The 115,343-nt window shown below is 61.1% G+C and carries 92 protein-coding genes and 2 pseudogenes (2 of these 94 cut by a window edge); 48 read left to right on the forward strand and 46 right to left on the reverse strand.

Translation table 11 applies throughout. The features are described 5' to 3' along the window. The 3 genes in view from AC4CWH_RS22290 to AC4CWH_RS22300 are tightly spaced (at most 37 nt apart) and all read right to left on the reverse strand, a layout consistent with a single transcriptional unit that may run on beyond the window. A protein-coding gene (locus AC4CWH_RS22290; RefSeq protein WP_491321536.1) for an isochorismatase family protein crosses the window boundary here: on the reverse strand, positions 1 to 331 show its 5' portion. 311 nt of this gene lie to the left of the window's left edge; the window shows 331 of its 642 coding nt (coding positions 1-331); its start codon is at positions 329 to 331; its stop codon lies off the left edge, out of view. A gap of 10 nt (positions 332 to 341) precedes the next feature. After that, entirely contained in the window at positions 342 to 1,202 is an 861-nt protein-coding gene (locus AC4CWH_RS22295) for an isocitrate lyase/PEP mutase family protein (RefSeq protein ID WP_491321537.1), read from the reverse strand. Positions 1,203 to 1,239: 37 nt separating this feature from the next. Continuing rightward, a complete protein-coding gene (locus tag AC4CWH_RS22300; protein WP_491321538.1) occupies positions 1,240 to 1,986 on the reverse strand; it encodes a maleate cis-trans isomerase family protein in 747 nt (248 codons plus the stop codon). A 184-nt stretch (positions 1,987 to 2,170) separates the two neighbouring features. Between AC4CWH_RS22300 and AC4CWH_RS22305 the strand changes: the two genes are divergently transcribed. Beyond that, positions 2,171 to 2,947 (forward strand): GntR family transcriptional regulator, encoded by a 777-nt coding sequence (locus tag AC4CWH_RS22305; protein ID WP_491321539.1) that lies wholly within the window; start codon positions 2,171 to 2,173, stop codon positions 2,945 to 2,947. Positions 2,948 to 3,036: 89 nt separating this feature from the next. Here the strand turns inward: AC4CWH_RS22305 and AC4CWH_RS22310 are convergent, their stop codons facing one another. The 7 genes from AC4CWH_RS22310 to AC4CWH_RS22340 are packed head-to-tail and all read right to left on the reverse strand — an operon-like array spanning position 3,037 to position 9,936. Next, positions 3,037 to 3,915: an MBL fold metallo-hydrolase gene (locus AC4CWH_RS22310; protein ID WP_491321540.1), complete on the reverse strand. Its 879-nt coding sequence runs from the start codon at positions 3,913 to 3,915 to the stop codon at positions 3,037 to 3,039. Between the two features lie 13 nt (positions 3,916 to 3,928). After that, positions 3,929 to 4,771, reverse strand: a complete 843-nt coding sequence (locus AC4CWH_RS22315) for an SDR family NAD(P)-dependent oxidoreductase (protein WP_491321541.1) — start codon at positions 4,769 to 4,771, stop codon at positions 3,929 to 3,931. After that, positions 4,771 to 6,279 (reverse strand): aldehyde dehydrogenase, encoded by a 1,509-nt coding sequence (locus tag AC4CWH_RS22320; RefSeq protein WP_491321542.1) that lies wholly within the window; start codon positions 6,277 to 6,279, stop codon positions 4,771 to 4,773. Before AC4CWH_RS22320 ends, AC4CWH_RS22315 begins: the two co-directional genes overlap by 1 nt. 29 nt (positions 6,280 to 6,308) lie before the next feature. Then, positions 6,309 to 7,028 carry a GntR family transcriptional regulator gene (locus AC4CWH_RS22325; protein WP_491321543.1) on the reverse strand — a complete coding sequence of 240 codons (720 nt, stop codon included), beginning with the start codon at positions 7,026 to 7,028 and terminating at the stop codon, positions 6,309 to 6,311. Continuing rightward, on the reverse strand, positions 7,025 to 7,939 hold the full coding sequence (locus tag AC4CWH_RS22330; protein ID WP_491321544.1) for a polysaccharide deacetylase family protein: 915 nt from the start codon (positions 7,937 to 7,939) through the stop codon (positions 7,025 to 7,027). Before AC4CWH_RS22330 ends, AC4CWH_RS22325 begins: the two co-directional genes overlap by 4 nt. 18 nt (positions 7,940 to 7,957) lie before the next feature. Then, positions 7,958 to 8,704: a maleate cis-trans isomerase family protein gene (locus AC4CWH_RS22335; RefSeq protein ID WP_491321545.1), complete on the reverse strand. Its 747-nt coding sequence runs from the start codon at positions 8,702 to 8,704 to the stop codon at positions 7,958 to 7,960. Between the two features lie 35 nt (positions 8,705 to 8,739). Next, entirely contained in the window at positions 8,740 to 9,936 is a 1,197-nt protein-coding gene (locus tag AC4CWH_RS22340; RefSeq protein ID WP_491321546.1) for an FAD-dependent oxidoreductase, read from the reverse strand. A gap of 400 nt (positions 9,937 to 10,336) precedes the next feature. Here AC4CWH_RS22340 and AC4CWH_RS22345 point away from each other — a divergent pair, with 400 nt between their 5' ends. The 7 genes from AC4CWH_RS22345 (at position 10,337) to AC4CWH_RS22375 (ending at position 17,954) form a co-directional block, all read left to right on the forward strand. Continuing rightward, on the forward strand, positions 10,337 to 11,254 hold the full coding sequence (locus AC4CWH_RS22345; protein WP_491321547.1) for a branched-chain amino acid ABC transporter permease: 918 nt from the start codon (positions 10,337 to 10,339) through the stop codon (positions 11,252 to 11,254). Between the two features lie 2 nt (positions 11,255 to 11,256). Next, positions 11,257 to 12,186: a branched-chain amino acid ABC transporter permease gene (locus AC4CWH_RS22350; RefSeq protein ID WP_491321548.1), complete on the forward strand. Its 930-nt coding sequence runs from the start codon at positions 11,257 to 11,259 to the stop codon at positions 12,184 to 12,186. Beyond that, positions 12,183 to 12,986 carry an ABC transporter ATP-binding protein gene (locus AC4CWH_RS22355; protein WP_491321549.1) on the forward strand — a complete coding sequence of 268 codons (804 nt, stop codon included), beginning with the start codon at positions 12,183 to 12,185 and terminating at the stop codon, positions 12,984 to 12,986. Before AC4CWH_RS22350 ends, AC4CWH_RS22355 begins: the two co-directional genes overlap by 4 nt. Beyond that, positions 12,976 to 13,698: an ABC transporter ATP-binding protein gene (locus AC4CWH_RS22360; RefSeq protein ID WP_491286351.1), complete on the forward strand. Its 723-nt coding sequence runs from the start codon at positions 12,976 to 12,978 to the stop codon at positions 13,696 to 13,698. The genes AC4CWH_RS22355 and AC4CWH_RS22360 overlap by 11 nt, the downstream gene beginning before the upstream one ends. 55 nt (positions 13,699 to 13,753) lie before the next feature. Beyond that, on the forward strand, positions 13,754 to 14,935 hold the full coding sequence (locus AC4CWH_RS22365) for an ABC transporter substrate-binding protein (RefSeq protein WP_491321550.1): 1,182 nt from the start codon (positions 13,754 to 13,756) through the stop codon (positions 14,933 to 14,935). Between the two features lie 114 nt (positions 14,936 to 15,049). Next, positions 15,050 to 16,006, forward strand: a complete 957-nt coding sequence (locus AC4CWH_RS22370; RefSeq protein WP_491321551.1) for a TAXI family TRAP transporter solute-binding subunit — start codon at positions 15,050 to 15,052, stop codon at positions 16,004 to 16,006. Positions 16,007 to 16,016: 10 nt separating this feature from the next. Further along, the gene (locus AC4CWH_RS22375) at positions 16,017 to 17,954 is read left to right on the forward strand and encodes a TRAP transporter permease (protein WP_491321552.1); all 1,938 of its coding nucleotides are present in this window, start codon (positions 16,017 to 16,019) and stop codon (positions 17,952 to 17,954) included. A gap of 92 nt (positions 17,955 to 18,046) precedes the next feature. On the opposite strand, the gene AC4CWH_RS22380 is transcribed toward AC4CWH_RS22375, so the two are convergent. Continuing rightward, positions 18,047 to 19,297 carry an ATP-binding protein gene (locus AC4CWH_RS22380; protein WP_491321553.1) on the reverse strand — a complete coding sequence of 417 codons (1,251 nt, stop codon included), beginning with the start codon at positions 19,295 to 19,297 and terminating at the stop codon, positions 18,047 to 18,049. Continuing rightward, positions 19,294 to 20,019 (reverse strand): response regulator, encoded by a 726-nt coding sequence (locus tag AC4CWH_RS22385; RefSeq protein WP_491321554.1) that lies wholly within the window; start codon positions 20,017 to 20,019, stop codon positions 19,294 to 19,296. The genes AC4CWH_RS22380 and AC4CWH_RS22385 overlap by 4 nt, the downstream gene beginning before the upstream one ends. A 327-nt stretch (positions 20,020 to 20,346) precedes the next feature. Between AC4CWH_RS22385 and AC4CWH_RS22390 the strand changes: the two genes are divergently transcribed. The 6 genes from AC4CWH_RS22390 to repC all read left to right on the forward strand — a co-directional run bounded on the left by AC4CWH_RS22390 (position 20,347) and on the right by repC (position 31,237). After that, positions 20,347 to 21,603, forward strand: a complete 1,257-nt coding sequence (locus AC4CWH_RS22390; RefSeq protein WP_491321555.1) for an efflux RND transporter periplasmic adaptor subunit — start codon at positions 20,347 to 20,349, stop codon at positions 21,601 to 21,603. Positions 21,604 to 21,611: 8 nt separating this feature from the next. Beyond that, positions 21,612 to 24,782, forward strand: a complete 3,171-nt coding sequence (locus AC4CWH_RS22395) for an efflux RND transporter permease subunit (RefSeq protein WP_491321556.1) — start codon at positions 21,612 to 21,614, stop codon at positions 24,780 to 24,782. A gap of 9 nt (positions 24,783 to 24,791) precedes the next feature. Continuing rightward, positions 24,792 to 26,288 carry an efflux transporter outer membrane subunit gene (locus AC4CWH_RS22400; protein ID WP_491321557.1) on the forward strand — a complete coding sequence of 499 codons (1,497 nt, stop codon included), beginning with the start codon at positions 24,792 to 24,794 and terminating at the stop codon, positions 26,286 to 26,288. Positions 26,289 to 26,397: 109 nt separating this feature from the next. Then, the gene (locus AC4CWH_RS22405) at positions 26,398 to 26,526 is read left to right on the forward strand and encodes a hypothetical protein (RefSeq protein ID WP_491321558.1); all 129 of its coding nucleotides are present in this window, start codon (positions 26,398 to 26,400) and stop codon (positions 26,524 to 26,526) included. Between the two features lie 364 nt (positions 26,527 to 26,890). Continuing rightward, a complete protein-coding gene (locus AC4CWH_RS22410; protein WP_491321559.1) occupies positions 26,891 to 29,086 on the forward strand; it encodes a TonB-dependent hemoglobin/transferrin/lactoferrin family receptor in 2,196 nt (731 codons plus the stop codon). An 810-nt stretch (positions 29,087 to 29,896) separates the two neighbouring features. Further along, complete coding sequence (repC, locus tag AC4CWH_RS22415; protein WP_491321560.1) at positions 29,897 to 31,237, forward strand: plasmid replication protein RepC; 1,341 nt, start codon at positions 29,897 to 29,899, stop codon at positions 31,235 to 31,237. Between the two features lie 69 nt (positions 31,238 to 31,306). On the opposite strand, the gene AC4CWH_RS22420 is transcribed toward repC, so the two are convergent. The 4 genes from AC4CWH_RS22420 to bglB all read right to left on the reverse strand — a co-directional run bounded on the left by AC4CWH_RS22420 (position 31,307) and on the right by bglB (position 36,045). Beyond that, complete coding sequence (locus tag AC4CWH_RS22420; RefSeq protein ID WP_491286330.1) at positions 31,307 to 32,377, reverse strand: Gfo/Idh/MocA family protein; 1,071 nt, start codon at positions 32,375 to 32,377, stop codon at positions 31,307 to 31,309. Continuing rightward, complete coding sequence (locus AC4CWH_RS22425; RefSeq protein ID WP_491286328.1) at positions 32,374 to 33,396, reverse strand: Gfo/Idh/MocA family protein; 1,023 nt, start codon at positions 33,394 to 33,396, stop codon at positions 32,374 to 32,376. The genes AC4CWH_RS22420 and AC4CWH_RS22425 overlap by 4 nt, the downstream gene beginning before the upstream one ends. Positions 33,397 to 33,550: 154 nt before the next feature. After that, complete coding sequence (locus tag AC4CWH_RS22430) at positions 33,551 to 34,828, reverse strand: ABC transporter substrate-binding protein (protein WP_491321561.1); 1,278 nt, start codon at positions 34,826 to 34,828, stop codon at positions 33,551 to 33,553. 98 nt (positions 34,829 to 34,926) lie between these two features. Beyond that, positions 34,927 to 36,045, reverse strand: a complete 1,119-nt coding sequence (gene bglB, locus AC4CWH_RS22435) for a beta-galactosidase BglB (protein ID WP_491286324.1) — start codon at positions 36,043 to 36,045, stop codon at positions 34,927 to 34,929. A gap of 233 nt (positions 36,046 to 36,278) precedes the next feature. On the opposite strand from bglB, the gene kdgR reads away from it, so the two are divergent. Then, on the forward strand, positions 36,279 to 37,061 hold the full coding sequence (gene kdgR / locus AC4CWH_RS22440; protein ID WP_491321562.1) for a DNA-binding transcriptional regulator KdgR: 783 nt from the start codon (positions 36,279 to 36,281) through the stop codon (positions 37,059 to 37,061). A gap of 112 nt (positions 37,062 to 37,173) precedes the next feature. On the opposite strand, the gene AC4CWH_RS22445 is transcribed toward kdgR, so the two are convergent. Further along, complete coding sequence (locus AC4CWH_RS22445) at positions 37,174 to 38,469, reverse strand: MFS transporter (RefSeq protein ID WP_491286320.1); 1,296 nt, start codon at positions 38,467 to 38,469, stop codon at positions 37,174 to 37,176. 119 nt (positions 38,470 to 38,588) lie between these two features. Between AC4CWH_RS22445 and soxR the strand changes: the two are divergent. Then, positions 38,589 to 38,984: pseudogene (soxR, locus tag AC4CWH_RS22450) on the forward strand (redox-sensitive transcriptional activator SoxR); the annotation flags it as partial. Positions 38,985 to 39,189: 205 nt separating this feature from the next. Here soxR and AC4CWH_RS22455 read toward each other — a convergent pair. Continuing rightward, complete coding sequence (locus tag AC4CWH_RS22455) at positions 39,190 to 40,155, reverse strand: dihydrodipicolinate synthase family protein (RefSeq protein ID WP_491321563.1); 966 nt, start codon at positions 40,153 to 40,155, stop codon at positions 39,190 to 39,192. Positions 40,156 to 40,315: 160 nt separating this feature from the next. Next, complete coding sequence (locus AC4CWH_RS22460) at positions 40,316 to 41,035, reverse strand: GntR family transcriptional regulator (protein ID WP_491321564.1); 720 nt, start codon at positions 41,033 to 41,035, stop codon at positions 40,316 to 40,318. Positions 41,036 to 41,418: 383 nt separating this feature from the next. On the opposite strand from AC4CWH_RS22460, the gene AC4CWH_RS22465 reads away from it, so the two are divergent. Continuing rightward, positions 41,419 to 44,199 carry a DNA translocase FtsK gene (locus AC4CWH_RS22465; protein ID WP_491321565.1) on the forward strand — a complete coding sequence of 927 codons (2,781 nt, stop codon included), beginning with the start codon at positions 41,419 to 41,421 and terminating at the stop codon, positions 44,197 to 44,199. Positions 44,200 to 44,202: 3 nt separating this feature from the next. Here AC4CWH_RS22465 and AC4CWH_RS22470 read toward each other — a convergent pair whose 3' ends face one another. From AC4CWH_RS22470 to AC4CWH_RS22495, 6 genes are all read right to left on the reverse strand, one after another. After that, on the reverse strand, positions 44,203 to 45,555 hold the full coding sequence (locus AC4CWH_RS22470) for an LLM class flavin-dependent oxidoreductase (RefSeq protein ID WP_491321566.1): 1,353 nt from the start codon (positions 45,553 to 45,555) through the stop codon (positions 44,203 to 44,205). Beyond that, positions 45,534 to 46,337 carry a histidine utilization transcriptional repressor HutC gene (gene hutC, locus AC4CWH_RS22475; protein ID WP_491321567.1) on the reverse strand — a complete coding sequence of 268 codons (804 nt, stop codon included), beginning with the start codon at positions 46,335 to 46,337 and terminating at the stop codon, positions 45,534 to 45,536. Before hutC ends, AC4CWH_RS22470 begins: the two co-directional genes overlap by 22 nt. A 37-nt stretch (positions 46,338 to 46,374) precedes the next feature. After that, positions 46,375 to 47,166 carry an amino acid ABC transporter ATP-binding protein gene (locus AC4CWH_RS22480; protein ID WP_491321568.1) on the reverse strand — a complete coding sequence of 264 codons (792 nt, stop codon included), beginning with the start codon at positions 47,164 to 47,166 and terminating at the stop codon, positions 46,375 to 46,377. Next, positions 47,163 to 47,831 (reverse strand): amino acid ABC transporter permease, encoded by a 669-nt coding sequence (locus tag AC4CWH_RS22485; RefSeq protein WP_491321569.1) that lies wholly within the window; start codon positions 47,829 to 47,831, stop codon positions 47,163 to 47,165. The genes AC4CWH_RS22480 and AC4CWH_RS22485 overlap by 4 nt, the downstream gene beginning before the upstream one ends. Next, on the reverse strand, positions 47,828 to 48,469 hold the full coding sequence (locus AC4CWH_RS22490) for an amino acid ABC transporter permease (RefSeq protein WP_491321570.1): 642 nt from the start codon (positions 48,467 to 48,469) through the stop codon (positions 47,828 to 47,830). The genes AC4CWH_RS22485 and AC4CWH_RS22490 overlap by 4 nt, the downstream gene beginning before the upstream one ends. 123 nt (positions 48,470 to 48,592) lie before the next feature. Then, entirely contained in the window at positions 48,593 to 49,420 is an 828-nt protein-coding gene (locus AC4CWH_RS22495; protein ID WP_491321571.1) for a transporter substrate-binding domain-containing protein, read from the reverse strand. 259 nt (positions 49,421 to 49,679) lie between these two features. On the opposite strand from AC4CWH_RS22495, the gene AC4CWH_RS22500 reads away from it, so the two are divergent. From AC4CWH_RS22500 to AC4CWH_RS22510, 3 genes are all read left to right on the forward strand, one after another. Further along, positions 49,680 to 51,425, forward strand: a complete 1,746-nt coding sequence (locus tag AC4CWH_RS22500) for an ABC transporter ATP-binding protein (protein ID WP_491286304.1) — start codon at positions 49,680 to 49,682, stop codon at positions 51,423 to 51,425. 278 nt (positions 51,426 to 51,703) lie between these two features. Then, a complete protein-coding gene (locus tag AC4CWH_RS22505) occupies positions 51,704 to 54,424 on the forward strand; it encodes an ABC transporter transmembrane domain-containing protein (protein WP_491321572.1) in 2,721 nt (906 codons plus the stop codon). Positions 54,425 to 54,461: 37 nt separating this feature from the next. Further along, positions 54,462 to 54,950, forward strand: coding sequence for a cyclic nucleotide-binding domain-containing protein (locus AC4CWH_RS22510; protein ID WP_491286300.1), 489 nt, complete (start codon positions 54,462 to 54,464; stop codon positions 54,948 to 54,950). 46 nt (positions 54,951 to 54,996) lie between these two features. Here the strand turns inward: AC4CWH_RS22510 and AC4CWH_RS22515 are convergent, their stop codons facing one another. Next, entirely contained in the window at positions 54,997 to 55,485 is a 489-nt protein-coding gene (locus tag AC4CWH_RS22515; protein ID WP_491286298.1) for a class I SAM-dependent methyltransferase, read from the reverse strand. A 25-nt stretch (positions 55,486 to 55,510) separates the two neighbouring features. Continuing rightward, complete coding sequence (locus AC4CWH_RS22520) at positions 55,511 to 56,839, reverse strand: nucleotide sugar dehydrogenase (protein ID WP_491287797.1); 1,329 nt, start codon at positions 56,837 to 56,839, stop codon at positions 55,511 to 55,513. Positions 56,840 to 57,055: 216 nt separating this feature from the next. Here AC4CWH_RS22520 and AC4CWH_RS22525 point away from each other — a divergent pair, with 216 nt between their 5' ends. Both AC4CWH_RS22525 and AC4CWH_RS22530 read left to right on the forward strand, forming a co-directional pair. Further along, the gene (locus AC4CWH_RS22525; RefSeq protein WP_491322319.1) at positions 57,056 to 58,147 is read left to right on the forward strand and encodes a glycosyltransferase family 4 protein; all 1,092 of its coding nucleotides are present in this window, start codon (positions 57,056 to 57,058) and stop codon (positions 58,145 to 58,147) included. Next, positions 58,144 to 58,875: a polysaccharide deacetylase family protein gene (locus AC4CWH_RS22530; RefSeq protein ID WP_491321573.1), complete on the forward strand. Its 732-nt coding sequence runs from the start codon at positions 58,144 to 58,146 to the stop codon at positions 58,873 to 58,875. The genes AC4CWH_RS22525 and AC4CWH_RS22530 overlap by 4 nt, the downstream gene beginning before the upstream one ends. 3 nt (positions 58,876 to 58,878) lie before the next feature. Here the strand turns inward: AC4CWH_RS22530 and AC4CWH_RS22535 are convergent, their stop codons facing one another. Continuing rightward, entirely contained in the window at positions 58,879 to 59,859 is a 981-nt protein-coding gene (locus AC4CWH_RS22535; RefSeq protein WP_491321574.1) for a glycosyltransferase family 32 protein, read from the reverse strand. 265 nt (positions 59,860 to 60,124) lie between these two features. Between AC4CWH_RS22535 and AC4CWH_RS22540 the strand changes: the two genes are divergently transcribed. The 10 genes from AC4CWH_RS22540 (at position 60,125) to AC4CWH_RS22585 (ending at position 72,371) form a co-directional block, all read left to right on the forward strand. Further along, a complete protein-coding gene (locus AC4CWH_RS22540; protein WP_491286293.1) occupies positions 60,125 to 62,011 on the forward strand; it encodes a dipeptide ABC transporter ATP-binding protein in 1,887 nt (628 codons plus the stop codon). Then, positions 62,008 to 63,909, forward strand: coding sequence for an ABC transporter substrate-binding protein (locus AC4CWH_RS22545; RefSeq protein ID WP_491286291.1), 1,902 nt, complete (start codon positions 62,008 to 62,010; stop codon positions 63,907 to 63,909). The genes AC4CWH_RS22540 and AC4CWH_RS22545 overlap by 4 nt, the downstream gene beginning before the upstream one ends. 1 nt (position 63,910) lies before the next feature. Further along, on the forward strand, positions 63,911 to 64,909 hold the full coding sequence (locus AC4CWH_RS22550) for an ABC transporter permease (RefSeq protein ID WP_491286290.1): 999 nt from the start codon (positions 63,911 to 63,913) through the stop codon (positions 64,907 to 64,909). Further along, the gene (locus tag AC4CWH_RS22555) at positions 64,906 to 66,078 is read left to right on the forward strand and encodes an ABC transporter permease (protein ID WP_491286288.1); all 1,173 of its coding nucleotides are present in this window, start codon (positions 64,906 to 64,908) and stop codon (positions 66,076 to 66,078) included. Before AC4CWH_RS22550 ends, AC4CWH_RS22555 begins: the two co-directional genes overlap by 4 nt. A 63-nt stretch (positions 66,079 to 66,141) precedes the next feature. Then, positions 66,142 to 67,350 carry a glycosyltransferase family protein gene (locus AC4CWH_RS22560; protein ID WP_491286286.1) on the forward strand — a complete coding sequence of 403 codons (1,209 nt, stop codon included), beginning with the start codon at positions 66,142 to 66,144 and terminating at the stop codon, positions 67,348 to 67,350. 6 nt (positions 67,351 to 67,356) lie between these two features. Then, positions 67,357 to 68,595 (forward strand): glycosyltransferase family 4 protein, encoded by a 1,239-nt coding sequence (locus AC4CWH_RS22565; protein ID WP_491286284.1) that lies wholly within the window; start codon positions 67,357 to 67,359, stop codon positions 68,593 to 68,595. Positions 68,596 to 68,608: 13 nt separating this feature from the next. Further along, positions 68,609 to 69,778 (forward strand): glycosyltransferase family protein, encoded by a 1,170-nt coding sequence (locus tag AC4CWH_RS22570; RefSeq protein WP_491287793.1) that lies wholly within the window; start codon positions 68,609 to 68,611, stop codon positions 69,776 to 69,778. Positions 69,779 to 69,923: 145 nt separating this feature from the next. Next, the gene (locus AC4CWH_RS22575) at positions 69,924 to 71,432 is read left to right on the forward strand and encodes a sensor domain-containing diguanylate cyclase (protein WP_491321575.1); all 1,509 of its coding nucleotides are present in this window, start codon (positions 69,924 to 69,926) and stop codon (positions 71,430 to 71,432) included. Between the two features lie 57 nt (positions 71,433 to 71,489). Then, positions 71,490 to 72,002 carry an MgtC/SapB family protein gene (locus AC4CWH_RS22580; RefSeq protein WP_491286279.1) on the forward strand — a complete coding sequence of 171 codons (513 nt, stop codon included), beginning with the start codon at positions 71,490 to 71,492 and terminating at the stop codon, positions 72,000 to 72,002. A gap of 222 nt (positions 72,003 to 72,224) precedes the next feature. Beyond that, on the forward strand, positions 72,225 to 72,371 hold the full coding sequence (locus tag AC4CWH_RS22585) for a DUF1127 domain-containing protein (protein WP_491286277.1): 147 nt from the start codon (positions 72,225 to 72,227) through the stop codon (positions 72,369 to 72,371). Between the two features lie 377 nt (positions 72,372 to 72,748). Here AC4CWH_RS22585 and AC4CWH_RS22590 read toward each other — a convergent pair whose 3' ends face one another. Together AC4CWH_RS22590 and AC4CWH_RS22595 are read right to left on the reverse strand one after the other, a co-directional pair. Next, positions 72,749 to 74,635: a flavin monoamine oxidase family protein gene (locus AC4CWH_RS22590; protein WP_491286275.1), complete on the reverse strand. Its 1,887-nt coding sequence runs from the start codon at positions 74,633 to 74,635 to the stop codon at positions 72,749 to 72,751. A gap of 283 nt (positions 74,636 to 74,918) precedes the next feature. Beyond that, complete coding sequence (locus AC4CWH_RS22595; RefSeq protein WP_491321576.1) at positions 74,919 to 75,332, reverse strand: hypothetical protein; 414 nt, start codon at positions 75,330 to 75,332, stop codon at positions 74,919 to 74,921. A gap of 242 nt (positions 75,333 to 75,574) precedes the next feature. Here AC4CWH_RS22595 and AC4CWH_RS22600 point away from each other — a divergent pair, with 242 nt between their 5' ends. The 6 genes from AC4CWH_RS22600 (at position 75,575) to AC4CWH_RS22625 (ending at position 82,173) form a co-directional block, all read left to right on the forward strand. Further along, positions 75,575 to 77,509, forward strand: a complete 1,935-nt coding sequence (locus AC4CWH_RS22600) for a BTAD domain-containing putative transcriptional regulator (protein WP_491286272.1) — start codon at positions 75,575 to 75,577, stop codon at positions 77,507 to 77,509. Between the two features lie 8 nt (positions 77,510 to 77,517). Further along, positions 77,518 to 77,949, forward strand: a complete 432-nt coding sequence (locus tag AC4CWH_RS22605) for a hypothetical protein (RefSeq protein WP_491286270.1) — start codon at positions 77,518 to 77,520, stop codon at positions 77,947 to 77,949. 3 nt (positions 77,950 to 77,952) lie between these two features. Further along, positions 77,953 to 79,176 carry a YcaO-like family protein gene (locus AC4CWH_RS22610; protein WP_491286268.1) on the forward strand — a complete coding sequence of 408 codons (1,224 nt, stop codon included), beginning with the start codon at positions 77,953 to 77,955 and terminating at the stop codon, positions 79,174 to 79,176. A gap of 62 nt (positions 79,177 to 79,238) precedes the next feature. Next, on the forward strand, positions 79,239 to 79,919 hold the full coding sequence (locus AC4CWH_RS22615) for a TfuA-like protein (protein WP_491321577.1): 681 nt from the start codon (positions 79,239 to 79,241) through the stop codon (positions 79,917 to 79,919). Further along, complete coding sequence (locus AC4CWH_RS22620; RefSeq protein WP_491286264.1) at positions 79,919 to 81,004, forward strand: hypothetical protein; 1,086 nt, start codon at positions 79,919 to 79,921, stop codon at positions 81,002 to 81,004. Before AC4CWH_RS22615 ends, AC4CWH_RS22620 begins: the two co-directional genes overlap by 1 nt. A 206-nt stretch (positions 81,005 to 81,210) precedes the next feature. Continuing rightward, positions 81,211 to 82,173 carry a diguanylate cyclase domain-containing protein gene (locus AC4CWH_RS22625; protein ID WP_491286262.1) on the forward strand — a complete coding sequence of 321 codons (963 nt, stop codon included), beginning with the start codon at positions 81,211 to 81,213 and terminating at the stop codon, positions 82,171 to 82,173. A gap of 34 nt (positions 82,174 to 82,207) precedes the next feature. Here the strand turns inward: AC4CWH_RS22625 and AC4CWH_RS22630 are convergent, their stop codons facing one another. The 7 genes from AC4CWH_RS22630 to AC4CWH_RS22660 form a co-directional block, all read right to left on the reverse strand. Then, positions 82,208 to 84,241: a putative bifunctional diguanylate cyclase/phosphodiesterase gene (locus AC4CWH_RS22630; RefSeq protein ID WP_491286260.1), complete on the reverse strand. Its 2,034-nt coding sequence runs from the start codon at positions 84,239 to 84,241 to the stop codon at positions 82,208 to 82,210. A 329-nt stretch (positions 84,242 to 84,570) separates the two neighbouring features. Next, on the reverse strand, positions 84,571 to 85,644 hold the full coding sequence (locus AC4CWH_RS22635) for an ABC transporter ATP-binding protein (protein WP_491286258.1): 1,074 nt from the start codon (positions 85,642 to 85,644) through the stop codon (positions 84,571 to 84,573). A 16-nt stretch (positions 85,645 to 85,660) separates the two neighbouring features. Further along, complete coding sequence (locus tag AC4CWH_RS22640) at positions 85,661 to 87,904, reverse strand: glycoside hydrolase family 2 protein (RefSeq protein WP_491321578.1); 2,244 nt, start codon at positions 87,902 to 87,904, stop codon at positions 85,661 to 85,663. A 10-nt stretch (positions 87,905 to 87,914) separates the two neighbouring features. Further along, a complete protein-coding gene (locus tag AC4CWH_RS22645; protein ID WP_491321579.1) occupies positions 87,915 to 88,751 on the reverse strand; it encodes a carbohydrate ABC transporter permease in 837 nt (278 codons plus the stop codon). Continuing rightward, complete coding sequence (locus AC4CWH_RS22650; RefSeq protein WP_491321580.1) at positions 88,748 to 89,644, reverse strand: carbohydrate ABC transporter permease; 897 nt, start codon at positions 89,642 to 89,644, stop codon at positions 88,748 to 88,750. Before AC4CWH_RS22650 ends, AC4CWH_RS22645 begins: the two co-directional genes overlap by 4 nt. Positions 89,645 to 89,781: 137 nt before the next feature. Then, positions 89,782 to 91,050: an ABC transporter substrate-binding protein gene (locus AC4CWH_RS22655; RefSeq protein ID WP_491286250.1), complete on the reverse strand. Its 1,269-nt coding sequence runs from the start codon at positions 91,048 to 91,050 to the stop codon at positions 89,782 to 89,784. Positions 91,051 to 91,241: 191 nt separating this feature from the next. Beyond that, on the reverse strand, positions 91,242 to 92,303 hold the full coding sequence (locus AC4CWH_RS22660; RefSeq protein WP_491286248.1) for a LacI family DNA-binding transcriptional regulator: 1,062 nt from the start codon (positions 92,301 to 92,303) through the stop codon (positions 91,242 to 91,244). A gap of 616 nt (positions 92,304 to 92,919) precedes the next feature. Here AC4CWH_RS22660 and AC4CWH_RS22665 point away from each other — a divergent pair. The 5 genes from AC4CWH_RS22665 (at position 92,920) to AC4CWH_RS22685 (ending at position 98,320) form a co-directional block, all read left to right on the forward strand. Continuing rightward, positions 92,920 to 94,515: an ABC transporter substrate-binding protein gene (locus tag AC4CWH_RS22665; protein ID WP_491286246.1), complete on the forward strand. Its 1,596-nt coding sequence runs from the start codon at positions 92,920 to 92,922 to the stop codon at positions 94,513 to 94,515. Between the two features lie 165 nt (positions 94,516 to 94,680). After that, a complete protein-coding gene (locus AC4CWH_RS22670) occupies positions 94,681 to 95,685 on the forward strand; it encodes an ABC transporter permease subunit (RefSeq protein ID WP_491286244.1) in 1,005 nt (334 codons plus the stop codon). A gap of 15 nt (positions 95,686 to 95,700) precedes the next feature. Further along, positions 95,701 to 96,609: an ABC transporter permease subunit gene (locus AC4CWH_RS22675; protein WP_491321581.1), complete on the forward strand. Its 909-nt coding sequence runs from the start codon at positions 95,701 to 95,703 to the stop codon at positions 96,607 to 96,609. Positions 96,610 to 96,611: 2 nt separating this feature from the next. Then, a complete protein-coding gene (locus tag AC4CWH_RS22680) occupies positions 96,612 to 97,475 on the forward strand; it encodes an ABC transporter ATP-binding protein (protein WP_491286240.1) in 864 nt (287 codons plus the stop codon). After that, positions 97,472 to 98,320, forward strand: coding sequence for a dipeptide ABC transporter ATP-binding protein (locus tag AC4CWH_RS22685; protein ID WP_491286238.1), 849 nt, complete (start codon positions 97,472 to 97,474; stop codon positions 98,318 to 98,320). Before AC4CWH_RS22680 ends, AC4CWH_RS22685 begins: the two co-directional genes overlap by 4 nt. A 57-nt stretch (positions 98,321 to 98,377) precedes the next feature. On the opposite strand, the gene AC4CWH_RS22690 is transcribed toward AC4CWH_RS22685, so the two are convergent. Continuing rightward, positions 98,378 to 98,959 (reverse strand): DUF1349 domain-containing protein, encoded by a 582-nt coding sequence (locus AC4CWH_RS22690; protein ID WP_491286235.1) that lies wholly within the window; start codon positions 98,957 to 98,959, stop codon positions 98,378 to 98,380. Positions 98,960 to 99,097: 138 nt separating this feature from the next. Here AC4CWH_RS22690 and recQ point away from each other — a divergent pair, with 138 nt between their 5' ends. Continuing rightward, positions 99,098 to 100,957, forward strand: a complete 1,860-nt coding sequence (recQ, locus tag AC4CWH_RS22695) for a DNA helicase RecQ (RefSeq protein ID WP_491286232.1) — start codon at positions 99,098 to 99,100, stop codon at positions 100,955 to 100,957. Between the two features lie 52 nt (positions 100,958 to 101,009). Here recQ and AC4CWH_RS22700 read toward each other — a convergent pair. The 8 genes and pseudogenes from AC4CWH_RS22700 to AC4CWH_RS22735 form a co-directional block, all read right to left on the reverse strand. Next, a pseudogene (locus AC4CWH_RS22700) lies at positions 101,010 to 101,903 on the reverse strand (tyrosine-type recombinase/integrase); the annotation flags it as partial. A 135-nt stretch (positions 101,904 to 102,038) separates the two neighbouring features. Beyond that, positions 102,039 to 102,725: a response regulator gene (locus AC4CWH_RS22705; protein WP_491321582.1), complete on the reverse strand. Its 687-nt coding sequence runs from the start codon at positions 102,723 to 102,725 to the stop codon at positions 102,039 to 102,041. Beyond that, positions 102,722 to 105,469: an ATP-binding protein gene (locus AC4CWH_RS22710; RefSeq protein ID WP_491321583.1), complete on the reverse strand. Its 2,748-nt coding sequence runs from the start codon at positions 105,467 to 105,469 to the stop codon at positions 102,722 to 102,724. Before AC4CWH_RS22710 ends, AC4CWH_RS22705 begins: the two co-directional genes overlap by 4 nt. 56 nt (positions 105,470 to 105,525) lie before the next feature. Next, positions 105,526 to 106,095: a potassium-transporting ATPase subunit KdpC gene (kdpC, locus tag AC4CWH_RS22715; protein ID WP_491321584.1), complete on the reverse strand. Its 570-nt coding sequence runs from the start codon at positions 106,093 to 106,095 to the stop codon at positions 105,526 to 105,528. A gap of 2 nt (positions 106,096 to 106,097) precedes the next feature. Next, positions 106,098 to 108,134, reverse strand: coding sequence for a potassium-transporting ATPase subunit KdpB (gene kdpB / locus AC4CWH_RS22720; RefSeq protein WP_491321585.1), 2,037 nt, complete (start codon positions 108,132 to 108,134; stop codon positions 106,098 to 106,100). Positions 108,135 to 108,145: 11 nt separating this feature from the next. Continuing rightward, on the reverse strand, positions 108,146 to 109,855 hold the full coding sequence (gene kdpA, locus AC4CWH_RS22725; protein WP_491321586.1) for a potassium-transporting ATPase subunit KdpA: 1,710 nt from the start codon (positions 109,853 to 109,855) through the stop codon (positions 108,146 to 108,148). A 19-nt stretch (positions 109,856 to 109,874) separates the two neighbouring features. Beyond that, positions 109,875 to 109,961 (reverse strand): K(+)-transporting ATPase subunit F, encoded by an 87-nt coding sequence (gene kdpF, locus AC4CWH_RS22730; protein ID WP_491287791.1) that lies wholly within the window; start codon positions 109,959 to 109,961, stop codon positions 109,875 to 109,877. Between the two features lie 266 nt (positions 109,962 to 110,227). After that, positions 110,228 to 110,731, reverse strand: a complete 504-nt coding sequence (locus tag AC4CWH_RS22735; protein WP_491321587.1) for a MarR family winged helix-turn-helix transcriptional regulator — start codon at positions 110,729 to 110,731, stop codon at positions 110,228 to 110,230. Positions 110,732 to 111,019: 288 nt separating this feature from the next. On the opposite strand from AC4CWH_RS22735, the gene AC4CWH_RS22740 reads away from it, so the two are divergent. The 4 genes from AC4CWH_RS22740 to AC4CWH_RS22755 form a co-directional block, all read left to right on the forward strand. Further along, the gene (locus tag AC4CWH_RS22740; protein WP_491286218.1) at positions 111,020 to 111,844 is read left to right on the forward strand and encodes a p-hydroxycinnamoyl CoA hydratase/lyase; all 825 of its coding nucleotides are present in this window, start codon (positions 111,020 to 111,022) and stop codon (positions 111,842 to 111,844) included. A 443-nt stretch (positions 111,845 to 112,287) separates the two neighbouring features. Then, positions 112,288 to 113,187 carry a MerR family transcriptional regulator gene (locus tag AC4CWH_RS22745; RefSeq protein WP_491321588.1) on the forward strand — a complete coding sequence of 300 codons (900 nt, stop codon included), beginning with the start codon at positions 112,288 to 112,290 and terminating at the stop codon, positions 113,185 to 113,187. Positions 113,188 to 113,462: 275 nt separating this feature from the next. After that, positions 113,463 to 115,175, forward strand: coding sequence for a methyl-accepting chemotaxis protein (locus AC4CWH_RS22750; protein WP_491286214.1), 1,713 nt, complete (start codon positions 113,463 to 113,465; stop codon positions 115,173 to 115,175). A 42-nt stretch (positions 115,176 to 115,217) separates the two neighbouring features. Further along, positions 115,218 to 115,343 carry the beginning of a hypothetical protein gene (locus AC4CWH_RS22755; RefSeq protein WP_491286212.1) on the forward strand. 276 nt of this gene lie beyond the right edge of the window, so only the first 126 of its 402 coding nucleotides appear in the window; its start codon is at positions 115,218 to 115,220; the stop codon falls past the right edge of the window.

Below are 115,343 nucleotides of genomic sequence, written 5' to 3' on the forward strand. Positions count from 1 at the left end.
CCTCGCGCGCAACCAGGCCCTTGGCGAAGGCCGCGGTTTTCTCGCCCTTCACGAAGGAGGCGAGGGGCTTTGCCTTTTCAAAAAAGCGCCCGCCGTTGATGCCCCCCTTCTGATAGGTGACCTCGGTAAGGATCACCGGAATGCCCATTTCATGCGCCACGTCGCGGATCCGCAGTGCCGAGGCCAGTGCCGCGTCCACACCGGCATAAAGCACGCAGTCGGGATCGAAATAGGCGTCTGCGAAGTCGATCAGGACAAGCGCTGGGCGCTTTCCAAAACCAACCCGGTTGGCATAGGCGATTTTGTAGTTGTCATCGAGATCCTCGGTCATCGTCAGTCCCTCAGATTTCTGCAAAGCGGCGTTCGAATTCCCAGACATCCTCAAAGCCAAGCAGCTTGTTGAATTCTGAGAAGGAATAGAGGTCGATATCCGGCGAGGTGATGCCGTTGGCCTTGAGATCCTTGAAAGCCTTGTCGAGAGCGGCGCCGACGCTGAGGAAACCGAGTGCCGGGTGGATGGCAATGGCGTAGCCCAGTTCCTGCAGTCGCGCCCCCGACAGAAGCGGGGTGCGCCCGCCATTGACCATATTGGCAAACAGTGGCGCCTGAATGCGCTCGGCAACCGTCTTCATTTCCGCCTCGCTTTCCGGCGATTCCACGAAAACGACATCGGCGCCGGCTTCCCGATAGGCATCCGCACGGCGGATTGCCTCGTCGAGGCCAAGGCCCGTGCGGGAATCGGTGCGGGCGATGATGAGGAAATCACGGCTTGAGCGCGCATCGCTCGCGACCTTGACCTTGCGGACCATATCCTCCAGCGGAATGACCCGCCGGTTTGGCGTGTGGCCGCATTTTTTGGGGAATTCCTGGTCCTCGATCTGGATCGCCGTCACGCCGGCGTCTTCATAACCGCGCACGGTATGGCGCACGTTGAGCAGGCCGCCATAACCGGTATCGGCATCGGCGATCACCGGGGTGCTGGTCATCTTTACGATCTGGCCAATCCGCTCGATCATGTCGCGATAGGTGGCAAGACCGGCATCGGGCAGGCCAAGATAGGAAGCGACCGTGCCGTAGCCTGTCACGTAGAGCGCCTTGAAGTCCTGGCGATCGGCAATCAGCGCTGAAATCAGATCGAAGACGCCGGGGGCGAGAATGAAGTCCTTGGCCTCAATGGCCTGCCTGAGACGGGGATCCGCCATGGTATTCCTCCTATGTTTTCGTTTTTCGTTGATGTCGTTAATGCTGGGCCAGCAGCCTGCCATAGGTGTCGAAGCGGTCCTCGATGCCGCAGGCGCGCAGCATCGCCCAGAAGGTTGCCTGATTGGATGTCACGACCGGCACGCCATGGCGTTCCTCAAGCGCTGCAATCAGCGGCAGGGTGGGGAAATCCGTGCAGGTGATGAGAATGGCATCGCTGCCGGGCACGAAACACCTGTTGACATGGGCTTCGATCGCCTCGAGCGGCGTCTCGGCGATGCGGACATAGTCTGCAGGTCCGCTCTCTCCGATACCAAGCCCGATCAGTCTCGCCACCTCGAAACCGTTTTCGACGAGAAACTCCGTTTCGTGATGGTTGAGCTTGTCGTGATAAGGCGTTGCGACCGAGAGGCGCGTCACGCCAAGCGTCTTCAGTGCGCGGATGATCGCAGCTGAGGTGGTGACGGCCTTGACCCCGGTGGCGCGGCTGAGGCCATCCGGCAGGCTATCGACCGGATTGATCATCGAGCCCGCCGTACAGGCATAGGCGATTGCATCAACGCGCGCCTGTTTCAGCATTGCGAAAACGGCTTCAAGGTCGCGCATCAAACCGGCCTTGCCTTCTGCGCTCACGGTGTCGGCGTGCAGAGGCATGCGATGGGTATGGAAGGTGACGCCCGCTGGCATCATCCGCTGCCATTCGGCCTCGTTCACCGTGTTTGTCGGCGGTGTGATCAGACCAAGCTTGGCGCGGCTTGAGTAGACGGATCTATGGCGTTCTGACATGCAATCTCCAAAAGGTAGGTATGTTTGAATATATTTACTGAGATTTGTCCATACATCCAAAGGCGCTGATTTCGATCTTCCCCACCGCGTTGCTTCGCGACCGGTGTTACCCCGGCGAGAATTGTTGTAGAGGAAGGGCGATTGAACGCGTAAAACGCCGAGCTGCGCCAACTGAAAGTGACGCATGACAACAAAAGAGGATGATCTCGCTCTGGACCGCCCGACCGAGGGCTTGCCGCGTTATGCGCAGATCCAGAAGATCCTGGAAGACAGGCTTGTCAGCGGCACCTATCCCGTGGGCAGTCTGATGCCGCCTGAACTGGAACTGGCCGTCGAATTCAACAGCAGCCGCACCACTATTCGTGAAGCCCTGCGTTATCTTCGCGAGCGCGGTTATGTCGAGCGACGCCAGGGTATCGGCACGCGCGTGATTTCTGACGCGTCGCGCACCACCTTCTACCAGTCCTTCGGTTCCCTTGAGGAACTCTTCCAGGTTGCCGTCGAAACCTACTATGTCGTCATGGACATCAAGACCGTGACGCTGGACGCGGAGCTTGCGGAATTGATCGGCGCAAAGGCCGGCGAGGAATGGATCTTGATCAACGGCGTGCGCTGGACCGAGCCGGGTGGCAAGCCGATCTGTTATATTCAAAGCTATGTGCCGAAGCGGTTCGAACATGTCGTGGCGCAGTTTCACGACCACCAGGGCCCGTTCTTTGCGCTGCTTGAACGCTATTCCGACGGCCCGATCGAGGAGGCCGTGCAGGAAATCCGGGCCATGCCCATGCCTGGCGAATTCATCCGCCAGCTGGGACTGAAGCCGGGATCGTGGTCTCTGCAGTTGCTGCGCCGTTATGTCACCCAAAGCGGTGTGCTGATCGCCTCGTTCAACTGGCACCCGGCCGAGCAGATGGCCTATCGGATGCGCATCCATCGTGCCAAGGAAGCGGGCAGCGAGTGAACGCCTTGACGCCCGGCGTATCAAGGCGACCCATCGCGCTGGTGGCCGTGCTACACCAGGAGCTGCCGCGCATCTAGCCAGCGTTGTCGTCATGGAACGAAGACCGGGTGGTAGCCGCCATGCGCATCCCGCCTGACCTGCATGGCTGCGAAATGCCGGAGATGGGCCGGGATGAGCAGGTCTTGGCGCGCAACCGCCTGTTCGAGCAGCGCCCGACGCGTGGCAATCGCCCGTTCGGGATCGCTGCAGAAGCGGCTCGCCCAGTCCGGATGATACACCTGCACTGGTGTGTGGATGGCATCGGCGCAGAAGATCGCCCGGCGCTCCTGCTGGCAGAGGCAGAGCCCCAGTTGGCCGCGGCTATGCCCGGGCAGGGCCACCAGATCGAGGCCGGCAGCGATGGAAAACCCTTCATCGACAAACTCCGCGCGGCCATCCTCGACCACCGGCATGACACTGTCGATGAAAGAGCCGTGATTGTGCTGGCCCGGTGCCTGTTCCTCTTCGGCGCGCCATTGGGCAAACTCGGCACGGCCCATCAGATAACGTGCTTTGGGAAAAGTCGGCACCCAGCGGCCGTCGATCAGCTGCGTGTTCCACCCCACGTGATCGGCATGCAGATGGGTGCATAGCACAATATCGATATCCTCCGGCCGCAGACCTGCGCGCGCCAGGTTTTCGAGATAACCGGTTGCCGCGCGCTGGTGCCAATCGGCGCGGCGAGGGCGCGGTTTGTGTTCACCGACGCAGGTATCGATCAGCACATTGAGGCCGCCGACCTGCAAAAGATGGCTCTGCACGCCAAGCAGGATCGAGCCGCTGTCGAAATCCACATGATGTGGCGCAAGCTGCGCCTCCTGCGGGCGAAGCGCCTCCACGCTTTTCCCGGGAAAGAGCAGGTCAACCGGCAGCGCGAAGGGATCAATATCGCTGATCGTCGTTATGCGTGCGGAGCCGAAGGTGAACATGAGCGCGCCGTTCCTACATAATCGCCGGTTTTTCGATCGGTGTGGACTGCGCCTTGAGCGCCGCCTGCGTGGGGTCGATCTGCTCATCGAAAAGGCGGGCTATGAAACGGGCGCCGCTGATGCCGTTCGACTCGTCGGCCGAGAGCCACCCGATCATCCGGCGCATGATCGACGCCGGCAGGAGATTGCCGTCCGCCCCCTTTTTGTCAGGGCTTGGCGGCAACAGATCCGTGTCGGCCGCGCCGCCGGGCAGATAGACATTGACGTCGACCCCGGTGCCGGCGAGATCCTGCGCCCAGATGCGTGAAGCCGCTTCCAGCGCCGCCTTGCTCGGACCATAAGGTGCATAACCTCGCCTCACCATGGTCTGGTCGCTGGTGGAGATGTTGATGACCTTGCCGAAGCCTCTCGCCACCATCTGCGGCACCGCGGCCCGCGCCATGTTGAAGGCGCCGTTGACGTTGGTGTCAATGATCTCGCGCCAGGCCTCCGGTTCCGTTTCCCAGAAACGTGTCGGCTGCGTGTTGAAGGTCTCCGACACGCGGCGCATGCCAAGCCCTGCATTGTTGATCAAGACATCGACGCGGCCGAAGGCGGCGATTGCTGATGCGACAGCCGCCTCGCACTGGGCATAATTCGCAACATCCGCCACAAGGGCGATAGCCCTGCCGGGACCCCTGCGGTTTGCTTCGGCGACGGTGTCGTCCAGCGCAGACCCCGCGCGCGACCCAACGACTGCGACCGAGGCTCCGGCCGCCGTCAGGGCCAGTGCCATTTCGCGGCCGAGGCCGCGCGAGCCGCCGGTGACGATGACCGGGCGGCCGGAAAGGGAAGGGTAGGTCTTGCCCATCGCCATTATTGCCCGCCCATGCCCATTCGCGGCATTGCACGCGGCGCACGGGCGATGATGGTGGTCTTCATCTCGGTGAACATCGCCTGCGAGCCCTTGGCGCCCTCGCGGCCGAGACCCGATTGTTTGTAGCCGCCGAAACCGGTGCGAAGATCCCGCACGATCGGCGTGTTGACGAGCACAGTACCGGTGCGCAGCGCCGAGGCCGTGCGCATGGAGCGTTCCAGATCCTGGGTCCAGACATAACCGACAAGTCCGAAATCACTTTCATTCGCCTTGGCGACGACCTCTTCCTCGTCATCGAAGATCTGGATTGCGGCAAACGGGCCGAAGATTTCCTCGCGGCAGATGGCAATGTCATTCGAAGGTGCCAGCATCGCGGTCGGCTCGAAGAAATAGCCGGCATTGACATGGCTGTCGCGATGGCCGCCGCAGAGCAAGGTGGCGCCTTCGACCTTGCCGGTCTCGGCGTAGCGCGCCATGCGTTCGCGTTGCGCATGGTTGATCATCGGCCCTATCTCTGTGCCCTGCACAAGGGGATCGCCGATTTTCAGCGCCCGTGTGCGCTGCGTGAAGCCGTCGATGAAGCGGTCCGCGATGCGACGCTCGACGAAGATCCGGCTGCCGGCCAGGCACATCTGACCATTGTTCATGAAGGAACTCATCATCGCCCCGTCGAGCGCCTGATCGAAATCGGCATCCGCAAAGACGATATTGGCCGATTTGCCACCGAGTTCCATCGCCGAGCCCTTGATGCCCTTGGCGAGCGCGGTGAGGATCGCAGCACCCGTCACGGTGCCGCCGGTAAACGAGACCATGTCGATGCCGGGATGCGAGACCAGTGCGGTGCCGGTCACCTGACCGCGGCCGTTGACGAGGTTGATCACCCCGTCCGGCAGGATGCCTTCGATGATCTCCACCAGCCGCGTGACAGTGAGCGGTGTCAGTTCCGAGGGCTTCACCACGCAGGCATTGCCGAAGGCAAGCGCGCCGGCGATCTTCATGGCGGTCAGCCCGAGCGGCATGTTCCAGGGACCGATCAGCGCACAGACGCCGATCGGCTCATAGGTGACGATGCTCATCAGGCCGGGCTCCTGGGTGAACACATCGCCGCCGGCCTGGTTGATATATTCGGCGAAGAAACGGAAATTATAGGCCGCGCGCGGCACATGGACGTTGCGGGTCTGGCTGAGTGGGATGCCGGTGTTGATGGTCTCGAGCGCTGCCAGTTCATCGGCATGGGCGAGGATCGCATCATGGATTGCCAGCAATGCAGCCTGCCGCTCGGCCACGCTCGAGCGCCCCCATGGCCCCTTGTCGAAAGCGCCGCGTGCCGCAGATACGGCGCGATCCACTTCGTCAGCGGACGATTCGTAAAGTGTGGCAACACGCTGTTCGGTGGTCGGGTCGATCACGGCGATTTCTTCCGTGGCGGATGGACCGCTGAAGCGCCCGGCGACATAGCCGCTGATGGGCAGGGGGCTGCGGCTCAATTCGTCGCGTTTTTGATGCACTGGCTGTTCCTCAAGCGTTGATCGCGTTTTTATCGATGCGGGCCGCGGTTTGGATCGCGCGGCCTCGGCTTGGTCGAGAGAATGTGGCCGGACATGGCGGCTGCCGCCCACTCGCTGTTGCGGGCACTCAGTGCGGCATGAATGTCGCGATGCTGGCGGTTGGAGCGAACCACATCGACCCGCTGCTCCATCACGAACTGTTTGACGAGGATCAGCGGCAACGCTGCCGCCGGTGCCGTCAGCCGCTTCAGCTGCGCCGAGCGGGTTGCATCGATGATGAGGCCGTGGAAATCCGTATTCAGCGACAGGAAACGTTCCGCCACCGCACTGCTCGTATCCGTCTCGATCTCGGCCATCGCGTCGATCAGGTGTTGCAGCCGGACAAGCTCGGCCGGCGTGATCTTCTGTGCCGCGATCGAGGCGGCATAGGCTTCATGCTGCGCGCGAATGTCGAAGATGATCGACACTTCTTCCGGAGAGAAATGGGTAACGAAACGATGGCGGTTGCTGACCGTGGCCAGTCCCTCGGCGGCGAGCCGCCGCAGCGCCTCGCGCACCGGGGTGCGGCTGGTGCCGGTCATGGTCGCCAGCATTTCCTCGGGAAGATGATCGCCAGGCTTCAGCTCGCCGCGCAGGATTGCCTGGCGAATGCCCTGATAGGCCTTTTCAACCGGCCGCTGCAGATCGGTATCTTCAATCTCGATACCCTCGGCGCCCCCGGACAGATCATCTTCCTCAGCTTTGTTCATCGTGTCTTCACCTCGATATGGTTGGCATGGTTTTGCCTGTACCAGGTTGCGATTTCCTCGCGGGTGGTAAACCATACATCGTCAAATTGCTTGGCGTAGCGGATGAAATCCCGCAATGCGCGTATCCGGTATGGCTGACCGATGACGTGCGGATGCAGACCGATGTTCATGAATTTGCCTGTCGTCTCGCTTTCGGCATAAAGCCAGTCGAACTGCTCCTTGAACATCTGCAGCCCGCCTTCCGCACCGAGCCCCTGGCGCAGGAAGCTGAAGTCATTGACCTCAGACGTGTAGGACACGGAGACCATGGGCTTGCCGCTGCGGGTCTCGACCATATAGGGCTGGTCGTCATTCAAGAGGTCGCAGATATAGATCAGTCCTTCCTCGGCAAGGATGTCGATGGTGTTGAGCGTTGAACGCAGCGAACTGGACAGCCAACCCTTGGCCTTGAACCCGCAGAACTCCTCATAAACATCCAGGGTGGCGCGGATCACCTCGCGCTCCTTGTCCTCGTCGAACATGTTGTCGGTGAGCAGTTCGGACTGCACATAGTTATGGGCAACGATTTCCCAGCCGCGGTCGAGCGCCGCGCGCACCACCTGTGGCCGCTCCAGCGCCATCTTGGCATTGATGGTGCAGCTCGATGGCACGCCCTCTGCGTCAAAGATATCGAACATGCGCCAGACGCCGACGCGCTGGCCGTATTCGCGCCAGGTATAATTGGCATTGTCATAGACATTTCCGGGAAGATCTCCCCCGACAATGCTGGGGCCGCCGGGGTAATAGGGTTTGGGCGTGTCACGCACCGGGTCCCAATATTCGAAATTGGTCGTGAGGATGATGGCGAGACGCTTGCCGTTCGGCCACCGGAGCGGCTTGCGTTCGTTGATCGGAACGAAATCGTAGTGCATCGGTCTTCTCCGCCCGCCTCAGTGCTGCGACAGGAGAGAGCCGAAGCCCTGCACCTTGTCTTCGATGCCATTCTGGCGCAGTGCATACCAGTAGGTCGCCGTGTTGATGGCGATCACGGGCTTGTCGAGCCAGAATTCGGCGATGCCGGCGACACGCGCCATGGCAAGGTTGGTGCCGACCTGGACGATCGCCTCGACGCTGGAATCATTGACCTCGTTGATGCTGTCACGCAGTTCCTGCTCGCTGACGTGGGCGATCAGCATCGGGCTTGGGCAGCGCAGGCCCTTGAGATGCACGACCTCATAACCGCAATCGGAGAAGAACTTGATCACCTGCTTGTCGCCGACCGGCATATACGGTGTGACGACGCCGATGCGCTTGATGTCGCCGTATTTGGCCAATGCCGCCTGGCAGGCATCGGAGCCCATCGTGACCTTCACGCCGGCGCGTTCCTCGACGCGCTTCTGGAGTTCTACCGAACCATCAAGTCCGTCCCAGAACGTTTCTGCCGACATGCCCATCACCAGGTGATCGGGGCTGCAAGTCATCACGGAATCAATCGACTGCATGATCGCTGCGCGGATATTGTCGATGAGCTTGAGGAAATCGTCGTCGCTATGAACCGGATCATCCGGGATCGTGATGCGGGAAAAGTGGTTGGTCACGCCGACCGGGCTCATGCGGTCGAATTCCGGCTGCACGGACGTATTGGTCGAAGGCGCGATGACGCCGAATTTTTTGCGGTATCCGAGGCTGTCCACCATGTTCAAAATTCCTTTTTCAAATTTGCTGCTGAAGGTCAGGCGACGTCTTCCAGGTCGCGGAGCGACTGGATCATCGAAGACCGCATGAGGTAGTTTTTGTGCTTGGAGGGATCGGCGGCGATCTGGCGCAATTCGTCGTGATAGGCCGCGCGTGCCACGGGATCGTTTTCCGCCATCATCTTGCGATTGCGCAACGATTGTTCCTGGACGGTTTCGATCGCCACCTTGCGGCGCTGGCGATTGTAGCGCTGGGTGATGTCAAGCGGCGCCTTGCCATGCCAGACCTCGACCAGCTTGTCGCACAGGTTCACCGCATCATGAATGCCGCCGTTCATGCCCATGCCGCCAAGCGGATTGTTGAGATGGGCAGAATCGCCTGCCAAGAAGACGCGACCAGCGACATAGCTCGCCGCGACACGCTGGTGCACGCGGTAGGCGGTTGCGTGGACGATGTCGTAGGCGCCAGACTTTGGGCAAAGTGCCTGCAGGCGTCGTTCCATCTCGGCCGGATCCTTGATCTGCTCTTCCGTCTGGTTCGGGTCGGTCGGCAGCAGCACGCGCCAGAGCGACGGGGTGCGCAGCAGCACCGCCCATTCGCTGGGATCGGTGAGGTAGGCGATCGGCGCCAGATCCTCGATTGCCTCGTCAAAGCGAAACGACGTTGACATCGACAGGAAGATCTCCGGTATCGTCAGCCCGTCGAAGGAAATGCCGAGCGACTTGCGGATGGCACTATGGGCGCCATCGCAGGCAATGAGGTATTGTCCGGACAATTGTTCGCGCGAACCATCCTCGATATGCTCGATTGTCAGCGTTATCCCGGCATCATCCTGCACGACCTCTACGGCCTTGGCACCATAGATCAGGTCGATCTGGCTATCCGCCGCGATGAGCGCCCGCAACTCTTCGGAGAGCTTCCACTGTTCGCATTGAAGGCGATAGGGATGATTGGTCTCGCCGGCCAGAATGCCGAGATCGAAGGTCGCGACGACCCCTTCCTTTCGGTCACGAAACTGCCATGTCGGGCAGACAAGCCCGCGTTCGACGAGTTTTCTGCTGATATCAAAGCGATCGAGCATGTCGAGCGTTGGCGGATGGAATGTCGAAGCCCTGAGGTCCTTGGGCAGGTCCGGGCTGGTTTCCACGATGGTCACGGGTATACCCGCCTGCGACAGGCAGCAGGCAGCAACCAGCCCGACAGGCCCGGCCCCGACGATCAGAACACGATCCATGTTCACCCTCATTATCATTATTTCTCCGTCAATGTTTCCCTTGACATGGGTCAAGTGCTAACTCATTGTGTACAACATGTCACGACATTTAAAGAGGCAATTTTGTAAATGTCGAGATTTTTAGAGCAGGCTGATTGTTGAGCATGCGGTGCATGTGAAGCGGCCGAGCGATGAAGAAGGCGGGCGCGAAATGGCGTTCCGCCTATAAAATGAGGCGCCAAAAGGCGTCCGAAGACGGGAACGACGATCTTGACGATAAAATTGACGGGAAGAATTCCGCTTTTCTCTTAGGTTGATTAGGCCCGGGCAGGGCGGCTCACGGCATGTCAGTATGCCGTTTTTCTGTGCGTTTGCACTTTTGCCCTGCCCTGTTTGTATACAAATAACGAGAGACAAGCTCATGTTGTTAATTCAGCAATTGCTGAACGGGATCATGCTGGGCAGCGTTTACGTGACGGTGGCGGTCGCCTTCACCCTGACCATCGGCGTGTTGAACTTCCTCAACTTCACCATTCCTACGCTCTTCATGCTTTCGGGCATGGGCGCCTGGGCGCTTGCCAAATGGGGGCTGCCCTTCGGCCTGACGGGGCCCTTTCCCTGGCCGGTGGCGCTCGGCGGTGCAGTTGTCATGACAATTGCCGCATCGCTCGTCGTTGAACGCTTCACCTTTCGTTACATGAAGGCGAAGTACGGCGATGCGACGGAGCATGCCATTCCGCTGGTAAGCTCGCTCGGTTTTCTTCTCATCATCGAAAACCTGATCCGCATCGGTTACGGCACCGATCCCCAGCGCATGGACGCGATCAGCTGGGATACGACCATCAACCTCGACGGCCTGCTTCTGCGCGCGCCGCAACTGATCAGCCTTGCGGTCGCACTCGCAATCGTTGCCGGACTGACCTGGGTGCTGAAACACAGCCGCATCGGTCGCGGATTGCGCGCGATTGCCGAAAATCCGGATGCGGCCAATATCCTCGGCGTCGATTCCAAGCGGCTCGTTCCGGTCATCTTCATGCTGACCGGCCTGCTCTGCGGGCTTGCCGGCATTCTCTTTGCCATCAATTACGGTGAGGTCTCCCCGGGCATGGGGGAGGAAATCGGGTCCAAGGCCATAGCCGGCATGGTGATCGGCGGACTTGGCTCGATCTGGGGCGCCGTATTAGGCGGCCTGATCATCGGCATCGCGGAGATGCTGACCGTTCATTTTTTCGGCGCCGACACCGTCCAGGTCGTCGTGTGGGGCCTGCTGCTCGCGGCCCTCTTCGTCCGCCCCCAGGGCCTGCTTGGCCATCACTCGATTGGCAAAGGAAAGCTCTGACCATGAGCGGCTATTGGACCGGTATTCTCACGATCCTCGCGATCAATGTCATCATGGCCTATGCGATCTTTCTGCCTGTCGCAACTGGCCAGCTCAATCTCGGTGGTGCCGGTTTCCAGGCGCTCGGTGCCTACACCGCCGCCTATTTTTCCGCAAATTACGGCCTGACCGTCTGGTTGACATTGCCTCTGTCGATCCTGGTCGGCGGCGCAGTCGGCATGGCCATCGCACTGCCTTTGCTGCGCACGAAGGGTGTCTATCTGGTGCTTGCCACTTTCGCACTTGCTGAGGTGATCGGGGGGGCCATCCTCAATACCGAGGCGCTCGGAGGGGCCATGGGGCTGTCCGTGCCGGATTATGTCGATTATCCGGTGCCGATGGGGGCGGCCGTCCTGGTCACCCTGTTCTGCTTTTATCTGATGGCAACGCGCTTCGGGCTTGCCATGCGCGCTGCCCATGACGATGAGGTGGTCACCGATCTCCTCGGTGTCAGCGTTCGCGGCGTTCGGGTGGCAGCCTTTGCCATCGGCGCGGCCCTGGCCGGTCTCGCCGGCGCGCTTTATGCGCACAGCTACAGCTTCGTGGAAAGCCAGAGCTTCAACGCGACCCTGTCGATCTATGTCCTCCTCTACGTGCTTTTGGGCGGTACCCAGACCGCGCTCGGGCCGTTGTTCGGTGCGGTGTTCTTCACCTTGCTGCCGGAAGTGCTTCGCTCGATCCTGCCCGAATTCAAGAGCTGGATCGTCCTGGCCTTCGGGGCCGGCGGCAATGTTTCTCCTCCCGACGAGAGCTGGCGTTTCGTGATCCTTGGCCTTCTGACTGTGCTGATGATGATATTCCGACCAGAGGGCCTGATCACCCGAACACTGGTCGACAGGCTCTGCAGTCCTTTTACGCCACGCCGGCGCGTCCTGCGGGAGGTCGCGGTATGAGCGGCTCATCCGACGTCCTTCTCAGTCTGTCAGGGGTGTGGAAAAAATTCGGCGGCCTCACCGTCACCTCGGATGTCAGCTTCGACGTGCCCCGCGGCGCCCGTATGGCGTTGATCGGGCCAAACGGCGCCGGCAAGACGACGATCTTCAATCTGATCTCGGGCTTTTACGAACCAACAGCGGGCAAGATCGAGCTCGAGGGTCGCTCCATTCTGGATTATCCCTCGCGCAAGCGCATCGGCCTCGGCATTGCCCGCAGCTTTCAGAACATTCGGCTGATGCCGCATCTCTCGGTTGTCGAAAATGTCATGCTTGGCCAACAGGTGCATGCCAATTCGGTCTTCGACATGCTGAAGCCGCTTTCCCTGTTCGGCCGCTCGCGCTGGCGCGCCGAGGCTGAAGCGCTGCTGGAGGAAATGGGGCTCGACACCTATCCGGGTGAAGTGGTCGCCACGCTGCCTTATGGCGTCAGGAAGAAGATCGAGGTGGTGCGGGCGCTGGCGGCCAGGCCCAAGCTGCTCCTGCTGGACGAACCGGCCGCCGGTCTCAACGGCGCAGAAACCCAGAGCCTGACGGACTTCCTGAAGGGTATCAGCCGTTCGGGGGTCACGCTGCTGGTGGTCGAGCACGATATGGGACTGGTGCGCGAACTCTGTGACACCGCCGTGGTGCTGAACTTCGGCAAAAAGATCTACGAAGGATCGACGGCGCATGTGCAGGAGGATCCGCTCGTGCTTGAAGCCTATCTCGGTCCCAATCATGCCAAGGCCGCAAAATCGGGAGCCGCCAATGTTGCTTGAAGTGCGCGGTCTTGATGTGCGTTACGGCCGCAACCATGCGGTCAAGTCGCTTGATCTTCATGTGGCGGAAGGCGAGATCGTGACCGTCCTCGGCGCCAATGGCGCGGGCAAAACCTCGCTGTTGCGGGCGCTGCAGGGGGCCGTGAGGCCAGCATCTGGCTCCATCAGGCTTGCCGGCCATGAACTTGCCCAGGCCACACCTGCCGAGCGCGTGCGCCGTGGCATGGCGCTTGTTCCAGAGGGCCGGCAGATCTTCGTGAGCATGTCGGTGCATGACAATCTGCTGATGGGCGCCTATCTGCGCAAGGACGGCGATTGGACCCGCGATGTTGATGAGGTCTATGACCGCTTCCCCAATCTTGCCGAACGACGCGACATGAAGGCGAGCGTGCTGTCGGGCGGCGAGCAGCAGATGCTGGCGATCGGTCGTGCTCTGGTCAGCCGGCCGCGGTTAATCATGCTGGACGAGCCCTCGCTTGGCCTTTCGCCGCTGTTTGTCACAAATCTCTTCGATCTCATCGGCGAACTCAACCGCTCGGGCATCAGCATCCTTCTGGTCGAGCAAAACACCGGCATGGCCCTCGATGTCGCCCGGCGCGGTTATGTGCTGGAACTCGGCCAGGTTGTGCTTTCGGACGAAGCCCAGGCACTCGCCGGCAACAGTGCCCTGACCCAAGCCTATCTCGGCGGCGGCCACGCCGCTGCAAGCTGATCCCGATCTGACCGTCACCGGACGGACTGCCATCTCGAAAACAAAGGAGAATGCAATGACATCAAGGTTCCGTTTGCTCGCATCCGTCGCTCTGGCCGCGTTGGTGGCGCTTCCTGCGCTTGCGGAGGACACGATCAAGATCGGCAATATCGTCACCACGGCCGGGGTGCTGAAGAGCGTCGCGGAGCCTGCCGTGGTCGCCGCCGACATCGCCGTCGAAGAAATCAATGCCGCAGGCGGCATCAATGGCAAGAAGGTCGAGCTGATCCGCTTCGAGGCATCCTCCGACCCCAAGCAGGCCTCCGTTGGCGCGCGCAAGCTCGCACAGGATGATGGCGTGCTGGCCATTCTCGGACCCTTCTCATCGGCCGAATTTTCTGTCGCTCTCAACGATGCCGAGCGCTTGAAGGTGTTGATGATGCCGAACTCCGCCTCCACGCCCGGCCTGACCGAGGGCAAGACCTACAGCTACCGCCTGTCGGAAGACGAAAGCAAACAGTTCGGCCGTCTGCTGAAGTCGATCAAGGCGAAGGGCGTCAAGTCCGATACGGCCGAGATCGTCTATATCTCTGACGAAGTGGTCTCGAATGCCGCTGGCACCAAGCTCTATCCCACGCTGCTCGATGCCGCAGGCATCAAGCACGGCACGCCGATCGCGGTACAGTACAAAAGCTTTGATATGTCGGCACAGGCGGCCCAGATCATGCAGTCCAATCCGGATATTGTCGCCATCGCCGGCACGCCGCCATCCGCCTCCAAGGTCATCAAGGAGTTGCGGCGCCAGGGCTACAAGGGCCGCATCATCGGCTCGCAGATCTTCGCTGACCCCAATGTTCTCGAACTGTTTGGTCCGGAGGGTGACGGCACGCTGCTCGTCGCTGGTTTTTGGAAGGGCTTTAATGCGAGATCGCAGGCCTTCAACGACACGTTCGTGGCCGAAGCCGAAAAGCGTGGCATCCACAAGCTCGGCGCACACCATTCCGATGCGCAGACCTATGACACGCTGTTCCTGATGAAGCAGGTGATGGAAAAGGCCGGCGTTACCGGAGATCCGTCGAAGCTGACGCAAGAACGGGAGAAGATTACCGCTGCCATGCAAGGCGTGAGCTTCTCCGGCATCCTCGGCGACAACATCTGCTTTGCCGGTCATGATGCCGAGCTTCCAGGTTATGTCATTGAGATCAAGAACGGGCAGTGGACGAAGTTTGACGAGGCGCCGGCCGATCCCTGCAAGTGATTTCCATTTGAAACCGACCCCGACAGCGCGCCACGCTGACGTCTTCAGCGTGGCGATCCGCCCCGGCCGTGATGTGCCAAGACCAAGCCCCAAGAAGAACAGAGGGAATGTGAAATGTTGAAACGCTTGACGATGGCGACTGCGCTTGCCGCGACACTGTCTTTTGTCCCCTTGACGATGGCCGCGGCCGAGACCGTCGGACTGGCGACCACCAAGGGCGGTGCGACCGAGCAGATCGCCACGGCGCTTGCCAAGACCATCACGGAGAAGGCGGGCGTCATGGTGCGTCCGCAGGTCATGGCCAACACATCGCAGTATCTGCCGCTGGTCGATGCCGGACGCGTGGAATTCGGGATCGCCAATTTTCCGCAGACTGCCTATGCGATCTCAGGCACTGGCATGTCCGAAGGGCAGCCCAGTCCGAACCTGCGCATGGTGGCGTCTCTCATCCCTTTTAATGCCGGCCTGATGGCAACCGAAAAGTCGGGCATGAAGACCATGGCGGATCTGAAGGGGAGGAAAGTGCCGCGATTTCCGGTCAATTCGCTCGGTGATTTCATCATTCGGGCATCGCTGCAGACTGCGGGCCTGACCTATGACGATGTGACATCTGTGCCGATCGCCAATTTCCCGGCCATGTTCGAGGCGCTGAAGGACGGCCAGACCGATGTGACCATCGCAACGGCCGGATCGCAGTCCGTTCTCGATATCGAGGCTTCGGTGGGCGGCGTCACCTTCCTCAGCTACAAGGCCGGCGACGAAGCGGTGCTCGACAAGCAGCTTCCCGGGACGGGGTTGAAGAAGGGCAGTCAGCTCGCCACGTCGCCCGGCATCACGCCCGAAACCAACATCTTTTTCTATGATTATACGCTGTTTGCCAGCGCCAGTGTTCCCAATGAGACGGTCGCCAAGGTAGCCAAAGCGCTTTACGAGGGCAAGGAGAGCCTGCAGGCATCCGGTCCGATCTGGAGCGAGTTCGATCCGGCCAAACTCGCCCATGTCACCAAGCTCGACTATCATCCGGGTGCGGTGGCGTTCTACAAGAGCGTCGGCATCTGGTCCGGCAAGTGAGGGCGGCGTGATGGAGACGACGACCGTCAAGGATGAAACCGCGAATGTGCGGGTGGAGGAGATGGGGCTTGCCTCTCGAATCCTGTCGCTTCTGGTCCCGGTTCTGGCCCTTGTCTGGGTCATGGCTCTGCCGCAAAGGCTTGGACTGCTGATCTATCCGGAACAGATCGTCGCGCTCATGTTCGGCGCCTCGCTGGCGGTGGTTTATCTGCGCCGAAAGGCGCGCGAAGGGCAGATTGAGCGGCTGGCCAACCAGGCAGCCGGCGGTCTCTCCATCGCGCTCGGGATCTATGTGTTCTGGCGTTTCCCGGTTCTCTCCGAAGCCACCCATCGTTACCCGACCGAGGCACTGCTGATCGGGGTGCTGGTCACAGGGCTCAGCATGGAAGCGCTGCGCCGGGTCGTCGGGTGGACGTTGATCATCATTTTCGCTCTGCTCTTTGCGTATGCGGTCTTTGGTGACTGGGTGCCAGGCCCGCTTCAGGGCCGCCCCATGGCCGCCGCCGACGTCTTGCGTTTCCTCGGCACGGATTCGTCCGCCGTCTGGGGGCAGACGTTGCAGATCGCGGCCTTCGTTGTCGTTGCCTTCGTGCTCTTCGGCGGGCTGTTGATTGCCTGCGGCGGTGGGGACTTCTTTACCCAGCTTGCCATGCGTGTTGCGGGCCGCGGACCTGGAAATGCGGCCAAGGTTGCGGTCACTGCTTCGGCACTGTTCGGGACGGTCTCGGGTAGCGCCGTTTCGAACGTGATGTCCACCGGTATCATGACCATCCCGCTGATGAAGCGCGCCGGCTTCAAACCGGCCCAGGCCGCGGGCATCGAGGCTGTGGCGTCAACCGGCGGGCAGATGATGCCGCCGGTCATGGGCGCTGCCGCCTTCCTGATGGCGGAAATTCTGATGGTGCCCTACAAGACCGTCGCGCTCGCGGCCATGCTGCCTGCCATTCTCTATTACATGTCGGTCTACGTGCAGATCGATTTTATCGCCCGTCGTGACCACATCCCATCACTCGGCGCGATGGAACGGCGCAGCCTGATCGACGTGATGAAAGAAGGGTGGCTTGCCATTCTGGCTTTTTCGGTGCTGCTGTTTTGTATCTTCACCTGGAATATGCGGGCAGAACTTGCGGCCGTCTGGGCCTTTTTTGCCCTTGCCATCGTCGGCCTTGCCGCCGGTTATCTGCGCCGCGACAAGAAGGTTATGACATGGCGGCGCATGCTCCATGTCATCATGGACACCGGTGGCGCCACCTGTGACGTGCTGCTGATCACCGCCGTCTCCGGTATGATTATCGGCCTTCTGTCCACCACCGGCCTTGGTTTTGCGCTGTCGATGTATCTGCTGGAGTTCGGGGGCACGAGCCTGTTCGGATTGCTGATCGTGACGGCCATCATCGGTATCATTCTCGGTCTCGGTCTCCCGACCACCGGCGTCTATCTGCTGATGGCGGCGCTGGCGGCACCGACGCTGATCCAGCTCGGTGTGTCGCCGATCGCAGCGCACATGTTCGTTTTCTACTTCGGCATCCTGTCGATGATCACGCCGCCAATCGCGCTGGCGAGCTTTGCGGCTTCAAGCCTTGCGGGTGCGTCGAAGGGAGCTACCGATATCGAAGCCTTCCGCTTCGGCTGGATCGCCTATTTTCTGCCATTCCTGTTCATCTACAAGCCCGGCCTGCTGATGGTCGGTTCGTGGACGCATATTGGTTACGTCTTCGCAAGTTCAATGGTTGCGCTGGTCCTCGTCACCGGCGGTCTGGTCGGGCATGGCCTGAAGCCACTCCATCCGCCACTGCGTTTCGTCTGGCTCGCAACAGGGCTTCTGGTCATCGCCCCGCTCAACGAGATCGGCAGCGACACGCTGGAATATGCCGTCAGTGCGATTGGCCTGGTGCTGCTGATGTTGTCGCTCCTGCCGACCAGGGGCACAAAGGCGGTTCGTGCCTGATAGGTTCAAGACCGCGACCTTTGGTACGCAAGCCCCGAAAAATTGCAGCGCAACCCTGAAAATCAAGGGTTGCGCTGCACGCTCGGTGAAGATCATGCCGGTGGAAATCGCACGGTCTGCTGAAGTCCACCCGATCGGCGATTGGCGATGGAAATCTCTCCTGCGAACCGGCTTATGATTTCCTTGGCGATTGCAAGGCCGAGGCCGGCGCCCGGTGCCGTCTTGCGCCGGGCCGGATCGACGCGGAAAAACGGTTCGAAGACCTGACCGAGCAGATCCTCCGGAATACCGGGCCCCTTGTCGACAATGGTCAGGATGACGTCGGTGTCGGTGGTGTCGAGGCTCCAGTGCGCGCCACCGCCATGGGTGGCGGCATTGATGACGAGATTGCGCAGCGCCCGCTTCAACGCCATGGGATGCGCCAGAATGGTTGCCTGCCTCGCATGATCGAGGCTGACGGGGAAGCCGATCCGGACCAGTTCTTCGGTGATCAGGCCGACCATCAGGTCGAGACGGATCAGCTCCGCACCCGCATTGCTCGTCTCTTCCCGGACGAGGCCGATGGCGCTGTCGGCAATCGAATCCAGTTCCTCAAGATCCGACAGCCACTTGTCGCGTTCCTCGTCGTTCAGGATGAATTCCGCGCGCAGCCGCATGCGGGTCATCGGCGTGCGCAGGTCATGGCCGGCCGCCGCCACCAGCCGCATGCGACTTTCCAATGCGCTGCGCAGGCGTGCGCTCAGACGGTTCAGCGCACGGGCCGTGGCGCGCACCTCGCGGCTGCCTTCCTCCTGAATCTCGGGGAGGCGCCCATCCTGCCCGATGCGCTCGGCAGCTCCTTCCAGAAATTCCAGCGGCCGGGTGATCTTGGAGGCGATGAAGAAGGAGATGGCGAGGCTGCCCAGCACGATCAGCAGCATCCAGCCGCCCAGGATATAGGGCCAGTCGGAGGGCGGCGCCCGGTGCGGAATGCGGAAGACGGCCCATTCTCCGTCCGGCGTGCGCACGCTTGCCATCATCGGCGGCGTTCCGCTGGTCTTGTTGACCATGGCCTGAAGGTGAATGCCGTCCTGTGTCAGCATGTCGTGCAACGCATCGGTCAGGCGCTCGTGATACTGTCCTTCCGGTGGCCGGTTTTCCAGGTCCGCGCCCGCCGCGATCGCCCGGTCCCGGTTCGTTTCGATGAGCGCAAGCGTCAGCCGGATCTGCGACACGACGGGGATCAGGATCTCGTGGGCGTCCGGTGGCACGAGCACCCGGCTTGCAGCGAACGTGGCAAGTCCCACCACCGACACGATGGACAGAACGAGAAGAGCGGCAATGCGGTGGTAGAGGGATTTCATCGGGCCGCCGCAAGGGTTCGCACCGCAACGGTCAGCTGGTAGCCGCCATTGCGCACGGTCTTGAAGACCATCGTTTCGGTATACTCGTTGAACTTGCGCCGCAGACGGCTCATCAGCACGTCGATCGAGCGGTCCATCGGGTCGCGGTTGCGCCCTTGTGTCAGATCCAGCAACTGGTCGCGAGACAGAAGACGGCCGGGACGTTCGAGAAAGACATGCAGAAGATCGAATTCAGCCCCTGTCAGGTCCAGTTGCGCGCCGCTTTCGTGGCGCACCAGCCGCAGGGCAGGGTCAGCCTCGAAGCCCTCGAAGACGTGGAGGCGTGCCTCAGGCGGGCTTTCCGGTGCATGCGTCATGCGCCGCAGGATGGCCTTGATGCGGGCCAGCAGCTCGCGCGGGTTGAACGGCTTGCCGAGATAGTCATCGGCACCAATCTCCAGACCGATGATCCGGTCGACATCTTCCTTGAGCGCCGTCAGCAGAATGATGGCAAGCGTCGGATGGCGTTCCCGTAGCATCCGGCAGATGTCGAGGCCCGATCCGTCCGGCAACATCACGTCGAGAACGACCAGATCGGGCCTGCTGGCGACGATCATGGCTTCGCATTCCTTCCGGTCGGCCGCCACGGTCACGCGCATTCCCTGCTCGGCCAGATAACGCGACAGCAGAGAACGGATTTCACGGTCGTCATCGACGATCAGGATGTGGCCGCTGCCATTCATCGGGAATGTCCTTCCTCTCCGCCCCAGCCTCTGTCTTCGCCTCTGACTAGCCGATTGGCCGAAAAGACGTTCAGAAAAATTGTAACCCAATGTTTCTGAGCGCAGTTGAGAAACATTTCGTTACAAAAATCCCCTTCCACAACATGTTCGGACACAAGCAGCCCAAACTCGGAAACGCGGGGGCTTTATCAATGGGCACCATAGCCGGCTGAGAAAAGGCGTGCCACGTGGTGCGCCAGTGCTCCGCTTTCTGGTGTCGGTCGCGGCGCGCGGATGCTCCATTCGTCGCCCGGCGGTCTCTTTTCCATTGGAACGGTTTGCCTGTTGATGTCCATCTCCCTGTCTTTCCGTCGAACCCTTTCCCAACGTCTGCTGCGCCTGCCTGCCGCACTGGCCGTGCTGTCGCTGGCCGGCCTTGCCAGCTGCAGCGACAGTGGCCAGCAGGGCGGTCCGCCGACCGCCAATGTCCGTGCGCAGGTCAGTGTCGTGACGCTTCATCCGCAATCGGTGGTGCTGACGGCGGATGTGCCGGGCCGCACCGCTGCCTCGCTGGTGGCGGAAGTCCGTCCTCAGGTCACCGGCATCATCCGCGCCCGCAACTTCAAGGAGGGCAGCGAGGTCAAGGCAGGTGACGTTCTTTATGAAATCGATCCGGCGCCCTACCAGGCGACCTATGACAGCGCCGTTGCGGCGCTCAAGAAAGCAGAGGCTGCGGTGCCAAGCGCCCAGTCCAAGGTTGATCGTTATCGCAGCCTGACCTCGCAGGAGGCGGTCAGCAAGCAGGATCTCGACGATGCTGCCTCAACGCTTGCCCAGGCGCAGGCCGAAGTCGCCGCCGAAAAGGCAGCCGTCGATTCCGCCCGCATCAATCTCGATTACACGAAGATCCGCGCGCCGATATCCGGCCGCATCGATGCCTCCTCCGTCACGGTTGGGGCTTTGGTGACCGAGGCGCAGACGACGACGCTGGCCACCATCAATCAGCTGGACCCGATCAATGTTGATGTGACGCAGTCGAGCACGGATCTGCTTGAACTGCGCCGGGCCATTGCCAGTGGCCAGATCAAGTCCTCCGGCGCCAATGTCTCCGTTGCGCTTCGCCTGGAAGACGGCTCGCGTTACGAGCTGCCCGGAACCTTCCAGTTTGCCGAAGCCTCGGTCGCTGCAACCGTCGGCACGGTGACGGTCCGCGCGACCTTCCCCAATCCTGATCGTCTGTTGCTACCGGGCATGTATGTCCGTGCGACGATAGAGGAGGGGGTTGCGCCCAACAGCTTCCTGGTGCCGCAGCGCGCCGTCACCCGCAACCTCAAGGGCGTGGCGGTGGCTTTCTTCGTGGATGCGGATGGAACGGCCCACCAGCGCGAACTCACTGTCCGTCGTAGCGTCGGCAACAATTGGCTGGTCGCCGCTGGCGTCGCCGATGGGGACCGCATCGTTGTCGAAGGTATCCAGCGCATTCGCGACGGTCAGGCGGTGACGGCGAGCGAGGTCGAGATCGACGAAGCCACCGGCGATATCAAGCAGATGGCACTCGCTGCGCCCGCCAGGGATGCCGGCACTGTCACGCATTCCATCGATTGAGGTGATCCTTGTCCCGTTTTTTTATCGCAAGGCCCATCTTTGCCTGGGTCATCGCCATCGTGATCATGCTGGCCGGTCTGCTGTCGATTACCACGCTGTCGGTGTCGCAATATCCGCAGATCGCGCCGACCACAGTGCGTATTTCCGGAACCTATTCCGGCGCTGACGCACAGACGGTGGAAAACTCGGTGACCAAGGTCATCGAGCAGGGCATGACCGGGATCGATAATCTCGATTACATGACGTCGACCTCCCAGTCGAACGGGCAGACGTCGATTTCGCTCACCTTCACCAATGTGGCCGATCCGGACGTTGCCCAGATGCAGGTGCAGAACAAGCTGCAGCTGGTGGAATCGCAGTTGCCGCAGAGCGTGCAGAACACCGGCCTCACGGTCAGCAAGTCCAGCTCCAGCTTCATGATGGTCATTGGCTTTGTTTCCACCGACGGCAAGCTGACGACCATCGATCTTGCCGACTACGTCAACAGCACGCTGAACGATACGATCAAGCGTGTCGAGGGCGTCGGCGATACCCAGCTGTTCGGGTCCGGTTATGCCATGCGCATCTGGGTCGATCCGGACAAGCTGCAGCAATATGATCTGATGATCAGCAATGTCACGGCGGCCATCGAGGACCAGAACACGCAGGTCGCGGCCGGCCAGCTTGGCGCGCTTCCGCAGCGCAAGGGCCAGCAGCTGAATGCGACGGTCACAGCCAAGAGCCGCCTGCAGACACCCGAGCAGTTCGAGAACATCATTCTAAAGAGCAATAGCGACGGTTCTCTGGTTCGGCTGAACGACGTGGCGACCGTCGAACTGGGGGCGGAGAGCTACAACACCTCGAGCATCTACAATGGCAAGCCGACGGCTGGCCTTGCCATCAATCTGGCCTCCGGTGCCAACGCGATCGATACCGCAGAGGCGGTGAGGGCAACCATCGACGGGCTGAAGGACACGCTGCCGCCGAATGTGGAGGTGGTCTATCCCTATGACACCACGCCTTTCGTCCAGCTGTCGATCGAGGAAGTCGTCAAGACGCTGTTTGAGGCGATCGTCCTTGTCTTCGTGGTGATGTTCATCTTCCTGCAGAACCTCAGAGCCACCCTGATCCCGACGCTTGCCGTGCCGGTGGTGCTGCTCGGCACCTTCGCGGTCCTGTCTGCCCTCGGTTATTCAATCAACACGCTCACCATGTTCGGCATGGTGCTGGCCATCGGCCTTCTCGTCGACGATGCCATCGTCGTGGTCGAAAACGTCGAGCGCGTGATGGAAGAGGAAGGGCTTTCGCCGCGTCAGGCAACGATCAAGTCGATGGGAGAGATCACCGGTGCCCTGGTCGGCATCGCGACGGTGCTCTCGGCCGTCTTCATTCCGATGGCGTTCTTTTCCGGTTCCGTCGGCGTCATCTACCGGCAGTTCTCGGTCACCATCGTCTCGGCCATGCTGCTGTCTGTCCTGGTTGCCCTCGTGCTGACGCCGGCGCTCTGCGCCACCATCCTGAAGACGCCGAGCCACGGCGCAAAGAGCAGGGGCCTCTTCGGCCTGTTCAACCGCGCCTTCGATCGCAGCACGCGAGGTTATCAGCGCAGCGTGGGCGGCATCCTCAAGCGGCGTTTCGTCTTCCTGGCATTTTTCGTCCTGATTGCCGGCGGCGTGGCCTTCCTCTTCACCGACCTGCCGAGTTCCTTCCTGCCGGATGAAGACCAGGGTACGCTGATCACCAGCGTCCAGCTTCCCGTCGGTGCAACCGCCGACCGCACCATGAAGGTGCTGCAGCAGGTAACGGACCATTATCTGACAGACGAAAAGGACTATGTGTCCGGTGTGATGGGCGTCGTCGGCTTCGGTTTTGGCGGGCAGGGACAGAACGTTGGCATCGCCTTCGTCAAGCTGAAGGATTTTGCCGAGCGCAAGACGGCGCAGGCAAAAGCCCAGGCGATTGCGCAGCGTGCCCGTGCCGCCTTTGCCAAAATCACCGATGCCAATGTCTTTGCCCTGGCGCCGCCGGCCATTCCCGGTTTCGGCAACAATGCCGGCTTCGATTTCTATCTGAAGGACGTGACCGGAGCCGGTCACCAGAAGCTGACCGAGGTGCGCAACCAACTGCTCGGCATGGCCGCAAAGAGCAGCAAGCTCGTTGGCACCCGCCCGAACGGCCAGGACGACACGCCGCAATATTCCATCAAGATCGACCAGGACAAGGCAAGCGCGTTCAACCTCGACCTGTCCGACATCGACACGACACTCGCCACGGCGTGGGGCGGCGATTACGTCAACGACTTCATCGACCGTGGCCGCGTCAAGAAGGTCTATGTGCAAGGCGACGTGGGTTCCCGCATGCAACCGGAAGATCTGAAGCGCTGGTATGTCAAGAATTCCGATGACGAGATGGTGCCGTTCGCGGCCTTCGCCAGCGGCCAGTGGACTTTTGGTTCACCGCGTCTTGAGCGTTACAACGGCTCCTCGGCGGTTGAAATCCAGGGCTCTCCCGGCCCCGGTGTGTCCTCCGGCGATGCGATGAATGAGATCGATGCGCTGGTCGCCGGACTACCCAAGGGCTTTTCCCATGAGTGGACGGGCCTTTCGGCGCAGGAACGGCTGTCGGGCAGCCAGGCGATGCAGCTTTATGCGATCTCCATCCTCGTCGTGTTCCTGGCCCTTGCAGCCCTTTACGAAAGCTGGTCGATCCCGTTTGCGGTCATGCTCTCGGTGCCGATCGGGGTGTTCGGGGCACTGCTTGCGGCAAAGCTGTTCGGCCAATCAAACGACGTCTATTTCAAGGTCGGGCTGCTGACCACCATCGGCCTTGCGGCGAAGAACGCGATCCTGATCGTCGAATTCGCCATCGAGCAGCAGCGGCGTGGCCTGGATATCATAGAGGCCACGCTGGAGGCCTCGCGCCAGCGCCTGCGTCCGATCCTGATGACCTCGCTTGCCTTTATCCTCGGCGTGTTGCCGCTTGCCACGGCCAATGGCGCCGGCTCCGGCAGCCAGAACTCCATCGGTATCGGCGTGATGGGCGGCATGATCTCCGCGACGGTCCTCGGGCTCTTCCTGATCCCGCTGCTGTTTGTCGCCGTGCGCCAGGTCTTCAAGGGGCATGTCGGACCATTCGAGGATGAGGAGACCGCGAAGACGCCGGCCGCTGCCGTAGAAACCCCCTCCGCATCCAGCCATTAAAGGCCTGCCATGACGACGATCGAAGCTCAACTTGGACATTGCGACCGCCGCGCCACCCGCCAAAGCCTGCTTGCCGCGGTGCTGCTTGCCACGTCGATGCTTGGCGGCTGTGTTGTCGGGCCGGACTACGTGAAGCCGGATCTTTCAATCATCAGGAACTGGTCGGCGGCTTCCGGCAAGAAAGTGCTGAAGCCGACAGAGCTTGCCGGTTGGTGGAAGGGGCTTGGCGACCTGCTGTTGAACGATCTGGTTGAGGAGGCGGTGAGAGGCAATCTCGACGTTGCCACCGCCAAGGCGAACCTGCGCCTGGCGCGGGCCACCACGCGCAGCGCCGAAGGTGCGCTTCTGCCAAGCCTCGACCAGTCCGACAGCCTCACCCGCAGCCGCAGTGCTAACGGTGACGGCGACACCTCCCACAGCACGCAATACAAGGCCGGCTTCGATGCCAGCTGGGAAATCGATCTCTTCGGCGCAGATCGGCGTTCGCTCGAAGCGGCGCGCGCCAGCGAGCAGGCCGAGGAGGAGACCCTGCGCCAGACCCTCGTGACGCTCGCCGGTGACGTTACGTCCTATTATGTCGAGGCGCGTGAATACCAGTCACTGATCAGCCTGGCGGAGCGGTCTGCCAAGTCGCAATTGCAGGTGCTCGCGCTGACCAGGCGTCAGTTCGAGGCCGGCGAGGCGACAGGCATGGATGTGGCGAAGGCAGCGGCCACCGCCGCCTCGACCGAAGCCGATATTCCCTCCTACCGCATTTCCTATGCGCAGGCGGCGCATCGCCTTGGCATTCTGCTTGGACAGAGGCCGGATGCGGTGGAGGCGCGCCTGAAGAAGCCGGCACCGATCCCCGTGCCGAAGCGCACCATGCCCGCCAGCATCCCGGCCGAGATCCTGCTCAGCCGGCCGGATGTGAAGGCGGCGGAGCGCGATCTGGCGGCCTATACGGCCAAGGTCGGCGGGGCGGAGGCCGCCCGTTATCCCTCCATCAGCCTGACCGGCGATGTCACCACGTCAGCCGCGAGCGTCTCGGATCTCGCCCGCAAGTCGACCATCGGCTGGTCGCTCGGCCCGAGCGTCTCCATCCCGCTCTTCCAGGGCGGACAGTTGAAGGCTGCGGTGGACGAAGCGAAGGCGACGCGAGACAGATACTTCGTCGCCTATCAATCGGCAGTGGCGACCGCGATGGAGGATACCGAGAACGCCGTGATCGGGCTGACCCAGTCGCGCCTGCGCCAGGAGAAGCTGCGCCAGTCGGTGGCCGGTTACCGGCAGGCGGCGGATCTGTCGCGCAATCTCTACCAGTCCGGGGCCTCAGGTTTCCTCGACGTGCTTGATGCGGAGACTTCGCTTTACTCGGCCGAAGAAAGCTACATCCAGAGCACGGCCAACACCGCCACCTATTTCATCTCGCTCAACAAGGCGCTGGGCGGCGGCTGGTCGGGAACGGTGGACGCGGAGCAGCCGCTGGTGGTGGACACGAACGAGGGTCCCCATGTGCAGAAATGAAGAGGTTTCGGCAATCATCGCCTTTGCCGACCGTTTACGCGGCGTCCTCCGGGCCCTGCCTGGCGGATTGCACGCGGCTTGCGGGACCGCTCCGGCCGCTGCGCAGGACATGCCAGCCATCGTTCGCGAGCTTGATCTCTCCGCTGTGCGCATCCGGGCGCAGGCGCACAAGCACCACGGACAGATCGTCGAGGGCCGCCTTTCGGAGGACGGTGTCATCGAGATCCACCTCGACTGACACGACTTGCTGGACATGAAGTTCGATTAGCAGAAGAGACGCCCCTGCCGTTTCCTCTGCCGTGGGCCGGTCCCTCCCTCCGGGACCGGTCTCACACCCCTCCTGCGTGCACAGGCGTTCTGCAGTTCCCGCACCATGATCGCGCACGGAAACGTTGGATCGGCGCATTTGTTGCAATTTTGCGACAGGGCATTTTGGGGACGTTTCCGAATGTTTCTGCGGTTTCTTTTATCTTGAGTGTTATAATCATATTAAAATAACCCTTTGGCAGCGTTCGGTTTTATGCCGAGCGCCCACCGCGTTGCCGCACGGGCAAGGGGCCTTTGCGCACCGGTATTTCCGATGACGAATGAAGGGAAAGACAGTGAGTGTTTCACGCCATCGCAAGGCATTGATGCTGTTCACGGCATTGAGCCTGATCAGCGGTGCCGGCCAGGCCGGCGCGCAGGACAGCGCATCCCAGGTAAACAAGCAAGACGAGGCGACGGTGCTACCAAAAGTGGTCGTCAAGGGCGACCGCGTGAAGGGTGGCGCCGACGATACGCCGCTTGCGACGAGAACCGATCGCGAGACGCTTGCCAAGCGCGACATCCAGTCGATCGACGATCTTGGCAATACGGAAGAGGCCGGCATCAGCTATTCGTCGCGCTCCAAGGGATTTGCATTGCGCGGTCTTGACGACGACCGCATCCTGACCACCATCGACGGTGTCGCCATTCCCTATCTTGATGACAGGCTGGCCTGGAATTTCTCCTCCGGCGGCGTCGACAGCTTCGATTTCAGTTCGCTTTCCAGTGTCAGCATCCTGCGCGGTGCCGATTCCAGCCGTGCCGGTTCCGGTGCGCTCGGCGGCGCGGTGGTTCTGAGGACCCTGGAGCCGGAAGACCTGATCGGTGAAGGCAAGGATTGGGGCGGCTTCGCCACCACGCTGTATGATGGCTCCGACCGGTCGATCAAGGGTGCCGCGGCGCTGGCAAAGAAGATCGAGGGAACTTCGATTTTGCTGCAGGGCAGCTACAAGCGCGGCAACGAGACAGACACCAAGGGTACAAATGACAGCACGCGCAGCACCCGCACGGTGGCCGACCCCGCCGATACCTACACGTCCAACCTGCTCTTCAAGCTGCGGCAGGAACTGGAGGGCGGACATACGATCGGCCTGACTGCGGAACAGTTCAAGACGCGGGAAGATACGGACAAGATGTCGAGTTATTCCTCGACCTATAGCGCCTACGATTATCAGACCGACACCACCCGCGACCGCGTTTCCCTTGACTACGAATACGAGGCCATGGCCGAGGACGCCTGGCTGAAAAGCGCGCGGGCCTCGCTCTACTACCAGCACATGGATCGCGACGAAGGGTATCTCGCCACCCGCACGACGGCTCCCGTTGGCGCTTACGGCCGCTCGACGGAAAGCCGTGAAAACACCGTGGGTTTCGTCGGTTCGGCCAGCAGCGAATTTGAGACCGGCCAGCTGAAGCATGAAGTGACAGTCGGCACCGACCTCGCATTCTTCGGCACCCACAGCTACACGACAGGCAGCGACTCCTGCGGGACGAATTATGTCAGCGCCTGCGCCTATTATCACGTCAACCAGTCGGATACGCCGGATGTTGACGGCACCCGCATCGGCGTTTTCCTCGATGACCGGATCGATATCGGCAGCAGCGGCGTTTCTATAACCCCCGGCCTGCGCTTTGATTATTTCGATTATCGCCCGCAGGCGAGTGCGGCCTACGAAGCCAATCAAGGGTATGCGGGGCTGCCGGCCTCCGTTTCCGATTCCGCCTTCTCGCCAAAACTGCGTGCCGAATGGGCCGTCTCGCCGCAGGTCACCCTCTTTGCCCAGTGGGCCATGTCCTTCCGGGCGCCGACGGTGGCGCAGCTTTACGGCAATTACGACAATGCGCCCTTCTACCGTATGGTCGGCAATCCGGATCTCGATGCCGAGACCGGCAGTGGCGTCGAGGTTGGGGCCGATCTGGGGTCTGAGGATCGTGGCCTGCGGCTCAGCGTTTTCTACAACCGCTACCGCAACTTCATCGACACCGAGACCTCTGCGCAATCGGGTTACAGCCTCGGCACCTATCGCTACTTCAACCGCAATCGCGTCCGCATCTACGGCGCCGAAGCCAAGGCGCATGCGGATGTCGGCCACGGTTTTGAACTGCATTCCTCGCTCGCTTATGCCAATGCCGAGGATCTGGACAGCGGCGAAGTTCTCGACTCGGTCGCGCCGCTGAAGGCCATAATCGGGGCCGGTTATAGCCGGGAAAGTTGGGGCACCAATGCGGACTGGGTCTTGTCCAAGGGCGTGTCCGATCTCTCGAGCGCAACCTACAAGGCGCCGGGTTATGGCATCGTCAACCTGACGGCCTGGTGGGAGCCGGAGCAGGCAAAGGGCCTGCGTGTTCAGGCAGGCGTCTACAATCTCTTCGACAAGGAATATTATGACGCGATGGAGACGAAGGACGTCACGTCCATTACCTCGGCAAACCGAGCCTTCTATTCCGAGCCGGGCCGTTACCTGAAGATTTCGCTGACAAAGACCTTCTGATCGGCATCCTGACGATCGACCTTCGGCCGGCCGCGCTTCAGCGTGGCCGGCCATTGCCGTCTCATGCCAAATAGAGAGATGGGGGGACGGGGCAAACGTCGCTCTCAGAGCAGCCTGTGCCGGGTCTTACCACGATATCGAGGGAGTTCAGGGAGAGGTCGATGCGAGCTGACATCGACCATGCCGGCGGGCGCGCAGCGTGTTCCGGCGACGTCAGTTGCAGAAAAACTCGGTCAAATCGGGCGAAATCCGGCCTCTCCGGGCCATGGGTTGCTGCTTTCGCCGCCAATGTTCTTGCCACGACAAGGGAATCGGATAACAGTCACGATGATTACCGGGTTATGCGGAAAACAACGTAACTAACGGCAACAAGGAAAATGAACGTGATAATGCCGGCTTTTGAGCCCGTGATGAGTTTTGCCGATACGATCCTGGGTCAGGGCGGCGAAATTTCCACGAAGTTTGACATGGTGCCGATCAAAAAATTTCCGCCGAACGCGCAGAAGGCCCTGAGATAAAACAACGCCGGAAACCTTTCGCTTTCTCTTTAAAGGCGAAGGATGCCGGTCAATTCGGACACATTGTTTCGGACGATCTTGAGCGCCTCTGGCGGGAGTTCAAGGACAGTGAGAACACATAAGGAGATTTGAACCGCAAAAGAAAAAGGCCCCCAAGCGACATTGACGTCGTGGAAGCCCTTCTCGAAGTTCTAGCAGACTGAGAATCGCATTTCCCCGAATCGCTGTCAAGCTTTTACAGCCGTCTGTTTTGACGGGCCGGGATCTTTTGCCTGTTTGAAGGTGAAGGACAATGCAGACGCATGGAGTGACGACGCCCTTTGGGCGGCGTGGGGTTTCGCTTACGCTCGTGAAAGGGCAAATGCAGGCAGAGGACATCCGCGCCGGCAAGGTGGTGGACAAATGGAAGCTGTTTCGCGATGTCGCGGAAGCGCGCGAAAAGCTTGGACTGCAGGATCGAAGCCTTGCGGTGCTGAACGCGCTTCTGAGCTTTTATCCGGAAACGGATCTATCTCAAGAAAAAGGGCTCGTGGTGTTTCCCTCCAACGAGCAGTTGAGCCTTCGCGCCCACGGCATTGCGGGCACAACACTGCGCCGGCATCTGGCAGCGCTGGTCGACGCAGGACTTCTCCATCGCCGCGATAGCCCCAATGGCAAACGTTATGTGCGCCGTCAGGCCGGGGGCGAGATCGAGCGGGCCTTTGGTTTTAGCCTGGCACCGCTTCTGTTGCGCTCGGAAGAGTTTGCCCATCTGGCACAATCGGTCGCAGCCGAACGGCGGGCGCTATCGCAGGCGCGGGAAGCACTGACGATCTGCCGTCGCGATATCCGCAAGCTGATTACGGCAGCCATCGAGGAGGGGGCGTCGGGCAATTGGGATGTGGTCGAGAGCCATTATATCGCGCTTGTCGCCCGACTTCCGCGCCGTGCCGATCTCACATCGGTCACGGCGATCCTGGAAGACATGCAGATGCTGCGCGAAGAAGTGCTCAACATTCTGGAAATGCAGCTAAAAAGTCAAAAAACAGACGCCAGTGCTATCCATTTTGGCTATCACATACAGAATTCAAAACCCGAATCCTTTAATGAACTTGAACCCGCTTTAGAAAAAAAGCAGGGCGAAAACCCAGGTGAAGACCAGACACCGCCAGCCGGGCCGACAGGGGAGGGGTGGGCAGAAAGCCAAACGAACGGATCGACCTCCGCAACCGAGGGCGCGTCCGGTTCCGCCGGCAATCCGGTCGGCCAGCATGATCGGGGCCTGCGTGAAAAACTTGCCGAGCGGTTAAAACCGCTGCCCTTGCCGATGGTGCTGAAAGCCTGCCCGCAGATCCTCGATTACGGCCCGGATGGCGATATCCGCAGTTGGCGCGATCTTCTGGTCGCGGCGGTCGTCACCCGCTCGATGCTCGGCGTCAGCCCGTCGGCCTACCAGAACGCCTGCGAAATCCTTGGGGCTGAAAATGCGGCCATCGTCATGGCCTGCATTCTGGAACGGGCCGGCCAGATCAATTCCGCCGGCGGTTACTTACGCGATCTCACGCGAAAGGCCGAACGGGGTGAGTTCTCGCTTGCCCCCATGGTCATGGCGCTGATGAGACAAAACGGCGGAAATGAACGGAAAACTGGATGAGGCAAGCTTTTCGGGGTGGCCGGACAGCCGATGAGGGATGTCCGGCATTGTTTTCTCACATCTGCCGTGTCAGCCGGGCAGCCAGCCATGGGTGAGGGGATGGTCGGCAGGCAGCGGCAGGCTGACGATGCGGCGGTTGCGGGCGGAATCGTAGAGCGCCGTGATCAACTCGATCGACTGATAGGCCTCATCGAGAGACGGCAGGTAGAATTCCGGGCGACCGGTGAGACGGGCATGAATGTCGGCAAACTGGCCGGCGAAGCGGAAGATGCCCTCGGCATTGGCGGCAACGATGTCATCGATTTCGGCCTGCTTTCCAGGATCTCTTGCCTCAAACGTCCAGGGGCCCGATCCGATGTGATAGGGTTCCGTGCCGGAGGTGATCGTCATATGCTCGAACAGAGCACGAAAACGCGATGTGCTGCCGCAGGCGCCAAGCGAGATCGAGGAGGAGACGAGCGCTCCCTCGCTTGTTCGCATGGAAAGGGCTGCGCAGTCTTCCGTCTCGATCGGGTTGACGCGCGTATCGATGAAGGCGGCGACCTCCGTGATCTCGCCGGCCAGATGCGCTACCAGATTATGGGCATGGATGGCGTGGCTGACCAGCGCGCCGCCGAGTTCACCCGACCAGGTGCCGCGCCAGCGCTCTGCGTAATAATCGGCCCGCCGGTCCCAATGGGTTTCGAGCGACAGCACGTAAGGCCGGCCGAGCAGGCCTTTCATCTTCAGGGCATGGGCGGCATGGTAGCCTGCGCCATAGCGATACTGGAAGATCGGAAAAACCTGACGATCGGCACGGGCGGCAGCGTTCCGGATCTCCGCGACTTCGGCAATGGAGCCGGCCAGCGGCTTTTCGCAGACCACATGTTTGCCCGCGGCCAGAACTGCAAGCGTCATCGGCGCATGCAGGCGGGGCGGCAGGCAGAGATCGACAAGATCCACCTCCGGGTCGGAAAGCACGATATCGAGATCGGAAATGGGGCGGCTGCCGGGGGCTTCCGCAGCGCCGCTTTCGGCCCGCTCCGGATTGAGATCACAGACATAACGCACGTCGAAAAGATGCGGCAGCTGGGCATATCCGGTAATGTGGGCCTTGCCGATGCCAGCGCCTGCGATGGCGACACGAATGCGCTCCGTCATGATGCAGCTCCCTTTTCTGCCAGAAGCTGGGCTTCAAGCGCCAGTTGCGTGGCCAAAAAAGCATGGGCTTGCGGCATGGCCGTTTCCGTCCGTTCTTCCACATCGCGCAGCAGGCGGCCGAAGAAGGGTTTGCCCGCGCCGGTGGCGTCAAAATGTTCGACACCCTTGGCATCGGCCAGGAACACGTGATCCTGCCCCGGTCGTCCGGCAATATCGATATATTTGCGCAGTTCCAGATACCCCTCCGTGCCAAGAATGGTCATGCGTCCATCGCCCCAGGTGGGAAGACCATCGGGTGTCAGCCAGTCCACCCGCGCATAACCGCGCCCGCCATTGCCTTCCAGCAGCACCTCGCCGAAATCCTGAAAGTCTGCACGATCCGGATTGGCGACATTGGCCACATGGGCGGAGATGACGCGTGCCTCAGATGACCCGGTAAAATGCAGGAACTGGTCGAACTGGTGGGCGCAGATGTCGGTCAGAATGCCGCCAAAGCGGTTGCGATCCCAGAACCAGTCTGGCCGCAGGTGGGAATTGCGCCGGTGCGGGCCGAGACCGACGGTCTGCACCACCGTGCCGATACGCCCTTCCGCAATGAGGCGGTCAGCCAGCGTCACACTTTCCACCGTCAGCCGTTCGGAAAAGCACACGGTCCAGCGCCGGCCGGTTTCAACGGTTGTCTGCCGGATCGCCGCAAGTTGCTCAAGCGTGGTGCAGCCGGGCTTGTCGACCAGCACATCCTTGCCGTGCTGCATGGCGGAAATGGCGATGGCGGCGCGCTCGCTGTTGATCGCGGCGCTGAGCACCAGACCGATGTGGTCATCTTCGAGAATTTGCGCCGGTGTCCTGAGCGGCACATCAGGATAGGTGGCGACGAAACTGTCTATTGTGGATTGCGGGGTATCGGGTGTGACGGCAAAGCCGGAAAATTTTGCGCCGGCGGCGGTCAAGCCTTCGATCATTCCGTAGATATGGTTGTGATCGATGCCGATAACGCCAAAGGAGAGGGGAGCGGGCATGGATATATCCTGTTGAAGTCAACTGATACAAAAATTCAAGGATCGTGGTCGTATTGGCGGCTGCGCCGAAAAGCGGCGCAGCCCGCAAGAATTCTGGATCTCCCGGTGGTCCTTGGACCGATCCGGGAGATGGAAGGCGGAAGGACGTTGCCTGTCACTGCGCCCGTTCGACGATGGCCTGGGCATCATCGATGAAGGTGGCGGCCGCGTCCTTGGCATCAAGCCTTGCCAGAACCACGTCCGTGCCGATGCGCATGAAGGCGTCGCGCACCTCGCCGGCCCCCTTCGGGGCTGGCAGGGGAAGCGGCCCGACCTTGGACTGGATCGCATCGAAATAGTCCACGGAGAGCTTTTCGACCTCGGTGAGCTTCGGCGCCAGTGCTTCGCGCACCTTGGGCGAGGCGGGAATGCCGCGTTCAAGGCCGAGAACACCTGTTATGGCGGGATCGTTGACCCAGGCGTTCATGTAGGCGATTGCCGCTGCCGGATCCTTGGCATCGCGCGACAGCGACAGGAACATCGAGGGCTTGATGAACTGGCCGGGCTTGCCATCCTTCTTGTGGGGCACCATGGCCGCGCCGATCTTGTCCTTGGCCGCAGACTGGATGCCGACGAGCTGATTGGACCAGAAATGCGCCATGGCGGTATCGCCGACGGCAACACCGGATTCAGCAATCGGCGCATCGAGGATGACGGTTTTTTCCTTGCCGCGCACCACGTCCTTCTTGCGCAGGTCCGCCCAGAACTGCCAGTAGGTTGCAACATCCTCTGCGGTGGCTGTCACCTTGCCGTCCTTGTCGTAGAATTCGCGGCCGTTCTGGCGAACCCAGGATTCGAAGGTTTCGATCATCAGGGCGAGATCGTCCGAACCCTTCACCTTGCCGCCGGATTTGGCCGTGATCGTTTCGCAGGTCTTGGCAAAATCGTCCCAGGTCCAGTTGATGAGGTCGGCCTTGATGCCGGCTTCCTCGAACAGCCGTTTGTTGTAAACGATCACCTGGCTGTTGGAGCCGATGTTGAGCGCATAGAGCTTGCCGTCGACCTCGCCGCCGGCAAGCGGACCCTTGTCGAAATCGGCAATCATCAGGCTTTTGCCGATGAATTCGTCGAGCGGCTTCAGCGCACCGCGGCGGACATATTCAAACAGGAACCGGTAATCCATCTGCACCAGATCCGCCATGTTGCGGCCGGCGGTCTGGGTGGCCATCTTGGTCCAGTAATCGCCCCAGCCGATGGTCTCGCCCGAGACTTCCACGCCGGGATTTTCCTTCTGGAACAGGTCGATCACTGCAAAGGTACGCTTGTCGCGCTCAGGGTTGCCCCACCAGTAATGGCGGATGCGGGTGGCGGCCCGCGCTGGCCCGGTTGCCAGCTGCGAAGCTGCAAGGCCAGCGCCTACGGCGCCCAACAGCTTGCGTCTCGTCAGGTTCATCATGTTCTCCTCCTCCTTGAGATGATTGCACCGCCCGATCGCTCCTCCGATCGGGCAGCCTGTTTGTCTTTCTCTCCGCAGCCCTTTCGACAGATATGTCAGATCTGACTGCGCAGCAGTTCGGTCAGGCATAACATCGCCATCGCCTGCCCATAGGGCATGGATGTGCGACGGATCTGCCGGTAGAAATCGAGGTCATTGCCCATTGCCGTCCCGAAGGACACCTGCAGCAGCTCTCCCTGCGGGCTGATATTGTCGATCACGCCCTTCATGGCGCGCTCTGCCGTTTCGAGATAGTCGGGGCCGAGATAACGCTTGCGCACGCTCTTCATCAGGCCATAGGCAAAACCTGCCGTGGCCGAGGCTTCCAGATAGCTGTCGGAGTCGTCGATCAGGGTGTGAAACAGCCCGGAGGCATCCTGATGCGCCTTCAAGGCGGAGGCCTGGCGCGACAGAACGGACAGAAGATGCCGGCGAAGCGGATCGCCCTCGGCAAGATCGAGCAGCTCGATGAATTCCGGGATGGCGATAGTGATCCAGCTGTTGCCGCGCGCCCAGCGGGCGCGGGCGAAGTTGTGGTGACCATCGAAGGTGAAGCCGTGGAACCACAGGCCCGTCTCGGTATCCATCAGATACTGCGCGTGCAGCAGAAACTGGTATTTGGCTTCCTCGACGAAATCCGGCCGGTTCAGCACAAGGCCGATCTTGGCCAGCGGCAACACGCTCATCATCAGCGTGTCATCCCAGATCTGCTGGTCGTTGACGCTGTTATAGACGATGTGCTGCAATCCACCCTCGCGGGTGCGCGGCATCTCGTGCATCACCCATTCGGCCCAGGTTTCGAGATAGGGCAGAAAACGTGGATCGCGGTTCATCTCGTAGAGATGCGCAAGCGTCAGGAAGGGGGCAACCGTGTTGATGTTCTTGGTGGGTGTGCCCTCTGCAAGGCGGGCCTCGAACCAGTCCGTGATGATCGCCATCACCTCTTTCTGCCCGGTCTGCTGCCAGTATTTGAAGAGGCCGTAAAGGGCAATGCCGTGCGTCCATTCCCAGCCGGCCCAACCCTTCGTGTCGATGACGCGCCCATCCTCGAGCTTCAGGAGATATTCCCCTGTCTTGTCCTCGATATGGATGAGATTGTCCGTCAACCGGTCGATCAGCGCGCAAATCTGGTCCCGTGCCAGCAAGGTGGGCTTCTGCCGTAGCAGAGGATGCATGCTTCAACTCCTCCCCAGTTGAAATATTTTCGGAACTTGGTTCCGGAAACGGAGCAGACCACACTCCGCCACGCATTTCAACGCCGTTTTTGTATCCGCTCTTTTGGCGTGCGGTTTGATCGTCAAGGGGTTGAGAACCGCAGCGGAGGAGGGGAAGAGCGGGGCTCGCACCCTGCTTGACAGACCCCGCCGTGAAATCCAGAATGCAGTTCCGGAAAATTTAGAACACGCCCATGTCGGATCAGCCCGCCAAGACAGAAAATGCCGCCGCCGTCCTCAAGGTCTTTGCTGTGCTGGAGGCACTGGTGGAGGCGCGCCAGATCGGGCTTGCGGATCTTTCGCAAAAGGCGATGACGTCGAAGACCACGGCGCATCGCCTGCTGCAGACGATGGTGGATCTCGGTTATGTCGAGCAGGATCCGGAAACCGAGAAATACGGCCTGACGCTAAAACTGTTCAGCCTTGGAGCGCGCTCGCTGAGCGAGCAGGCCGATCTGTTGCGGGCAGCAGATTCCGCGATGGGCCGGCTGTCACGGGCAACGGGTGAATCCATCAACCTTGGCATTCTCGACAGCCGCGAGGACAAGGTCGTCTACATCCACAAATACGATGCCGCCTTCAATCTTGCGATGAAATCACCGCTCGGCCTGCGCAGCCCTTTGCACAGCACGGCCCTTGGCAAGGCGCTTCTGGCATTTCGCGACGAGGCGGAAATTGCCGAGCGGCTTGCTCGCATGGCGCTTGAACAGCGCGCACCTCGCACAATCACCGACCGCGCTCAGCTTCTGTCCGATCTTGAGGAGACCCGCACCCGCGGTTATGCGGAGGAGGTGGAGGAAAGCGAGGCTGGCGTGAGATGCATGGCGGCTCCGATCTTCAACTACCTCGGGCACCCCATCGCCGCCATCTCGATTTCCTTCCCGCTCTTCCGCTTCGACGAGGCCCGCAAGGCAGATTATGTCGACCTTCTCACCAATGCCGGCAAAGCCGCCTCCGAAGCGCTGGGGGGGAGCTAGGGGCGGGATGACGCTCTGAGGCAGGAGGCAACCTTTGTCATTGAACCCGAATGATTTTTCGGCTGAAATGCGCCGAAAGCGGTCCTCACGCGACGCGTCTGCCCTTTAGCCGTCAATCACATGCTTCACTACGACCGAGCCCTGACTTGAGTTGCTTCCAGCCGACTATGACGACAATGAACACGCCTGCGGCTGCAACCCAAAACGGAGCAACCAGCGCAACTTGTCGAGGGACAATGCCATCAAGGCCACGAACGATGAGCCCCGATAGCAGGAGACCAAGCGGCATCATTCCCCAGGCCAGCAGACGATAAACACTGTTCACACGGCCCCTAAGATGGTCAGGTATCATGCGCTGGCGGGTGGAAACCGACACCGTATTCCATACCAATCCGGCGAATTCGAACAAGGCAAGGATTAATGCTAGAGACACTGCATTGGGGGCCAATGCTATGCCGACAAAGGCGGGGACGGAGACAAAGAGCATCCATTGCGCGGTAGGACCCGTCCCCAGGCGACGCACTACATGCTCGCCCAACAGACCGCCCGCGATTCCCCCGACGGCTCCTGTAGCAAGAATTAACCCGTATGCCGCTGACGACAGGCCAAGGTTCTCCTGAACATGCAGTACCAATGCGATCATGACCATCTGAAAGAACAGGTTCCAAAACCCTGTAAGCCAGGCAAGTAGCCGTAGAAGCGGAGCGCCTCTTAAGAATGCCATTCCCTCGGCCAATTCCGCCCGCCAGTTTCGCCGAGCGGATTGGGCAGGCTGAAAGTTGCCGCCAATGTTGCCCACAATCAAAGCAGCCAGAGCGTAGGCGATTGCATTCGCGGTAAACGGAAAGGGCAGTGCGACGCCAACCAGTGCTGCACCTACGGGCGGACCAATGAGGGCGTTACCCGTAAGCTCGACACTCCAGAGTCTGCCATTTGCCCGTTCCAATTTGTCAGGCGGAACAAGCGCGGGAAGCATGGTCTGCGCGGCATTGTCCCGAAACACCTCGGCCGCACCGACAATGAGAGCCGTAAGGGTGAGAACAACAAACGCCAGTGGCGATGTGAGCCCCGTTTGGGGAGGGGCTGACAATGGCAACTGGCTGTAAAGCGCCACCGCCGCGACACCGAAAGCGACAGCTCGTAACACATCCATTCTCAGGATGAGTTTCCGGCGATCCATTCTATCAGTTATGATCCCGGCGGGCAGTGCAAAGATCGCCCAGGGTAGTCTGAGGGCGACTGCGACCAGTGCGATCAACAGCGGATCGCGCGTCAAAAGAGAGGCTGTCCATGCCCACGCGATTGTCGCGATCCCGTCTCCGAGATTTGTTAGCCCACTGGCTGCAATAAAACGTGTGAGGCGTGCAGTGCCGCCGTAAGCACGTGATCGCTGCGAAGGTTCCGGCATGTAAATCCTTGCGTTTTTCGTGACCCTCGCGGAGACTGCATCCTCAAGGTAACTTGAGGTCAAGCGATATGTTGCCGACAGAGCAAATGATTAGGCACGGCGATCTAACGGTGGGCCAAATGGCAGCGCGGGCTGGCATCGCGCTATCGGCGCTGCATTATTACGAGTCAGAGGGGATGATCCACAGCAGCAGGACGGCAGCGGGTCATCGGCGTTATGATCGGCGCGAACTGCGGCGCGTGGCCATCATTCGGGTCGCCCAGTCTCTTTGGCTGTCGCTTTCGGAAATCCGGTCGATGCTGGTGAGGGTTCCGCGCGGCCAGGCTGTGGGCAGAACTGACTGGCAAGCGGCACCCTCAGAATGGCGGAAAGTCCTTGATGAGAGAATCGAACGACTTGTCCGCCTTCGTGATCAACTTGACGACTGCATTGGGTGTGGGTGCCTCTCGCTGGAAAGTTGTCCGCTGAGTAATCCTGACGATCATCTGGCTAATTTCGGAAGCGGACCACGCCGATGGACGAAGTCATATTTGAACTGCGGAACGTTCGAAGACCAGCGCTCTGGTGACTGCTTCGGGCCGAAAGCTGACTATCTCCGTTATCGTGTCAGTTCGCCCTCTGCCGCAGCCAACGCCTCCAGACTACAGAACGCATTAAGGCGGCAGTCCAAACTCTGCCGCCTCAATACCCAAGTCATTTTCGATGAGTGCAGCGGCGGCCTCAGGCAGCCTTTTCCTGAGAGACGGGTGCAACGGTTTTTGACCATTCGGCATACCAGGCCTGGAACAGCTTGAACTGCTTTTCGACAAAGCCGCGCTGGCTGTCGGAAAGGCTGTCGGTTTCGTTGAAGTGCAGCGTGAATTCGGGATTTCCGGTCATCACCAGCATGTGCTTGTAGAAGAGAACGAGATCCGGGCCTTCATCGAAGGAGGAGAGCACGGCAAGTGCTGCTTCCAGCTCAAGTGCCTGCGTGCGTGCGGTCGCATTGCCCTTGGCGGCGGCCTCGCAGAGCGAAACCAGATGCAGCACTTCGCGGGGCAGCACATTGCCGATGCCGGTGATGGCGCCGGATGCGCCGCAATTGACAAAACCGTGGAAAACGGCGGTATCGACGCCGACCATCAGGGTCACTTCATCGTCACGGCTGGTGATGTTTTCAGCGGCATAACGCAGGTCTGCCGGGCCGCCGAATTCCTTGAAGCCAATGAGGTTCTTGTGTTCGCGGCGCAGTTCGAAAAACAGGTCGGCGCGCGTGGCAAAACCGTAATAGGGGCTGTTGTAGATGACGGCCGGCAGATCGGGAGCCGCCGACAGGATCGTCTTGAAATGCGCCCGCTGGGCCGAAACGGACGTGCCGCGGGAAAGCACCCGCGGAATGACCATCAGGCCGTGTGCGCCAACCTTCTGCGCATGCGCTGCATGTTCGGCGGCGATTTTTGTGTTGACGGCGCCGGTTCCGACGATGACCCGAAGCCCCGCCTTCACCAGGCGCTCGACGCCTTCCATGCGTTGCGCATCCGTCAGCAGCGGCCAGTCACCCATCGATCCGCAATAGACAACCGCCGACATGCCGGCATCCACCAGCTCGCGGCCCTTGCGCACGAGACCGTCGAAATCAGGCGTGCGGTCGGCATGGCACGGCGTCATCAGGGCCGGAATGCAGCCGGTGAAAATGTTCGAGGTCATTGCAATCTCCATCAAAAAAGCGGGTCGGCAAGGAGTGCCGAGGCCGGAATTAAGATTAGTATACACTTTGTATTTTCATTGTCGATGGAAAAGCGTGGCGATGTCGGAAGCTGGGCAAGACAGCGCCCGGCGCAAGTCGAAAGCCGGCAGAAGGTTGATGTCAGATGTTCTTGAGGTCGCGCGCATTGGCGGCGTCGCGCGCCAGATACTCCTGTATCTGCGCCACGATCTGCGCTGCATGGGCAAGCGCCAATGTGTCGGCCCGCTCCACGTCGCCGGCTTCGATAGCCATGATCATGTCCTCGTGCTCCTCGACATATTGCCGGGGCAGCCGGTCGTCGAAGGTCGAATAATAGAGGCGCAGGATTCGTCGCCCTTCATCGAGCAGCCGGGTAAAGAAGGTGGTGTAATAGGCATTGCCGGCCCGTTCGGCGATGGCGACGTGGAACTCGCGGTTTGCCTCGATCATCGCATAGGCATCCTGCGCGTCGACAGCCCGTGCAAACTCAGTCTGGCGGGCGCGAATGTCCCGTGCGGGACCAGCGCTCCGGCGGCCGGCCGCTCCGCGCGTGGTGACCCGGTACATCAGCGTCAACGCTTCGAAATAGGCGGGCAGGGCAGCAAAGTCGATGGCGGCAACGATGGTGTTGCGGTTCGGCAGGGTGGTCGTCAGGCCATCGGCGGAGAGCCGCAGCAGCGCTTCGCGCACCGGAGTGCGCGACATGCCGAACCGTTCCGACAATTTGACCTCGTCCAGCGGCGAACCCGGCTCCAGCGTCATCGCCAGAATTTCCCGGCGGATAGTGGCATAAACAGTCTGGGTACCGGATCCGCGCGTGCGGGCCGGGTCTTGAACATCGTGTGCAGTTGTCGTCGCCATCGCCAATCCGTCTGTTGTTTGTCTTCATCCATCATACTGCAGGCCATCTGTCGATTAAATTCAAAGGTGTCTCGACAGGGCATGCGCGGCAGATCGTGGAGGGGTGGCCTTGCCGTTTGGGGGTGCTGGCGAGGGGAGGAGGGGCCGCCAAAGAGATCCCGCGCACCCGCCCTTCAAGAAGCGCCCGCGTTAAACAGTCCGATGCCGTAAAATGTGCGGATTTTCGTGTTTTATCTTTTATGTCCAAAGGCTTGATATAGCCCATGCCCGAACCGGACAGACTGTCACAGGTTATGAAATCGCACAGCCGGAGGCGGCTCTAAAGGAGCCATTAACCTTTATTTTCTACTTAATAGCACTGCCATTTGTACGCGGTTGGTGTGATGCATTTTCATAGAACGAACTTCCCCAAGTCCCTTGAAACCATGCAGTCCGACGAGGGTCCCCTCGACGGCCGCGAACCTGAGCCGCAGCGCCGGACACCGACTGTCGATCCGAACGAAGCGACCATTGAGCAGGCGCCCTGGCAGGCGGCCTTTAAACTGGCACCCAATGTGCGGTTCACCCGCACGCCGGAAAGCATTCTTGCCCGGCCGCGTGGTCGCGACCAGGTGGCACCCGTCGCCCCGGAAGAACGCATGCCGGCAGCGGCGGGACGGCTGGTCGAGCCGCTCGATGTGAATGCCCAGCCACCGGTCAATGAAAACGCCACGCTTGCGCCCGAATTGCTCGTCAATGCGCTGCAGGGCGTGGCAACCGCCATGCAGCAGATACCGGCTCCGCCAAAGGTGAAGCCGCAACCTTCGCCGCGCGCGCTCATCTTCAAGCGGCCGGCGCCGAAGGAAGACCCGAAAGCCGAAATGCCTGCAGAAAAGACCACCGAAATCGCATCTCCCGTTAATACCGCGCAGTCTCACATCGCGCCTGCCTATTCGCCTGCCCAGCCCGCTTTTGCCAACGCCGTGGCTGCCCCGTTCGCACCAGCCGCGACGGCGCCCGCGCAAGCTCCTGCCGTATCGCCCGAGGTCGCCTCGCCGGTGACGTCTGCCGCGCCGGTTGCCGCGACACCGGCTTCTTGCGATACGCCGTCAGCGCCCAAGCTGTGGCTCTCCGATTTCGCCTTCTTCGAAGCCGGCATGGATGCCGATGTGGCGCCTGCGGTACCTCCGGCCGTGGAGAAGCCCGCAGCCCCGCAAACCTTCCACGCCGCCCCCGTCGTTATGCGGCGCCCGGCCGAAGTGGTGCGCCTTTCCCATCCGCTGGTGCCGAATTCCGTGACGGCGCTTTACCGCGAGGTGCGTCCCGGAACCCGGTTTGAGAAACGCCCCGTTCAGCCCATTGCAGCCGAGCCACGCGAAACCGTCATGGCCATCCCGGCCCCTGTTGCGCCGCCGGTTCATCCGCCGCTGGACGCCGTTGCCGTCGAGCCGGTCGTGGCTCCCGTGCCGGTGATCGAGGAAACCGTTGTCGCACCGGTCGAAGCCGTGGCTGCTGAAACAACAGCCGAAACCGTGGCCGTTCAGCCGCAACAGCCGCCGGCCCGCGCCATTGTGCCGATTTCGCGGCGCAAGCCGCAGGGCCTGCCGGGTCTGTCTGGTGCCATGGCCGTGCGCGAAAGCGACGACGCCTACGAATTTCCGCCGATTGCGCTTCTGCAGGAGCCGTTTGGCCAGCAGGCCGAAACCGTGCAGCCGGATGCGTTGCAGCAGAGCGCCGGTCTTCTCGAAAGCATTCTGGAAGATTTTGGTGTGCGCGGCGAAATCATCGACGTGCGCCCCGGCCCGGTGGTCACGCTTTACGAATTTGAGCCGGCGCCCGGCGTCAAATCCTCGCGCGTCATCGGCTTGGCCGATGATATCGCCCGCTCCATGTCGGCGCTGTCGGCGCGCGTCGCGGTCGTTCCCGGCCGCAATGTCATCGGCATCGAGCTGCCGAATGCCGTTCGCGAAACGGTTTTCCTGCGCGAACTCATCGAGTGCGAGGATTATTGGGAAACCAAGCACCGCCTGGCGCTCTGCCTTGGCAAGACCATCGGTGGCGAACCTGTCATTGCAGAACTTGCCAAGATGCCGCATCTGCTGGTCGCCGGCACCACCGGTTCGGGCAAGTCGGTTGCCATCAACACCATGATCCTGTCGCTTCTCTACCGGCTGCGTCCGGAAGAATGCCGCCTGATCATGATCGACCCGAAAATGCTGGAACTGTCGGTCTATGACGGCATCCCGCACCTCCTGACCCCCGTCGTCACCGATCCGAAAAAGGCCGTGCTGGCGCTGAAATGGGCCGTGCGCGAGATGGAGGATCGTTATCGCAAGATGTCGCGGCTCGGTGTACGCAATATCGACGGTTACAATGCCCGCGCCGCCCAGGCCCGCGAAAAGGGCGAGACGATCACCGTCAACGTGCAGACCGGTTTTGACCGTCACAACGGCGAGATCGTCTACGAGGAACAGGAACTCGACCTGTCGCCGATGCCCTATATTGTCGTTGTCGTCGACGAGATGGCCGACCTGATGATGGTCGCCGGCAAGGAAATCGAAGGCGCCATCCAGCGTCTCGCCCAGATGGCGCGTGCCGCCGGTATCCACCTGATCATGGCAACGCAGCGCCCCTCCGTCGACGTTATCACCGGCACGATCAAGGCCAATTTCCCGACGCGCATCTCCTTCCAGGTGACGTCGAAGATCGACAGCCGCACCATTTTGGGTGAACAGGGTGCCGAACACCTGCTCGGCCAGGGCGACATGCTGCATATGGCCGGCGGCGGGCGCATTTCGCGTGTCCACGGCCCCTTCGTGTCGGATGCCGAGGTGGAATACGTCGTCTCGCACCTGAAGGCGCAAGGACGGCCGGATTATCTGGGCACCGTCACGGAAGACGAAAACGAGGTGGACGCCGAGCCGGAAACCGATGCCGCCGTCTTCGACCGCAGCGGCATGGGCAGCGAAGATCCCGACGACCTCTATGAAAAGGCCGTCAAGGTGGTGATGAAGGACCGCAAGTGCTCGACCTCCTACATCCAGCGTCGCCTCTCGGTCGGCTATAACCGGGCCGCTTCGCTGGTGGAGCGCATGGAGCAGGAAGGCCTCGTCGGCCCGGCAAACCATGTCGGAAAGCGCGAGATCATTTCCGGCAAGCCGGTCCCCACGCTTTCTGAAGATTAAGCCTCAAGATCCCTGCCGGGCAGCCGCATAGCGGTTGGCCGGCTTCGACAGGCCAAGGTTTTCGCGAAGGGTCGAGCCCTCGTATTCCTCGCGAAACAGGCCACGACGGCGCAGTTCCGGCAGCACCAGTTCCACGAAGTCGGTAAGACTGGCCGGCAGCGTCGGGAACATCAGGATGAAGCCGTCGGCAGCACCGGCCTCGAACCATTCCTCCATGAAATCCGCAATTTCTGTCGGCGTGCCGGTAATGCCGTTGCCGGTGCTCTTTTCCGCGTAATGGCGGATGAGGTGGCCGAGCGTATGGCCCTGGCGGATATAATCCGTCAGTTCCTCGAACAGCGCCTTCGACCCCTTCGGCTCGGCGGGAAGCCGCTCCATCGGAAAGGTTTTGTCGAGGTCAGCACCGGACAGATCGGTTTCGAGAAATTCTCCGAGCATCCAGCGCCCGACATCCGGATGCAGGTTGTCGATGAGGAAATTGACCTTCGCCTGCGCCTCGGCTTTCGTCTCCGCCACATTGATCACCACGCCAGGCATCATCTTGAGATCGCTGGTGGAACGCCCGTACTTTGCCATGCGTCCTTTGACGTTATCTGCAAAAGCCTTGTTGCGCTGAAGGTTGGAGGCAAGGCTGAAGACGATTTCGGCGGTGCGTGCGGCGAGTTCCATGCCGGGCTCGGAGCCGCCGGCCTGGGCAATCACCGGCCGCCCCTGCGGGGAGGCGGCAACGTTCAACGGACCGCGCACCTGAAAATGCTTTCCCTTGTGGTTGAGGAGATGCAGCTTGTCCTTGTCGTGGTAGAGCCCGGCCTGCTTGTCGAGGATCAGCGCATCCGGCTCAAAGCTGTCCCAGAGGCCGAAAACGACGTCGACGAATTCCGCGCCGCGCTCGTAACGCCAGCTGTGCGGCGGAAGCCCGTCGAAATTGTAGTTGTAGCCGGTCTCGTCATGGTCTGAGGTCACCACGTTCCAGCAGGCGCGACCGCCGCTCAAATGGTCGATCGAGGCAAAGATGCGGGCGAGGTTGAAGGGCTCATAAAAGCTGGTCGAGGCGGTGGCGACAAAACCGAGCTTTTCCGTCAGCACCGAGAGCGCTGAGATCAAAGACAGCGGCTCGAAACGGTTCATCTTGGTCGGCGAGCGGGCAAGCGCATCCGGATCACCGATGGCAGCCGCCGGCGAATCCGCCAGAAACATGAAGTCGAATTTGGCCGCTTCCGAGATTTTGGCAACGTTCAGCAGGTGATCGATGGTGTTTGCGCCGTTCACATCCGCTGCCGGATGACGCCAGGCGGCGGGATTGAACCCGAAGGTGTAGACGAAGGTGCCGAGCTTCAGCGTGTCGGTGCGGGCCATGGGATCTGCTCCTGGTGATCAGCGGCGGGCGTGCTGGCGTCCAGACGTCGCAGCGGTGTGAAACGGGCGGTCAACGCATGCTGGCTGCCGGGATAGGTGAGGCGCACGCGGGTGACGGTATCTTCAAAGCGCCAGGTCTGGCGCTCCACCGTCAGAACCGGTGCATGGAGGCAAAGGCCAAGCGCCTCGGCCACGGGCAAGGATGCCGCATCGGCTGCAATCCGGTGTTCCGCGGCGTTCCACGGCACGTGTTGCAGCAGCCACGGGCCGGGCGACAGGTCCTCGAACGTTTCGGTTGCGGCATCCGGCACGATGGCAAGGTTGATGATGCGTTCTTCAAGGCAGAACGGCGCGCCATCTGCCCGGTGCATGACGGTGAGCGACAGGAGTTTTCGCCGCGCCGGTAGCGCGCAGGCTGCAAGTTCGCTGCGTGTCGGCAGGCGCAGCGCGCGGCTGACCACCTCGAACCGATAGGACAGGTTCTGCGCACGCACCTCGTCGCCGATATCATAGATTTCAAGGATCGCGCTTTGCGGCCCTTGCGGCATCACGATGCTGCCGGTCTTGCGACGCCTCAGAAGAAGGCCCGCCCGGGCCAGCTCCGTCAGAACCTTGCTGACGGTCATGCGTGAGCAGCCATAGGCCTGCGTCAGCGCCTGCTCGGAGGGCACTTTATGGCCCGGCGGCCAGCGGCCGGAGACGATATTGTCCTCGATCTCCTCTAGGATGCGCGCATGGAGCGAACGGACGGGCTTTTTGCCGATCCTGCTGTCATGGTCCATGGCGCCTCCTCCATCGCATGCCGCTTGGCCGGACCCGTCAGGCCAGCATCGAGGCGCCGCGGTCCAGATAGGTATCGAGGAACTGTTCCAGACGCGGATGGCGCGGCTTGGCAAACACGTCCGCCGGTGCGCCCGTCAACATGAGCCGACCCTGGTCGAGAAAGCTGATCTGGTGGCCGATGGTGGCGGCAAAACCGATCTCGTGGCTGACGACGACCATGGTCATGCCGTCGGCCGCCAGATCACGCATGACGGTCAGCACTTCGCCGGTCAGTTCCGGGTCGAGCGCCGAGGTCGGCTCGTCAAACAGCATGATTTTTGGCGATAGTGCCAGCGCCCGGGCGATTGCCACACGCTGCTGCTGGCCGCCGGACAGTTGCGCCGGATAATGCCCGGCGCGGTTTTCAAGGCCGACTTTCTTCAACTGCGCCATGGCGCGCTCTTCGGCTTCCTTTCGCGGCACTTTATGAACCGTCTTCAGCGCCTCCGAAACATTCCCCAATGCCGTCATGTGGGGCCAGAGGTTGAACTGCTGGAACACCATGCCGATCTGCGCGCGCACCGCCCGGATCTGGGCCGACGGCAGACGCTCGCGCTCTCCCCTGGCGTTTTCAAAGAAACCCAGCGCCTCGCCATTGACGGTGATCATCCCCTCCGTTGCCTCTTCCAGGAACGCCAGGCAGCGCAGAAGCGTGCTCTTGCCGGAGCCTGAGGGGCCGATCAGGCAGGAAACCTTGCCTTCGGGGATATCCAGATCGATATCCTGCAACACCGGCGTCTGGCCGAAGCGCTTCACAAGGTTTCGAACGGAAATGGCGGGAAGCGTCATGGCGTGGAAAACCTGTAGGTGGAAAAGCGGGATTCGGCAAAGCGGCCAAGCCGGGCCGCGGCCTCGACGATGACCCAGTAGATGACTGCCAACAGGAAAATGGCTTCGAGAAAGGCATATTCCTGCGAGCCGATGGCGCTGACGGTGGTGGTCAGTTCCGGCACGGTGATGATGGACAGAACCGCCGATTCCTTCAGCAGGATCACCGAAAGGTTGACCGAGGGCGGCAGCACGATGAGCGCCATTTCCGGCAGGAGAATGCGGCGGATGACCTGCAGGCGCGAAAAGCCGAGGCATTCGGCGGCCTCCACATGGCCGTGGGGCACAGCGCCGTAGCCTGCGCGAAAAATTTCCGAATAATAGGCCGCCGCATAGATCGACAGTCCAAGAAGACCGCAGGGAATGGGATCAAGCGAAATGCCGACGAACGGGCCGCCGTAATAAACGAGGAAGATCTGGATGAGGAAGGGCGTGCCGCGCAGCACTTCCACCACAAGACCGAGCGGAATGTCGACCATGACGCCGCCATAACGCCTGAGGGTTGCAACGACAAAGCCGATGAACACGCCGAGCAGCATGCCGGCAATCCAGAGCGCCAGCGTCACGCCGGTGCCGGAAATGATCTCGGGCAAATGTTTGAGGATAACGCCGGGATCAAACATCATTTGGCAACTCCCGGCAGCGCGCGTTCGCCATAACGACCGGCAAGCGCCACGCTCCAGCAGATGACGAGATAGATGAGGGCGGCCGAGGAAAAGATCTCGATCGGCATATAGGTGGAGGAGGCGAGATCCTGCGCCATGCGGGTGATTTCCACGATGCCCACGACCGACACGAGCGAGGAGGATTTGAGGATCATGATCGCTTCGTTGACGAGGGCGGGAAAGGTCATCCGCAGGGCGATCGGCACCTTGATGCGCAGGAACAGCTGGCTTGGCGTAAAGCCCACCATGTCGGCGGCCTCGATGAGCCCGCGTGGCACGCTTTCAAACCCGCCGCGCAGATTTTCCGCCTGATAGGCCGCCGTGCAGAGCGACATGCCGATGATGGCAGCGACAATGCTCGGGACGTTGAGGCCGATGAACGGTAGAAGATTATAGATGAGCAGAAGCTGCACCAGAAGCGGCACGCCGCGAAAAAAGCTGATGAAGAACTGTGCCGGGCGCCGATAGAAGGCCTTGCCCGACAGCAGCGCGGCCGACAGGCCAAGCGCAATCAGGAAACCCAGCCCGATCGAGATGGCACTTATGCCGATGGTCCAGACGGATGCCTGTACCAGAAGATTGAACAGCTTGAACGACATGGGGCGGAAGCATCCGTCGCAGAACCGGTGGCCGGATGGCAGGCCACGGTTTTCACCAGGAAGTCAGGAGTGCTGGCGGGAAGACGTTTCCCCCCGCCATACGTCCCGGACCAGATTGCGGGATCAGATTGCCGGGTCCTTCACCGTATCCGGCGTATCGAACTTTGTGCCGAACCACTTTTCCTGCAGCTTTGCGGTGCGGCCATCGGACTTCATCTTCAAAAGTGCGGCATCCACGGCATCCATCAGCTTGGCGTGATCGGCATCCTTCATGCCGACAAAGCCGAAATAGGTCGGCTTGCCGAAGGCCGGCTGCACCACCTCGAACAGGCCGGCGCGCTGCTTGGCGACAAAGGCAATGTTCGGCAACGAATTGGCAACAGCCACGACGCGGCCGGCGGCCATATCGGCATAGGCATCGTTGAAGGCGGGATATTCGCGGATATCGACCTTGGACGGAAGCGTTGCGGAAAACTCGGTCAACTGGGCAAGCTGGGCGGTTGCCTTGCCGACGCCGACGGCCTTGCCGGCGATATCCTGCGGCTTGGTGATCGAGGTGTCGCCGGCCTTCTTCAGGATCGCAACGGTTGCTTCAGCAATCGGCGAGGAGAAGCGGTAACGCTCCATGCGGGCCTTGGTAATGGTGGCGGGACCGGCAACGACATCGAACTTGCCAGCTTCCAGGCCGGGCAGAACGCCTTCCCAGGGCAGCGTGACCCACTCGATCTTGACGCCGAGTTCCTTGCCGATTTCGGCGAACATATCGACGTTGAGGCCGACGTGATCACCGGCGTCGATGAAATCGAATGGCGCAAAGGCGGTCTCGGTGCCGACCTTCAGAACGCCGGCAGCCTTTGCCTTGGCCAGCACATCGTCCGCATGGGCCGACACGGCTGCACCAAACAGCATGGCTGCGCCGACCGCCGCCTTGAGGAAACTTCTCTTCTGCATCATCATGCTCCCGTCTACCTTGTGCGCCCGTGCGCAGATCCCCGTGATCCGGCCGGTGGACCCGACCTTTTTGACTATACAAATAGATCGGGCTGGCAGACCTCTGTCAACAAATTTGTGCAGCTTTCTGCGGCGCCTAAAAAATGAGCTTTTTGGTCATTTTAAAGTTGCTGAGCAATCTCAGGATTTGCAAATCTGCCGATGCGGAGGTATTCCCCAGCAACTGCTTTCGCCTGTCCCGGCTTCAAGAGAGTGATCCATGTCCTCTACCGTCAAGCAATTTGCCGCCTATTATCGTCCCCACACGCGGCTTTTCATCCTGGATTTCTCCTGCGCTGTCCTATCAGGGCTTCTTGAGCTCGCCTTTCCGCTGGCCGTCACGCTGTTCATCGACAGGCTGTTGCCGACCGGCCAGTTCGGATGGATTTCCATTGCCGCCGTCGGTCTGCTGGTGATCTATCTTGCCAATGCCGGGCTGCAGGTCGTCGTCACCTATTGGGGCCACATGCTCGGCATCAACATCGAGACGGAGATGCGGCGCAAGGCTTTCGATCACCTGCAGACGCTCTCCTTCGGTTATTTCGACAATGAGCGCACGGGGCGGCTCGTCGCGCGGCTGACCAAGGATCTGGAAGAGATCGGCGAAGTCGCGCATCACGGGCCGGAAGACCTGTTCATCGCGGTGATGACGCTGATCGGCGCGTTTTGCATCATGCTGTGGGTGCATGCGCCGCTGGCGGTGATGGCAGCGATCATCGTGCCGCTCACCGGTTTTCTGACCACCCATTATGGGCAGCGGATGACGGTGACCTGGCGGGCGCTCTACGGTCGTGTCGCCGATTTCAACACCCGCATCGAGGCCAATGTCGGCGGCATCCGCGTCGTGCAGGCCTTTGCCAACGAAGAGCATGAGCGTCGGCTTTTTGCCAGGGATAACAGCAACTACCGCGATACCAAGCTGCAAGCCTACCGGTACATGGCAGCGTCCACGTCCATGACATACCTGTCGATGCGTTTCGTGCAGGTGGTGATCATGTTGGCCGGCGCCTGGTTCGTCACGCAGGGCAGTTTGAGTGCCGGCGGTTTTGTCGGTTTTCTGCTTCTCGTCAATGTGTTCCTGCGGCCGATCGAAAAAATCAATTCGGTGATCGAGACCTATCCGAAGGGCATTGCCGGCTTCCAGCGTTATCTCGGTTTTCTCGCCCAGAAAGCCGACATCGTCGATCGCCCCGGCGCCCGCCCGCTGTCACGCCTTGATGGCGATATCGTCTATAAGGATGTGGCGTTCCATTATGCCAGCGGCCAGCCCGTGTTTGAGGGGCTCAATCTTTCCATCAAACAAGGGACGATGGTCGCTTTCGTCGGCCCCTCGGGCGCCGGCAAGACGACGCTCTGCTCGCTTCTGCCGCGCTTTTACGACGTCACCGGCGGTGCCATCTCCATTGGTGGCGTTGATGTCAGGGACATCACGCTCAAATCCCTGCGCGGCAATATCGGCATCGTGCAGCAGGATGTGTTCCTGTTTGCCGGCACGATCCGCGAAAACATCGCCTATGGTCGGCTCGATGCGACCGATGCCGAGATCGTCGAGGCCGCCCGCCGGGCGCGCCTTGCCGATGTGATCGAGGCACTGCCGGAGGGGCTTGATACGATCATCGGTGAGCGCGGCGTCAAATTGTCGGGCGGACAGAAACAGCGGCTGGCGATTGCCCGCATCTTCCTCAAAAACCCGCCGATCCTGATCCTCGACGAGGCAACATCGGCGCTCGATACGGAAACGGAACGGGCGATCCAGGCGTCGCTTGCCGAACTTGCCGTCGGGCGCACCACGCTGGTCATTGCCCACCGGCTGGCCACGATCACCAAGGCTGACCGGATCCTGGTGGTGGACAAGGGCCGTATCATCGAACAGGGCAGCCATGGCGAACTGGTTGCCATGGCAAACGGTCTCTATCGCCGCCTGCACCATGCGCAGGTGGAAGGCCTTGCCACGCTTCTGGCCTGAGAAAGGGCCGAGACCAATCTCCCCCCATGGCAAATTCAGGCGCCGGCCCTTGCCGGCGTCTGCCGTCATGCCCGTGCATATGGCTTTCCCCGGCCCCAGACCTGCCCGAATCTCCTGATCATGTGGCCGCAAAACCGCCAGAGGTGAAACTTTTGGCACCATGATGGCGTCCTTGTGTGCAGTGCATTTGCGCCAGCCGGCAGACCTGAATATATACTGATTTCCTTGAACATCCGTATTCCGCTTTCTGGAATGCGCGGAACGCCAAAGCACGCCAGATGGAAAAGAACCTACTTCGCTATATCTGGAATCACACGCGTTCCCCCCAGATCTGGATATTGTTCATCGTCCTGTTCTCGATGGTGCCATATTTTGCCGCCTTCGACCTGCCGAAACAGATCATCAATGGACCGATCCAGGGGCAGGGGTTTGAATCGGCGGATGCCTCTGCCGCCTTCCTCGATTTCAGTTTTACCGTTCCACTGACCGGCTGGACCCTATCCTACGACGGTATACAGCTTGACCGCCTGTCGATGCTGATGGCGCTGAGTGGCGTCTTCCTGCTGCTGGTCATCATCAACGGTCTGTTCAAGTTCTATATCAACACCTACAAGGGGCGGCTTGGCGAACGGCTGCTGCGCCGCATCCGCTACGAACTGGTGGACCGCGTTCTACGCTTCCCGCCCAACACCATGAAACAGGTGAACGGCGCGGAAATCTCCACCATGGTGAAGGACGAGGTGGAGCCGTTCGGCGGCTTTACCGGGGATGCCTTCGTGCAGCCGGCGCTGCTGGGCGGGCAGGCGGCCGCGGCCCTTTTCTTCATCTTCCTGCAGAACACCTGGCTTGGCCTGATTGCCGCCGTCATGGTGGCAATCCAGGTCGGCATCATCCCGAAGATGCGCCGTCGCCTCATCGACCTTGGCCGCCAGCGTCAGATCACGGCCCGGCATCTTGCCGGCAAGGTGGGGGAAATCGTCGAGGGCATCGACACGATCCATGCCTATGACACGTCCAATTATGAGCGCGCCGATATCGCCGCCCGACTTGGCCAGATCTACCGCATCCGTTTCGAGCTGTACCAGTGGAAGTTCCTCGTCAAGTTCGTCAACAACTTCCTGTCGCAGCTGACGCCCTTCCTGTTCTATTCGATCGGCGGTTATTTTGCCCTGCGCGGCAGTCTCGACGTTGGCCAGCTGGTGGCCGTCATCAACGCCTACAAGGACTTGCCGGGGCCGCTGAAGGAACTGATCGACTGGGACCAGGCACGCCAGGATGTGCAGGTGAAATACGAACAGGTGCTGGAACAGTTCGAGCCGCCGCAACTGATCGAGCCCTCAGTGCAGGTCATTGCGCCGATCGCGCCGACCTTTGCCGGCGGAGCACTGGCTGCCACCAATATCATCGTGGCCGACGGTAGCGGCGCCAAGGTGATCGATGGCGTCTCCGTCAAGATCGACCAGGGCGAGACCGTGGCAATTGTCGATAATTCCGGCAGTGGCGGCGAGGCGCTGGCCGAAGCCTTCGGCCGACTGGTCTGGCCGCTTTCAGGCAAGGTCACGCTGGGGGATGCAGACATTCTGGAACTGCCGGAATCCATCACCGGCCGCCGGATTTCCTATGTTTCCGCCAACAGTTATTTCTTCCACGGCAGCCTGAAGGACAACCTGCTCTACGGCCTGAAACACGCGCCGACGAGCACCGTCAGCTATAGCGGTCGCGATGCGGCAAACCGCAAATGGGAGGTGCATGAGGCGCACATGGCCGCCAATTGCAGCTATGACCTGAATGCCGACTGGCTGGACCGGCGCTCGACATCGGTTCTGCGCGGCTTTAACGACGACCTTAAGCAATCGCTGATGCGCGCGCTCGATGCCGTGCAGCTGACGCCCGACGTGATGGAACTGGCGCTGCATTCCGTCATCGACCCCCAGGAGAACCCGGGCCTTGCCGAGCGTGTGGTGGAAATGCGCCATGCGCTTCGCGACGAACTGAAGAAGGAGGGACTTGCCCATATCGTTGCCCCCTTCGATCCTGCCTCCTACAATACCGAGGCAACCGTTGCGGAGAACCTTCTGTTTGCCGCAACGCGCACCAGTTCTGCCTCCGAGACGGAAGTGGCGGAAAGTCATTACGTGTTTGAGGTTCTGAAGCGGGCCGGCCTGTCCGACCTCCTCTACGCCATGGGCATGACGATCGCCGAAAACCTCGTTGAAATCTTTGCCGATCTGCCGCCGGAACACCCGTTCTTCCAGCAATTGCAGAATATCAACGCCGATGACATCGCCGGCTACCAGCAGTTTCTGCAAAAGCGCAAGGCGCGCGGGCAGCAGCCGGTGACGGAAGAAGAACATCGCAGCATCGTGCGCCTCAGCCTCTATTACATCGAGCCGCGGTATCGTTTCGGTGTGCTGACAGAGGAGATCATGAACCAGGTGGTGGCGGCGCGCGACCTGTTTTACGAAAACCTACCGGCAGACCTGCGCGACCGGGTGGAGCGTTATGACCCGCACCGCTACATGGCGGCCGCAACGCTTCGCGAAAACGTGCTGTTCGGCAAGCTCTCGCACCGGGCCCCGGATGCCGTGGTCCATGTTCGCGAGGTTGCCAAGCGTGTGATGGAGGAGAAGGGGCTACTCGAAAGCTTCATCGGCATCGGCCTCAGCTTCGATGTGGGCAGCGGTGGACGGCGCCTGACATTGACCCAGCGTCACAAGATCAGTCTGGCCCGCGCGTTGATCCGCCGCTCCGACTTTTACATCTTCAACCGGCCGTTGCCGGGGCTGGACCGCCGTGTCCAGGAGGAAATCGTCAGGAATGTGCTTGATTTCCTGAAAGAGCAGGACAATGATCCTGCAATCGTATGGGTTCTTTCGAACACATCACTGTCACGCATGTTTCACAGAGTCATCGTATTCGATCGCGGCGTTGTGGTCGCAGATGGACCTTACGAGACTCTGGACAAAGAAAGTGGTATCTTCAAGTCGCTGGTGGCGTGATCTGACGTTGCTTTGCGAACAGGAGATAGTGGGCTCCATGTTGCTTAACGATGAAGTGCAGCTTCTGCGCAAACTGCCCTATTTCAGCAAGGTTGATCCTTGCAAACTGAAGCTTCTGGCGTTTGCGTCGGACCGCGTCTGCTACGAGGCTGACCAGGTGATGTTTCACCAGGGCGATAACAGCGATGCAGCCTATGTTCTCCTGCGCGGCAAAGCCGATCTGTTGATCAACACGGCGGCCGGAGAGGTGAAGGTTGGCGAAGCGCATTGCCATTCCATGATCGGTGAAATGTGCCTTTTGTCGGACGCTCCCCGCGCTGCCACGGTGCGTGTGACGGAACGCGCAGAAGCGCTGCGGATTTCCAGGGAGTGTTTTTTAAAGGTCGTTTCCGCCGATCCGCACATCGGTTTCCAGATCAGCCGGTCGCTTGCCGAAACCATTCGCGACAAGGCTCCGGCACCTCAGCGCCAGCCCGACCGGGCTGCCGAAAGGATGCCGATCAAGCTGCATGAACGCGCCGATTGAGGGGCGGCCTCAGCTTTTCCACAGAAATTTTGACGGAGCCGTTTTTTTACCGCACCCGGCGACGATACTGGAAATACCGACCTTCCTGGATGGTTTCGAGGCGCGGCAGCGGGCTCAAATCCGGATGCTCCAGCGGCAGCCCGCTGACGGCAATGCCGCCGGGCGCGAGCATGCCCGCCACCATTTGCGGCAGCCATGTCAGCGTCACGGCATCCACGTCGGGATAACCGGTGCCGATATCGGCATGAACGAGGGCTGCATTCCAGCCGAGGAAAGCCTGACCGGTTTCCCGGATTTCGCCTTCGACAAAATTTTCCGGCTCGGGCGTGGCAGAGGCATGCGAGGCAAGCTTGCGATCAAAGGCGATGATCCGGCGATCGCCAAAACATTCGCGCAGGTGGCTGAAGGTGCGGCCATTGCCAAGCCCGATCTCGAAGACCGGGCCGTCTGCCGGCAGGTCTCCATGGTCGCGCACGTGGTTTAAAAGATCCCGCTGCGCGCTCATGCGGTTGATGAAACTGTCGAGCCTGCTCACGCGGATCTCCCTGCCTGTTGCTGCCTCATGCCTTGACGACCTTGTCCGATGCGATGCCACGGCGGGCAAACACGTTGCGCGTATCGATGATCAGCGCGGCCGATTGTTCAAGCGCTGCATAATCGACCGGATCATGATCGGTGGCGATCACCACGGCATCGAAACCGGCGATGGCGCCCGGCGTGAGTTCCACCGAGCGGCGGCCCATCAGGTGACCGTATTCGCGCGTGCGTGGCACTTCATCGAGGAAGGGATCGTGGTAGGCGACGTCCGCGCCGCGCTCCAGCAGGATTTCCATCAGCCGCAGCGAGGGACTTTCGCGAATATCAGGCACGTTTTTCTTGTAGGCGAGACCAAGGATCAGCACGCGCGAGCGGCTGAGCGCCTTGCCGAGCTTGCGGTCCAGCGCTTCGGCAAGCTTTTCCACCACATGGCGCGGCATCGCCGTATTGATCTCACCGGCGAGTTCGATGAAGCGCGTCGGCTGCTCGAATTCGCGCGATTTCCAGGTGAGATAGAAGGGATCGATCGGGATGCAGTGGCCACCAAGGCCCGGACCCGGATAAAACGGCATGTAGCCGAATGGCTTGGTCTTTGCCGCATCGATCACGTCCCAGACGTCGATGCCCATGGCGTCGTAGACCAGCTTCAGCTCGTTGACGAGCGCGATATTGACCGCGCGAAAGATGTTTTCCGTGAGCTTTACGGCTTCTGCGGTGCGCAGGCTCGAGACCGGCACGATGGTTTTGACCACTGCACCGTAAAACGCCTTCATCATGTCCAGCGCCAGTTCACCGTCGCCGGCCACCACCTTTGGAATGGTGGAGGTTTCGAAATCGCGGTTGCCCGGATCCTCGCGCTCCGGCGAATAACCAAGGAAGAAATCGACGCCGCAGGAGAGCCCCGTCTTTTCGAGGATCGGCTTCATCACCTCGTCGGTCGTGCCGGGATAGGTGGTGGATTCCAGCACGATCAACTGGCCGGGCCGCAGGCGTGCAGCAATATCACGGCAGGTGTTTTCGACGAAGGAGAGGTCCGGATCGCGGTGGCGGGTGAGCGGCGTCGGCACGCAGATGGCAATCACGTCGCATTCGGCCAGACGCTCGAAATCGCAGGTTGCGGCAAATCGTCCGGCTTCGTGTTCCGAGGCAAGTACGGCATCCGGCACGGCGTCGATATAGCTCTTGTGCGCCTCGATGCGGGTGATCTTCTGCGGGTCGATGTCGAAGCCGAGAACGGAAAAGCCGGCGCGCGACATGCTCATGGCAAGCGGTAGGCCGACATAACCGAGCCCGATCACGCCGGCCTTTGCGGTTTTCGCAACGATGGCTGCGAGAAGATCCGGTCTTTGCATTTCGGTGTGATCCACGTGCGCCTGCTCCGGTTCGAATGCGACTGTTCGGCTGCTCAAGTGAGGCGGATGGCCGGACCTGTCAAGGTGGAGGCCATGTCTGGGCGATCAACAGCCCTTGCATTTGACGTGATGTCTGCTTTGCAGAACAGGCTGTCGTTTGAAAAAATCAACGTCTATGCCTTGCAATCGGCACCCCGCCTGCGCCATCTCGACGGTATGAAGATCGCCTTTTACGCGCCGCTCAAATCGATCAACCATCCGGTGCCCTCCGGCGACCGCCTGATGGCGCGCCAGATTTTTGGCGCTTTGTCCATCGGCGGCCATGCGGTGGAGACGGTGTCGGAGTTCCGCTCCTTTTCCGCCACATCAGAGGTGCCACCGGAGCAGGAAGAGATTGCGGCAGCCGAGCGGGAGAGGATTGCGGCTTTGTGGCTGTCTCAGCGTCTGCCGGACCTCTGGTTCTGCTATCACCCTTATTATAAGGCGCCGGATCTTTTGGGGCCGGATCTCTGTCGGCAATTTTCGCTGCCGTATTTCACCGCCGAATCCTCCTATTCGAAGCGGCGCAATATCGGCGGCTGGGCGCTGTCTCAGGAAAAAGTGCTTTCCGGCATCCAGCAGGCGCGCGCCAATATCTGCCTCACTCGTCGCGATAAGCAGGGGCTGATGGAGGTTGCGCCGCAAGCCCGGTTTGTGCGTCTGTTGCCCTTCATCGATCCCACCCTGTTTCTGGCACGCGAACCCCGCCCGGAACCCGGCCATCTGGTAACGGTTGCCATGATGCGGCCGGGAGACAAGCTGAGCAGTTATACGGCTCTTGGCACTGCGCTGTCGCGACTGTCCGATCTTCCATGGCGTCTTACCGTCATCGGGGACGGGCCGGCGCGTTCGCAGGTGGAGCAAGCCTTTACTGAGGTTTTGCCGGCGGGCCGCGTCACCTTCCTCGGCCTGCAGGAGCGGGAGGCTGTGGCAAAATACCTGTCCGGCGGTTCCATCTATCTCTGGCCGGGGCATGGCGAGGCCTATGGGCTTGCCTATCTGGAAGCGCAGGCGGCAGGGCTTCCTGTTGTGGCCGAAGAGATCGCCGGCGTGCCGGAAGTGGTGGAAGACGGCCGCACCGGCCTGTTGACGCCGCCGGCGGATGTGCAAGCCTATGCGGATGCTATCCGCAAGCTGTTGACGGATGAGGCAGAACGGATGCGATTATCCATCAATGCACGCCGTATGGTGGCCGAGGAGCGGTCGCTGTCCGCCGCCGCCGACCGGCTGCACCAGATCATTGAAACCAGCATGGAAGAAACCGCATGAGCCGGAACGCCCTGGAGAACCATCTGGACGGGTTGGCGCAGGAGGGGAGGGCCGTCACCCTCTGGCTGCGCGACGACGATGCGGTGGTTCCGACGCCGGCTCTCGACCGGCTGCTATCCCTCACCAAAGCCCATGCCGTGCCCCTGACGCTTGCCGTTATTCCCGAAGAGACCGGAGCGCCGCTGGCAGAACGGCTGGCATCGGCGCCGCATGCAAGCGTTGCCGTGCATGGCTGGTCGCATCGCAGCCATTCCACGCCTCCCGCCAAAAAACAGGAGCTTGGCCTTGATCGTTCGCTGGAGACGGTCACCGGCGAATTGCAGGCCGGCCTTCAAAAGCTCCAGCAGCTTTACCCCACGCAATTGCTGCCCATGCTGGTCCCACCCTGGAACCGCATTGCACCTGAAATCGTCGAGCAATTGCCGGCGCTCGGGTTTACATCGCTGTCGGTGTTCGGTCGTGAAAAACCGGCACCGCTTACGGTCCTCAACACCCATGTCGACATCATGGACTGGCACGGCACCCATGGCGGAAAGCCAGCCGAGGCGCTGTTTGGCGAAGTGATGGATTATCTGACCAACGAAAACCCTGTTGGTGCGATCGGCATCCTCACCCACCATCTGGTGCATGATGCGGGGGCCTGGGCTTTTCTGGGAGAGCTTTTTGCACTGACGGCCGGGCATCCGGCCTGCCGCTGGGCAAGCGCCTCCGAACTTCTGGCCGTCTGAGGCTTACCAGGATTTCCAGCCGATCAGCAGGCCGCCATCCTCTGCCAGCGCTTGCCGCCGTGCGTCTTCGACTTGCGATGCCGGCGCGCGGCGGGCAAGGTTGGCGGCGACGAACCCGGCATCCGGCACGGAAAATGTCGTTCCGCGAAAGAGAAGCGTCATCACCAGAGGCCCGGTGGACCACCAGGCGGGACCATCCGGCAAAAGCTGCGTCACCTCGGGCAAAATGTCGAGGAGGCGCTTGAAGACGGGGTGGCCGGCCGGCGTCGCGATGAAGGAATTGGTGAGAAGCAGGCTTCCCATCCCGGTGTTGCGCGGCGTGTCCTCGGCCAGTGCCGAAAGCCCCGTCAACGGCAGCAGATCGGCAAAACTTATGTCGTCGCGGGCCGGATACCAGTCGCAATCGAGATAGATACCACCCTCGGCAAACAGTACGAAATACCGGGCGATATCGACGGCACCCGGAAAATCACCCTCGGCCATCATGCGCTGAAAGGCCGTATGGCTTTCGACGCCAAGCGCCTGCAGATCCGCTTCCCGCCACAGCCGGTATTCGAGGCCGTTCCTCTCAGCATGCGCCCGCCAGGCTTCCACAGCTGGGGGAACGGCGAGATCCCCGAGCCAGATCTGGTGCAGCACGCGCGGCACGTGCTCTCGGTTGAGGTTGTTCATCTGCCGCCGTTCGGCACCATCGAAACGGGTGAGAGGGGCAAGCAGCGACGGCGGAGGCACCAGCGTGTGCTGCAGGCCCAGCCGTTCCACCACCTGACCTTCAGCCTTTGCCAGCTTCAGCCTCGCCGAATGCAACTTTCGCGGATAACCAAGCACCGTGCGGCCCCCGAGAGTGGGGTCGTTCATGATCGCTTCATCCGTCAGGAGAGCGCCCAAGTACCGGCGCGCCTCATCATGCGCGCCGCTATCGATCAGCGCGCGCAATTCCTTCAGACGGGCCCGCGGGCTCATGGTGGTCTCTCTCTCGGTCATCGGCACCTGCTTCATTGGCAATCGGAGACCGAACTGCAACGATCGGCATTATTCAGTCGAAACATTCAAGCCCTGCATCGATTTACATGGGAACTGTCATCTTCCCGAAACGGTTGTTGCGGCAGATCCTCAGCTCGAACGAGGCTGCCACTGTTGTAGGTGTTGATCATGGACACAGGCAATATGCTGAGATACGGTTGATGAAAACAACAATGGGAACGCGCCTTTGGCAATCGCGCCACAAGGCTTCCGGGAATCACAATGCATGATTGAGCGTGCAGATCTGCTCCATATCGATGGACTGTCTGTTTCCTTCCCCATGTGGGGTGGCAGCATCGATGCCGTCAAGACCATCTCGATGCGGATTTGTCCGGGCAAGGTCACCGCACTGGTCGGTGAGTCCGGATCCGGAAAATCCGTGCTCGGCCGCTCGGTGATGGGGATCGAGGCGGCCACCGCGCGCATTTCCGGCCGCGTGCTGTTCAACGACCCCGATACCGGTGAAACGCACGACCTTCTGTCGCTTCCGCATGACGGACGCCAGATCCGCGCGATCCGCGGCAACCGCATCGGCATGATCTTTCAGGAGCCGATGACCTCGTTTTCGCCCATGCACACCGTGGGCAATCAGATCGAGGAAGTGCTGCGCGTCCACACCGTCTTGTCGCCTACGGAACGGCTGGAACGCTGTCGTGAAATGCTGGGGCTTGTCGGTTTTGCCGATCCGGCCCGCGCGTTTGAAATGTATCCGTTCGAGCTTTCGGGCGGCATGCGCCAGCGTGCGATGATTGCCATGGCGCTGATCTGCAAGCCATCGCTGCTGATTGCCGACGAGCCGACGACGGCGCTTGATGTGACCATCCAGGCGCAGATCCTGAAGCTCCTGCGGGACCTCCAGTCGAAGCTTGGCATGGCCATGCTGCTGATCACCCATGATCTCGGTGTCGTCGCCAGCATGGCGGATGAAGTGGTGGTGGTCTATCGCGGCGAGGTGATGGAATCCGGTCCCGTCGAGGCGATCTTCCGCCATGCCGGCCATGCCTATACCAAGGGGTTGATGGCAGCCGTGCCCGACTTCGATCTGCCGCGCGATGAACGCCTGAAGCCGCTGCGCGAAATCAAGGTGCATGCCGAGGGGCTGATCGACAAGGCGCGCAGCACGGCTGTTCTGCCGGACGTGCTTCTCAGCGTGCGCGGCGTGTCCAAATCCTTTTCCTCCAAGCGCGGCGGCGGCTTTGGCATGCGCCCGCCACCGCCGACGCTTGCCGTCAACGATGTCTCGTTCGAGATCCGTCGTGGCGAAACGCTCGGCCTTGTCGGCGAAAGCGGCTGTGGCAAGACGACGCTGAGCAAGATCCTGATGCGCGGCGTGACGCCGGACGCCGGCCAGATCCTCTTCAGCGGCGAAGGCAAGCCGATCGATGTGCTGAAGGCGCAAGGGGATGAACTCGACATCCTGCGCACCCGCATCCAGATGGTGTTCCAGGACCCGGTCTCGTCGCTTTCGCCGCGCATGACGGTGCGCAACATCATCAGCGAGCCCTTAGAAATCCACAGGCGCGGCAATGCGCAGGCGCGTCTGGACGCAACCCTTCGCCTCGTTAACGCCATCGGCCTGCCGGAAAATTCGATCAGTCGTTATCCGCACAGCTTTTCCGGTGGCCAGCGCCAGCGCATCGGCATTGCCCGTGCGCTGGCACTCGGACCCGATCTGCTGATCTGCGACGAGCCGGTCTCGGCGCTCGATGTGTCCATCCAGGCCCAGATCCTCAATCTGATGAAGGACTTGAAGCGCGACCTTGGCCTTACCTACCTGTTCATCTCGCACAATCTGGCCGTGGTGAACTACATGGCAGACCGTGTGGCCGTGATGTATGCCGGGCGGATCGTCGAAATCGCCCCGTGCGATGTCATCATGCGCCACGCCGTGCATCCCTATACCAAAAAACTTCTGGCGGCGGTGCCGGTGCCGAACCTCGATCATCCGCTTGATTTCGATGCCATTGGCCAGCCAAGCGCTGCGGCGCGCAAGGACTGGGCACGTCAGTTCGTCAGCGAGGACGAGGGCGACGACCTCACCCATGCCGACCTCGGCGGCGGCCATTTCGTCCTTGCCCGTCGGGATGTCGATGCGCGGGAGTTGCGGCCATGATCACACGCAGACACGCATTGGCGCTTCTCGGTGGCACGCTTCTGCCGCATTCGATGCTGGGCGCTGCCATCGCCGCCTCCACGCCGGCCCAAGATGCCGCAACGGCGGCGCTGCCGCCTCTTGCCGAGCGCCTGCCGAAAAATCCGCGCGTGATCAAGTTTGCCGGCGAGGGTAAGGCGATCGGGCGGCAGGGTGGCACCCTGCGCGTGCTGATCGGGGGGCAGCGTGACATCCGCTACATGCCCATCATCTCCTATGCTCGTCTGATCGGTTATAACGAGCAGTTCGAGATGGAGCCGGACATCCTGGAAAGCTTCACCGTGGAGCGCGAGCGCGTCTTCACCTTCAAGCTGCGCGAGGGACATCGTTGGTCGGATGGCAGCCTGTTTACCTCGGAAGATTTTCGCTATGTCTGGGAAGATATGTTCCTCAACAAGGAGCTTTATCGCGGCGGTATCCCCTCCAGCATGAAGATCAATGGCAAGGCGCCGCGTTTCGAGGTGATCGACGCGCTCACCGTGCGATACAGCTGGGACGAGCCGAACCCCGATTTCCTCACCGACATTGCCTCGCCATCGCCACTCAGGCTGATGATGCCAGCCGCTTACCTGAAGCAGTTCCATCCGACCTACCAGACGGCAGACAAGCTGAAGGAGCATGTGGCGAAGAACCGCGTGGAAGACTGGGTGGCGCTGCACCAGAAGCTGTCGCGCACCGTGCGACCGGAAAATCCGGATCTTCCCTCGCTGGATGCCTGGCGCAATATCACCCCGCCGCCCGCTGGACGTTTCGTTTTCGAGCGTAATGCCTATTATCACCGGGTGGACGAGAACGGGCAGCAATTGCCCTATATCGACCGCGTTTTCTTCGACATCAGCTCAGCCGACCTGATTGCCGCAAAGACTGGAACCGGTGAAAGCGACCTGCAGTTCACCAATCTCGATTTTGCCGATTATACCTTCCTGAAGAATGCCGAGGAGCGATACCCGATCACGGTGGATCTGTGGAAACGCATCCAGGGGTCGCGTGCGGCCTTGATGCCGAACCTCAACTGCAAGGATCCGGTGTGGAACGCGCTGTTTCGGGATGTCCGGGTGCGCCGCGCGCTGTCGCTTGCCGTCAACCGCCACGAAATCAACATGGCGGTGTTTTTTGGCCTGGCCAAGGAGAGCGCCAACACGGTTCTGCCGCAGAGCCCGCTGTTTAAGCCGCACTACCGCGATGCCTGGACGACCTACGATCCTGATGAGGCCAATCGCCTGTTGGACGAGGTGGGACTGACCGGCCGTCGCCACGATGGCCTTCGCCTGCTGCCCGACGGGCGGTATGCCAAGGTGATTGTCGAAACGACGGGCGAGCACAGCGTCGATACGGATATCCTCGAGCTGATCCACGATCACTGGCTGGAAATCGGCATCAAGATTTTTGTGCGCACCTCGCAGCGTGAGCTGCTGCGCCGCCGCGTCAAGGGTGGCGATACGATCATGACCATCTCCGCCGGCCTCGACAACGGCGTGCCCACAGCCGACATGTCGCCGAAGGATCTGGCACCGACCAGCGACGACCAGATGCAATGGCCGCTCTGGGGGCTTTATTCCTACTCCGGCGGAAGCGACGGGCAGGCCCCCGACATGCCGGAAGCCATCCGCCTCAACGAACTTCTGGGCAAATGGCGCAATTCGGAAACCGAGGACGAGCGGGAAGCCGTGTGGCACGACATGCTCTCTCTTCACGCCGAACAGGTTCTCACCATTGGCACCGTCAACGCCACGCTGCAGCCGGTCGTGCATTCCACGCGGCTGCGCAATGTGCCGAAGGACGGGCTCTACGGCTTCGATCCCATGTCCTATCTCGGCGTCTACAGGCCCGACACATTCTGGTACGATCAAGATGCGTGAGATGATCCGCTACATCCTCTGGCGTTTTATGGTGATGATCCCGACGCTGGTGCTGATCTCCATGCTGATCTTCACCATCATCGAACTGCCGCCGGGCGATTACTTCGAAAGTTATGTCGAGGAGTTGAAGGCGATCGGCGAAAAGGCCGACATGCAGGAGATCGAGGCTCTGCGCGCCCGCTACGGCTTCGACCAACCGCTGCCGATCCGTTATGTGCATTGGGTTGGCGGCATGCTGACCGGCGATTTCGGCTATTCCTTCGAATACCGCATGCCGGTGACCGACGTGGTGGGCGACCGGTTGTGGCTGACGGTTCTGGTCTCCACCGTCACCATCATCCTCACATGGCTCTTGGCCTTCCCGATCGGCATCTACTCGGCCACGCATCAATATAGCTGGGGCGATTATGGCTTGACGCTGCTGGGGCTGATCGGCCTTGCGGTGCCCAATTTCGTGCTGGCGCTAGTGTTGATGTATCTTGCCAATATCTGGTTCGGCACCTCCATCGGCCATCTGATGGACCAGAAATATCTCGCCGAACCGATGAGCTGGGACAAGTTCCGTTCGATCCTCGAACACATCTGGATCCCGGTCATCATCATCGGGACGGCCGGAACCGCCGGCATGGTGCGCCGCGTGCGCGCAAACCTGCTCGACGAGTTGCACAAGCAATATGTGATGACGGCGCGGGCCAAAGGCCTGCATCCGTTCAAGGTGCTGATCAAATATCCGCTGCGCATGTCGCTCAACTTCTTCATCTCGGATATCGGCTCTGTGCTGCCGGCGGTCATTTCCGGCGCTGAAATCACCGCTGTCGTGCTGTCGCTGGAAACGACAGGGCCGATGCTGATCCGCGCGCTGCAGAGCCAGGACATGTATCTGGCGGGGTCGTTCCTGATGTTCCTCGCCTTCCTCACCGTGATCGGCGTGCTCATTTCCGATATCGCGCTTGCCATCCTCGATCCGCGGATCCGCCTGCGCGGAGGAGCCACGAAATGACCTCGCGCACCGATACCTCGTCCAACATCCTGCCGCATTATGTGCGCGATACGCCGTTCGACCCGAATGCCGACGATGCCGCCGCCGGCATCATGCCGGCCGATCAGGCCTCGCAGCTGAGGTTGATGTGGTGGCGCTTTCGCCGCCACCGGCTGGCGCTTGCCTCGGGCATCGCGCTTCTCCTTGCCTATCTGATGATCGTGATCGTGGAGTTTATCGCGCCCTACAAGGTGCATACCCGCAATGTCGAATTCATCTATTCGCCGCCGCAATCGGTGCATCTTTTCCATGAGGGCAGTTTTGTCGGCCCCTTCGTCTACGGCCAGACCATGCGGCTCGACATGCAGACGCTGCAGCGGGTCTATACGCCAGACAAGACGGATATTCAGCCACTGCGCTTCTTCTGCCATGGCGAGCCCTACAAGTTCTGGGGGATGGTGGATGCCGACCTGCATCTGGTCTGCCCGCCGGAAAACAGCCAGTTCTTCTGGCTGGGCACCGACCGGCTTGGCCGCGATATCCTGTCGCGTATCCTCTATGGCGCACGTATTTCGCTCACCATCGGCCTTCTCGGCGTCATGACGAGTTTCGTTCTCGGCATTGTGATCGGTGGCCTTGCCGGATACTGGGGCGGCTGGTTTGATCTCGTCGTGCAGCGGGTGATCGAGGTGCTGCAGTCCATCCCGAGCATTCCGCTCTGGCTGGCACTTGCCGCGATCCTGCCGGTCGACTGGAGCCCGCTTCTCATCTATCTCGGCATTACCTTTATCCTCGGTCTCCTCGACTGGACGGGGCTTGCGCGCGCGGTGCGCTCCAAGCTTCTGGCGCTGCGGGAAGAGGATTATGTGCTGGCAGCGCAGATGATGGGAGCGGGAAGCACGCGTGTCATCTCGCGCCACCTGATCCCCGGCTTCATGTCACATCTGATCGCCAGCGCGACGCTCACCATCCCCAGCATGATACTTGGGGAAACCACGCTGAGTTTCCTCGGGCTCGGGCTTCGCCCGCCCATTACCAGCTGGGGTGTTCTGCTCACGGAAGCGAGAACGGTCAGTGTTCTGGCGCTCTATCCGTGGCTGCTCTTTCCCGTCATCCCGGTCATTTTCGTGATCCTTGCCTTCAATTTCCTGGGCGATGGCCTTAGGGATGCTGCCGACCCATATAAATAGCAACCGAACGGATTGCGCGGGGAGGCGTTGTCCGGCAACTGAACTCGACGGAGAAGACTGAGCATGCCAAGACGCCTTGGGAACGCTCGTATCCTGATGTACAGCCACGATACGTTCGGGCTTGGCCATTTGAGACGCTGCCGCACGATTGCCCATTCACTGGTTGAGGACTATCGTGGCCTCAACGTTCTGATCATTTCCGGCGCCACGATCGCCGGCGCTTTCGATTATCGCGCCCGCGTGGATTTCGTGAAAATCCCCAGCGTCATCAAGCTGCGGAACGGCGAATACACCTCCATGGACCAGCACATCGACCTGCACGAGACCATGAAGATGCGCCAGTCGATCATCCGCCATACGGCCGAAACCTTCGAACCTGATATCTTCATCATCGACAAGGAGCCGCTTGGCCTGCGCAGTGAGGTGGAGGATACGCTCGCATATCTGAAGACCCGCGGCACGACGCTGGTGCTTGGCCTGCGCGACGTGATGGATGCACCGCATCTTCTGGAGGCCGAATGGAAACGCAATGATGTGCTGCGCAAGATCGGAAATCTCTATGATGATGTCTGGGTCTATGGCCCCCCGGATTTCTACGATCCGCTGACCGGCATCGACATTCCGCATTCGGTGCGCTCCAAGATGAATTTTGTCGGTTTCCTGCAGCGCAAGGCGTCGCTTGAGCCGAGCACCTCCCAGGCCGGCCGCGAGGATTACCTGCTGGTGACCACCGGTGGCGGCGGCGATGGCGCCGATCTGGTGCGCGACGTGATTGCCGCTTACGAGGCAGACCCGACGCTCACCCACAAGGCGGTGATCGTGCTGGGGCCTTATATGTCAGGCGAGCAGCGCTTGCGCTTCAAGGAGGCGTGTGAAGGCAACCCGCTTCTCGAAATCATCGAGTTCGATAACCGCATGGAAGACCGCATTGCCGGTGCCAAGGCCGTGATTGCCATGGGCGGTTACAATACCTATTGCGAAATCCTGTCCTTCGACAAACCGGCGCTGATCGTTCCCCGCACGCAGCCGCGCGAGGAACAGTTGATCCGCGCGACACGGGCAAGCGAACTCGGCCTGGTCAGCATGGTCTCAGGGGAAGAGTCCGTTGATCCCGTCAAGTTCGCCGCGGCCATCAAGGATGTGTTGCAGCGTGATCCGCCATCGGTCAGCGCCCCCGGCATGCATATGGAAGGCCTGCCCAATATTTCGCGCATCGTGGCGGACTGGTTCAAGCGCAAGGGCTCCTATCATCTGTCGCTCGCGCAGGGCTGAAATCACATGAAAAAGATCCTCGTCCTGCTGAAAGGCTATCCCCGCCTGTCGGAAACCTTTATCGCGCAGGAATTGCTGGGGCTGGAGCGGGCGGGATTTGACCTCGAACTGGTCGCCATGCGTCGCCCGACCGACAAGAAGCGGCACCCGGTACACGATGAGATCCGCGCAAAGGTCTGGTATCTGCCGGAATATTTGCACGAAGAACCGTGGCGCGTGCTGAAGGCCATCGCAAAGGTTGCCCGTCGGCCGGGATTTGTCCCGGCAACGCGGGCTTTCCTGAAGGATCTCGCGCGCGATGTCTCGCGCAACCGCTTTCGCCGCTTCGGACAGGCGGCCGTGCTGGTGGCGGAATGGCCTGAAGATGCCGAATGGCTGCATGTGCATTTCATCCACACGCCCGCCTCCGTCGCGCGCTATGCCAGCATGATCGGCACCATTCCCTGGACGGTCTCGGCCCATGCCAAGGATATCTGGACCTCGCCCGACTGGGAGCTTGAGGAAAAGCTCGGGGCTGCCGATTGGGCCGTTACCTGCACCCGTGTCGGTTTTGACCAGTTGACCATGCTGTCGCGCGGAAAAAACAACGTGCATCTGAGCTATCATGGCCTGGATCTCGATCGTTTTCCGCATTTTGACGCAGAGCGTCCGGCCCGCAACGGTTCCGATCCTCAAGCCCCCGTTCGTTTGTTGAGTGTTGGCCGCGCCGTGCCGAAAAAGGGCTATGACGTGCTGTTGCAGGCGCTGGCAAAGCTGCCGGCCGACCTTGCCTGGCATTTCACCCATATCGGCGGCGGCGATGAACTGGCGCGGTTGAAGCCACTGGCGGAAAACCTTGGGCTTGCCGGGCGGATCACCTGGAAGGGCGCGCTCGACCAGCGCGACGTACTGCAACATTACCGCGACAGCGACCTTTTTACGCTCGCCTGCCGGATTACCGCCGATGGCGACCGCGACGGGCTGCCCAATGTCATGGTGGAGGCGGCAAGCCAGGGCCTGGCGGTTGTATCCACCACCGTTTCAGGTATTACCGAACTCTTCGAGGATGGAGAAAACAGCCTGCTCGTTGCGCCGGATGCTCCGGATGCGCTGTCCGCAGCGCTTGCGCGGATGATCGGCGATCCGCAGCTGCGCTTTACCCTTGCGCAAAAGGCCGAGCACAAGGTGCGCACGCAGTTTGACCATCACAACAGCATCCGCGATCTGGAGCGGCTGTTTGCAGCAAGCTGGACAAGGAGCGCCTGACGTGACGGAAGCAATCATCGAGACGGTAAAAGCGCCCCGGAAAATTTTCTTCTACGTCCAGCACTTGCTGGGCATCGGCCATCTGGTGCGCGCCAGCCGCATTGCCGAGGCGCTTCATGCGGCCGGCATGGATGTGACGCTGGTGACGGGCGGCAATGCCATCGAAGGGTTTCCGGGCCAGAATGTCCGCCATGTGCAACTGCCCGCCGTTCTCTCCTCCAGCACCGGCTTTTCCGGCCTGATCGATGAAAACGGCCGTCGCGTCGATGACCGGTTCGAGGCACGGCGCACAGCACTCCTTATCGAAGCCTTCCATGAGGCAGCCCCCAATGCCGTGCTGATCGAGGCTTTTCCTTTTGGCCGTCGCCAGATGCGGTTTGAGCTTCTGCCCCTGCTGGAGGCGATCCGGCAGGTCTCTCCGCGCCCGCTTCTTTATAGTTCGGTACGCGATATCCTGCAGGAAAACCGTAAGGCCGGCCGCGACCGCGAAACCGCCGATCTGGTGGCAAACCATTTCGACGGCGTGCTGATGCATGGCGATCCGCAATTCGTCCGGCTGGAAGACACGTTTCCGCTGGCGAGCGACATTGCCGGAAAGGTGCATTACACCGGCCTCGTGGCGCCAGTCACGCCAGCGCCCTCTGCGGATCGTTTCGACGTGGTTGTGTCTGCGGGCGGCGGTGCAGTGGGGGCAGCGCTTGTCGAGGCAGCGCTTGATGCCCGCGATATCCTTGCCGATGACAAAAGCTGGTGCCTGATTGCCGGCCCCAATATGCCGGCCGAACAGTTCGATCGCCTCTCGGCGCGGGCGGGCGAAAACGTGGCGCTGGTGCGTTTCCGCACCGATTTCCCGAGCCTTCTCATGAATGCCGAACTGTCGATTTCACAGGCTGGTTACAATACGGTCTGCGATCTCTTACGAGCCCCTTGTGCCTGCGTACTCGTGCCCTTTGCCTCCGGCGGCGAAACCGAACAGACAGTGCGCGCGCAAAAGCTTGCCGACCGCGGTTTTGCCGAGGTGGTCGGGGAAACGCAACTGTCTGGAGAAACGCTGGCGGCCGCCATCGACAAGGTTCGCCAACGCCCGTTGCGGCCGCAAATGTCGATCCTGATGAACGGCGCGCAAACCACCGCTGCCATCATCGAGCGGGAGCTGGAAGAACGCGAGCCGGCGCGCGCCTGATCCGCCGGTCATTCGGATGGCTTGGACAAACGCAAGGAACTGTCAGAAAAATCCCTGACAGCTGTTTCATTTTGCTCCAAACTGGCTGACACTCCAACGGATTCGTTCTATCAACTGACCGCAAGATGCTTTGCGAGGGCGCCCGATGAACAAGAACAGCAGCGCTGATGTCTTTAATCTTGCGCCCATTGCTATGTGGATCGAAGATTTCAGCGGCGTCGCGGCGCAGTTCGACGTGTGGCGGGGCCAAGGCGTAACGGATATCCGCAGCTATCTGCGTGAAGACCTGTCGCGGGTGGCGCTGTGTGCCTCGAAGATCCGCGTTCTCGAGGTCAACCGCAAGACGCTGGACCTGTTCGAGGCGGACAGCCAGGCGCATCTGGTCGCCAATATCGATCGCGTCTTCCGGGACGACATGCTGGAAAGCCATATCAACGAGCTTTCCGTCCTGTTTGACGGCCGTACGGAATTTCTGGGCAGCGCCGTCAATTATACGCTCTCCGGCCGGCGGCTGGACATTCAGCTGCGTGGCACTGTCATGCCGGGCCACGAGCATAACCTCGACCGGATTCTCCTGACAACGGAGGATGTCACCGAGCGCGAAGATGCCCGCCGACGCGAGCTTTCGAACCGACAGTATGCGGAAGGGATCTTCCAGCATTCGCCGGTGTCCCTCTGGGTGGAGGATTTCAGCCGCATCCGGGTGATGCTTTCGGATCTGCGCGAGCAGGGGATTGTCGATTTCCGCGTGTTTACCGACGTACATCCGGAATTCGTCCGTCAGTGCATGAGCGAAATCCGCGTCATCGATGTCAATCAGGCAACGCTGGACCTGTTCTGCGCCCCGGACCGCCAGACGCTTTTGCAGCGTCTGGGCGATATTTTCCGCGACGAGATGGAAAAGCATTTTCGCGAACAGCTGGTGGAATTGTGGAACAACCACCTTTTTCATCAACGCGAAGTGGTCAACTATTCGCTCGACGGGTCCGAACGTTACGTTCTGATGCAGTTTTCCGTGCTGCCGGGCCACGAGAACGACTGGTCTCTGGTTCAGGTGGCGCTCACCGATATCACGGCGCGCAAGAAGGCGGAAGCCTATCTGGAATATCTCGGAAAATACGACGTATTGACCAAGCTGCACAATCGCGCCTTTTATGTCGATGAACTGAACCGCATGGAGCGCAAGCCGCTGCGGCCGGTGTCTGTCCTCGTCGTTGATCTCAACGGCTTGAAGGAAACCAATGACACGCTGGGCCATGACGCGGGTGATGCCCTGCTGCGGCGGATCGGTGAGGTGCTGAACGGTGCCGTCACGCGGCCGAACCACGCCGCCCGCATCGGCGGCGACGAGTTTGCAATCCTGATGCCGGGCGCCGACCGGATTGCGGCAACCGCCATGGCCGACACCATCCAGGAACTGTTGAAGATCAACAACCAGTTCTACTCGAACGCGCCGCTCAGCATTGCGCTTGGTATCGCAACCAGCGAGCAGGGCGAAAAGATCGAGTCAGTGGTGCGGCGGGCAGATGCCGTGATGTACCAGCAGAAGCGTACGTTCCAGTCCGCAAGGCAGCGGCGCGCGACAGACGAGATGGACAGCGATCATCATCCGGGCGAGCGGGTCTCTACGCTTCGCCAGCCGGCCGCCGAATAAGTCGCATCCCGCTGCAGCGATGGGAACATCAAGGGTGCTGCCGCTGTTACGCGCTGCATGACCACCCTTGCCGATGAATTTGCCCATCAAACCTATCTGCCGCTCAGCGTGATTGCGCTGCGCCTGACCATCGCGCTTGTCTGCGGCGCAATCGTCGGGTTTGAGCGGGAGTGGCATCAGCATGCGGCGGGCCTGCGCACGCATATCCTGATATGCCTGTCATCGGCGACCGTTGCCATTGCCGCAATCGAGATGACGCATCTGCCGATATTTAACTCCGACCATACGCGTCTTGACCCCCTTCGCCTGATCGAAAGCCTGACGAGCGGCGTTGCCTTTCTTGCCGCCGGCAGCATCGTTTTTGCCCGCGGCGCGGTGCGCGGGTTGACGACGGGCGCCGGCATGTGGCTTGCCGGCGCAATCGGCCTTGCCGCTGGCCTCGGCTTCTGGCAGCTGGCGGGCATCACCACGGGTTTTGCCATGCTCGTGCTCTGGCTGCTGCACAGCCTTTCGACATGGTTGAGCAGGCGTGACACACGAACATCCGGCAGCGACGGCGATCCGCGCTGAGCTGCGCCAGCAGTGCCAGCGTTTGGCCGAAAGCCCATGAATGATGCACGCGCAGGCATCCGAACATGGCAGGGAGGGGGCGCCTTGCGCTGCGTGCATAGGTGACGTGAGGCATTGCGACTGTTCGTTGGCCGCGGCCGGGTCTATATAGAGGACATCAAACGACGCCGGAGCCAAATACGGTTGCTGACGTCAAACGGAACCTCAGGAAAGGGGATCATCATGAACGTAGCACGCTCTTTCAACAATTGGCGCAAGTATCGTCAGACGGTTACTGAACTCGGCCGCATGAGCAATCGCGAGCTGAACGACCTGGGCATTGCCCGCGGCGAAATCCGCGATGTGGCCCGCTCTTCGGTCGGCTTCTAAGCCCGTCACGTGCCTTCGATTGTCGATCAGACGCCCGCCATTGCCGCGGGCGTTTTTGCGTTTGGGGCCCGGATGCCGTGCCTCGAAATGTAGGGTTACAAGCATCCCGTTTTTTGCATAGCTGCACTGCAACATAATGCCTATGAAATCCGCGAATTGGGCGTATGATCATTTTCATCGAAGCAATGCACCTCCTCCCGCAGAGCTTCGTGTGTCAGACGACCCACTCCTCCTCCCAAGGGGCGTCTGCAGAGCGGCGGCACTCCTCCTCCCGGTCGCCGTTCAGTTCTTTTCGAAAAGCCTGCCGCACCTCCTCCCGCGGCAGGCTTTTTGTTTTTCAGCCGGTCACACCGGCGATGCCGGCATCGCGCCTGCGCTTATCCTTTCATCCCAGCAAAACATCCGCAATCGAGGCAGGCCAGCGGGTCGAGGCTGCGTGCAACCGCCGCAATCGCGCAATAGGCCGATGCCACGGCGCCTTCCTGCCATCCGGGCCAGTAGCTCCAGGTATCGCCGGCGCAGAAAAAGCGGCCTGACCGTTCGAATGTGGTGATCTGCCGGTAGATATTGGGCGATGTCGTTGCCGTATCCGAGGCCCAGCCGCCCACCTGGTTCGGCATATATTGCCAGGCAATCGACAAGCCCCGGTAAACCTCGTCTTTCGCGTTCGGATGCAGCAGGCCAAGGCCGTTGCGCGCCGAGGTGATACGATCAACATTGTTCTGTCGCGCATAATTCACCGCCGGCGTGCCGCGATTGTAGGCGCCGGTCAAAATGCCGGTATGCGCGGTAAAGTCCTCCGACGGATACCAGATCTGGCCGATAATGTCGGTGGTCCAGGAAATGCCGCCGTAGATCTCGTCTTCGGTTTCCCAGAAGCGGGTCTTGCCCTGCCATCCGACCTTGATCGCCGGGGTCCAGAGGTTGGGCGTCGGATCGTCGTCGCCCCATTCACCCTTGACGGAAAATGCATCGAGCCCGTTGAGGAAGGCCTGCGGCAGACCTTCCTTGATCAGCAGGCGGTTGAGAAGAGACGGCGCTGCCGTGGAGATGCAGAAATCGAACTCGTGTCGCTGGATGCCGGCCTCGCCTGCGGCGTTGGCCGGGTTGACGCGCAGCGTCACGCCGCCGCTGCCGGGACGAATGCTGATGACAGGTGTGTTCAGCAGAACGAGGTTGCCGACCTTGGGGCTGGTGCCGGCGGCGGTCTGCAGGCTTTCGTTCCAGATTGCCGTGGCCGGCACATCCTGCAGCAGCAATTGCTGCCAGATCCGGTCCATGCCCCCGATCGGCTGCATCAGCGACGGCTGCCAGTCGATGTTGAAGCCGTTGAACAGAAATGATCCCGGCGACAGTTCCGGATTGGCGTCTGCATCGCCGATGAAGCCGGAGGCCAGGATCTTGTCGAGCGGCACGCTGTCACGCAATGTGCCGCCATCCCGCCAGCCCCCGGGCAGATGTGTATAACCCAGCCGCGAATTCGGCTGAATGGCGCCGCTGGCGTCGAGATTGCCGAACAGCCGGTACAGGTTGTCCAGCGCCTTTGCCTCGTCAGTGCCGGTGCTGCCCTTGAGCTTGATGCCCTCGCGGGCCACCTGGAACATCATCTCAGCCATTTCAGCATAAAGACTATAGGTCACCTGCGCAAAGGTGATGGGTGCCCCGTTTTCAAAGGTCTGGCTTTGGATGAGGTTGGACATGGACTGGAAGAAATACGGCTCCAGCGCCACGCCGATCTCCTGGCAGAGCGCAATGAGATTGACGTGGTTGGAGGGGATGCGCCCCGGTCCGGCATTCAAGAACAGCTCGACCGGATCCCGATCCGTATCGGGCTTCCAGTCGTCATCCATGAACTCGCAGATCTGAAGATCGGGGGCAGGGCTTGTCGCCACCTCCTGGTAACGATCGGCATACATCGCCGGAAACTGCTCGGTGCCGAGGTATTTCTTGAACCACCATTTTCGATAGTCCTGGTTGGAGGGGCGTGCGGTGAGGCTGCGTCCGCCATAACGGCTGTCGGCCTCGAACACCACGACCTTGAAGCCGGCATTGGCAAGCCGGTAAGCCGAGGTAAGGCCCGCCACGCCGGCGCCAACGATGGCGACGCTTTTTCCCCGGCCGAAATCGGCGGGAAGATCCGGCTGCGTGGTTCTGTAGGCGGCCTGCGCCTGGCCGAGATTGGAGAGAAGCGGTGGCGCAAACGCGGCGCCGGCAAGGGCTGTCATGCCGCGCAATATGGTGCGGCGTGTCCATGTAGATCTCATCCCAGTTTTCCTCCCGAGGCATGGTGAAAGATCGTGAAGCGGAACAATGCGGCTTTATGGCCCGGCTGATGCAGGGATAGGTCTTTGCAAATAAAGCAGGCAGATGCGGTGCAGCACAGTGGCCCACGGGCTGCGTGGGCAATGGTGGGCGGGCCAGACGAGACGTCATTTTATGCTGACGCTGTTCTTCTTTTAGCTGTGTCGTCGCTGACAAATATACTTAAGGTTGCTTTCTGTGCGTTGTCAACCTCAGATATTGTGATCACGCCTATCCGGCGCTTGCTTACGCTTCGGCCTGAAAACCCCGCACCCTGTGCGGCAGGACCACGGCAGCCTTATCGACCGGCGGGCGGCCGATGCACTGGTAACCCCGTCGCCTTCGGCTATAGGCGAAATGCGTTTGTCCGGCGGCATGGGTGGTGGCCAGAACACGGTAACCGTTGATGAATTCGTCTGTCACCAGCAGATCCTCGCCCCACACCCAGCCGCCATAGGCGGTGCCCTTGTCGGAGCGCAGCACCAGTTCGAAAAAATGCCCGCCGCCACTTTCGCCCATACGAAACACAAGGTCGAAATTGTCCTGATCCGCATCCTCGAACTGCCCTTGCGCAAGTCTGGCATAAGCAACCTTTGCTTCAGTCAAGGCACCGATTGCGTAAAATGGATAACCTTTGAACCACATGAACTCGGTGATCACGTAACCGACGTCATCCGCCCGTTGGTAGGGCTCTGTATATGAAGAAAATTGCAAGTAAGAAGAATTGAATGTCATGCGGTTCATCATTTCTATTTGACCGGCAGAATGGTATCCGGACGGGTTCCTCTGCTATTTAACTTCAAGAGAATCATGCACAAACAGCGTCACACCAGCGTCAAACGTTTGGCATCCTGTCTTGTGATGCCGCGTTCAGCGACGGATACTGGCAAAGAGGTGGGATCGTGAGCGGCGACCAAGGGAAACCATCCATCCGGCTGTTTGGCGCCCCCCGATGGGAAGGGGACGGCCCGGCATTTTTCCCGGCCAAGGGGTTCGTTCTCGTGGCCGCCCTTCTGCTTTCGCCCAACCAGTTTCTCACCCGTCAGGCGGCGGCCTCCCTTCTGTGGGAGGATGCCGACCAGAAGCGGGCGCTGGGAAACCTGCGGCAACTGCTGTCGCGGCTGCAACCGCTCGCAACGGAAGAGGGCGCCTTCGTCAACGCCACGGCTGCCGGTCTTGGTGCCGGTGCGCTGGCGCAAAGGTCTGATCTGGCCGTGTTCCTCTCTGCGCTGACATTGGAGGATGCCGGCCAGCGCCTGCAGACGCTTTTGAGCGTGGGCGGAGACCTGCTGGCAGGGCTTGAGGAAAACCAGGAGCAGTTTTACCTCTGGCTGATCTCCGAGCGGCAACGGTTAAAAGACCTTTTCTTTTCCGCCTTCGGCCAGACCCTTGAAGATCTCACGCGCTTTGCGATGACGAAGACCACTGAGATCGCAGCGCTTGCCGATGTGGCGCTGAGGCTGGAGCCGGAGCGGGAGGAGACGTATCGCGCCCTGATGGCCGCTTATGCGCGTGCCGGCGATATCGCCGCAAGCGACCGGATGTTCGAGACGCTCACCCGGCAATTGCTGCTGGACGGGCGAACTCCCGATCCGGCAACCCTTGCGCTGCACAGACGCAACAGAAGTTATGCCGCACCCGCTCGCGACGAGCCGCCGGCATCCGAGCCGGCCGAGGTGGCCAAGGCAGCAAAAAAACCGCGCGTCGCCTTCCTGCCGCCGGTCATCCTGGCACCGGGTGGCCTGTCCGTTCCCATCGCCTCGGCCTTTGTCGAGGATGTCGCAAACAGCCTGGTGCGCTACCGCACGTTTACCGTGCTTGCGCCGCACAGCAGCTTTGCCTCGGCAGGTGATGCGTCGGGCAAGCTTTACCAGTCCCTGCGCGCCGATTACCGCGTGCGTTCCACCCTCATCGAGCCGACGCGCCTGTCCTTTGCGCTGGTGGAGGAGGAAACAGCCGAGGTGGTATGGGCGCTGGAAGTGGCGCTGGATGCCGAGCAGGTGCATGCGGCCTTCCGGCTGCTGTCGAAACAGATTGCCGCAGCACTTGCCGAACAGATCGAAAGGCTGCAGATCGAAACCTTCCGCGCGCAAGATCCCACCGCCTATCAGCGCCTTCTGGCCGGCCAGCACCTTTTGCGCGGCAAATGCGACCTGCCGTCCTTGAGACGGGCACGGGCAGAATTCCGCAAGGCGCTGGAACTCGACCGCAAAATGGCAGCAGCGCGCGCCCGCATTGCCCAGACGCTGCAGCTGGAATGGCTGATGCTCGGCGGCGGCGATCCGCATCTTCTGCACCGGGCAAAGGCCGAGGCCGAGGCGTCGCTCGACATCGACCCGGCGTCCGGCATGGGCCACTGGATGTGCGCCGTGGTTGCGCTTTACCGGCGCGATTTCGACACGTCCGCCCAGCGCTTTTTCGAGGCCGAGGCGCTCGCCCCCAATTCCGCCGACCTGCTTTTGCAGCACGCTGATGCGCTCGCCCATTTCGGCCAGCCGGATGCCGCCTGGACCCGTTTCCAGCAGGCCATAGACCTCAACCCGCTCGCCCCCGACATCTACTGGTGGGCGGGTGCTTGCATCGCATTTAAAAGGGAGGATTACACAACTTCAGTGGAACTTTGCAGTCACATGGCAAATGATGAGCCCGCATTGCGTGTGCTGACCGCAAGCCATGCGCTTAGCGGCAATATCAATGCTGCGAGAACATATGGGCGACGCCTTCAGGAAATGTACCCGGGCCAGACAGCCAGAGACATTAGCGGCGTTTCTCCAGACAAGAACTCTCAGGACAACACGATTTTATACAACGCCCTGCGCTTGGCAGGCATCAATTAGGAGATACCATGAATAATTCTCAGCTTTACATCATCGGAAAAAAGGGTGCGGGCGTCTTGTTTGTAAGGACGTTTCCACTGCGTGTCGCTCAGGTATCGCACGAGACAATCGTCGCTTATGAAGCAGAGCATCCCGGTGTCGACGGATACGCAAAAGTGGCAGCTTCGGCTAAGGCAATGCTGATTGGACAGGATGGCCAGCCTGAAACCAATCTGGACCAGCCACAGATCCAAGGTATTGAGACCTTGATTGCGGGCGGCGCGGTTGTCTCTGAAGCAGATTTCACTTTCGTCGGCGATATCACGGACGCCGGTTGGGATTGCAATCGTTTCGTTCTGATGCCAATCGAAAGCGCACTCACGGCAGTTGGCCCGAGCGGTGCAACCACTGGCGACCTGTTCGACGCCATCCTGTCCGACACGCCAAACACCACGCCGTGAACAATGCAGCATGAGCGGACCAATCCCGCAGGCCTTTCCACCCCCTGCGGCGCGTCCGATCCGGCTGACAGGCTTTTGGACGATCCCGAACTGCTGAGGCGGTTCGGGATTACCCGCGTCGGGGATGTGACGGATCTGGATGTGATCGGGGTGCCGGTGTGGTTTGCCGTCCGGCCGAATTCCCGTGGCCTTTCGGTGGCGCAGGGCAAGGGCTTGAGCGTGCGCCAAGCCAAACTATCGGCGGTGATGGAGGCGATCGAAGGGGCGGTGGGCGAGGAAACCGGGCGGCATGTGCGCGAGCAGGGAACGCCCGATGCGCTTGTCGCGCGCGGCCTTTGCCCGGTGCCGCTGGAGCGCATGGCCCGCGTCAATCCCGATCATTTCGATGCGAACCGTGAACGCGCCTGGGTCAAGGGATTTTCTGCACGCGATAATCGGGCAGTCTATGCGCCCTATGAACTGGTCGGCATGGATTTTCGCGCCGATTTTCCTTGGGACCGCAAGGCATTCCAGATGACCTCGCAGGGCATGGCGGCCGGCTTTGATGAAGACCGCGTGGTGCTGCATGCGTTGCTGGAACTGGTCGAGCACGATGCCTGCGTGCTGATCGATACGTTCGAGACCCGTGCGCTTGGCCTGCGCGCCATTACCATTGCGCCGGGGCGGCTGCCGGAACTGGATGCGCTTCTGGCGCGCCTTGCAGCCTTGGGCCTTCCGGTGCGCTTCTTCGACCTGACCGGCGCAACCGGCGTGCCGGTCATTCTGGCCGGCATCGAGCGGCCGCTGATGTCTGACACTGGGCCCGGCCACCGCCACGCCGCCGGCATTGCCTGCCGGCTCGATCCGCTGGAGGCCGCGCTTTCGGCACTTCTCGAAGCCATCCAGTCGCGCCTCACCGATATCAGCGGCGCCCGCGACGATCTTTCGCCGGATCGCTACCGGCCGGATTTTTCCACCCGCTCCGGTGCTCCGGCGGTTCCCGGCGACGTCCCGCAAGCGCTTGATCTTGCGGCAAGCGGCGGGGCCACAGACGGCCATGGGCCGGTGTGGCGGCAGCTGGCGCAGCACCTGTTTCAGGTCGGAGTGCGCGATATCTATGTCTTTCCGCTGGGAACCGGCGTGCCCGGCATTTTTGTGGCAAGGGTGCTCGCAGATGGTCTTTCGACCGGCAATCCCGGCCTCAACCAGCTTTCCCTCAACACGCTGAGCGGGTTCTTGAAATCGTGACGCCAGATAGCCCCCCAGACAGCCCAACAGACTGCTCCACGGTGATATTTGCCGGGCCATCGGTGCATGGGCTCGATCTCTCCGGTTTGACAGGCATCACCTTCAAAGGCCCTGCTGCCTGCGGCGAACTTCTGGCGGCCGTTCAAGGTGGTGCGCAGGTGATCGGCCTGATCGACGGCCTCTACGGCGATTGCGCCGCCGTCTGGCACAAGGAAATCCTGTTTGCCCTCTCCAAAGGCGTGGCCGTTATCGGGGCAGCCAGCATGGGAGCCTTGCGCGCTGCCGAATGCGAAGCCTTCGGCATGGTGGGGATGGGCCAAGTGTTTGCCGATTATCGCGATGGCCGGCGTGTCAGCGATGCCGATGTGGCGCTGTCCCATGCGCCCGCCGATCTCGCCTACCGGCCGCTGACGCTCGCACTTGTTGATGCCGAGGCAACCATCGATGATCTCAAGGAAAACCTTGGCAAGCACGAGCATGCGCGGCTGCTAGCCGCCGCCCGCCGCCTGCATTTTTCGAGACGCACATGGCGGGCCATCGCGCGCGAAGGCGGCTTTGAGGGTGCGATGGCAGATCGTCTGGCCGCTGGCGTTCGCTCCGTCAAACAGGCGGATGCCCGTATCCTCATCAAAACCCTTCAGGCAGGATCGGTCGCTGCCCCCTCCGCCGGCGCCTGGCGGTTTCAGGATACGCTGTTCTTCCGCAGCCTTCTTTCACGCCAAAACGCCCGGAGCCGTGCCTGATGCAAAACGCACAGCCGGCCCGCCTTGTTGCCGATTGCGGCGGGCTGATTAAAAAAGTCGCGCTCTCCATCCCCTCGGCCTTTTTCAGCGAAGAGACATTTGATCGCTGGAGCCGGCCGCTGCTGCCGATCGGAAACCTTGTCTGCGCGCTGCCGGCCGAAATTGCAATTTTCATGCTGGTGGATCGCACACGGATCGCGGACGCGGAGGGATGGCTCTCCACACTTTCCCCGGCATCTCCCGTCACGCTGGTGACGCTCGACGTGCCCGAAGGCGCGCGGCAAAGTCCCTGGATTCAGGACCTTTTTCATATACGCGAAGGCGAGGGGAGCGTACAGCGGGGATCGGAAATCCTCAGCCGCCCCAATGCTGCCATCGGCCCGGCGCTGGCCAGGTGTCTCGGCTGGCAGGCGCAGACGGCGATGGCCGATCTCGATGGAGGCAACCAGCTGGTAGGGGCCGATTTCCGGTTGGTCGGCGCCTCCAGCCTCGCGCGAAACCGTTTTTCGAACCCGACGCCGGACAGTAATGCGCCGGCGGGATTTGGCCTTCTGGAGACGCTGGACGACCGACCGGTCCACGTCTTTGGCTACCGCGCGCCCGGTGGCGAGCGGCTGCACCAGCATGGTTTTCACGTCGATCAGTTCGTCTCCGTCACGGGGCTTTATCGCAACGGGTGCCCGCTTTTGCTGGTGGCGGAGCCTTGCCTGACCGATGGCCTCGAAAGCCGGCTGGTCGATCAGGCCCGCCAGCAGCTTGATGCCTCCGTCGCGTTCCTGGAGAGCCAGGGGTTTTCCGTGATCCGCAATCCGGTTCCCTTCGTCGTCACGCCCGATAGCGGCAAGAGGCTGGCGCGGCTTTACAACAATGTCGTTCTGGAAAACGCCGTGCGGCCGGGCCGGACAAAACCGCTCGTCTGGCTTGCGCAGTTTGGCGATGTGGAGGATGTTACCGGCTTCGACGCGGCCAACTGCCTGATCTGGCAGAACCTCGGTTTCGAGGTCATCGGTGTTCCCGGCTGGAGCCACCTTGCCAGCCGCAACGGTGCCTTGCGCTGCGCGTCAAAAGTTCTGCAACGGCGCTGAAACGCCCCATCATCGCCCTTCTGCGGCCACCACGCCTACGGTGTGACGCCCGCGTGACGCGGACCATGTTCATCTCTTCTCGAAGCAGCGGATCACGCCTCCAGGATCTGCGGCTTCAAAGGGGTGGCACCGCCCCCATGTTCGCCCTGCCGGAAGCCACAGGCTTGCCCGTCAGGCGCCACGGGAGCGGCAGGTCGGGGAAGGGCATGGCGGAAGTGATTGAGTCTAGGGATCTACAGGCAGAACCAAATCGCCGGGAACTTCGCACGGTTCTCGATGCGGCGCCGGTTGCCCTGTTCTGGGCCTCGCTGAAGGATTTTAACGTCCGTTCCGCCAATCATGCCTTTACCGACAGGTTCGGAACCCTGGATGGCTGCTTCACCTCTGTGGAGCAATGGCTGGACGCAGCCTGCTGCCATCCGGAACAACGCCATCGTGCGCGGATCCTCTGGCAAAACCTGCGTAACGGTAACAGCCTTGGCAATGCGGCAAGCTCCGGCATCGAGCTTGATCTGCGCTGCGCCGATGGCACGATCGTCACCACGCTCCACCGTGGCACGGTCGACCGTTACGAGGGCATCGCGATTGCCACGTTCGAGGACATCTCCCAGTGCAAGGCTGTGGAGCATGCGCTTCGACGTATCGCGCTGGAGGATCCGCTGACCGAACTTTCAAACCGCCGGGCGTTGACCGACCGTTGGCAATTCGAACTGCGCTGGCACGAAAGCCATCCGTCCGCCTCGATGGCGGTGCTGATCATCGATCTCGACCGCTTCAAGTCGGTCAACGACGAGTTCGGCCATGATGCCGGCGACGCGGTGCTGAAGACGGTTGCTGCGCGCCTGCGGGCGGCGGTTCCGCCAACCGGAACGATCTGTCGGCTCGGCGGGGATGAGTTTGCGGTGCTGTTGCCGGGTCTTTCCGCGCCTGAAGAGGCAGAGCAGGTCTCGCGCCGGATCTGTGCTGCGCTCTCGCGGCCGTTCATGTGGGAGGCGAAGGAACTGTCGGTGGGCGCAAGTCTCGGTATCAGCTGCTATCCGCAGGATGCTGCCGATCTGCAGACGCTGATGCGTTATGCCGATCAGGCGCTTTACCGGCGCAAGAAAACCGGCCATGGCGGCTGGGCCAGGTTCTGCCACGCCTTTGCCGCCGAAGATGGACAGGCCTGAGGCAAAACGCGCTCCGGCCCCGTGGCCGCAAATGTCAGGCGCTTTTCGACTGCGGCAGCATGACAAGGCTTGGGCTTGGCCGTCCGAAGAGGTAACCCTGCAGGTACTCGATGCCAAGCTCTTCCAGCTGAGCTGCCTGCCGGCTTGTCTCGACACCTTCCGCCACGATGGCAATGCCGAGCTTGCGGGCGATGAGTGCCGTGCCCTCGATGATCGCCCGTCCATGACTGTCGAGCGCCTGGACGAAGGACCTGTCGATCTTCAGCGCCTGCACCGGCATCTCATGCAAGCGTGACAGGGAGGAATAACCGGTGCCGAAATCGTCGATATGGATCTCCACGCCATAAAGATGCAGTTCCTGCAGCACCGCCCTGATAAGCGGCTGGCTGCGCGTATCGAAAATGGATTCCGTCACCTCCAGCACAAGATCTGCCGGATGCGCCTGGTGACGCTCCAGACTGGAGCGCACGATGTCGAAGAAGCCGGGTGCGATCAACTGGCGCAGCGACACGTTGACCGCCAGCCGTGAATGACCACCGGGACCGCTGCTGCGCATGATTTCCCGCAGCGCCGCATCCAGCACAAAGGCGCCGATTGCAACGATTTCCCCGGTATCCTCGGCAATCGGAATGAACTCGTCGGGGCCAACAGGGCCGAAATCCGGGCTGTTCCAGCGCAACAGAGCCTCATGGCAATGCACGGCGTGCGATCCGGCCAGCACCACCGGCTGGAACACCACCGACAGTTCGCCCTTGGCCACAGCGTGCTTCAGCGCCTGAACGAGGGCGAGGTTGCGTTCCTGCTCGGCCAGCAGCTTTTCGCGATAGACCTCGGTGATTCCGCGCCCCTTGCGCTTGGCATCGCCGGCGGCAAGGTCGGCGCGGTGGATCGCGCCCTTGACGCTCAGGCGGTCATTGCAGGTGACGGCAATGCCGGCGCTGAAGCCCACCTGCAGCGGACGCCCTGCAACGGCAATGGGTTCCTCCACGGCAAAGCGCATGCGGTTTGCGAGTGCCGCGGACCAGTTTGCCGCGCCCTCAGACGGCGTGGGAACGATGGCGACAAATTCGTCTCCGCCCCACCTGCCGAGCGCGCCGTGTTTGCCGAGGGCGGCGCTCAGCCGTCTTGCCACCTCTACCAGCACGATATCGCCCACCGTATGGCCAAGGCCGTCATTGATCTGCTTGAAGCGGTCGAGATCAATGAAGATGGCGGCAAAACCGGTGGTCGAGGTCACCAGTTCCTCTTGTTCGGCGCACCATTGCATCAGGCCGCTGCGGTTAAGAACCCGCGTCAGGGGATCCTGAGCTGCCTGCTCCCTCAGCTGCACCGTGCGCTGGCGCACGCGCGCTTCCAGCGTCGCGTTCAGGTTTTCCAGCAGGTTGCGCTCGGCCTCCAGCTTCGTGACGAGGTCGTTGTTGCGATATTGCAGCTCATAACTCTGGCGCAGCACCTGATGGTTGTTGCGATGGGCAATCAGCATCACGATGGTGAAAACGACGCCAAGCCCGGCCATCAGGTATTGTGGCGGGTCTGTAAGAACAAGCGCCACCGACCCCTGCAGCAGCATCACCGAGATATAGAGGCGTCCGATCACCAGTTGCGGGGCAAGAATGCCGGTCGCCCCCGCCGCCAGCGCCGAAATGATCACCAGCGCCGCGTGCCGGCCCTCGCCATCGCCATCCAGCACGGCCGTTACCGTCATGATGCCCCAGAGGGTGGCAGCCAGCAGCAAGCCGGTCGCGTAAAGGACGACGTGGGGCCGCAACCGTTCCTGCGTGATGTCGGGCTCGGCCCGCAGGCGCCGCATGACCCAGACCGAATGAGCAAGCCGCGCAAGCGACAGCACCAGAAGCGTCGCAAGCCAGGTGACCAGAAACCCGTTGTTTCCATAGCCGGACGACCAGATGATCAGGACGAAACCGAAGCCGGCAGCGAAGTTGACGCTGATATTGGCAAAGTTGTTGCGGAAAGCCAGACGTACAAGGCTAACATAGAGCCATCTCTTGAGAGATCTGGCATCTTCGGCCTTGTCCAACTGCTGGGTTTTCGCAAACTGTATGCTCATTGCGTTCGCTTTTCTCTCTGTCCCCTCAAGTCCCTGCCTTCATAGATCATCGATGACACGATACTTTTCCACGCGTTGCGCTGTGCGCAATCGCAATGCAGTATCCTGTCTATCTATATAAGCAAAATACGAAATAGAGAGTAAGCGGATAAAATCACATTTGCATCATATTCTAAAGTTCATCCTCGTCTTGTTTCAAACGGCGGGCAAGGCGCGGCCTCCATCACGAGGTGCCACGCGCAAGCGGCAACCCGGAGGACGTGACACATCCGGCTTTCGCCCGGCGGTGAGCCTGCCTTGATTGACGGATGCGGATAAGCGCTGCGGGGTTAGCGGATGCGGATGCCGCTTGCGTCGAAAAACAGGAGGTCCTGGCTGCTAAAGGCCAGCTGGAGTTTTTCGCCATCAGGCACGGAGACGGCATGCGCAAGTTTTGCGGTGACAAGCTCGCCGCTGCCGCGGGCGTGAACCAGAGTCTCACCGCCAAGATATTCAATCATCTCGATGTCGAGAGACAGCGTGCAGTCGCCACCCGTGCGGAACGCTTCCGGGCGAAGGCCGACGGTGACGGGCGTTCCCGGGGGCGGCGCGGTCTCCAGCCCTGTCATCGGCAGGATCGCGTTGAAATCATCAAGCCGCACTGCCGGCTGCCCCTCACCGGAGACTGTCACAGCGGGCAAGAAGTTCATTTTCGGCGAGCCGATGAAGCCGGCCACGAAACGGTTCTGCGGATCGCTGTAAAGCTCTCTCGGCGTTCCCACCTGTTCCACGATGCCGGCGCGCAGCACGACGATCTTGTCGGCAAGCGTCATCGCCTCCACCTGGTCATGCGTCACGTAGATCATCGTGGTGCCAAGCTTCTTGTGCAGCTTGGCGATTTCCATGCGCATGTGAACGCGCAGTTCCGCATCGAGATTGGAGAGCGGTTCATCGAACAGGAACACTTTGGGATGACGCACGATGGCCCGGCCGATGGCAACGCGCTGGCGCTGGCCGCCTGAGAGTTGCCCGGGTTTGCGATCCAGAAGCGGTTCCAGTTCAAGAATCCGCGCCGCTTCCATGACCTGCTTTTCGATATCGGCTTTGGCGACGCCTGCAAAACGCAGCGCAAAGCCCATGTTCTGGCGCACTGTCAGGTGCGGGTAAAGCGCGTAGGATTGAAACACCATGGCGATGCCGCGCCTTGATGGATCGGTATCGTTCATCCGCTCGTCACCGATGATCAGATCGCCGCCGCTGATATCTTCCAGCCCGGCGATCATGCGCAGAAGCGTCGATTTTCCGCACCCGGAAGGGCCGACGAAGACCGTGAACTCGCCCGGTTGGATGTCGAGATCGACACCCTTGATGACCTCCAGCGACCCGTAGGATTTGCGGATGCCCTGCAGCGATAGCGCGCTCATGCGGTCTTCCTCTTTTTCACACGGCTGATAGCGCAAGGGTGCGCGTCTCGAACCGCGCCGATGACACGGTGACTTCGATCGGCCCGACCTCTCCGGTCGATTCCAGCCAGAAGCCGGTGGCACCACCCGTCAGGACCGGATTGGACGGGCCGAGCAGCTTTGCCGGTCCGGTCACCGTCACGGTTACCGGCTCATCGAGGAAGGGAAGCAGATTGCCGGTCTGGTCGAGCGCCCGCACGATCACCCGCACCTGATCCTTGGTGGCGGCCGGCAGGGTGTCGTCATCGGCAACCACTTGGAGGTGTGTCGGCAGCGGCCCGCCGGACAATTTCACTCTCGCGACGGGTTCGCCGTTGCGATAGCCGATCACTTCGCCATCCAGCCATGCCATGCCCCAGCTGCCCAGTTCCTCGGCTGAAAAATGCCGGCGGTCGATGACGACGGGTGGATGCGGCAGGTGCGGATAGCTTTCACGATCCGGCCCGACGCGCTTGCGCAGGTGGCTGCCATAAACGAACTCCACCTCGTCGCAATTGGTGAGCACGATCAGCGGCATGATGCCGCCGATATTGCGCTCGCCGCGCGCCCAGAACGTCACCGGCTTCAGGATGATCTCTTCTTCCGGTTCGCACTGGCTGGCATAGGCGTAGGCGGCAAACTTCGGCTCGCGGAACATGTCCATCACGCCATGGTGGCAGATGCGGTCGCCGGAGCCAAAATCCTTGTGGGTGTTGTAGTCGAAGGCGCACCAGCCGATGGCACCCGAGATGGACGCGTCGCCATACATGGCGTTCAGCACCTGCAGGTGGCGCGTCACGTGTTCGGCCTGGCGGGCCTCCTGGTCATGGCGCTTGGTCGGATACATGTGGCCGTTGAACTCGGTCACCATGTAGGGAACCTTGGTCGGCAGGCCGGTGCAGGTCTGCTGGTCGCGCAGCGGGGTGCGGGCATGATTGGCGCCCGGCATTTCCTCGCTGCCGAGGTAGAAGTCGTTCATCGTATAGACGTCTTCGAGGAACTCGCTTTCGGTGATGAAGCGCACGCCGCCGGTCTGGCGGGTCGGGTCAGTCTCACGCGCCACGCGGTTCGTCTCGGCGTAGAAATCGTGATTGTCCTGGGATTCGTTGATGCGCACGCCCCAGAGAATGATCGAGGGATGGTTCCAGTCGCGGGTGATCATGCGCTCGACATTGCGCACGGATTCCGCCTGCCATTCCTTGTCGCCGATATGCTGCCAGCCGGGGATTTCCTCAAACACCAGAAGGCCGATGCGGTCGCAATGATCGAGGAACCAGGGCGACTGCGGGTAGTGCGAGGTGCGCACCAGATTGCACTTCAGGTCGTTCTTGACGATTTCCGCATCGCGCTCCTGCGCCCGCTTGCCCATGGCATAACCGGTATAGGGAAAGGCCTGATGGCGGTTGAGGCCGCGGATCTTCAAAACCTTGCCGTTGAGCTTGAACCCTTCGACGGTGAATTCGGCGGTGCGGAAACCGAAGGTCGCGGTCTGGCTGTCGCTGCCGGCGCCGCTCTCCAGCGTCACCTCCGCCCGGTAAAGGGCCGGATGATCCGGCTCCCAGAGCGACAGGCCGTCAAGGCCGGCAAAGGTGAAGGTGTGGCGATGATCTGCCACATCCGCCGTCTGGGTGGCGATCACCCGGTCACCGTCCTTCAGCGCCACCTTGAGCTGGCCACCGAGCGCGACTTCTGCCGGATTGGCGAGATCGACGCGCACGGTGACGCCCTTCTTGTCTGAAAGCGTGTCCTGCGTCTCCACTTTGATAGAACCGACCGAGACCGGCGTCGTCACCTTTAGCCAGGCATCGCGGTAGATGCCGGCATAGGTGAGGTAATCGATACGTCCGCCAAAGGGCGGAATGCCGGGGTTTTCGCTGCCATCGATGCGCACGGTGATCAGGTTATCGCCGGCCTTCAGGCGGCCGGTCAGCCGGGCCTCGAAGGGTGTGTAACCATCCTTGTGGGCAATCACGGCTTCGCCGTTCAGAAAAACCTCAGCGTCCGCCATGGCGCCATCAAACACGATGGAGACCTCGCGGCCCTCGAATTCCGGCTGGAAGGCAAGAATCTTCTGGTAGGTGAACGGACGCTGGTAGCTGGTCTCGTCAAAATAATTGAACGGCAGGTCAAGCGCATTGTGCGGCAGGCGAACCGTCTCGCCCTTGGCAAGCGCAGTCTTCGAGGCCTCCTCGAAACCTTGGCTGAAAATCCAGTTATCGTTGAAAAGATGGGTCATGCGCATCGAAACAATCCTATTTGACGGAACCAAGCATGCCCTGGACGAACTGGCGCTGCATGGCAAAAAACACGAAAAGGGTGGGGAGCGTGGCGAGGACGGTTCCGACCATCACGACGCCGTAATCGGGGTAGTAGGCGGAGGCGAGGGAGGAGACGACGAGGGTAATCGTCTTCGTCCCGTTCGATTGCAGCACGATCAGCGGCCAGAGATAATTGTTCCAGCTGGTCATGAAAACGATGACGAAGGCTGCTGCATAGGTGGAGCGCATCACCGGCACGTAGATGAAAAGAAAGATCTGCCATTCCTTCAGCCCATCGATCTTGGCGGCATCGCGCAGTTCGGCGGGAAAGGCTTTCGAGGCCTGGCGGAAATAGAAGATGATGAAGACCGAGGCGAGCGTCGGCAGCACGATGGCAAGATGCGTATCGATGAGGCCGGCTTTTGCCATCATCATGAATAGCGGGATCATGATGGAGGCAAACGGCACCATCAGCGTCAGGAGAATGACGGTATAGATCCGATCGCGCAGTTTCGAGCGGAACATCTCGAAGCCGTATCCGGCAATGGACGACACGATAATGGTGACGGCGGTGCCGAGGATGGCGATCTTGGCCGAATTCCACAACACGATCGGTAGATCGACCTGCGCCACGAAGGCGCGGATATTGTCGAAGAGCGCCGTGCCCGGTGTCACCTTTCCGGTGTTGATGTCGGCCGTAATATTCGTGGCGCCGATCAGCATCCAGAAGAAGGGAAAGACGGAGAGAAAGGCGGCAAGCAAGAGCAGGCCATAACGGATGGCGTTGAAAACCCGTGCGGTGTGGCGGCCGCTGAGGACGTTTGTGCTCATCGGCGTTCCCTCACCGCATAAAATTGCAGGAAGGAGAGAAGCGCCACCAGCACCACGATCACATAGGAAATCGTTGCGGCATAACCGAAGTTCGGCATGAAGCGGAAGGTGAGATTGTAGATGTAGAGCGACAGCGTCAGCGTTGCATTCGAGGGGCCGCCGGTGCCCTCGGTCAGGCTGTAGACCTCATCGAACAATTGCAGCGTGCCGATGGTGGAGGTGATGGTGGTAAACAGGATCACCGGCTTCAGCATCGGGATCGTCAGGTAGAAGAACCGGCCCCAGGCGGGCACGCCGTCGATGCGCGCCGCCTCGTCGATAGAACGGTCGATATTCTGCAAGGCGGCGAGATAGAAGATCATGTTGTAGCCGGTCCAGCGCCAGGTGATGGCGGTGATGACCACGACCTTTGCCCAGAAAGGATCCGTCAGCCAGTTGAGCGGCTGGTCCATGAGGCCAAGGCCGATCAGCGTGCGGTTGACGATGCCATCGACTGAAAACATGCTCTTGAACAGGATGGAATAGGCCACCAGCGAGGACACGCAGGGCAGGAAGATCGCCGTGCGCAAAAGGCCGGAAAATCTGAGCTTCGGATTGTTGAGCGCATTGGCGATGACAAGCGCCAGCACGATCATGATCGGCACCTGGATGATGAAGAAGGTGAAGGTGTTGGTCAGCGCCTTCCAGAAAATCGGATCATTGTAGATCCGCACCAGATTGCCGAAGCCCGCAAACTTCATCATCATGCCGCGGCCGGAATAGACCGAGAGCGTCAGCGAGCTGATGATCGGGTAAATCAGAAAAATGCCGATCAGAAGAAGCGCCGGCGCGATGAACAGCCAGCCGTTGACATCGTAATACCGCTTCAGACCGCCGCGCCTGTTCTGTGCCATGACGTTTGCCACCCGGGCCTCACACTTCCGCTCTGCCGTTCTGCCTTGCCTTCCACCTCCAGCCATGCGGCAGGTTTGCCGCACGACCGGGGAGGAGCCGGCGAATGTCGCCGGCAGGAAACGCGTTCGGGCTGGTGTTACTGGATCTGCGTCTGGGCCTGCGCCTCGATATCCTTCAGCACCTCATCTGCCGGTTTTCCGGCAATCAGCGCCTGCATGTTGGCGGTCACGGCGTTGTCGAGTTCATTGGTGAAGATGCCGTAGGTGACGGGCGGAACCTTGGCCAGCCAGTCGGAGAAACGCTGCCAGACCTGTTCACCACCGAAAAACGCATCCGCCTGCTGGTAGACCGCACCGGACCGGGCGGCGGTCAGAGAGCCGACAGCGCCGCGATCGGCGAGGATCTTCTGGTAGAACTCGATATCCTTGCCGTAGATTTCGGCCAGGAAACTGATGGCTTCATCCTTTTCCTTCGAGCTTTCGATGACATACCAGCTCGAACCGCCAAGGTTGGAGGCGTTCGTTGAACCGGCCATGTCGAGCCGCGGCGTGGGTGCCACACCCCACTTGCCGGCCTGCGCGGTCTGCGCCTTGATGGTGCCCGTGATCCACACGCCGGTGACAACAGAGGCGACGTCGCCTGAGGTGAAGGCGTTGACATAATCATTCCAGCCGGTGGCGGGCTTCACGATGCCGGCCTTCACCATCTTTGCCTGGGCTTCCAGAGCCCCTTTCAGCGCGGCGTTGCCGGTGACATCAAGCTCACCATCAGCGTTGAAATACCATTTGCCGGCCGACTGCATCATGATGCGCGTCATGCCGCCATTGTTAAGCTCCTGCGTCGTCATCTTCTTGCCGGTCTTGGCCTCCACGGACTTGCCGATCTCGATGTAGCGATCCCAGGTGATGTTCTCGAGATCGGCGGGCTTGAAACCTGCCTGCTCCAGATAATCGCGGCGATAGAAAAGCCCGGTGACGCCGCTGTCGAACGGCATGCCGTAGGTTTCCCCCTCCAGCGTCATCAGCTCCACCTTGTAGGGTGCAAAACCGGAATAATCGACCTTGCCGGTCATAGGCGCAAAGGCGCCGGGGAAGGATTGCAGAAACTTCTGCGCGCCGTAATCCTCGATCAGCACGATATCGGGCAGGGCGTTCGTGGTGCCGGAGGCAAGTCCCGTCTGCAGCTTCTGCTCCACATCGGCCTTGGCGAAATCGACGATGTTGAACGTCGTTTCCGGATGCGCCTTGGTATAACGCGCGCCGGCTTCGCGCATCACGGCAACGTTGAAATTGGGGTCCCAGCACCAGATGGTGATTTCACCGGCGAAAGCCGGCGCCGCCGCAAGCAGGGTTGCGCCCGCCAGTGCCGCGCGCAGGGCAAATGTCTTCAATGGCAATGTGTCCATGTTCTCCTCCCAGAAAACACCAAGCTACGGCGATCCTCCGCCTGCCATGGAACTAAGCGGAAAAGATTTCCGATGGCAAGGAAAGTTTTACTAAATATTTTTTGCAGGTGCGAAGGCGCGCACCTGACCGTTCCGCCGGGGATTTTTCAAAACCCGGTGCGTCGGAAAACAAAGCGATCCGTGGGGGGAGGTCAGGGGAGCGGCTTGCGGCAGCTCTCACGCCAGATCATTTCGGTCGGCAGGTTGACGTGCTTGGCATATTCCCGGCCGTGGATCCGCTCGACCAGAAGGTCGACTGCCGTTTCGCCGATCGATTCGCTCAGGATGCGAACGGTCGATAGCGGCGGGTTCAGGAACTGCGCCACTGGAATGTCGTTGTAGGAGACGACGGCAATGTCCTGCGGGATGGAAAGCCCGGCCTCCCGGATGGCCCGGTAGGCCCCGATGGCAAGGTTGTCATTGGCCGTTATCAGCGCATCCGGTGGCGCGCCGCGGGCCAGAATTTCGCTTGCCTGTTCATATCCCACCTCAAGCCGCAGGTTCTGGCCGGCGCCCTCATGCTCGCCCAGCGCCATCAACTGCTCGTCGAAGGTGCCCCGTTCGCGGTGCCAGTTGATATAGGCGCTGCAGCGCCGCTCGCCGAACCGCCGTCCGTCTGAGCTGACCGGATCCTGCGCGCCAATGAAGGCAATGCGACGATAACCGCAGGCGTGAAGCCCGTCGAGGATCTTGCGGGTGGCAATGCCAAGGTCGCTGCACACATAATCGAGATCCTCCTGCTTGGGCACGAAATCAGCAAACACCAGGTGCCGGCAGTGCTCCAGCAGCCATTCGATTTCCGCCCGTGCGTGTTTGCCGACCACGATCACGCCGGACACGCTCTGCAGGAGTGCGGCGGCTGCCACGGTTTCGGAGTGAAAAACCTTCACCGCCTCGATGCGGTATTCCCGACACCGGTTCTCGATGCCAAGCCGCACGCCGATGTAATAGGGGTCGATCAGTTCTTCTGACGGCTCGAGGAAATGCACGATGGCAAGCCGGGGAATGGCAAGAAGGCGGTTGGGCAGCTGTAGAGGCCCCGCCTGCGTGCGGTTTCGGTTGCGTGGTGTGGCATAGTTCAGCGCCTCGGCCGTCTCGATGACCGCCTGCCGCTTGGCAGCCGAGATCGAAAGAGAGGGATCGTAATTGAGGACGCGTGACACCGTGGCGGGCGAGACACCGGCAGCCTTGGCAATTTCCTTGATGGTGACCATGTCATTTTTCCGGAACCGCAGGGTGCGGCCCCGCTTTCAGGCGGTGTTTAGTAAAAGTTTCCTACCTAGCTCATAGCTCATAAACTGTCGCAACCGGAAGCCCCGGCCTGACGATTTCATCCGGGCCAGCGAGCCCGCGCGTGCAACAGCCGGCGACAAAACCCGGAGTGGAAACCGTGTGGGCGTGAAGCGATGGGCGCCCGGCGGCATGCGCTCCCGGCGCCGGATCCTGCGCAAAGGGCATTTCTTCGAATGAATGACCCTGAACTGCCGGAATTGCGCAGTGAATTTTGCTGCACTGCCACAAACGGCGCAATTTTATTTCATGATCGCCGCACATTTTTTTCAGTTTGGAAAGCCGGCAAAAAATAATACTGTTTCCCCAGCCCTTGCAGCGTAAGCAGTCTTTACAAGGTGGGGCTTATGGATATGAGGGAAGCCGTGTTGTCCAATAAGCTGCCGGCATCGCTTGCTGCTTTTATTCGAGAACATGGCTGAACAGGTCATATGGTGAGCCACCGCGTGGGAAGAATAACAAGATAAACGGGCTGCGCGATTTCAAATCCAGACAACCGGCACATGCGGCAATCCGCGTCGATGCCGATGGGAGACTTCAATGAACTTTAAATTTGGCTTTGCTGCGGCCTTGCTCGCAGCCTCCTTCCTCTCCACCGCCGCCAGCGCAAAGACGTTCGTCTATTGCTCGGAAGGCTCGCCGGAAGGTTTTGACCCCGGCCTCTACACGGCCGGCACGACCTTCGATGCCTCCGCGCATCCGGTCTACAACCGTCTGCTCGAATTCAAGCCGGGCACGACGCAGCCGGAAGCTGCTCTCGCCGAGAGCTGGGACATCTCGTCTGACGGCACGGTCTACACGTTCAAACTGCGCCCGAACGTCAAGTTCCAGACCACCGAATTCTTCACGCCGTCGCGCACGCTGAACGCTGACGACGTCGTGTTCTCCATCGCGCGCCAGATCGACGAGAAGAACGCCTGGAACAAGTACATTTCCGGCGGCACCTGGGAATATGCCGATGGCATGGGCTTCCCCAAGCTGATCAAGTCCGTCGAGAAGGTCGATGACCTCACGGTCAAGATCACGCTCAACCGTCCGGAAGCACCGTTCCTTGCCAACCTTGCCATGCCGTTCGCATCGATCCTGTCCAAGGAATATGCCGACAGCCTCGATAAGGCCGGCAAGAAGGAACAGCTGAACCAGATGCCGGTTGGCACCGGTCCGTTCACCTTCGTCGCCTACCAGCAGGATGCCGTCATCCGCTTCAAGAAGAACGCCGATTACTGGGGCACCGCGCCCAAGATCGACGATCTGGTCTTTGCCATCACCACGGATGCTGCCGTTCGTTACCAGAAGCTGAAGGCCGGCGAATGCCACCTGATGCCGTTCCCGAACGCTGCCGACGTCTCCTCGATGAAGGCCGACCCGAACCTGAAGGTCATGGAGCAGGAAGGCCTCAACATCGCCTACCTCGCCTACAACACCACGCAGGCGCCGTTCGACAAGCCGGAAGTGCGCATCGCGCTGAACAAGGCGATCAACAAGAAGGCGATCGTCGAATCCGTCTTCCAGGGCATGGCAGCCCCGGCAACCAACCCGATCCCGCCGACCATGTGGTCCTATAACAAGGAAACCAAGGACGACACCTACGATCTGGACGCTGCCAAGAAGATGCTGGCAGACGCCGGCGTCAAGGATCTGTCGATGAAGATCTGGGCGATGCCGGTTTCGCGTCCCTACATGCTGAACGCGCGTCGTGCGGCCGAAATCATGCAGGACGACTTTGCCAAGATCGGCGTCAAGGTCGAGATCGTCTCCTACGAATGGGCCGAATACCTGCAGCGTTCGAAGGACAAGAACCGTGACGGTGCCGCCATCCTCGGCTGGACCGGCGACAACGGCGACCCGGACAACTTCCTCGACACGCTGCTGGGTTGCGATGCCGTTGGTGGCAACAACCGCGCGCAGTGGTGCAACAAGGAGTTCGACGAACTGGTGAAGAAGGCAAAGGTCACCTCTGACCAGGCCGAGCGCACCAAGCTCTACGAACAGGCACAGGTCGTGTTCAAGAAAGAGGCTCCCTGGGCAACCATCGACCACTCGCTCGCCGTCGTTCCGATGGCAAAGGGTGTGACCGGCTTTACCCAGAGCCCGCTCGGCGACTTCACCTTCGAAGCGGTCGATATTGCTGAATAATTCGCCTTTGGTGCGAAGAACTGGCCGCGGAGTGTTTTCACTCCGCGGCCTTTGCTCAAGGTCGGCGCTGCGGGAAAGGCGTTCGATCGGGGATGGCGTTTCGACGGTGCAAAGCTGCAAAGCGACCAGGCCCTTATATTTTCAAGAATAAGAACAGGTCCATCCATGTTTGGCTTTCTTCTGCGGCGTATCGCCGTGCTGATCCCGACCTTTGTCGGGGTTTCCATCATCGCGTTTGCCTTCATCCGCCTGCTTCCGGGCGATCCGGTGGCGCTTCTGTCAGGCGAGCGGGTGATGTCGCCGGAGCGGCACGCGCAGATCAGCGCGCAGCTCGGCCTCGATCGGCCGATGGTGATCCAGTATCTCGATTATTTGCACGGCGTCGTGACCGGTGATTTCGGCACCTCGATCGTCTCCAAGTCTCCCATTCTCAAGCAGTTCCTGGCGCTGTTCCCGGCGACGGTCGAGCTGTCCTTCTGCGCCATCCTGATTGCTGTCGCCCTTGGCATTCCCGCCGGCATCATCGCTGCCATCAAGCGGGGATCTGCCATCGACCAGTCGATGATGGGTGTGGCGCTTGTCGGTTATTCCATGCCGATCTTCTGGTGGGGCCTGCTGCTGATCATCCTGTTTTCCGGCATCCTGCAATGGACACCGGTCTCGGGGCGCATCTCGCTGATGTTCTATTTCCCGCCGGTGACCGGCTTCATGCTGATCGATTCGCTGCTGTCGGGCCAGAAGGGGGCGTTTTCGTCCGCCGTCAGCCACCTCATTCTGCCCTCCGTCGTGCTCGCCACCATTCCGCTGGCGGTCATTGCGCGCCAGACACGTTCCGCCATGCTGGAAGTGCTGTCGGAGGATTATATTCGCACCGCACGCGCCAAGGGCCTGTCGCCGTTTCGCGTCGTCAGCCTGCATGCGCTGCGCAATGCGATGATCCCCGTCATCACCACGATCGGTCTGCAGATCGGTGTGATGCTGGCCGGCGCCATCCTCACCGAAACCATCTTCTCGTGGCCGGGCATCGGCAAATGGATGGTCGATAGCGTGTTCCGCCGTGATTACCCGGTGATCCAGGGCGGTCTTCTTCTGATTGCCGGCATCATCATGGTGGTCAACCTGATCGTCGATCTGCTCTACGGGCTGATCAATCCGCGCATCCGCCACTAAGAAGGAGAAAATCCCATGGCAGACACTGCAAAAACCCAGCCGGTGACCAGCGCGGCGCTCCGCCGCCAGATGCTTGCCGAATTCTGGTTCTACTTTTCCGAAAACCGCGGCGCCGTCATCGGCCTCTTCGTTTTCCTCGCCCTTGTCATCGTCGCCGTCCTTGCGCCGGTCATTGCCCCGCATTCGCCCTTCCAGCAGTATCGCGAATTCGTGCTTCTGCCGCCGGCCTGGCTTTCCGGCGGCAATACCAGCTTCCTGCTCGGCACCGATCCGGTTGGACGCGACATTCTCTCGCGCCTCATCTATGGCGCACAGTATTCGCTGTTCATCGGCCTTTTCGTTACCACGCTGTCGCTGACCGGCGGCATTCTCGTCGGCCTGATCGCCGGTTATTACCGCGGCTGGGTCGATACCGTCATCATGCGCCTGATGGATATCATCCTGGCGTTTCCGTCGCTGCTTCTGGCGCTGGTTCTGGTGGCCATCCTCGGCCCCAGCCTAACGAACGGCATGATTGCCATCGCGCTGACGCTGCAGCCACATTTCGTGCGCCTGACGCGTGCCGCGGTGATGGCGGAGAAGTCACGCGATTACGTTACGGCAGCCCGTCTGGCCGGTGCCGGCCCGTTCCGCCTGATGTTTCGCACCATTCTACCGAACTGCACGGCCCCGCTCATCGTGCAGGCGACACTCTCCTTCTCCAACGCCATCCTGGATGCCGCCGCACTTGGCTTTCTCGGCATGGGCGCGCAGCCGCCGGCCCCCGAATGGGGCACGATGCTCGCCGAAGCCCGCGAATTCATCCTGCGCGCCTGGTGGGTGGTGACCTTCCCCGGTCTTGCCATCCTCATCACCGTGCTGGCGATCAACCTGATGGGCGACGGCTTGCGTGACGCGCTCGATCCCAAGATGAAGAGGTCCTGATCATGGCACTTCTCGAAATCGAAAACCTCACCGTCGAGTTTGAGACGGCAACCGGCTGGTTCAAGGCAGTCGACGGTGTATCGCTGTCGGTCGATGCTGGCGAGGTGCTTGCTATCGTCGGCGAAAGCGGCTCGGGCAAGTCCGTCTCGATGCTGGCCGTCATGGGGCTTCTGCCCTGGACGGCAAAAATTACCTCCGACAAGATGCTGTTTCAGGGGCGTGACATCCGCAATATTCCAGACACCGAACGGCGCAAGCTGATCGGCAAGGATATGGCGATGATCTTCCAGGAGCCAGTCGCAAGCCTCAATCCGTGCTTCACTGTCGGCTTCCAGATCGAGGAAGTGCTGCGCATCCACATGGGGCTTGGAGCGAAAGAACGCCGCGCCCGCGCGATGGAACTGTTCACGCTGGTCGGCCTGCCGAACCCGGCCGAGCGCCTCAACCACTTCCCGCACCAGATGTCCGGCGGCCAGTGCCAGCGCGTGATGATCGCCATGGCAATTGCCTGCAACCCGAAACTGCTGATCGCCGACGAGCCGACGACCGCACTCGACGTCACCATCCAGAAGCAGATCCTCGATCTCCTGATGGGGCTGCAGGCCGAGCATGGCATGGGCCTCATCATGATCACCCATGACATGGGCGTGGTGGCCGAGACCGCCGACCGGGTGATCGTGCAATACAAGGGCCGCAAGATGGAGGAGGCCGACGTGCTCTCGCTCTTCGAAGCGCCGAAAAATGCCTATACCCGCGCGCTTCTCTCGGCCCTGCCGGAAAACGCCACCGGCAAGCGTCTGAGCACGGTGTCCGATTTCATGGCCACCGCCGATCTTACGCAAAATGCCGGAGGAGATGCACGATGACCGCCGCCACCAATTCCGTGCCGATGCTGGAAATCCGCAACATTCGTCAGGATTACCATGTGCCGCAGGGCCTGTTCAAACCGGAGAAGGTTGTCCATGCGGTGAAGGGCGTCTCCTTCAAGCTGGACACCGGCAAGACGCTCGCCATTGTCGGCGAAAGCGGTTGCGGCAAGTCGACGCTTGCCCGCATCCTCACCTTCATCGATGAGCCGACGGCTGGTGAATTGCTGATCGAGGGCAAGACCGTCGATACGCGCCCCGGCCACCTGACGGCCGAGATGCGCCGCAAGGTGCAGATCGTCTTCCAGAACCCCTATGGCTCGCTCAACCCGCGCCAGAAGATCGGTGACGTGCTGGGCGAACCGCTCGCCATCAACACAAAGATGTCGGCGGCTGAGCGGCGCGAGCGTGCAACCGAAATGCTGGTGAAGGTGGGCCTCGCGCCTGAACACTACAATCGCTACCCGCACATGTTCTCCGGCGGCCAGCGCCAGCGCATCGCGATTGCCCGCGCGCTGATGATGAACCCGAAGCTTCTCGTGCTGGACGAGCCGGTCTCGGCGCTCGATCTTTCGGTGCAGGCGCAGGTGCTGAACCTGCTTGCCGACCTGCAGGAAGAATTCGGCCTGACCTATGTGTTCATCAGCCATGATCTGTCCGTCGTGCGCTACATCGCTGACGAGGTGATGGTGATGTATTACGGCGAAGCGGTGGAATACGGCACGCGTGATGAGGTGTTCAGCGCTCCGAGCCATGCCTATACGCGCACGCTGTTTGCCGCCACCCCGCGCGCCGACGTCGAATCCATCCGCGCCCGCGTCGAAAAGAAGCGCGCCGCCCGCTGACCCTGTCGCAACGTCACCCGGCAATCCGCAGAGAATGCCGGGTGATCTTTCGCCCCATCACGACAGGTCGTGCAGATCCTTGCCGAGCGGATCGGTGACGGAAAAATCCGAAAAGTGGACGGCAAGGCCGGCGCGCTCCGGCGTGCAGCACATCGGCCCAACGCTGTAAAACTCAGCCTCCGGAAATGGGCAGAGGCGCACCAGCGGCCAATGTTTGCCGTCCGCCGATGCCTGCAGCCGCAACGAACCCTTCTCCACGGTGATCCGCAGGTATAAATCGCTGGCATCTTCCGCGTAAGGTGCAGTTGCCCAGTCGGATTGGCCAAGTGTGAGCACGCTGCCGAGGCAGGCGACATCATCGGAAAACTCGATGCCCGCCTTCAGCCAATGCTCGTCATCGATCCGCACCATCAGGCCGGCCTGATCATAGAGATGGTCATATTTGGCGCGCACGCGGACCTGTGCCGTGAAGGCGCCGGTGCGGCGATGGCCGAAAAAATGGCCGCTGTCGCGGGTAAAGCCGTAATAGGTCTTGCGCCAGAAATCGCTGCCCTTGTCGGTCACCACATGCAGGTCGTTACCGTCGAGCGACCATTTTTCGGGTGCGTTCAGCCATTCGCTTGTTTTAAACAATGTCATTATGCTTCCTCCTAGCCGGGAAGTTTTAGACGGCAACATCCGGCTTTCCAAGCCGCGGGCAACATCTATGTGACGGAAAGCCCTCGCGGTTGTCGGCCAGCCGGTGCATAATGGCCGTCACCCCATGAAAGAAAATCCATGCCGCAGACGAAGTCCCGTATCGATCCCCTGTTTGACGCCCACGGAACCAAGAATCCGCTTGCCGTTCTGAAAGAGATCTACGGTTATCCGGCGTTTCGCGGTCGCCAGGCTGAGGTCGTCAATCGTGTGGTGTCCGGCGGCGATGCGGTGGTGCTGTTTCCGACGGGGGCCGGCAAATCGCTGTGCTTCCAGATCCCGGCGCTCTGCCGCAACGGCGTCGGCATCGTCGTCTCGCCGCTGATTGCGCTGATGCGCGATCAGGTGGAGGCGCTGAAGCATCTGGGCGTCAAGGCTGCCGCCCTCAACTCCTCGCTCACCCGCGAAGAATTTCTCGATGTGCGCCGGGCAGTGAGCGATGGCACGCTCGATCTTCTTTATGTGACGCCCGAGCGCATCGTCACGCCCGCCTTCAAGGAGATGATGGCGGGTGCAAGAATTGCACTTTTCGCCATCGATGAGGCCCACTGCGTCTCGCAATGGGGCCATGATTTTCGGCCGGAATATCGCGAGCTTGGCCAGCTGGGCACGCTTTATCCGGGCGTTCCCCGCATCGCGCTGACGGCGACCGCCGATCCCCATACCCGTGAGGACATCATCGACAGGCTGGGCCTGCGCACGGCCGAGGTGTTCACCACCTCGTTTGACCGGCCGAACATTGCCTATGAAATCGTCGAGCGCGACCAGCCGCGCCAGCAACTGTTGCGGTTTCTCTCGCGCCATACGGGATCGAGCGGCATCGTTTATTGCCTGTCGCGCGCCAAGGTGGAGGATACCGCCGCCTGGCTGAACGAGCAGGGTGTGCGCGCGCTTGCCTATCACGCCGGCATGGACCGCAGCATTCGCGACGCCAATCAGGATGCGTTCCTGAAGGAAGAAGATCTGTGCCTCGTCGCAACCGTTGCCTTCGGCATGGGCATCGACAAACCGAACGTGCGTTATGTCGCCCATCTCGATCTGCCGGGATCGGTGGAGGCCTATTATCAGGAGACGGGACGCGCCGGGCGTGATGGCCTGCCGTCAGAAGTCTGGATGGCCTATGGCATGGCCGATGTTATCCAGCGCGGACGGATGATCGACGAGGGCGGATCGAGCGACGAGATCAAGCGGGTGGAACGCGCCAAGCTGAACGCGCTTCTCGGCATCTGCGAAACGCCGGGCTGCCGTCGGCAGGCGATCCTTGCGCATTTCGGCGAGGCGCATGCGGGCCAATGCGGCAATTGCGACACCTGTCTGAAGCCGGTGGAAACCTGGGATGGCACGGAAGCCGCCATCAAGGCGTTGGCGGCGATCTATCGCACCGGCGAGCGGTTTGGCACCGGCCACCTGATCGACGTGCTCCTTGGCAACGTCAACGAAAAGACCACCCGCTTCGGGCACGCGGATATGCCCGTCTTCGGCGCCGGCAAGGATATCGCGTCCAAAACCTGGCAGTCCGTCTATCGCCAGTTGCTTGCGGCCGGGCTGATCAGCGTCGATCATGCCGCCTTTGGCGCGCTGAAGCTGGAGCCCGAGGCGCGCGCCGTCTTCAAGCGCGAACGGGACGTGCGGTTTCGCAAGGACCGCCCCACCAAGGGCAAGGCGTCGCGTACTGCCTCGCCCAGTTCGACCAATGCCCGCTCGGCGCTGGAGGGCTCGGAGATGGAACTGTTCGAGGCGCTACGCGTGGCACGACGGACGATCGCCAAGGATCTGGCCGTGCCGCCCTATCTCATCTTCCCGGATACGGCGCTGGTGGCCTTTGCCAAGGAGCGCCCGACAACCGAGGACGAGCTTCTCGCCATTTCCGGTGTCGGCCAATCCAAACTGGAACGGTATGGCGAGGCGTTTCTCGACGTCATCCGCGCCTTCGAGGGCTGAGATCGGGGGACGCGGCGTCAGAGACCGGCGTCTCTGTTGAAATTGCCGCCTACGCCACGGACGCAGGGCCTGCGCGCAAGGACTCGCTGGAAAAACGGGCCTCCCGGTCAGTCTTGGACAGATCGCCGTCAATGCCGGCGGCAAGGGCCGTGCGCTTGACAAGTCGGGCAACCTCGCGGTCGTTCAGGCGTTCGGAGCCAACCTTCTTGCCCTCACCGGTTACGCGCCGAAACAGCGGGCCATGCGGAATGCGCGCCAGCGACAGCCAGGTTTCGAGCGCAAAAACGGGGCAGGTGGCATCCGATGTGCCCCGGCCGATGTCCACTTGGCGCAAGCCGGTCTTGCCGCGTAACGTCACGAGCAGACCCGTGTCGAGGATTTCGATCCAGCCGCGCCCGTCTTCCGTCTGGTCGCGGCCCACATCAAGACCGACGATCTCGGAGCGGCGCAAGCCCCCGGAAAAACCGATCAGCAGCATCGCCCGGTCCCGCAAGCCGCGCAGCGTTCCCCGGTCAAGCGTTTCAAGCATGGCAAGAAGGTTTTCCTGCGTCACCGTTTCCTTCTGGCGCTGTGGTGCTGCGTGGCGGTTGCGGATGCCGGCAAGAACCGTTGCGATATGAGGGTCCTTCCGATCCAGCGGCGCGCCGCGCTGGGTGTAGTTCCACGACAGCGACGACAAGCGCCGTCCGATGGTGGAGACGGAATTTTCTCTGGATTGCGGGTCCGCTTCACCGTTGGCGCAGGCCGTCACATAAAGCCCGACGACCTGCGGATCGGGCGGCATCACGTCCAGCCCGTTGCGGCGGCACCAGGCGGAAAAATGCTTCCAGTCAGAACTATAGGCGCGCCGCGTATTGGCGGAACTGGACGCCTCCCCAGAGCTGCGCGCCTGCGTCGCGAGATCTTCCAGATGCGCCGGCATCGAGGGCTTTTGCCGCTCCGCCATCGCGGGCGAGAGGTTCGCCTCTTCGGCATCGGTGTTGTCGCGGGTCTCGGCGGAACTATGAGCGGTGATTCGGTTCATGCGCCCATCATGCCCCGATCCGATGCATTTCGCACTATTACCGTTGAGTAACAGGCCTTAATCGACCACCAGCCGGTAACCGACGCCGGGTTCGGTGCGCACGATGGTCGGTCGGGTCGGGTCCCGTTCGATCTTCTGACGCAGCTGGCCGATGAATACCCGCAAGTAATGCAGGTCCTCGCCATGCGCCGGCCCCCAGACGGAAGTGAGCAGCGTCTTGTGGGTGACGACGCGTCCGGCGTGGCGCCCGAGGAGCGTTAGAAGATCGTATTCCTTCGGTGTCAGCCGGATCGGCTCGCCGTTGCGCGATACCAGCCGACGTACTGTATCGATGGTCAGGTCATCCGCCACCATCACGGTTGGTGCCGTCTCCGCCTTGCCGCGATGGCGCAATGCACTGCGAATGCGTGCCGTCAGTTCACCGATGCCGAAAGGTTTTTCCACGTAATCGTCGGCGCCGAGATCAAGTGCTGCAATCTTCTCGCTTTCGCGATCCCTTGCTGAAAGGATGACGATCGGGATCGTGGACCAGCCGCGCAGGCTTGCAATCACATCCTTGCCGTCCATGTCGGGCAGGCCGAGATCGAGGATGACGAGATCAGGGGCCGCAGTTGCCACGGCCTTCAGCGCCTCGGCCCCGGTTGCCGCCTCGATCACATCATAACCTGCCGCGGAAAGCGCCGGTTTCAGGAAACGCTGGATCTGCGGCTCGTCGTCCACCACGAGAATGCGCGCTTGCGTCATGCCGGTCGTCCCGAGGCGGACGGTCCGCCGGGGGTGCGGGTGGGGGCCGTTGCCGTTGCAAACCGCATGACGATGCGCGTCCCTCTCTTTTTCACGGCCGGGCTTTCGGCATGGATGCGCCCGCCCATCGCCTCGATGAAACCCCGCGCAATCGAAAGCCCAAGCCCGGTTCCCGGTGCCCGGCCATCGGGCTTGCCACGGCGATAGAATTTCTCAAACACCCGGTCTATATCGTCAGGTGGAATGCCTTTGCCAAGATCAGTCACGGAAATCAGCACGTCCTGATCGTCGCGCCGGGCATAGACGTTGATCGGCTCGTCGCCGCCGTATTTGACGGCATTGTCGAGCAGATTGAACAGCACCTGGCCAAGCAGCACGCTGTCACCTTCGATCAGCGGCAGGTCGCTGGCAATGCCGGTTTCGATGATGCGGCCGGGGAAATACTTGCGCGTACGCTCCACCGCCGTTTGCACCACATCGGCCACATCCACCCAGTCGCGTTTGGCTTTCAGCGTGCCCGCTTCGATGCGCGTCATGTCGAGAAGATTTGCCACGAACCGGCTCATCCGGCTGCCTTCCTCCTCGATCGACTGAAGAAGATCGTCGCGGCTTTCCGGGCTCATGCGGTCGCCGAGCTGGCGAAGGCTGGTGACGGAGCCGGTGATGGTGGCAAGCGGCGTGCGCAGATCGTGCGAGATGGAGGACAGAAGTGCATCGCGATAGCGTTCTCCCTCCAGCCGTGCCGCCTGGGCAACGCTTGCCTCGGACAGGCGGGCGCGGTCGATGGCAAGCGCTGTCTGGTCCAGGATGGCGGCAAGGGCACGCTCGGCATTGACGTCGAGGCGCTCGGCTATCTGCTCCACGCCGCAGACGCCGACGACGCCATGGGGGCTTAAGAGCGGGCGGAATTCGAAACGGCTGTTGGGAAGCGTGCCAGTGCCGTGGCCCGCCTTTTCCTGCTTGTCCTGCGCCCACCGTGCCGCTGTCATATCCGTCACGTCAAGCTCGGTATCCGGCGGCCAGGCGGCGGCGATTTTCAGGTCGGCGCCTTCAGGGGTCAGCAGCACGACATTGCGGCGAAGGCTTGCCTGCATTTGCGATACGGCGGCCCAGATTGCATCCTCGGCCTTTTCCGTACCGGCAAGCCTGCGGGAGAAATCATAGAGCGATTGCAGGGCAGTGGCCCGCACGCGCGCCGTTTCGGCCTGTTCCTGGATGCGCGAGGCAAAACCGCCGGCAATCACCGCCACGGCAAAAAAGACGATGAGCGCAAACACCTCGTGCGGGGCAGCGATGGTGAAGGTGTAGAAAGGCGCGATAAAGAAAAAATTGTAGCAGAGGGCGGACAGGATCACGGCGATCAGTGCTGCTGCATAACCGGCCGTCACTGCCGCACCAAGAACGGCCAGCAGAAACAGCAGCGAGATGTTGGGCAGATGCATGATCCGGTCGATGGCGACACCGGTTCCGGTTGCAAGTACCACCAATGGTACGGCAACGAGGGCTGCCCGGATGAGGCCTGCGCGTGACAGGACAGGGAGGCGCCGGACGCTTTTGGACGCACGAACCTCTTCACGATCCCCGGTGACGAGATGGATGCCGAGACCGGAGGCGCGGCTTGCCAGCGCATCCGGCAGAGACTGCGACCAGAAGGGTCTTTCACCCTTGCTCCAGCTGCGGCCCCAGCCTTTGCCGCGCGGAGCGCCGATGACGATCTGGGTTGCATGTTCTCGCCGTGCAAGCTTCAGGATTTCCTCGACGAAATCCGTGCCGATGACCCGGCGGGTCTCCGCCCCCAGCTGTTCGGCAAGGCGAAAGATACGCTCGATCTGCTCGATGCCGGCGCGACCTTCCGCTTCCCGGTCGGCGCGTTCGACCGAAACGACGATCCACGGTGCGTTGAGCCCGGAGGCGAGCCGGCTTGCAACGCGCACGACCTTTTCCGACAGCGTATCGGCGCCGACGCAAACGATCATGCGCTCGCCCGATGCCCACGGGCCTTCAATGGCGTTCTGCTTGAGGTAATCGACCATCTGGTCGTCCACCCGGTCGGCGGTGCGGCGCAGCGCCAGTTCGCGAAGCGCCGTCAGGTTGCCCAGCCGGAAGAAGCGATCGGCGGCCCGTCCTGCGTTTTCGGGCAGGTAGACCTTGCCCTCCTTCAACCGCTCGATCAGTTCGCTCGGCGGAAGATCGACCAGCAGAACCTCGTCGGCCCGCTTCAGCACCACATCCGGCACCCGCTCGCGCACGATCACGCCGGTGATGTCGGCGACGAGATCGCCGAGGCTTTCCAGATGCTGGATGTTGAGCGCCGTCCACACATGGATGCCGGCGCCGAGCAGTTCCTCGATATCCTGATAGCGTTTTGGATGACGGCAGGCTTCCGGATTGCTGTGGGCGAGTTCATCAACGATGACGATATGCGGCCGGCGGGCAAGCGCCGCATCGAGATCGAATTCTTCCAGCATGCGCCCGCGATGGGGCACCCGCATGCGCGGCAAGACGTCGAGCCCGTCGAGAAGGGCGGCCGTTTCGCTGCGGCCGTGGGTTTCCACAAGGCCGATCACCAGATCGACGCCATCCGCCTTCAGCCGGCGCGCCCGCGCCAGCATGGCATAAGTCTTTCCGACGCCGGGGGCGGCGCCGAGAAAGACCGTCAGCTTGCCCCGGCCATCCTTGCCGGCCAGCGCCAGAAGCGCATCCGGGTCTGGCCGGCGCTGTGTGGTGCGGTCGTCATCCGCCATGCTCGGCTTGCCTTTCTGGACGTCTCTGGACCCCTTGGGAGGGCTTCCCGTTTGCCTTACGTCTTTAATGCATCCAGCGCCATATTGAGCTTCAGCACGTTAACGCGCGGTTCGCCGATAAGCTCAAGAGCCCGCCCGTCGTTCTGTTGCTCGACAAGGCTTGCCACATCGCTTTCGGCAAGGCCACGGGCCTTTGCGACACGCGCTACCTGGGCGCGGGCAAAGGCCGGAGAGATATGCGGGTCGAGCCCGGAGCCGGAGGTGGTGACCGCATCACCGGGCACAGGCCCCGCAATACCGGTGGCGTGGAGCTTCTCCACGTCGGCTTTCACCCGGTCATGCAGCTTGACCGAGGTTGTGCCGAGATTGGAGCCCGACGATGAGGCCGCATTATAGGCATCCGGCGAGGTGGCCGAAGGGCGCGACCAGAAATAGCGGTCGGAGGTAAAGGACTGGCCGATCAGAGCGGAGCCGAGCACCGTGCCGTTCTTTTCGATCAGGCTGCCGTTCGCTTCTGCCGGCATCACCGTCTGGGCGATGCCGGTGATGGCGAGCGGATAAGCGATGCCGGTGATGGCGGTCATGACCACGATCAGCGTGATGGCGGGGCGAAAATGAGAGAGCATGATTACACCAGGTGAAGTGCTGTGATGGCAAGGTCGATGATCTTGATGCCCGCAAAGGGCAGGAGAAGACCGCCGAGGCCATAGACCAGCAGGTTGCGGCGAAGGAGGGAGGCAGCACCCGACGGGCGATAGGAGACGCCGCGCAGCGCCAGCGGGATCAACGCCACGATGATCAGCGCGTTAAAGATGACCGCCGACAGGATGGCCGATTGCGGGGAGGCAAGGCCCATGACGTTGAGCGCATTCAGTGCCGGATAGGTGGCGACGAACATTGCCGGGATGATGGCGAAATATTTCGCCACGTCATTGGCAATCGAGAACGTCGTCAGCGAACCGCGCGTCATCAAAAGCTGCTTGCCGATCTCGACGATCTCGATGAGCTTTGTCGGGCTGGAATCGAGGTCCACCATGTTGGCGGCTTCGCGGGCGGCCTGCGTGCCCGTCTGCATGGCGACACCGACATCCGCCTGGGCAAGCGCCGGGGCATCGTTTGTGCCGTCGCCGCACATGGCAATCAGGCGGCCGCCCTGCTGTTCGCGGCGGATGAAGGCAAGCTTGTCCTCCGGCGTTGCCTGGGCAAGGTAATCGTCAACGCCGGCTTCCGAGGCAATCGCGGCAGCGGTCACCGGGTTGTCGCCTGTTACCATGACGGTGCGGATGCCCATGGCGCGAAGGGCGGCAAAACGTTCCTTGATGCCGGGCTTTACCACATCCTTCAGGTGGATGGCGCCGAGCAGGCGGTTGCCATCGGCAACGGCAAGCGGCGTGCCGCCTGAGCGTGCGATGGTATCGACGGCGCGGCGAAAATCTGCCGGGGCGTCGTCCTGGGTGAGACCTGCAAACTTTAGCACCGCATCGACGGCACCCTTGCGCAGACGGCGACCGGCAAGATCGACGCCGGAGAGGCGTGTTTCGGCGGTAAAGCCGATGACGGCATCAAACTGTGCGTTCGGCATGGCCACGCCGAATTCGCCGGTGGCAAGCGCTACGACCGAGCGGCCCTCAGGCGTTTCGTCCGACAGGCTGGCGAGAAGGGCAGCTTCCGCCAGTTCTACCTGCGTTACGCCGGGGGCAGCCACGAAATCGCTCGCCATGCGGTTGCCGAAGGTGATCGTGCCGGTCTTGTCGAGCAAAAGTGTGTCGACGTCGCCGGCCGCTTCCACGGCACGCCCGGAGGTGGCGATGACGTTGAAGCGCACCAGACGGTCCATGCCGGCAATGCCGATGGAGGAGAGGAGGCCGCCAATGGTGGTCGGGATCAGGGTAACGAGAAGCGCTGCCAGTACTGTGACGGACAGAACCGTGCCGGAATAGCCGGCAAGGCCCCAGATGGCGACGCAGACGAAGAGGAAGATCAGCGTCAGGCCGGACAAGAGGATCGACAGCGCGATCTCGTTCGGCGTCTTCTGGCGCTTGGCCCCTTCGATGAGCGCGATCATGCGATCAACAAAGCTGGAGCCGGGCGCGACGGTGATCTTGACCTTGATCTCGTCCGACAACACCTGCGTGCCGCCGGTGACGGCCGAGCGGTCGCCGCCGGATTCGCGGATCACAGGGGCGGATTCGCCCGTGATGGCGCTTTCGTTGACCGAGGCGACACCTTCGATGACTTCCCCGTCGCCGGGGATCAATTCGCCGGTCTTCACGATGACGATGTCGCCGATCTTCAGGCTGGTGGAGGGCACGGTTTCGGTCTTGCCGCCGGCAATGAGACGACGAGCGACCAGTTCGGACTTGGTGCGCTTCAGGCTGTCGGCCTGGGCGCGGCCGCGCCCTTCGGCAACCGCTTCGGCAAAGGTGGCAAACAGCACCGTGAACCAGAGCCAGGCAGCGATCTGGCCGGAGAAACCGGCTTCTGCCGGATTGGAGACAAGATCGCGCAGGAAGAGCAGCGTCACCACGCCGGCGACAACCTCGGTGACGAAGATTACCGGATTGCGCAGCAGTTGCCGCGGATCGAGCTTCTTCACCGCATCGCGCATGGCCGGCAGCAGAATGGCGGGGTCCAGAAGACCGGGCGCCTTATGGTCTTTTGACATGGGATGATCCTTTAGAAGGTCTGGCCGGCAAGCATGGCGAAGTGCTCGACGATGGGGCCAAGGGCAAGGGCTGGGAAAAACTGCAGGCCGCCGAGGATGAGGATGATCCCGATCAGCAAGCCGACGAAGAGCGGTCCATCGGTCGGGAACGTGCCGGAGGAGGCGGGAACCTTGACCTTGGCGGCAAGCGATCCGGCAATGGCCATCACCGGCACGACATAGGCGAAACGACCGAGCAGCATGGCGATGCCGAGCGTTGTATTATACCACGGCGTATTGCCCGAGAGCCCGCCGAAGGCCGAGCCGTTATTGCCGGCAGCAGACGTATAGGCATAGAGGATTTCCGACAGGCCGTGCGGACCTGCTGTCCCGATGCTTGCCACCGCAATCGGCAGCATGGCCGAGATGGCGGTAAAGCCGAGGATCGCAAGCGGCAGGATGAGGATGGCAAGCATGGCGAACTTCATCTCGCGGCCCTCGATCTTCTTGCCGAGGAATTCCGGTGTGCGCCCGACCATCAGGCCGGCGACGAAGACGGAGAGAAGCGCAAAGACGATCAGCCCGTAGAGCCCGGAACCGACGCCGCCCGGCAAGACTTCGCCAAGCTGGATGAGGAACATCGGCACCAGCCCGCCAAGGCCTGTAAACGAGCCGTGCATGCCGTTGACGCCGCCATCCGAGAGGCCGGTGGTGACGGCTGCATAAAGCGCGGTCATGGCCTGGCCGAAACGAACTTCCTTGCCTTCCATGTTGCCGAGCGCGGGATCGACACCGAGCGCCGTCAGGATGGTATTGCCCTGGGCTTCGGCCCAGTAGGTAACGGCCACGCCTGCAATCAGCAGCACGGCAATGGTCGAGATCAGCGCCCAGCCCTGGCGGCGGTTGCCGACCATCTGGCCGAATGTGTAGACGAGCGCCGCCGAGATCGACAGCATGGCGAAGATGTTGAGATAGTTGGAAAATGCCGTCGGATTTTCAAACGGATGCGCGGCATTGGCGTTGAAGAAGCCGCCACCATTGGTGCCGATCTGCTTGATTGCCTCCTGGCTTGCGACGGGGCCGAGCGATATGATCTGGTTGACGCCTTCGAGCGTCGTGGCGCTGACGGAGGCCTGTAGCGTCTGGGGCAGGCCCATGGCCACGAAGACGAGGGCCGTCACGATCGACAGCGGCAGAAGCACGAAAAGCGTGGCGCGCGTCATGTCGACCCAGAAATTGCCGAGCGTGGCAATGCGTGAACGGGTGAAGGCGCGGGTAAAGGCAATGGCGAGCGCCATGCCGGTTGCCGCCGACATGAAGTTGTGAACGGTCAAGCCCGCCATCTGGCTGAAATGGCTCATCGTCGCTTCACCGGCATAGTTCTGCCAGTTGGTGTTGGTGACGAAGGAGACGGCCGTATTGAAGGCAAGATCGGCCGGAACGGCTGCAAACCCCTGCGGGTTGAGCGGCAAATAGGCCTGGAGCCTCAGGATCGAATAAAGCGACACGAAACCGACGAGTGAAAAGGCGAGCATGGACAGCGTATAGGCAAGCCAGCCCTGTTCCTTGCGCTCGTCAATGCCGCTCAACCGGTAGATGCCGCGTTCGAGAGGCACCAGAACGGGTGAGAGGAAGGTGCGTTCGCCACCGAACACCCGCGCCATGTAAAGCCCGAGCGGCTTGATGACGAGTGCAACGGCGACAAAGAGGAGGCTGATCTGCAGCCACCCGATGATGGTCATGGGAGGTTCTCCTCTAGGATCAGAAGCGTTCGGGCCGCAACAGCGTAACCACGAGATAAATGCCCAGAGCGAGGGCGACGAAGAGACCGAAAAGTGGCTCAAGCATTGTCAAGCCTCCCTAAAGCCGGTCGAGGGCGCGGGCATAAACGGCAAGCGCCAGAAGCGTGCCGCAGCCGAGCGCCAGAAAAATGAAATCGGACATGTCCGTTCTCCTGTTGGAACAGAAGACAGGTTACGCCCGTGTCAGGTCAGGGTTCGATTGGGAAGATGGAAGGGCGGCATAAGGAAAACATAAGGACGGGTTTTCCTTAAGCCGAGGCGGCGGGGGCTATCGCCGGAGAACCGGAGGGCGCACGCTGCGCCGTTATCTCCTCAGATTTCGTCCGGTGCTTCGTCTGCCCAGACCAGTTGCAGCAGGCGCCGCAGTTCCCGCCGCTCCTTCTGCGACAGTCGCTGGAGAATGCGAGCCTCATGGGCCTGCACGAGGCCCAGCCAATGGCGCGCCGTCTCTATGCCCTCCGGCGTTGGATAAAGTCTCTGGATCCGCTGGTCGGCGGGATCGTCGGCGCGCCGGAAAAGGCCCTTTGCCTCGAGAACCTGAAGCAGCGCCACGATATTGGCACGCTTGATGGCGAGCGTCCGGCAGATATCGGCAGAGGTGCGGCCCGGATTTTCAACGATGCTCAGCAGCACGCTCATGGTGATCGGCCGTGCACCTTCCGGCTCCAGTGCGGCGACGGCGCCGTTCATGTCGTAAACCGAAGCGCGGCGCAGATGATAGCCGACCAATTCCCCCAGCGCCTCACGGATATCGGCAAGCACAGCCGATGTGCCGCTCTTGTCAGCCTTCTTCGGGCGGGAGGTTCCATCGTTCATCGCATATCCTCTTGACGCCGCTCCAATGTCTCGACATTAATGCTATGTAGCATAGCAGTCAATCGATGCATGTGGCGTCCGGCCTGGGGAGGAGCGGTATAACACAGAGACAGCGGGCCTTCACAGGCTCGATACGGGGCCTAGCGGCACGACCGATGGCAAGCGAACGGGCGTAGACCGGCGCAAGCCGCCTGCGGCCAGGAAGATTTCAATTCAACAAGCATGTGAGAGCGCCCGCCGAACGGCTGCGGCGCAACAAAACCGATCAAGGGAGCAAGGAGCACCAAGATGGCCAATGATGTAGACACAGTATCTTATGACGTGCGGGACGGCATTGCCTGGCTGCGCTTCAACCGTCCGGACAAGCGCAATGCGATGAGCCCGACGCTGAACCGGGCGATGATGGAAGCGCTCGACGAGCTGGAATTTCGCGAAGACGTTGGCGTTCTTGTGCTGACGGGCGAGGGCAGTGCCTGGACTGCCGGCATGGACCTCAAGGAATATTTCCGCGAGTCCGAAGCCGATGGCCTGAAGGGCGTGCGCCGTGCGCAGCGCGAAAGTTATGGCTGGTGGCGCCGCCTGCGCTGGTATCAGAAGCCGACCATTGCCATGGTCAACGGCTGGTGCTTCGGCGGCGGTTATGGCCCGCTGTTTGCCTGCGATCTGGCCTTTGCGGCAGACGAATCCAAGTTCGGTCTGTCGGAAATCAACTGGGGCATCCTGCCGGGCGGCGGCGCGACCAAGGTTGCCGTCGAACTTCTGCCGTTCCGCAAGGCCATGTATCACGCGATGCTGGGCGAACCGGTCGATGGCAAGACGGCCGCCGAATGGGGTCTCGTCAACGAAAGCCTGCCGCTTGCGCAGCTGGAAGCCCGCGTCACCGAGGTTGCCAAAAAGCTTCTCGAGAAGAACCCGGTCGCCCTGAAAGCCACCAAGGACGCCGTGCGCCGCGTCGGTGTGATGACCTATGACGAGGCCGAGGATTACCTCGTGCGCGCCCAGGAGGCCGCCAATTCCTACGATGCGACCGGCCGCAAGGAAGGCATTCGCCAGTTCATCGACGAAAAGAGCTACAAGCCGGGGCTTGGCGCTTACGATAAATCCCGCAGCTAAGCCAAGTCTGGCGCCTGCACGACATTATCCGGTGACGCCCCCGACGGCGTCACCGGCCAAAGCTGGACCATCACCTCTATCCTGCGCCTGCGCCCTTATCCACGCACATTGATCTTCTTGGGATCCGAAGGCCGCGCACCGTTTGCGCAAGGCCGTGCCGCAATAGCCTCCGGCTGGCACCTGCGCTGACGCGCTCTTAAAAAAATATCATCCGGTCTGAAACTTTTCCGGCGCCACAGCGTTTTCAACGATTGGATCGGGAAACGCTTGCGATACGTGCTTTCTGGACTGCAACGGTCAATACGGCTGAACGATCATATTTCGGTACTTTATCAAGGCTTTAACATGTGAGTGAAGCCGTATATAAGTTTGACGATAGAGAGCCCCGGCCCCGGGAGCCTGTCGCGGGGCAGTGGATGAGCCAACGAGAAGATGCAGCCGACGTGGAGAAGATCACGATGACCGAGGCGTTACGGCGCGTCGGCATCAGCAAGCTTGTCCTCCACGCGTGGGAACGTCGTTACCAGCAACCCTTGGCCGAGCGCACGGAAACCGGCCGGCGATATTTTACGCCGCAGCAGGTTCAGCGGCTTACTCTTCTCAAGCTGTGCAGCGACGCCGGGCATCGCATCGGCTCGATCATCCACCTGCCGGTCGACGTTTTGGCGGATATGGCCCGCGCGCATCACAAACTTCTCAACCTTGCGCCTTTGCTGGAGGCGATCAAACGGATGGATGCCGTCGCCATGAAGGCGATGTTGCAGGAGCATCTGGCAGCGGAAACGCCGATCGAGTTTGGCAAGGCAACGGTGACGCCGCTCATGCGGGAAGTGGGCCGGCAGTGGAATGAAGGCGAACTTTCAATCGCCGCCGAACATATGGTCTCGGCGGAAATTCGTGGCATTCTGGCAGCCTGCCTGGAAACTATGCCCCTCGACCCCGAGGCGAAGACAGCCATCGTCACAACGATGGAAGGTGAACATCACGAGGTCGGCGCATTGCTGACGACTATTCTGGCGCGCAAGGCTGGTCTCGGCGCGCTTTATCTTGGCCCCAACATGCCCGTGGGCGATATCGTGGCTGCAGCCCAAAGCTGCAATGCGGCTGTGATCTGCCTGAGCAGCCTGATCGGCAAGCCGCGTAATCTGCGCACAAAACTTGAACAATTGCGCGCAGACCTATCCCCATCCGTCACAATCTGGACCGGCGGGCCCGGTTTCGCCGAAGCCACAACCGTGCAAGGCACCCGTTATTTTGAAGTGCTGGACGACTTCGAGCAGGCGGCGGAGGCGTTGGGAACGGCTGATAGCCAAACGATAGACAGGCCCCAGCGACTGGGTTGACGAAGGTATACAAAAATAAAAATAGCGACGCCAGGGCAGCGTATCGTCTGCAGCTTGTGCGTTTTGCGGTGCGATGGAGACAGGCTTCACCCGATAAATACGAACAATGACAATGTGTTGATGGTGGGGCAGGCGCATTTTTTGGGGTCGTCTTACGTCCCGTCTAAAACATATACGTTGCTTTGCTAAATTAGCCAATTATTCGGATTTTGTCGATATTTTCCTCCTGTGCATGGGGTCGCCCCAAGGCTCGGGCTGCAACGAGGAAAAACCGAATGTTCGAACCACTGGTGAATAAGAAGATTGCCGCAAAGCTTTCGGCGCTCGATGCCTTGCAGGCCAATGTCATGGTCGCGGATGCCAAGTTCAATATTACCTATATGAACCCGGCGGTGGTGCAGCTTCTGAAAAACGCCGAAAAGGACCTGACCAAGGAGCTGCCGCGCTTTTCGGTCGCGACCCTGATCGGCAGCAATATCGACGTGTTTCACAAGAACCCGGCGCACCAGCGCAAGATGCTGGCAGCCCTTCAGCAGCGCCATCATGCCACGATCCAGGTGGGTACGCTGAGTTTCGACCTGCTGGTGACGCCGCTGAAGCGGAACGGCGCAACCTTCGGCTTCGTGGTGGAATGGGCCGATGCGAAAGAACGCCTGCTGAACCTCGACTACGCGGCCCAGATCGCCGCGATCAGCCGCTCGCAGGCCATCATCGAATTCACCGTCAAGGGTGAGATCCTCAGCGCCAATCGCAATTTTCTCGACACGCTCGGTTATGCCTCCATTGAGGAACTGAAGGGCCGCCACCACAGCATGTTCGTGGCAAAAGAATATGCGGCAAGCCCTGAATACCAGATGTTCTGGAAAGAGCTGTCCGAAGGTCGCCATCAGGCCTCCGAATTCAACCGCGTGACGAAGGATGGCCGCCAGATCGTGATCGCCGCCTCCTACAATCCAATCCTCGACGTCAACGGCAAGGTCACGAAGGTGGTGAAGTTTGCCACCGAAGTGACCAAGCGCATCAAGACCGTTTCGGCGCTGGGCGACAGCCTGAAGCGCTTGTGCTCGGGCGATTTTGCCTTCCAGCTGAACGAGCCATTTGCCCCCGAATTCGAATTCCTTCGCGCCGATCTCAACACGTCTGTGGGGCAGTTGTGCAATACGTTCCGGCAGATTTCGACAAGCGTCGATCTCTTGAGCAATGGCACCCGCGAAATTACCGATGGCGTGGGCGATCTTTCGCGGCGCACGGAAGCCCAGGCGGCCAATCTAGAGGAAACAGCCGCGGCTCTCGATGAAATCACCTCGAATGTCACATCCTCGGCACAGCGAGCAGTCAATGCCCGCGATGTGGCAGCGCAGGCGAAACTGAGCGCCGAACAGTCTGCAGGTGTCGTGGCCCATGCCGTCGATGCCATGAGCCGCATCGAAGATTCCTCCAGCAAGATTTCCAACATCATCGGCGTGATCGACGAGATTGCCTTCCAGACCAACCTTCTGGCCTTGAATGCCGGTGTCGAAGCCGCCCGCGCGGGCGAGGCCGGTCGCGGTTTTGCGGTGGTGGCGCAGGAAGTGCGCGAACTGGCGCAGCGTTCGGCAAAAGCTGCCAAGGAAATCAAGGATCTCATCCAGAATTCCACGACGGAAGTTGCAAACGGCGTGAGACTGGTCAGCGAAACCGGTGGCGCCCTGAAAAGCATCAGCGCCTTGATCGTCGAGATCAACGATCATGTGGCGGCCATTTCCACCGCGGCGCGCGAACAGTCCACCGGGCTTGCTGAAGTCAATGGCGCGGTCAACAGCATGGACCAGTCGACGCAGCAGAACGCCGCGATGGTGGAGGAAAGCAGCGCCGCTGCCGCCACTCTGTCTTCCGAGACGCTGAAGCTGAAGCAGATGATCGGCACCTTCACCCTCGACAACCGTGACAGCCGCCACGCTGCGAGCGGACCCGCCTCTGGACGCGGCCAGACATACCGCGCTGCGTAATCCGCAGGCAGTCCCTCAAAGCGCACCGAAGGCAGGGCCGACATGCAGATCGACATCGAGACACGGATGGATATTGCCGGCGAAATCATGGAAAGGCTGATCGAGCAGAACCTGTTGCTCACCAGCCGGGTGATTGCGCTTGAAAATATCGCGGCCTATCTGATTGCG

This window comes from Neorhizobium sp. PAMB6716 (genome assembly GCF_058242805.1).

Coding starts and splice junctions, on each gene's coding strand:
- AC4CWH_RS22295 (WP_491321537.1), bottom strand. CDS start 1,202: ATGGCGGATCCCCGTCTCAGGCAGGCCATTGAGGCCAAGGACTTCATT.
- AC4CWH_RS22300 (WP_491321538.1), bottom strand. CDS start 1,986: ATGTCAGAACGCCATAGATCCGTCTACTCAAGCCGCGCCAAGCTTGGT.
- AC4CWH_RS22305 (WP_491321539.1), top strand. CDS start 2,171: ATGACAACAAAAGAGGATGATCTCGCTCTGGACCGCCCGACCGAGGGC.
- AC4CWH_RS22310 (WP_491321540.1), bottom strand. CDS start 3,915: ATGTTCACCTTCGGCTCCGCACGCATAACGACGATCAGCGATATTGAT.
- AC4CWH_RS22315 (WP_491321541.1), bottom strand. CDS start 4,771: ATGGCGATGGGCAAGACCTACCCTTCCCTTTCCGGCCGCCCGGTCATC.
- AC4CWH_RS22325 (WP_491321543.1), bottom strand. CDS start 7,028: ATGAACAAAGCTGAGGAAGATGATCTGTCCGGGGGCGCCGAGGGTATC.
- AC4CWH_RS22330 (WP_491321544.1), bottom strand. CDS start 7,939: ATGCACTACGATTTCGTTCCGATCAACGAACGCAAGCCGCTCCGGTGG.
- AC4CWH_RS22335 (WP_491321545.1), bottom strand. CDS start 8,704: ATGGTGGACAGCCTCGGATACCGCAAAAAATTCGGCGTCATCGCGCCT.
- AC4CWH_RS22340 (WP_491321546.1), bottom strand. CDS start 9,936: ATGGATCGTGTTCTGATCGTCGGGGCCGGGCCTGTCGGGCTGGTTGCT.
- AC4CWH_RS22345 (WP_491321547.1), top strand. CDS start 10,337: ATGTTGTTAATTCAGCAATTGCTGAACGGGATCATGCTGGGCAGCGTT.
- AC4CWH_RS22350 (WP_491321548.1), top strand. CDS start 11,257: ATGAGCGGCTATTGGACCGGTATTCTCACGATCCTCGCGATCAATGTC.
- AC4CWH_RS22355 (WP_491321549.1), top strand. CDS start 12,183: ATGAGCGGCTCATCCGACGTCCTTCTCAGTCTGTCAGGGGTGTGGAAA.
- AC4CWH_RS22360 (WP_491286351.1), top strand. CDS start 12,976: ATGTTGCTTGAAGTGCGCGGTCTTGATGTGCGTTACGGCCGCAACCAT.
- AC4CWH_RS22365 (WP_491321550.1), top strand. CDS start 13,754: ATGACATCAAGGTTCCGTTTGCTCGCATCCGTCGCTCTGGCCGCGTTG.
- AC4CWH_RS22370 (WP_491321551.1), top strand. CDS start 15,050: ATGTTGAAACGCTTGACGATGGCGACTGCGCTTGCCGCGACACTGTCT.
- AC4CWH_RS22375 (WP_491321552.1), top strand. CDS start 16,017: ATGGAGACGACGACCGTCAAGGATGAAACCGCGAATGTGCGGGTGGAG.
- AC4CWH_RS22380 (WP_491321553.1), bottom strand. CDS start 19,297: ATGAAATCCCTCTACCACCGCATTGCCGCTCTTCTCGTTCTGTCCATC.
- AC4CWH_RS22385 (WP_491321554.1), bottom strand. CDS start 20,019: ATGAATGGCAGCGGCCACATCCTGATCGTCGATGACGACCGTGAAATC.
- AC4CWH_RS22390 (WP_491321555.1), top strand. CDS start 20,347: ATGTCCATCTCCCTGTCTTTCCGTCGAACCCTTTCCCAACGTCTGCTG.
- AC4CWH_RS22400 (WP_491321557.1), top strand. CDS start 24,792: ATGACGACGATCGAAGCTCAACTTGGACATTGCGACCGCCGCGCCACC.
- AC4CWH_RS22405 (WP_491321558.1), top strand. CDS start 26,398: ATGCCAGCCATCGTTCGCGAGCTTGATCTCTCCGCTGTGCGCATCCGG.
- repC (WP_491321560.1), top strand. CDS start 29,897: ATGCAGACGCATGGAGTGACGACGCCCTTTGGGCGGCGTGGGGTTTCG.
- AC4CWH_RS22420 (WP_491286330.1), bottom strand. CDS start 32,377: ATGACGGAGCGCATTCGTGTCGCCATCGCAGGCGCTGGCATCGGCAAG.
- AC4CWH_RS22425 (WP_491286328.1), bottom strand. CDS start 33,396: ATGCCCGCTCCCCTCTCCTTTGGCGTTATCGGCATCGATCACAACCAT.
- AC4CWH_RS22430 (WP_491321561.1), bottom strand. CDS start 34,828: ATGAACCTGACGAGACGCAAGCTGTTGGGCGCCGTAGGCGCTGGCCTT.
- bglB (WP_491286324.1), bottom strand. CDS start 36,045: ATGCATCCTCTGCTACGGCAGAAGCCCACCTTGCTGGCACGGGACCAG.
- kdgR (WP_491321562.1), top strand. CDS start 36,279: ATGTCGGATCAGCCCGCCAAGACAGAAAATGCCGCCGCCGTCCTCAAG.
- AC4CWH_RS22445 (WP_491286320.1), bottom strand. CDS start 38,469: ATGCCGGAACCTTCGCAGCGATCACGTGCTTACGGCGGCACTGCACGC.
- AC4CWH_RS22455 (WP_491321563.1), bottom strand. CDS start 40,155: ATGACCTCGAACATTTTCACCGGCTGCATTCCGGCCCTGATGACGCCG.
- AC4CWH_RS22460 (WP_491321564.1), bottom strand. CDS start 41,035: ATGGCGACGACAACTGCACACGATGTTCAAGACCCGGCCCGCACGCGC.
- AC4CWH_RS22465 (WP_491321565.1), top strand. CDS start 41,419: ATGCATTTTCATAGAACGAACTTCCCCAAGTCCCTTGAAACCATGCAG.
- AC4CWH_RS22470 (WP_491321566.1), bottom strand. CDS start 45,555: ATGGCCCGCACCGACACGCTGAAGCTCGGCACCTTCGTCTACACCTTC.
- hutC (WP_491321567.1), bottom strand. CDS start 46,337: ATGGACCATGACAGCAGGATCGGCAAAAAGCCCGTCCGTTCGCTCCAT.
- AC4CWH_RS22480 (WP_491321568.1), bottom strand. CDS start 47,166: ATGACGCTTCCCGCCATTTCCGTTCGAAACCTTGTGAAGCGCTTCGGC.
- AC4CWH_RS22485 (WP_491321569.1), bottom strand. CDS start 47,831: ATGATGTTTGATCCCGGCGTTATCCTCAAACATTTGCCCGAGATCATT.
- AC4CWH_RS22490 (WP_491321570.1), bottom strand. CDS start 48,469: ATGTCGTTCAAGCTGTTCAATCTTCTGGTACAGGCATCCGTCTGGACC.
- AC4CWH_RS22495 (WP_491321571.1), bottom strand. CDS start 49,420: ATGCAGAAGAGAAGTTTCCTCAAGGCGGCGGTCGGCGCAGCCATGCTG.
- AC4CWH_RS22500 (WP_491286304.1), top strand. CDS start 49,680: ATGTCCTCTACCGTCAAGCAATTTGCCGCCTATTATCGTCCCCACACG.
- AC4CWH_RS22505 (WP_491321572.1), top strand. CDS start 51,704: ATGGAAAAGAACCTACTTCGCTATATCTGGAATCACACGCGTTCCCCC.
- AC4CWH_RS22510 (WP_491286300.1), top strand. CDS start 54,462: ATGTTGCTTAACGATGAAGTGCAGCTTCTGCGCAAACTGCCCTATTTC.
- AC4CWH_RS22520 (WP_491287797.1), bottom strand. CDS start 56,839: ATGCAAAGACCGGATCTTCTCGCAGCCATCGTTGCGAAAACCGCAAAG.
- AC4CWH_RS22525 (WP_491322319.1), top strand. CDS start 57,056: ATGAAGATCGCCTTTTACGCGCCGCTCAAATCGATCAACCATCCGGTG.
- AC4CWH_RS22530 (WP_491321573.1), top strand. CDS start 58,144: ATGAGCCGGAACGCCCTGGAGAACCATCTGGACGGGTTGGCGCAGGAG.
- AC4CWH_RS22535 (WP_491321574.1), bottom strand. CDS start 59,859: ATGACCGAGAGAGAGACCACCATGAGCCCGCGGGCCCGTCTGAAGGAA.
- AC4CWH_RS22540 (WP_491286293.1), top strand. CDS start 60,125: ATGATTGAGCGTGCAGATCTGCTCCATATCGATGGACTGTCTGTTTCC.
- AC4CWH_RS22545 (WP_491286291.1), top strand. CDS start 62,008: ATGATCACACGCAGACACGCATTGGCGCTTCTCGGTGGCACGCTTCTG.
- AC4CWH_RS22550 (WP_491286290.1), top strand. CDS start 63,911: ATGATCCGCTACATCCTCTGGCGTTTTATGGTGATGATCCCGACGCTG.
- AC4CWH_RS22555 (WP_491286288.1), top strand. CDS start 64,906: ATGACCTCGCGCACCGATACCTCGTCCAACATCCTGCCGCATTATGTG.
- AC4CWH_RS22560 (WP_491286286.1), top strand. CDS start 66,142: ATGCCAAGACGCCTTGGGAACGCTCGTATCCTGATGTACAGCCACGAT.
- AC4CWH_RS22565 (WP_491286284.1), top strand. CDS start 67,357: ATGAAAAAGATCCTCGTCCTGCTGAAAGGCTATCCCCGCCTGTCGGAA.
- AC4CWH_RS22575 (WP_491321575.1), top strand. CDS start 69,924: ATGAACAAGAACAGCAGCGCTGATGTCTTTAATCTTGCGCCCATTGCT.
- AC4CWH_RS22580 (WP_491286279.1), top strand. CDS start 71,490: ATGACCACCCTTGCCGATGAATTTGCCCATCAAACCTATCTGCCGCTC.
- AC4CWH_RS22585 (WP_491286277.1), top strand. CDS start 72,225: ATGAACGTAGCACGCTCTTTCAACAATTGGCGCAAGTATCGTCAGACG.
- AC4CWH_RS22590 (WP_491286275.1), bottom strand. CDS start 74,635: ATGAGATCTACATGGACACGCCGCACCATATTGCGCGGCATGACAGCC.
- AC4CWH_RS22605 (WP_491286270.1), top strand. CDS start 77,518: ATGAATAATTCTCAGCTTTACATCATCGGAAAAAAGGGTGCGGGCGTC.
- AC4CWH_RS22610 (WP_491286268.1), top strand. CDS start 77,953: ATGCAGCATGAGCGGACCAATCCCGCAGGCCTTTCCACCCCCTGCGGC.
- AC4CWH_RS22620 (WP_491286264.1), top strand. CDS start 79,919: ATGCAAAACGCACAGCCGGCCCGCCTTGTTGCCGATTGCGGCGGGCTG.
- AC4CWH_RS22625 (WP_491286262.1), top strand. CDS start 81,211: ATGGCGGAAGTGATTGAGTCTAGGGATCTACAGGCAGAACCAAATCGC.
- AC4CWH_RS22630 (WP_491286260.1), bottom strand. CDS start 84,241: ATGAGCATACAGTTTGCGAAAACCCAGCAGTTGGACAAGGCCGAAGAT.
- AC4CWH_RS22635 (WP_491286258.1), bottom strand. CDS start 85,644: ATGAGCGCGCTATCGCTGCAGGGCATCCGCAAATCCTACGGGTCGCTG.
- AC4CWH_RS22640 (WP_491321578.1), bottom strand. CDS start 87,904: ATGCGCATGACCCATCTTTTCAACGATAACTGGATTTTCAGCCAAGGT.
- AC4CWH_RS22645 (WP_491321579.1), bottom strand. CDS start 88,751: ATGAGCACAAACGTCCTCAGCGGCCGCCACACCGCACGGGTTTTCAAC.
- AC4CWH_RS22650 (WP_491321580.1), bottom strand. CDS start 89,644: ATGGCACAGAACAGGCGCGGCGGTCTGAAGCGGTATTACGATGTCAAC.
- AC4CWH_RS22655 (WP_491286250.1), bottom strand. CDS start 91,050: ATGGACACATTGCCATTGAAGACATTTGCCCTGCGCGCGGCACTGGCG.
- AC4CWH_RS22660 (WP_491286248.1), bottom strand. CDS start 92,303: ATGGTCACCATCAAGGAAATTGCCAAGGCTGCCGGTGTCTCGCCCGCC.
- AC4CWH_RS22665 (WP_491286246.1), top strand. CDS start 92,920: ATGAACTTTAAATTTGGCTTTGCTGCGGCCTTGCTCGCAGCCTCCTTC.
- AC4CWH_RS22670 (WP_491286244.1), top strand. CDS start 94,681: ATGTTTGGCTTTCTTCTGCGGCGTATCGCCGTGCTGATCCCGACCTTT.
- AC4CWH_RS22675 (WP_491321581.1), top strand. CDS start 95,701: ATGGCAGACACTGCAAAAACCCAGCCGGTGACCAGCGCGGCGCTCCGC.
- AC4CWH_RS22680 (WP_491286240.1), top strand. CDS start 96,612: ATGGCACTTCTCGAAATCGAAAACCTCACCGTCGAGTTTGAGACGGCA.
- AC4CWH_RS22685 (WP_491286238.1), top strand. CDS start 97,472: ATGACCGCCGCCACCAATTCCGTGCCGATGCTGGAAATCCGCAACATT.
- AC4CWH_RS22690 (WP_491286235.1), bottom strand. CDS start 98,959: ATGACATTGTTTAAAACAAGCGAATGGCTGAACGCACCCGAAAAATGG.
- recQ (WP_491286232.1), top strand. CDS start 99,098: ATGCCGCAGACGAAGTCCCGTATCGATCCCCTGTTTGACGCCCACGGA.
- AC4CWH_RS22705 (WP_491321582.1), bottom strand. CDS start 102,725: ATGACGCAAGCGCGCATTCTCGTGGTGGACGACGAGCCGCAGATCCAG.
- AC4CWH_RS22710 (WP_491321583.1), bottom strand. CDS start 105,469: ATGGCGGATGACGACCGCACCACACAGCGCCGGCCAGACCCGGATGCG.
- kdpC (WP_491321584.1), bottom strand. CDS start 106,095: ATGCTCTCTCATTTTCGCCCCGCCATCACGCTGATCGTGGTCATGACC.
- kdpB (WP_491321585.1), bottom strand. CDS start 108,134: ATGTCAAAAGACCATAAGGCGCCCGGTCTTCTGGACCCCGCCATTCTG.
- kdpA (WP_491321586.1), bottom strand. CDS start 109,855: ATGACCATCATCGGGTGGCTGCAGATCAGCCTCCTCTTTGTCGCCGTT.
- kdpF (WP_491287791.1), bottom strand. CDS start 109,961: ATGCTTGAGCCACTTTTCGGTCTCTTCGTCGCCCTCGCTCTGGGCATT.
- AC4CWH_RS22735 (WP_491321587.1), bottom strand. CDS start 110,731: ATGAACGATGGAACCTCCCGCCCGAAGAAGGCTGACAAGAGCGGCACA.
- AC4CWH_RS22740 (WP_491286218.1), top strand. CDS start 111,020: ATGGCCAATGATGTAGACACAGTATCTTATGACGTGCGGGACGGCATT.
- AC4CWH_RS22750 (WP_491286214.1), top strand. CDS start 113,463: ATGTTCGAACCACTGGTGAATAAGAAGATTGCCGCAAAGCTTTCGGCG.